The 115,343-nt window shown below is 62.1% G+C and carries 89 protein-coding genes, 2 tRNA genes, 1 pseudogene and 1 riboswitch (2 of these 93 cut by a window edge); of the genes and pseudogenes, 65 read left to right on the top strand and 27 right to left on the bottom strand.

The window, feature by feature from the left end; all coding sequences use genetic code 11:
• From NUH87_RS14905 to NUH87_RS14875, 7 genes are all read left to right on the top strand, one after another.
• On the top strand, positions 1-1,029 hold the 3' portion of the coding sequence (locus NUH87_RS14905; RefSeq protein WP_338526623.1) for a glycosyltransferase family 4 protein. 87 nt of this gene lie to the left of the window's left edge; 1,029 of the gene's 1,116 nt are visible here — the last part of the coding sequence; the start codon falls outside the window, past its left edge; its stop codon occupies positions 1,027-1,029.
• Positions 1,030-1,034: 5 nt separating this feature from the next.
• Positions 1,035-1,841 carry a lipopolysaccharide core heptose(I) kinase RfaP gene (rfaP, locus tag NUH87_RS14900; RefSeq protein WP_338526621.1) on the top strand — a complete coding sequence of 269 codons (807 nt, stop codon included), beginning with the start codon at positions 1,035-1,037 and terminating at the stop codon, positions 1,839-1,841.
• Positions 1,842-1,880: 39 nt separating this feature from the next.
• A complete protein-coding gene (locus NUH87_RS14895) occupies positions 1,881-3,335 on the top strand; it encodes a lipopolysaccharide kinase InaA family protein (RefSeq protein WP_338526620.1) in 1,455 nt (484 codons plus the stop codon).
• 168 nt (positions 3,336-3,503) lie between these two features.
• Positions 3,504-5,261 carry a carbamoyltransferase family protein gene (locus NUH87_RS14890; RefSeq protein ID WP_040063781.1) on the top strand — a complete coding sequence of 586 codons (1,758 nt, stop codon included), beginning with the start codon at positions 3,504-3,506 and terminating at the stop codon, positions 5,259-5,261.
• 36 nt (positions 5,262-5,297) lie between these two features.
• The gene (locus NUH87_RS14885) at positions 5,298-6,449 is read left to right on the top strand and encodes a glycosyltransferase family 4 protein (RefSeq protein WP_338526618.1); all 1,152 of its coding nucleotides are present in this window, start codon (positions 5,298-5,300) and stop codon (positions 6,447-6,449) included.
• Positions 6,446-7,327 carry a glycosyltransferase family 2 protein gene (locus tag NUH87_RS14880; RefSeq protein WP_338526617.1) on the top strand — a complete coding sequence of 294 codons (882 nt, stop codon included), beginning with the start codon at positions 6,446-6,448 and terminating at the stop codon, positions 7,325-7,327. The genes NUH87_RS14885 and NUH87_RS14880 overlap by 4 nt, the downstream gene beginning before the upstream one ends.
• Before the next feature lie 4 nt (positions 7,328-7,331).
• Entirely contained in the window at positions 7,332-7,955 is a 624-nt protein-coding gene (locus tag NUH87_RS14875) for a CatB-related O-acetyltransferase (RefSeq protein WP_338526616.1), read from the top strand.
• Positions 7,956-8,024: 69 nt separating this feature from the next.
• Here NUH87_RS14875 and NUH87_RS14870 read toward each other — a convergent pair whose 3' ends face one another.
• Entirely contained in the window at positions 8,025-9,230 is a 1,206-nt protein-coding gene (locus NUH87_RS14870) for an O-antigen ligase family protein (RefSeq protein WP_338526614.1), read from the bottom strand.
• A gap of 158 nt (positions 9,231-9,388) precedes the next feature.
• Between NUH87_RS14870 and msbA the strand changes: the two genes are divergently transcribed.
• Both msbA and hldE read left to right on the top strand, forming a co-directional pair.
• Positions 9,389-11,194, top strand: coding sequence for a lipid A export permease/ATP-binding protein MsbA (gene msbA / locus NUH87_RS14865; protein WP_338526613.1), 1,806 nt, complete (start codon positions 9,389-9,391; stop codon positions 11,192-11,194).
• A gap of 113 nt (positions 11,195-11,307) precedes the next feature.
• Complete coding sequence (gene hldE / locus NUH87_RS14860; protein ID WP_338526612.1) at positions 11,308-12,729, top strand: bifunctional D-glycero-beta-D-manno-heptose-7-phosphate kinase/D-glycero-beta-D-manno-heptose 1-phosphate adenylyltransferase HldE; 1,422 nt, start codon at positions 11,308-11,310, stop codon at positions 12,727-12,729.
• A 47-nt stretch (positions 12,730-12,776) separates the two neighbouring features.
• Here the strand turns inward: hldE and NUH87_RS14855 are convergent, their stop codons facing one another.
• From NUH87_RS14855 to NUH87_RS14840, 4 genes are all read right to left on the bottom strand, one after another.
• The gene (locus NUH87_RS14855; protein ID WP_338526611.1) at positions 12,777-13,742 is read right to left on the bottom strand and encodes a metal ABC transporter ATPase; all 966 of its coding nucleotides are present in this window, start codon (positions 13,740-13,742) and stop codon (positions 12,777-12,779) included.
• Between the two features lie 41 nt (positions 13,743-13,783).
• Complete coding sequence (locus tag NUH87_RS14850; protein WP_338526610.1) at positions 13,784-14,596, bottom strand: aldo/keto reductase; 813 nt, start codon at positions 14,594-14,596, stop codon at positions 13,784-13,786.
• Positions 14,593-15,768, bottom strand: coding sequence for an NAD(P)/FAD-dependent oxidoreductase (locus NUH87_RS14845; protein ID WP_338526609.1), 1,176 nt, complete (start codon positions 15,766-15,768; stop codon positions 14,593-14,595). The genes NUH87_RS14850 and NUH87_RS14845 overlap by 4 nt, the downstream gene beginning before the upstream one ends.
• 144 nt (positions 15,769-15,912) lie before the next feature.
• On the bottom strand, positions 15,913-16,245 hold the full coding sequence (locus NUH87_RS14840) for a multidrug efflux SMR transporter (protein WP_338526607.1): 333 nt from the start codon (positions 16,243-16,245) through the stop codon (positions 15,913-15,915).
• Between the two features lie 108 nt (positions 16,246-16,353).
• Between NUH87_RS14840 and NUH87_RS14835 the strand changes: the two genes are divergently transcribed.
• A complete protein-coding gene (locus NUH87_RS14835) occupies positions 16,354-17,238 on the top strand; it encodes a LysR family transcriptional regulator (RefSeq protein ID WP_209437123.1) in 885 nt (294 codons plus the stop codon).
• Positions 17,239-17,261: 23 nt separating this feature from the next.
• Entirely contained in the window at positions 17,262-18,545 is a 1,284-nt protein-coding gene (gene waaA, locus NUH87_RS14830) for a lipid IV(A) 3-deoxy-D-manno-octulosonic acid transferase (RefSeq protein ID WP_338526606.1), read from the top strand.
• Between the two features lie 145 nt (positions 18,546-18,690).
• Here waaA and NUH87_RS14825 read toward each other — a convergent pair whose 3' ends face one another.
• The gene (locus tag NUH87_RS14825) at positions 18,691-20,130 is read right to left on the bottom strand and encodes a TolC family outer membrane protein (RefSeq protein ID WP_338526604.1); all 1,440 of its coding nucleotides are present in this window, start codon (positions 20,128-20,130) and stop codon (positions 18,691-18,693) included.
• 187 nt (positions 20,131-20,317) lie between these two features.
• A riboswitch (TPP riboswitch) is annotated at positions 20,318-20,423 on the top strand.
• 147 nt (positions 20,424-20,570) lie between these two features.
• Here NUH87_RS14825 and thiC point away from each other — a divergent pair.
• The gene (thiC, locus tag NUH87_RS14820) at positions 20,571-22,460 is read left to right on the top strand and encodes a phosphomethylpyrimidine synthase ThiC (RefSeq protein WP_338526602.1); all 1,890 of its coding nucleotides are present in this window, start codon (positions 20,571-20,573) and stop codon (positions 22,458-22,460) included.
• 208 nt (positions 22,461-22,668) lie between these two features.
• Complete coding sequence (gene cytX, locus NUH87_RS14815; RefSeq protein WP_338526601.1) at positions 22,669-23,961, top strand: putative hydroxymethylpyrimidine transporter CytX; 1,293 nt, start codon at positions 22,669-22,671, stop codon at positions 23,959-23,961.
• Here cytX and NUH87_RS14810 read toward each other — a convergent pair.
• Positions 23,930-24,670, bottom strand: coding sequence for an RsiV family protein (locus tag NUH87_RS14810; protein ID WP_338526600.1), 741 nt, complete (start codon positions 24,668-24,670; stop codon positions 23,930-23,932). The two genes, cytX and NUH87_RS14810, sit on opposite strands and share 32 nt — an antisense overlap.
• Positions 24,671-24,878: 208 nt before the next feature.
• Here NUH87_RS14810 and NUH87_RS14805 point away from each other — a divergent pair, with 208 nt between their 5' ends.
• From NUH87_RS14805 to NUH87_RS14765, 9 genes are all read left to right on the top strand, one after another.
• Positions 24,879-25,496 carry an NUDIX domain-containing protein gene (locus NUH87_RS14805; protein WP_338526598.1) on the top strand — a complete coding sequence of 206 codons (618 nt, stop codon included), beginning with the start codon at positions 24,879-24,881 and terminating at the stop codon, positions 25,494-25,496.
• Positions 25,487-25,939, top strand: coding sequence for a DUF1249 domain-containing protein (locus NUH87_RS14800; RefSeq protein ID WP_040063808.1), 453 nt, complete (start codon positions 25,487-25,489; stop codon positions 25,937-25,939). Before NUH87_RS14805 ends, NUH87_RS14800 begins: the two co-directional genes overlap by 10 nt.
• Before the next feature lie 95 nt (positions 25,940-26,034).
• The gene (locus NUH87_RS14795; protein WP_338526596.1) at positions 26,035-26,685 is read left to right on the top strand and encodes a 2OG-Fe(II) oxygenase; all 651 of its coding nucleotides are present in this window, start codon (positions 26,035-26,037) and stop codon (positions 26,683-26,685) included.
• Positions 26,682-27,725 carry a lipopolysaccharide heptosyltransferase I gene (gene waaC, locus NUH87_RS14790; protein ID WP_338526595.1) on the top strand — a complete coding sequence of 348 codons (1,044 nt, stop codon included), beginning with the start codon at positions 26,682-26,684 and terminating at the stop codon, positions 27,723-27,725. The genes NUH87_RS14795 and waaC overlap by 4 nt, the downstream gene beginning before the upstream one ends.
• A gap of 288 nt (positions 27,726-28,013) precedes the next feature.
• On the top strand, positions 28,014-28,832 hold the full coding sequence (cpdA, locus tag NUH87_RS14785) for a 3',5'-cyclic-AMP phosphodiesterase (protein WP_338526594.1): 819 nt from the start codon (positions 28,014-28,016) through the stop codon (positions 28,830-28,832).
• Between the two features lie 127 nt (positions 28,833-28,959).
• On the top strand, positions 28,960-29,568 hold the full coding sequence (locus NUH87_RS14780; protein WP_040063814.1) for a YqiA/YcfP family alpha/beta fold hydrolase: 609 nt from the start codon (positions 28,960-28,962) through the stop codon (positions 29,566-29,568).
• Positions 29,569-29,630: 62 nt separating this feature from the next.
• Positions 29,631-31,535: a DNA topoisomerase IV subunit B gene (parE, locus tag NUH87_RS14775; RefSeq protein ID WP_338526592.1), complete on the top strand. Its 1,905-nt coding sequence runs from the start codon at positions 29,631-29,633 to the stop codon at positions 31,533-31,535.
• A 117-nt stretch (positions 31,536-31,652) separates the two neighbouring features.
• Complete coding sequence (gene parC / locus NUH87_RS14770) at positions 31,653-33,911, top strand: DNA topoisomerase IV subunit A (RefSeq protein WP_040063816.1); 2,259 nt, start codon at positions 31,653-31,655, stop codon at positions 33,909-33,911.
• 174 nt (positions 33,912-34,085) lie between these two features.
• On the top strand, positions 34,086-34,796 hold the full coding sequence (locus NUH87_RS14765; protein ID WP_338526590.1) for a PqiC family protein: 711 nt from the start codon (positions 34,086-34,088) through the stop codon (positions 34,794-34,796).
• 225 nt (positions 34,797-35,021) lie between these two features.
• Here NUH87_RS14765 and NUH87_RS14760 read toward each other — a convergent pair whose 3' ends face one another.
• Positions 35,022-36,563: a histidine kinase gene (locus NUH87_RS14760; protein WP_338526589.1), complete on the bottom strand. Its 1,542-nt coding sequence runs from the start codon at positions 36,561-36,563 to the stop codon at positions 35,022-35,024.
• 133 nt (positions 36,564-36,696) lie between these two features.
• Here NUH87_RS14760 and serB point away from each other — a divergent pair, with 133 nt between their 5' ends.
• On the top strand, positions 36,697-37,908 hold the full coding sequence (gene serB / locus NUH87_RS14755; protein ID WP_338526588.1) for a phosphoserine phosphatase SerB: 1,212 nt from the start codon (positions 36,697-36,699) through the stop codon (positions 37,906-37,908).
• Here the strand turns inward: serB and NUH87_RS14750 are convergent.
• From NUH87_RS14750 to NUH87_RS14735, 4 genes are all read right to left on the bottom strand, one after another.
• Complete coding sequence (locus tag NUH87_RS14750; RefSeq protein WP_338526587.1) at positions 37,905-39,710, bottom strand: molecular chaperone; 1,806 nt, start codon at positions 39,708-39,710, stop codon at positions 37,905-37,907. The genes serB and NUH87_RS14750 overlap by 4 nt on opposite strands.
• A 194-nt stretch (positions 39,711-39,904) precedes the next feature.
• A complete protein-coding gene (gene asd, locus NUH87_RS14745; protein ID WP_040063821.1) occupies positions 39,905-40,762 on the bottom strand; it encodes an archaetidylserine decarboxylase in 858 nt (285 codons plus the stop codon).
• An 18-nt stretch (positions 40,763-40,780) separates the two neighbouring features.
• Positions 40,781-41,596 carry a thiosulfate sulfurtransferase gene (gene rhdA / locus NUH87_RS14740; RefSeq protein WP_338526585.1) on the bottom strand — a complete coding sequence of 272 codons (816 nt, stop codon included), beginning with the start codon at positions 41,594-41,596 and terminating at the stop codon, positions 40,781-40,783.
• A gap of 42 nt (positions 41,597-41,638) precedes the next feature.
• Entirely contained in the window at positions 41,639-43,177 is a 1,539-nt protein-coding gene (locus tag NUH87_RS14735) for an HDOD domain-containing protein (RefSeq protein WP_040063825.1), read from the bottom strand.
• A gap of 209 nt (positions 43,178-43,386) precedes the next feature.
• Here NUH87_RS14735 and motA point away from each other — a divergent pair, with 209 nt between their 5' ends.
• Positions 43,387-44,238: a flagellar motor stator protein MotA gene (motA, locus tag NUH87_RS14730; protein WP_040063826.1), complete on the top strand. Its 852-nt coding sequence runs from the start codon at positions 43,387-43,389 to the stop codon at positions 44,236-44,238.
• A 3-nt stretch (positions 44,239-44,241) separates the two neighbouring features.
• Positions 44,242-45,276: a flagellar motor protein MotB gene (gene motB / locus NUH87_RS14725; protein ID WP_338526582.1), complete on the top strand. Its 1,035-nt coding sequence runs from the start codon at positions 44,242-44,244 to the stop codon at positions 45,274-45,276.
• A gap of 48 nt (positions 45,277-45,324) precedes the next feature.
• Here motB and rsgA read toward each other — a convergent pair whose 3' ends face one another.
• On the bottom strand, positions 45,325-46,356 hold the full coding sequence (gene rsgA, locus NUH87_RS14720) for a small ribosomal subunit biogenesis GTPase RsgA (RefSeq protein WP_338526580.1): 1,032 nt from the start codon (positions 46,354-46,356) through the stop codon (positions 45,325-45,327).
• Between the two features lie 110 nt (positions 46,357-46,466).
• On the opposite strand from rsgA, the gene orn reads away from it, so the two are divergent.
• The 6 genes from orn to NUH87_RS14690 all read left to right on the top strand — a co-directional run bounded on the left by orn (position 46,467) and on the right by NUH87_RS14690 (position 61,102).
• Complete coding sequence (orn, locus tag NUH87_RS14715; protein WP_040063830.1) at positions 46,467-47,009, top strand: oligoribonuclease; 543 nt, start codon at positions 46,467-46,469, stop codon at positions 47,007-47,009.
• An 84-nt stretch (positions 47,010-47,093) separates the two neighbouring features.
• Entirely contained in the window at positions 47,094-47,708 is a 615-nt protein-coding gene (locus NUH87_RS14710; protein ID WP_209437124.1) for a trimeric intracellular cation channel family protein, read from the top strand.
• 134 nt (positions 47,709-47,842) lie between these two features.
• Positions 47,843-51,928, top strand: a complete 4,086-nt coding sequence (locus tag NUH87_RS14705) for a hypothetical protein (RefSeq protein ID WP_338526579.1) — start codon at positions 47,843-47,845, stop codon at positions 51,926-51,928.
• Between the two features lie 53 nt (positions 51,929-51,981).
• A complete protein-coding gene (locus NUH87_RS14700; RefSeq protein WP_338526578.1) occupies positions 51,982-54,999 on the top strand; it encodes a hypothetical protein in 3,018 nt (1,005 codons plus the stop codon).
• Between the two features lie 12 nt (positions 55,000-55,011).
• Positions 55,012-56,856 carry a hypothetical protein gene (locus NUH87_RS14695; RefSeq protein ID WP_338526576.1) on the top strand — a complete coding sequence of 615 codons (1,845 nt, stop codon included), beginning with the start codon at positions 55,012-55,014 and terminating at the stop codon, positions 56,854-56,856.
• 7 nt (positions 56,857-56,863) lie between these two features.
• Positions 56,864-61,102: a hypothetical protein gene (locus tag NUH87_RS14690; RefSeq protein ID WP_338526574.1), complete on the top strand. Its 4,239-nt coding sequence runs from the start codon at positions 56,864-56,866 to the stop codon at positions 61,100-61,102.
• Positions 61,103-61,111: 9 nt separating this feature from the next.
• Here NUH87_RS14690 and queG read toward each other — a convergent pair whose 3' ends face one another.
• On the bottom strand, positions 61,112-62,209 hold the full coding sequence (queG, locus tag NUH87_RS14685; protein WP_338526573.1) for a tRNA epoxyqueuosine(34) reductase QueG: 1,098 nt from the start codon (positions 62,207-62,209) through the stop codon (positions 61,112-61,114).
• A gap of 63 nt (positions 62,210-62,272) precedes the next feature.
• On the opposite strand from queG, the gene NUH87_RS14680 reads away from it, so the two are divergent.
• The 12 genes from NUH87_RS14680 to NUH87_RS14625 all read left to right on the top strand — a co-directional run bounded on the left by NUH87_RS14680 (position 62,273) and on the right by NUH87_RS14625 (position 76,640).
• Positions 62,273-63,133: an NAD(P)H-hydrate dehydratase gene (locus NUH87_RS14680; RefSeq protein WP_338526572.1), complete on the top strand. Its 861-nt coding sequence runs from the start codon at positions 62,273-62,275 to the stop codon at positions 63,131-63,133.
• A complete protein-coding gene (gene tsaE, locus NUH87_RS14675; protein WP_338526571.1) occupies positions 63,121-63,591 on the top strand; it encodes a tRNA (adenosine(37)-N6)-threonylcarbamoyltransferase complex ATPase subunit type 1 TsaE in 471 nt (156 codons plus the stop codon). Before NUH87_RS14680 ends, tsaE begins: the two co-directional genes overlap by 13 nt.
• Before the next feature lie 3 nt (positions 63,592-63,594).
• Positions 63,595-65,022 (top strand): N-acetylmuramoyl-L-alanine amidase, encoded by a 1,428-nt coding sequence (locus tag NUH87_RS14670; protein WP_209437125.1) that lies wholly within the window; start codon positions 63,595-63,597, stop codon positions 65,020-65,022.
• A complete protein-coding gene (gene mutL, locus NUH87_RS14665; protein ID WP_422393919.1) occupies positions 65,019-66,938 on the top strand; it encodes a DNA mismatch repair endonuclease MutL in 1,920 nt (639 codons plus the stop codon). Before NUH87_RS14670 ends, mutL begins: the two co-directional genes overlap by 4 nt.
• On the top strand, positions 66,938-67,918 hold the full coding sequence (miaA, locus tag NUH87_RS14660) for a tRNA (adenosine(37)-N6)-dimethylallyltransferase MiaA (RefSeq protein WP_338526570.1): 981 nt from the start codon (positions 66,938-66,940) through the stop codon (positions 67,916-67,918). The genes mutL and miaA overlap by 1 nt, the downstream gene beginning before the upstream one ends.
• Before the next feature lie 93 nt (positions 67,919-68,011).
• Complete coding sequence (hfq, locus tag NUH87_RS14655) at positions 68,012-68,272, top strand: RNA chaperone Hfq (protein WP_040063849.1); 261 nt, start codon at positions 68,012-68,014, stop codon at positions 68,270-68,272.
• 12 nt (positions 68,273-68,284) lie between these two features.
• On the top strand, positions 68,285-69,586 hold the full coding sequence (gene hflX, locus NUH87_RS14650; protein WP_338526568.1) for a ribosome rescue GTPase HflX: 1,302 nt from the start codon (positions 68,285-68,287) through the stop codon (positions 69,584-69,586).
• Between the two features lie 96 nt (positions 69,587-69,682).
• Positions 69,683-70,855, top strand: a complete 1,173-nt coding sequence (gene hflK / locus NUH87_RS14645; RefSeq protein ID WP_040063852.1) for an FtsH protease activity modulator HflK — start codon at positions 69,683-69,685, stop codon at positions 70,853-70,855.
• Positions 70,855-71,724, top strand: coding sequence for a protease modulator HflC (hflC, locus tag NUH87_RS14640; RefSeq protein WP_338526566.1), 870 nt, complete (start codon positions 70,855-70,857; stop codon positions 71,722-71,724). Before hflK ends, hflC begins: the two co-directional genes overlap by 1 nt.
• 306 nt (positions 71,725-72,030) lie before the next feature.
• Positions 72,031-73,218, top strand: a complete 1,188-nt coding sequence (locus NUH87_RS14635; RefSeq protein WP_040063854.1) for an ATP phosphoribosyltransferase regulatory subunit — start codon at positions 72,031-72,033, stop codon at positions 73,216-73,218.
• 54 nt (positions 73,219-73,272) lie between these two features.
• On the top strand, positions 73,273-74,565 hold the full coding sequence (locus tag NUH87_RS14630; RefSeq protein WP_040063855.1) for an adenylosuccinate synthase: 1,293 nt from the start codon (positions 73,273-73,275) through the stop codon (positions 74,563-74,565).
• Between the two features lie 140 nt (positions 74,566-74,705).
• Positions 74,706-76,640, top strand: coding sequence for a methyl-accepting chemotaxis protein (locus tag NUH87_RS14625; RefSeq protein ID WP_338526565.1), 1,935 nt, complete (start codon positions 74,706-74,708; stop codon positions 76,638-76,640).
• A gap of 292 nt (positions 76,641-76,932) precedes the next feature.
• On the opposite strand, the gene NUH87_RS14620 is transcribed toward NUH87_RS14625, so the two are convergent.
• Positions 76,933-77,019 (bottom strand) — tRNA-Leu (locus NUH87_RS14620).
• A 218-nt stretch (positions 77,020-77,237) separates the two neighbouring features.
• Positions 77,238-77,324: transfer RNA gene (locus NUH87_RS14615), tRNA-Leu, on the bottom strand.
• A 224-nt stretch (positions 77,325-77,548) separates the two neighbouring features.
• On the opposite strand from NUH87_RS14615, the gene rnr reads away from it, so the two are divergent.
• The 14 genes and pseudogenes from rnr (at position 77,549) to azu (ending at position 96,296) form a co-directional block, all read left to right on the top strand.
• A complete protein-coding gene (gene rnr / locus NUH87_RS14610; RefSeq protein ID WP_338526563.1) occupies positions 77,549-80,155 on the top strand; it encodes a ribonuclease R in 2,607 nt (868 codons plus the stop codon).
• Positions 80,152-80,913 carry a 23S rRNA (guanosine(2251)-2'-O)-methyltransferase RlmB gene (rlmB, locus tag NUH87_RS14605; protein WP_338526561.1) on the top strand — a complete coding sequence of 254 codons (762 nt, stop codon included), beginning with the start codon at positions 80,152-80,154 and terminating at the stop codon, positions 80,911-80,913. Before rnr ends, rlmB begins: the two co-directional genes overlap by 4 nt.
• Before the next feature lie 200 nt (positions 80,914-81,113).
• The gene (rpsF, locus tag NUH87_RS14600; protein ID WP_040063859.1) at positions 81,114-81,536 is read left to right on the top strand and encodes a 30S ribosomal protein S6; all 423 of its coding nucleotides are present in this window, start codon (positions 81,114-81,116) and stop codon (positions 81,534-81,536) included.
• Positions 81,537-81,564: 28 nt separating this feature from the next.
• Positions 81,565-81,795, top strand: coding sequence for a 30S ribosomal protein S18 (gene rpsR, locus NUH87_RS14595; protein ID WP_002551829.1), 231 nt, complete (start codon positions 81,565-81,567; stop codon positions 81,793-81,795).
• A gap of 36 nt (positions 81,796-81,831) precedes the next feature.
• A complete protein-coding gene (locus NUH87_RS14590; protein ID WP_040063860.1) occupies positions 81,832-82,734 on the top strand; it encodes a hypothetical protein in 903 nt (300 codons plus the stop codon).
• Between the two features lie 19 nt (positions 82,735-82,753).
• Positions 82,754-83,200, top strand: a complete 447-nt coding sequence (gene rplI / locus NUH87_RS14585; RefSeq protein ID WP_017125059.1) for a 50S ribosomal protein L9 — start codon at positions 82,754-82,756, stop codon at positions 83,198-83,200.
• A 116-nt stretch (positions 83,201-83,316) separates the two neighbouring features.
• Positions 83,317-84,714, top strand: coding sequence for a replicative DNA helicase (gene dnaB, locus NUH87_RS14580; RefSeq protein WP_040063861.1), 1,398 nt, complete (start codon positions 83,317-83,319; stop codon positions 84,712-84,714).
• A 95-nt stretch (positions 84,715-84,809) separates the two neighbouring features.
• Positions 84,810-87,113, top strand: a complete 2,304-nt coding sequence (locus NUH87_RS14575) for a YgiQ family radical SAM protein (RefSeq protein WP_338526557.1) — start codon at positions 84,810-84,812, stop codon at positions 87,111-87,113.
• Positions 87,114-87,258: 145 nt separating this feature from the next.
• Positions 87,259-88,179: an NAD synthetase gene (locus tag NUH87_RS14570; RefSeq protein ID WP_338526556.1), complete on the top strand. Its 921-nt coding sequence runs from the start codon at positions 87,259-87,261 to the stop codon at positions 88,177-88,179.
• The gene (locus tag NUH87_RS14565; protein WP_338526818.1) at positions 88,179-88,637 is read left to right on the top strand and encodes a hypothetical protein; all 459 of its coding nucleotides are present in this window, start codon (positions 88,179-88,181) and stop codon (positions 88,635-88,637) included. The genes NUH87_RS14570 and NUH87_RS14565 overlap by 1 nt, the downstream gene beginning before the upstream one ends.
• Positions 88,638-88,817: 180 nt before the next feature.
• A pseudogene (locus NUH87_RS14560) lies at positions 88,818-92,092 on the top strand (DUF2126 domain-containing protein).
• 87 nt (positions 92,093-92,179) lie between these two features.
• Positions 92,180-94,666: a circularly permuted type 2 ATP-grasp protein gene (locus NUH87_RS14555; protein WP_338526555.1), complete on the top strand. Its 2,487-nt coding sequence runs from the start codon at positions 92,180-92,182 to the stop codon at positions 94,664-94,666.
• Positions 94,666-95,577 carry a transglutaminase family protein gene (locus NUH87_RS14550; protein ID WP_338526554.1) on the top strand — a complete coding sequence of 304 codons (912 nt, stop codon included), beginning with the start codon at positions 94,666-94,668 and terminating at the stop codon, positions 95,575-95,577. The genes NUH87_RS14555 and NUH87_RS14550 overlap by 1 nt, the downstream gene beginning before the upstream one ends.
• 272 nt (positions 95,578-95,849) lie before the next feature.
• Positions 95,850-96,296, top strand: coding sequence for an azurin (gene azu, locus NUH87_RS14545; RefSeq protein ID WP_338526553.1), 447 nt, complete (start codon positions 95,850-95,852; stop codon positions 96,294-96,296).
• 32 nt (positions 96,297-96,328) lie between these two features.
• Here the strand turns inward: azu and NUH87_RS14540 are convergent, their stop codons facing one another.
• The 4 genes from NUH87_RS14540 to NUH87_RS14525 all read right to left on the bottom strand — a co-directional run bounded on the left by NUH87_RS14540 (position 96,329) and on the right by NUH87_RS14525 (position 100,261).
• On the bottom strand, positions 96,329-97,024 hold the full coding sequence (locus NUH87_RS14540) for a hypothetical protein (protein ID WP_338526552.1): 696 nt from the start codon (positions 97,022-97,024) through the stop codon (positions 96,329-96,331).
• Between the two features lie 110 nt (positions 97,025-97,134).
• Positions 97,135-97,962, bottom strand: a complete 828-nt coding sequence (gene nadE, locus NUH87_RS14535; RefSeq protein ID WP_338526551.1) for an ammonia-dependent NAD(+) synthetase — start codon at positions 97,960-97,962, stop codon at positions 97,135-97,137.
• Between the two features lie 54 nt (positions 97,963-98,016).
• A complete protein-coding gene (pncB, locus tag NUH87_RS14530) occupies positions 98,017-99,216 on the bottom strand; it encodes a nicotinate phosphoribosyltransferase (RefSeq protein ID WP_338526549.1) in 1,200 nt (399 codons plus the stop codon).
• 145 nt (positions 99,217-99,361) lie between these two features.
• Positions 99,362-100,261 carry a LysR family transcriptional regulator gene (locus tag NUH87_RS14525; protein WP_338526548.1) on the bottom strand — a complete coding sequence of 300 codons (900 nt, stop codon included), beginning with the start codon at positions 100,259-100,261 and terminating at the stop codon, positions 99,362-99,364.
• A 163-nt stretch (positions 100,262-100,424) separates the two neighbouring features.
• On the opposite strand from NUH87_RS14525, the gene NUH87_RS14520 reads away from it, so the two are divergent.
• From NUH87_RS14520 to NUH87_RS14485, 8 genes are all read left to right on the top strand, one after another.
• Entirely contained in the window at positions 100,425-101,915 is a 1,491-nt protein-coding gene (locus tag NUH87_RS14520) for an aldehyde dehydrogenase family protein (protein ID WP_040063873.1), read from the top strand.
• Between the two features lie 26 nt (positions 101,916-101,941).
• Entirely contained in the window at positions 101,942-103,225 is a 1,284-nt protein-coding gene (locus tag NUH87_RS14515) for an NAD(P)/FAD-dependent oxidoreductase (protein WP_040063874.1), read from the top strand.
• A gap of 362 nt (positions 103,226-103,587) precedes the next feature.
• The gene (locus tag NUH87_RS14510; RefSeq protein ID WP_338526545.1) at positions 103,588-104,721 is read left to right on the top strand and encodes a branched-chain amino acid ABC transporter substrate-binding protein; all 1,134 of its coding nucleotides are present in this window, start codon (positions 103,588-103,590) and stop codon (positions 104,719-104,721) included.
• Positions 104,722-104,891: 170 nt separating this feature from the next.
• A complete protein-coding gene (locus NUH87_RS14505) occupies positions 104,892-105,806 on the top strand; it encodes an ABC transporter permease subunit (protein WP_040063876.1) in 915 nt (304 codons plus the stop codon).
• Positions 105,807-105,809: 3 nt separating this feature from the next.
• A complete protein-coding gene (livM, locus tag NUH87_RS14500) occupies positions 105,810-107,111 on the top strand; it encodes a high-affinity branched-chain amino acid ABC transporter permease LivM (RefSeq protein ID WP_338526542.1) in 1,302 nt (433 codons plus the stop codon).
• On the top strand, positions 107,104-107,979 hold the full coding sequence (locus NUH87_RS14495; protein ID WP_338526541.1) for an ABC transporter ATP-binding protein: 876 nt from the start codon (positions 107,104-107,106) through the stop codon (positions 107,977-107,979). The genes livM and NUH87_RS14495 overlap by 8 nt, the downstream gene beginning before the upstream one ends.
• Positions 107,976-108,695, top strand: coding sequence for an ABC transporter ATP-binding protein (locus NUH87_RS14490; protein WP_338526540.1), 720 nt, complete (start codon positions 107,976-107,978; stop codon positions 108,693-108,695). The genes NUH87_RS14495 and NUH87_RS14490 overlap by 4 nt, the downstream gene beginning before the upstream one ends.
• 748 nt (positions 108,696-109,443) lie before the next feature.
• Positions 109,444-110,208, top strand: a complete 765-nt coding sequence (locus NUH87_RS14485) for an SDR family oxidoreductase (protein WP_040063882.1) — start codon at positions 109,444-109,446, stop codon at positions 110,206-110,208.
• A 31-nt stretch (positions 110,209-110,239) separates the two neighbouring features.
• On the opposite strand, the gene NUH87_RS14480 is transcribed toward NUH87_RS14485, so the two are convergent.
• The 7 genes from NUH87_RS14480 to NUH87_RS14450 form a co-directional block, all read right to left on the bottom strand.
• The gene (locus NUH87_RS14480; protein WP_338526539.1) at positions 110,240-111,373 is read right to left on the bottom strand and encodes an AGE family epimerase/isomerase; all 1,134 of its coding nucleotides are present in this window, start codon (positions 111,371-111,373) and stop codon (positions 110,240-110,242) included.
• Positions 111,374-111,493: 120 nt separating this feature from the next.
• Positions 111,494-112,066 (bottom strand): HupE/UreJ family protein, encoded by a 573-nt coding sequence (locus NUH87_RS14475; RefSeq protein WP_338526537.1) that lies wholly within the window; start codon positions 112,064-112,066, stop codon positions 111,494-111,496.
• Between the two features lie 39 nt (positions 112,067-112,105).
• Positions 112,106-112,720 carry an urease accessory protein UreG gene (ureG, locus tag NUH87_RS14470; protein ID WP_338526535.1) on the bottom strand — a complete coding sequence of 205 codons (615 nt, stop codon included), beginning with the start codon at positions 112,718-112,720 and terminating at the stop codon, positions 112,106-112,108.
• Positions 112,721-112,729: 9 nt separating this feature from the next.
• Positions 112,730-113,404 carry an urease accessory protein UreF gene (locus NUH87_RS14465; protein ID WP_338526534.1) on the bottom strand — a complete coding sequence of 225 codons (675 nt, stop codon included), beginning with the start codon at positions 113,402-113,404 and terminating at the stop codon, positions 112,730-112,732.
• A complete protein-coding gene (gene ureE / locus NUH87_RS14460; protein ID WP_338526533.1) occupies positions 113,401-113,901 on the bottom strand; it encodes an urease accessory protein UreE in 501 nt (166 codons plus the stop codon). The genes NUH87_RS14465 and ureE overlap by 4 nt, the downstream gene beginning before the upstream one ends.
• A 209-nt stretch (positions 113,902-114,110) precedes the next feature.
• Positions 114,111-114,743 (bottom strand): TetR family transcriptional regulator, encoded by a 633-nt coding sequence (locus tag NUH87_RS14455; protein WP_040063891.1) that lies wholly within the window; start codon positions 114,741-114,743, stop codon positions 114,111-114,113.
• Between the two features lie 165 nt (positions 114,744-114,908).
• Positions 114,909-115,343 carry the 3' portion of a hypothetical protein gene (locus tag NUH87_RS14450; RefSeq protein WP_338526816.1) on the bottom strand. Its footprint extends 174 nt past the window's final position, so the window shows 435 of its 609 coding nt (coding positions 175-609); its start codon lies beyond the right edge, outside the window; its stop codon occupies positions 114,909-114,911.

Below are 115,343 nucleotides of genomic sequence, written 5' to 3'. Positions count from 1 at the left end.
CGCGGGCACCGGATCCGTGTCTATACCCTGCAGTGGGAAGGCGATATCCCGCCTGGCTTCGACGTGCGGGTGGTGCCGGTCAAGGCGTTGTTCAATCATCGGCGCTATGCAAAGTTCAGTGCCTGGATCAAAGCCGATCTGGCCAGGGATCCGGTGGACCGGCTGGTCGGTTTCAACAAGATGCCCGACCTGGATGTCTATTACGCCGCCGACAGCTGCTATGAGGACAAGGCGCAGAATCTGCACAATTCGTTGTATCGGCTCTCGGGTCGCTATCGTCATTTCGCCGAGTATGAGCGGGCGGTGTTCGGCAGGGGAGCGAAGGCTGAAATCCTGATGATCTCCGAAGCCGAGCAACGGCTGTTCATCAAGTATTACGACACGCCCCTGGAGCGCCTCCACATGCTCCCGCCGGGGATTTCCCTGGATCGCCGGGCACCGGCCAACGCCGCCGAGATCCGCGCCGGGTTTCGTCGAGAGTTCAAGCTGGCGGACGATGAACTGCTGATGGTGCAGATCGGTTCCGGGTTCAAGAAGAAGGGCGTCGATCGCAGCCTCAAGGCCCTGGCCGCGTTGCCGCCGGCCTTGAAAAAACGCACCCGGTTCCTGGTCATCGGGCAGGACAACGCCAAGGCTTTCCAGGCGCAGAGTGTGGCGCTGGGATTGGGCGAGCAGGTGCAGTTCCTCAAGGGGCGCAGCGATATCCCGCGTTTCCTGTTGGGCGCTGATTTGCTGATTCACCCGGCCTACGACGAAAATGCCGGTATGGTTCTGCTTGAGGCCCTGGTGGCCGGGTTGCCGGCCCTGGTGAGCGGGGTCTGCGGTTATGCCCATTACATCGCTGAAGCCGACTGCGGCCTGGTGCTGGATGAGCCTTTCGAACAGGCCCAGCTCAATCGATACCTGGAGCGGATGTTGTCCGATCAGGCCGCGCGCCTGACGTGGAGCCGGCATGGCCTGGCCTTCGCCGAGACGACCGACCTCTACAGCCTGCCGCAGCGCGCGGCAGATAAGATCCTGGCGGAGTGATACCGATGAAGTTGATGCTGGCCGAACCGTTCAAGCACTTGTGGGGCGGACGCGATGCGTTCGCCGAGGTCGAGCGCCTGGAGGGGGAGGTTTACCGTGAGCTGGAAGCCCGCCGTACCTTGCGTACGGAAGTCGCCGGCCGGGGCTATTTCGTGAAGATCCACCGTGGCATTGGCTGGCGCGAGATCTTCAAGAACCTGTTGACCGCCAAGCTGCCGGTCCTCGGTGCGGGCCAGGAGTGGCAGGCGATCCAGCGCCTGCAGGAAGCCGGGGTGCCGACCATGACCGCCGTGGCCTATGGCGAACGTGGCAGCAATCCGGCGGACCAGCACTCGTTCATCGTCACTGAGGAATTGGCGCCGACCATCAGCCTCGAATTCTACTGCATGGATTGGCCCAAGCAGCCGCCGGAGCCGCGGCTCAAGCGTGCGCTGATCGCCGAGGTGGCGCGTATGACCGGCATGATGCACCGTGCCGGGGTCAATCATCGCGACTGCTATATCTGCCACTTCCTGCTGCATACCGACAAGACGGTGACTGCCGACGACTTCAAGCTCTCGGTCATCGACCTGCACCGTGCCCAGACCCGTGCGGCCATCCCGCTGCGCTGGCGCAACAAGGATCTGGCGGGACTCTATTTCTCGGCGCTGGATATCGGTTTGACCCGGCGCGACAAGCTGCGCTTCCTGAAGGGCTACTTCCGGCAGCCGCTGCGCCAGATCCTGCGTGATGAAGCGCCGCTGTTGGCCTGGCTGGAGCGCAGGGCGGAAAAACTCTACCGGCGCAAACAGCGCTACGGCGGCGCACTTTGATGTTGCTGCGCCTGCGTCGTTCGTGGAGGGAAATCGTTGATGCATTTGTCTGAATTGAAAGCGGCCGGACGCGCTCCTGTATTGCCCCTGGGCGTGGAGTTGGAGGATGCCGCCGGCAGCGCGCAACTGCAGTTGTTGAGTCTGTTGCGTGTGCTGCCTGGCCGGCGTTATGTCGGTGCCGGGGTCTGGCGTGGGCGTACGGTGCTCGCCAAATTGCTGGTGGGGCGCAAGGCGGCACGGCACTTCCAGCGTGAGCGACGAGGTGCTCGACTGTTGGCCGAGCAAGGCCTGAGCACGCCGCTGTTGTTGGTCGATGGCCTGAAGCAAGGCGAGGGCGGCTGGTTGCTGTTCGAGTTTCTCGACGGCGCCGAGAGCCTGGCTGATGCCTGGAGCAAGGTTGAATCGCTGCCGCTGCTGGCCGATGAGCAGCAACAGGTGTTGGCCAAGGCGCTGACGGCGATTGCGCAGATGCACGGCAAGGGCCTGTGGCAGGACGACCTGCACCTGGACAATCTGCTGCTCCAGGACGGCAAGCTGTATTTGATCGATGGTGCCGGAATCCGCGTCGAACAGGCGGGCAAGCCTTTGTCGCGGCAGAAGGTGCTGGAAAACCTCGGGGTGTTTTTCGCCCAGTTGCCCAAGGCGCTCGAACCCTTTATCGAAGAGCTGCTGGTGCATTACCTGTTGAGCAACGGCGAGCATGCGTTACCGCTGGAGGCCTTGCTCAAACAGGTGGACAAGGTGCGCGGCTGGCGCTTGAAGGACTTTTTGCGCAAGGTGGCGCGTGAGTGCACGCTGTTCAGTGTCCGCGATGGGGCGTTCGGCCTGCGGGCGATTCGTCGCGAAGAAGAGGCGCTGCTGGGCCCGGTGCTGGAACAGGCCGATGCGCTGCTCGCGCAAGGTCCGCTGTACAAGAATGGCGGCTCGGCAACGGTGGGGCGGGTCGATATCGACGGCCGTCCGCTGGTCCTTAAACGCTACAACATCAAGGGTTTCAGCCATTGGCTCAAGCGTTTCTGGCGGCCGACCCGGGCTTGGCATTCCTGGCGCGAGGGCAATCGCCTGGAGTTCCTCGGGATCGCCACGCCCAAGCCGCTCGCCGTGCTGGAGCGCCGGTTTTTCTGGCTGCGCAGCCGCGCCTATCTGCTCACCGAGCACCTGGCCGGGCCGGATGTGATCGAGCGCTTTGCGCCGTACGTGGAGTCGGGCGAAGTGCCGCCGACCGAACTCGAGGCGCTGGAGCAGTTGTTTGCCGAGTTGATTCGCGAACGTATCAGTCACGGTGATTTCAAGGGGCATAACCTGTTCTGGCAGGATGACCGCTGGGTGCTGATCGATCTGGATTCGATGCGCCAGCATGCCTCGCCGCACAGCTTTGCCAAGGCCTATGCCCGGGATCGCGCGCGTTTCATGCGCAACTGGCCGGCGAGCAGTGCGTTGTATCAGGTGATTGACCAGCGCTTGCCCCGGTCGAGTGCGCTCCCCCAGAACTGAGTTGGGAAAGAGGGGTAGGCGAAGCGAGATTGATCGTCTGCCCAGTGTCAGTTCCCTGGGTAATCCTTGCTATAATCCCGCCCTTTAGCTGTTTGCCGCCCTTGGCGGGAACACATTTTCTCAGGCGCATTGCCGCCTGCATGCAGACTTTCAAGAGGCTAGACCCCTGTGGCATTGACGATTCTTGGCCTGTCCGGCGCCCTTAGCCATGATCCTTCCGCCGCCCTGTACATTGACGGCAAGCTGGTCGCGGCCGCTGAAGAAGAACGCTTCGTGCGCGATAAGCATGCAAAGAACCGCATGCCCTACGAGTCGGCGAAGTTCTGCCTGGAGCAGGCCGGTATCAAACCGTCCGACGTCGATGTGGTGGCCATTCCGTTCGCCCCCATCAGCCTGTTCGGCAAGGCCCGCTGGCAGTACGCCAAGCGCTACTGGTACGCCCCGGATCGCGCCCTCGATGCGATCCTGATGGGCAACCGCCGCTACAAGCGCTATCGCAGCAAGATCGTCTGGTGCCTGGAGCAACTGGGCTTCGATCCGAAGAAAATCAAGATCGAACCGGTCGAGCACCACCTGGCCCACGCGTCCAGTGCCTACCACTGTTCCGGGTTCAAGGAAAAAACCGCGATCCTCGGTATCGACGGCAAGGGCGAGTACGCCACCACTTTCTTCGGCTACGGCGAAAACGGCAAGATCCACAAGATCAAGGAGTTCTACGATCCGGACTCCCTGGGCGGCCTGTACGGCGCGATCACCGAGTTCCTCGGCTTCGATATGCTCGACGGCGAGTTCAAGGTGATGGGCATGGCCCCTTACGGCGATGCCAGCAAGTATGACTTTTCGCGCCTGGCCTCGTTCGAAAACGGCGAACTGGTGATCAACACCGACTACGCCAACGTCGTCGGCCTGCGTCGCTACAAGGAGAAGGGCAAGGGCTTCTTCTTCACGCCGAAACTGATCGAATGGCTGGGCCCCAAGCGCCAGGGCGATGTGGCCGACGAGCCGTACATTCACTACGCCGCCAGCATCCAGGCGCTGTTCGAGAAGATCTCGCTGCAGATGATCGACCACTACCTGGGCGATGTTCTCAAGGAAACCGGCAAGCTGGCGTTTGCCGGCGGTTGTGCGCTGAACGTCAAGCTGAACCAGAAGATCATTGCCCGCGACGACATCAAGGAGTTGTTCGTGCAACCGGCTTCCGGCGACGCCGGTACGGCGGTGGGCGCGGCGGCCTACGTGTCCCACGCTCGTGGTGTGCCGGTGGAGAAGATGGAGCATGTCTATCTCGGCCCGTCCTACAGCAACGAGGACGTGATTGCCGCCTGCGCGCGTCACGAGAACGCGCCGAAGTGGCGCAAGCTCGACAACATGCCGGAGCAGATCGCCAAGATCATGGTCGATGGCAATCCGGTGGCCTGGTTCCAGGGTCGCATGGAGTTCGGTCCGCGGGCCCTGGGCGGCCGTTCGATCATCGGTTGCCCGAGCGTCGCCGGCGTGGCGGATCGGATCAACCACCAGATCAAGTTCCGCGAGCGCTGGAGGCCTTTCTGCCCGTCGATGCTCGACACCGTCGCGCCACAGATGATCAAGATCGATCACCCGGCGCCTTTCATGACCTTCACCTTCGAAGTGGCTGAAGAGTGGAAGACCCGTGTGCCGGAAGTCGTCCATGAGGACGGCACCTCCCGGGCCCAGGTGCTCAAGCGCGAATACAACCCGCGCTACTACGACATGATGAAGGCGCTGGAGGTGCTGACCGGCAATGGCGTGTCGCTGAACACCTCGTTGAACCGTCGCGGCGAACCGATGATCTGCTCGCCCACCGATGCCCTGAACATGTTCTTCGGCTCGGACCTGCAGTACCTGATCATGGAGGACATCCTGGTGGTCAAGGAGGGGGCGCAGGCCTATGACTCGCTTGGTTGATGGTGTCTGCCTGCATCACTGCTGCACGGAGAATGTATGAAGCCCCGCTTCAAGGTTTTGCAGTTACTGCCGGATTACCGGGTAAAGGAAAATGACTTTGCCGATCTGGGGGAGCAGATTGTCAAATCGCTTCCGGTAGAGCGCTTCGAGGTGACTTCGGCCTATCTCAGGGGACGCCGGGAGCCCGGGCAACCCTTGAGCGTGGCGGAGCACTCCAAGTACTTCGAGTTTCCCTATAAGGCCATCAAGGGAATCCGTCGCCTGGGGGCCATGTGGCAGATCTACAAGTACTGCCGCGAGCAAAAGTTCGACGTGGTGATTTGCAACCGCTACAAGTCAGTGAACATGATGCTGACGCTCAACCGCTGGCTGAAAATCCCGTTGTGCATGGCGGTCGTCCATGGGGTCGAAGAATACGAGCGTGTCTATCGTCGTGTTCATCATCAGCGTTGGGTCAGTCCGAGCTGGCGATTTGTGGGTGTTTCGCCGGCAGTCAGGGATTATCTCGTGGGGTTGAACTGCGGCTTCACGCTGCAGAACACCACCTATGTCACCAATGCCATCGATATCGAGCAGTCCGAGGCTTTGCAGTTGTCACGCGAGCAGGCCCGCGAGGCATTGGGCCTTGCGCTCGGGCCGAGGGTCATCGGGGCATTGGGTCGCCTGGTGCCGATCAAGGGGCATAACCATTTGCTGCAGGCTTTTGCCTTGCTCAAGGACAAGTACCCGAACGCCCAGGTGGCGATCATTGGTTCCGGGCGCGCCGAAGCGGACCTGCGGGCCGACATCGAGCGTCTGGGGCTGACCGGGCGCGCGCATCTGGCCGGTTTTCGAGAAGACGCCATGAAGTACGTGCGGGCGTTTGATATCTGGACCATGCCTTCGCTGACCGAAGGGTTGGGTCTGGCCTTGCTGGAGGGGATGAGCGGGCACTTGCCGGTCATTGCTTCCAACGTCCCGGCGATGTTGCCGCTGGTGCAAGGCGCCGGCGGCCTGTCCCACGATCCGGGCAATGTGGAGCAGCTGGCGGCGGCGCTGGATACCTATCTGGCGATGAGTGACGAGCAACTGCGCGCCAAGGGCGAGCAGGCCTTCCGTTACCTGGAGGAGAATCACACGCTCAAGGAGTTCAGGCAAAAGTACCTGGACGTGATCGAAACCGGTCTGCGCGAGGCGGGTCGGGCATGAGTTCTCAGCCGCTGGTTTCGGTTGTCATTGCTTCCTACAACCATGGACCCTACATCGAGCAGAGTATCCTGAGCGTGCTGGGCCAGACCTACCCGAATATTGAGCTGTTGGTGGTCGACGATGGTTCGAAGGACGATAGCGTCGAGCGCATCACGCGTTTGCAGGCCGAGCATGGTTTTGATTTCCGGACCCAGCAGAACCAGGGGCTGACGCGCACCCTCAATGGTGCCATTGCCCGGACCAAAGGGAGCCTGATCGTCTCTTTCGGCTCCGATGACATCATGTTTCCCGAGCGGATCGCCATCCAGGTTGCGCATATGGCGGATAAGCCCGAAGTGGGTATCTGTGCCGGCAATATGGAGCTCATTGATAGCCATGGCGAACTGAGGTCGGAAAAGCGCCAGCGCCGTGATCGGCCATTCCGGCGCTTGAGCTTCGACGACATGTTCATGGGGCTCAAGCCGTTCCCGCCGGCACCGACGCTGATGTTGCGGCGTGAGGCCCTGGACAAGGTCGGCGGCTTCGATCCGGATATTCCCCTGGAGGATCTGTGTATCGAACTCAAGATCACCCACGCCGGTTATTACATCGATGTCCTGAATGTGGTCATGGCCCAGTACCGCCAGCATCCGACCAACACGTCCAAGAATCATCGGTTCATGATCGAGAACGTGCTCAAGACCTATGCGTTGTTCAGTGACCATCCGGGCTACGATATCGCGCGTTACAAATTCCTGAATTCGATGTTTGTCAAAGTCGCCAATCGAGATCGGGCACTGGCCCGCGAGCTGCTCAAGCAACTCCCGTTCACATATTTCGATCGCAAGACCTTGCGCGGTCTGGGGCGTTTGTTCTTCTCGTCGCAGCATAGGGGTTGACGGCGTGGGCTGGCTTAAACGCTATCTGGAAAAGCGCTCCAGGCGCGCCATTCGCAAACTGCCGAAAATCGAGCAGGGAGGCGCCCGTTTCCGCCTCCGGTACCCCGACTACGATTATGGCTACGGCAGTTATGGCGTACCGCAGGTCCATGATTGGCATGAAGGTACGACGTTGCGTATCGGTGCCTATTGTTCGATCGCCACGGGCGTACAGATTTTCCTGGGTGGTCATCATCGCGCTGATTGGGTGAGTACTTTCCCGTTCCCTGCCATGTTGCCGCAGGCGTCGCCTATTGCCGGCTATGGCGGTTCCCATGGTGACGTCAGGGTCGGCAACGATGTATGGCTCTGTTCCAATTGCACCGTGCTGTCAGGCGTGACCATCGGCGATGGCGCTATTGTTGCCGCCGGTGCGCTGGTGACCCGGGATGTCGAGCCCTATGCCGTGGTCGGCGGCAATCCGGCGCGCTTTCTGAAGTGGCGCTTTCCAGAAGAGCAGCGCCTTGCGCTGTTGCAAAGTGCCTGGTGGAGTTGGCCGAAGGAAGAGGTGCAGGCGGTGGTCGGCAAGCTCTGCAGCGACGACATCAGCGGATTCCTGGACTACGCCAGGGAACGCACACCCTCTTGAGTTGTGAAGGGCGTACGCGTCCTGGGGCATTGCCGTCTAGCGACGGCGCGGAGATGAGCAGGCCACGACTCAAGCTTGGGTCTGTTTGCTCTTTGCCAGTTGATTGCGGCGGTTGGCGATGCTGAGCGCGGCGATCAGGGCCAGGGGGATCCACAGCAGGAACCAGTGCTCACGCGGCCGTGTGAGTATTGCGCCACCTTCGGCCAGACCCGCGCCAATGCCGTAGACCAGCAGGGTGGAGGCGAGGATGAACAGTGGTTGGAGACGCTGCTGGTAGCCGCAGAACAGTCCCCGCAGCAACACGAACGCCCAAGGGATCATCCCGATGATACCGATGTAGTAGAGAACCCCCAGGGCAAAATTGTGGGGTTCCAGCAGCGAATAGCCCAAGCCGACATCGATGCTCAGCTCGGCGTCGTACCCATGACCGATCCAGGGATGCTCGGCGATTCGCCCCAAGGCAATTTGCCAGATCTGTGGACGATAGGAGCTGCCGCGGTCGCCCAGTATCTCCGGGAACAACAGCAGAATGGCTGCGGACCCCAGCAGCATGCCCGCGATCAATACCAGGGACCTTCGATTGCGGCTGACGATACCGAGCCACACGATGGACAGGGCAAGGGCCACCAGAGGTGTGCGTGAGCCCGTTGCCAGGATCGCGATCAACATGACGGCCATGGCCGGCACACTGAGCCAGAGGACTGACAGGCGCTGGCTGGTAATGCAGATGAACAACCAGTAAATACAGAAAAAACCGAACAGGTGAGAGCTCAGCAGCGGGTTGGTGAAGGCTCCGCCTCCGACCATCCGGTGGCCTGGCGCATAGGTGCTTATAAACGGCACGAGGTAGCTGATGGTCGCGATCAGGGCAATGATCGCCGCGCAGAACATCAGGGGGCTCAAGGCCTCGCTACGGTACTGCAGCAGCATGGCGCAACCGGCGAAGAGCATGAGCGATTGCAGGGGGATTTTCATCAAGCCGAAATCCGTGCTCTCTGAAGGGCTCCAGAAAAGGCTCAGGCAGACCCAGATACACAGCGCCAGGAACCCGGCAAAAATCGGCTCACCCAGCAGTGTCTTGATTTCCCTTGGACGCAGGCAGAGCATCAGCAGTGAAGGAATGCCGAACAACCCGAGATAGAACGAAGCCAGCGTGCTACGGCTCTTGAGATAGAACATCCCTGAAAGCAGAATCAGCAATCCCAGCGGCAGAACCCATTGACACAGGAAGTCGAAAATACGGTTTGAAGCAGAGGTAAGACGATTGAATTGCATGCAGGTAGGTCATTCCGCCGATGGGATCGCCGCCCATCATAAGTGGGTAGCATTTCAATGTCATTGGTCAGGGCCCGGAATTGTCGGGTGCGTCCTGTGCAAATAGACCCGGGAAGCTGTGCTAAAGTCAGCGTCCTTTTTCATGACCGCCGCGTGATATGACCGAATCCAGTCTCAGCGCAAGCCCATCGAGCTTGAAAGTATATTTCCGCCTACTCGGCTACGTCCGGCCTTATATCGGCCTGTTCGCGCTGAGTATCGTGGGTTTCCTGATATTTGCTTCGACCCAGCCGATGCTCGGCTACATCCTGAAATATTTCGTCGACGGCCTTTCCGACCCACAAGCCGCCCTGTTTCCAACGGTGCCCTACCTGCGCGACCTGCGGCTGCTGCAGGCCGTGCCGCTGCTGCTCGTGCTGATCGCCGCCTGGCAAGGATTGGGTTCCTACCTGGGTAACTTCTTCCTGGCCAGGGTGTCCCTGGGCCTGGTCCACGATCTGCGGGTGGAACTGTTCAACAACTTGTTGACCTTGCCCAATCGTTATTTCGATACCCACAACTCCGGGCATCTGATCTCGCGCATTACCTTCAACGTGACCATGGTCACCGGGGCGGTGACCGACGCGATCAAGGTGGTGATTCGCGAAGGCATGACCGTGGTGTTCCTGTTTCTCTCGCTGCTGTGGATGAACTGGCGCCTGACGCTGGTGATGGTTGCCATCCTGCCGTTGATCGCGGTGATGGTCAGCTCGTCCAGCAGCAAGTTTCGCAAACAGAGCAAGAAGATCCAGGTCGCCATGGGCGACGTCACCCATGTCGCCTCGGAAACCATCCAGGGCTATCGCGTGGTTCGCAGCTTCGGCGGTGAAACCTACGAGCAGCGGCGCTTCCTCAAGGCCAGCCTGAGCAACACCGACCGGCAGTTGCGCATGACCCGCACCGGGGCGATCTATACGCCGTTGTTGCAGATGGTGATCTACACCGCCATGGCGGTGCTGTTGTTCCTGGTGCTCTACCTGCGTGGCGATGCTTCGGCGGGCGACATGATTGCCTACATCACCCTGGCGGGCTTGCTGCCCAAGCCGATCCGCCAGCTGTCCGAAGTCAGCTCCACGATCCAGAAGGGCGTGGCCGGTGCCGAAAGCATCTTCGAGCAACTCGATGTCACCCCGGAAGTTGACAGCGGTACCGTGGAACGCGAGTCGATCAGTGGCCATCTGGAAGTGCGCAACCTGAGCTTTACCTATCCGGGAACCGACCGCCAGGTCCTGGACAATGTCAGCTTCAGTGTCGAACCTGGCCAGATGGTGGCTCTGGTCGGACGCTCCGGCAGCGGCAAATCGACCCTGGCGGCCTTGATCCCGCGCTTCTATCACCATGACCACGGCGAGATTCTGCTTGATGGCGTGGAGATCGAGGACTATCGGCTGCTGAACCTGCGTCGGCACATCGCCCAGGTGACCCAGCATGTCACGCTGTTCAGCGACACCGTGGCGAACAATATCGCCTACGGCGATCTGGCCGGCGCGCCCCGGGCCGATATCGAGGCGGCGGCGGCGGATGCCTATGCCAAGGATTTCGTCGAACAGTTGCCCCAGGGCTTTGACACCGTCGTGGGTGAAAACGGTGTGCTGCTTTCCGGCGGTCAGCGCCAGCGTCTGGCAATCGCCCGGGCGCTGCTCAAGAACGCCCCGCTGTTGATCCTCGACGAAGCGACCTCGGCCCTCGACACCGAGTCGGAGCGGCATATCCAGGCAGCCCTGGATCATGCGATGAAAGGGCGCACCACCCTGGTGATCGCCCACCGCCTGTCGACGATCGAGAAGGCCGACCTGATTCTGGTCATGGACCAGGGCCGTATCGTCGAGCGCGGCACCCATGCCGAGCTGCTGGCCCAGAACGGTTACTACGCCCGGCTCAACGCGATGGGCCTGGACGAACCGGCGCACGTCGGGATCGTCTGATCCATTGGCAGGGCGCGCAATGTCGATTGTTGCGCCCTGTTTTTGTCTAGGCAAGCCTTCGGCAACCCTGTGTTAATATCGCGCCCTTGTTCATTTTTTATGTGGGTTGCTCCATGAAGTTGTCCATGCCGCGATTCGATCAAGCCCCTGTCTTGGTGGTCGGCGATGTCATGCTCGACCGTTACTGGCATGGTGGTACCTCACGGATTTCCCCTGAGGCACCGGTACCGGTGGTCAAGGTCGAGCACATCGAAGACCGCCCCGGCGGCGCCGCCAACGTTGCCCTGAACATCGCCGCCCTGGGTGCCCCGGCATCGCTGGTGGGGGTCACCGGGGACGACGAGGCCGCCGACAGCCTGGCCAACAGTCTCACGGGGGCCGGGGTCCGGGCCCTGTTCCAGCGCATTGCGCACCAGCCGACCATCGTCAAACTGCGGGTCATGAGCCGTCACCAGCAGTTGCTGCGGATCGACTTTGAAGAACCCTTCGCCACCGATGCCCTGGCCCTGGGGGCTGAAGTCGATGGTTTGCTCGAAGGCATCAAGGTGCTGGTGCTGTCCGACTACGGCAAAGGTGCGTTGAAGAATCATCAGGTCCTGATCCAGGCCGCCCGGGCGCGGGGCATTCCCGTGCTCGCCGACCCCAAGGGCAAGGACTTTTCGATCTACCGTGGTGCGAGCCTGATCACGCCGAACCTCAGCGAGTTCGAAACCATCGTCGGCGGCTGTGCCGATGAGCATGAACTGGTGACCAAGGGCGCCCGGTTGATGCAGGACCTGGACCTCGGCGCCTTGCTGGTGACCCGTGGCGAGCACGGCATGACCCTGCTGCGCCCCGATCATCCGGCGCTGCACCTGCCGGCCCGGGCCCGTGAAGTGTTCGACGTGACCGGTGCCGGCGATACGGTGATCTCGACCCTGGCGGCGGCGATCGCCGCGGGCGAAGAGTTGCCCCACGCGGTAGCCCTGGCCAACCTCGCCGCCGGTATCGTCGTCGGCAAGCTCGGCACAGCGGCCATCAGCGCACCTGAGCTGCGTCGGGCGATCCAGCGCGAGGAAGGTTCCGAGCGCGGTGTGCTGGGCCTGGAGCAGTTGCTGCTGGCGGTCGACGATGCGCGGGCGCACAACGAGAAGATCGTGTTCACCAATGGTTGCTTCGACATTCTCCATGCCGGTCACGTGACCTACCTGGAGCAGGCGCGGGCCCAGGGCGATCGGTTGATCGTCGCGGTCAATGACGATGCCTCGGTGAGCCGCCTCAAGGGGCCCGGGCGTCCGATCAACAGCGTCGACCGGCGCATGGCGGTGTTGGCCGGCCTGGGGGCCGTGGACTGGGTCATCAGCTTCCCCGAGGGCACGCCGGAAAACCTGCTGGCCCAGGTCAAGCCGGATGTGCTGGTCAAGGGCGGTGACTACGGCATCGACCAGGTGGTCGGCGCCTCCATCGTGACGGCCTATGGCGGTACGGTGAAAGTGCTGGGGCTGGTGGAAAACAGCTCGACCACGGCGATTGTCGAGAAGATCCGCAGCAACTGACAAGCGTCAGGCCCGTGCGATCGGCACGGGCATTCTCCCTTGTTTCGTCAGCGCCCGGTCTTCACCGGCACGATCTTTCGCAGGATCTGCCGCGCCTTGCCGGTCAGGCGCCTGATCTTCGAGTCCTTTTCGGGTTCCTCCAGCCCTTGCTGGCGGACCCAGTCCTTCCAGCGAATCCGCTCCTCGCGCACCACCCAGCCTTCCTGGCGGGCAAAGCTTTCCGCCAGGTACAGGCCACGGGTGCTGGCCGGCTGCAGTTGATCCTTTTTCAGGGTGTAGAGCTCGGCGCAGGGCTGCCCGTCCTTGAGCGGCATCAGGTACAGGTCGGGCCGGCCACGATCCAGGCGCGCCACCAGCTGGTCGTTTTCCAGGCGCTCGTCGACGTGGAACAGGCTCAGGGACTTGGCCTCGCGCGGGACTTCGAGACGCAGGTCATAGATCAGTTGCAATGAAGCGGTGGGCAGGTGCACGTAGGTCTGCGGTCGCTCCATGAGTTGCAGCGTGCCGCAGCGTACCGGCCGCGCCGCGCCGGACAAGGCGGTCAGGCGAAAGGGCAGGGCTTCGCGGTAATGCAGGGCCGCCGAGTAGGGGGTCGGCAACCAGGTGTCGTTGAAGCGGCCGCCGAGCCAGCCTTCCGGGGTTTCCAGCAGGCACTCCTCGGCGATTTCGGCGATGGCGGTGAGCAGGGGAATGGCCAGCTCATGGGCCGGGACATAGCCGGAGATCAGCTTGAGCACCACATCGCCGCGATCCTGGCGCCGCTGGCGTACCAGTACCCAGTAGTCGCGGTTGTGCCAGTGCAGGGTCAGCCGCACCGACACCCCGAGGTTGGCCAGCTCCAGGGCAAAGCGCTGCGGGTCGGCCACGGTGACCGGTTTGCGCTTGTGCAAGGTTTGCGCAAAGTTCAACGGCATCCCGACGCTCTGGTAACACAAGCCTTCGGGTGTCGCCTCGACGAATAACGGCAGGGTCTTGAAGTCGCTGGGGTTCTTGCGTATCAGCGTCCGCGGCATCTCGGCTCCTTCTCGCGTCGGGGTCGGCCGCCTGGGCGGCATCAGTTCTGGCGAATCACCCCGGCGACCGTCGCCACATTGTGGGCGAGATGCAGCGGGTTGATCGTGCCGACAATAGCACTGGCAACGCCGGGCTGTGCAAACAACAGTTCGAAGCTGGCGCGCACCGGGTCGATCCCGGGGGCCAGGCAGGCGTGACCGCTGGCCAGGGCCTTTTTCACCAGGATCGCCTTGCCGTGGCGGGCAGCATAGTCAATGACCGGCTTCTCGCCCTGTTCGTTCAGATTGTAGGTGATCATCGCGCAATCGCCTTGTTCCAGAGCCTTCAGGCCACCCTCGACGGTCTTGCCGGAAAAACCGAAAGCGCGGATCTTGCCTTCGCGCTTCAAGGCCTCGAGGGTCTGGTAGACATCGCTGTGTTCGAGGATGGCCAGATCGTTGCCGTCGGAGTGCACCAGCACCAAGTCGATAAAGTCGGTTTCCAGGCGTTGCAGGCTGCGCTCCACGGAAAACCGGGTGTGGGCGGCACTGAAGTCATGACGCGACTGGCCGGCTTCGAACTCTTCGCCGACCTTGCTGACGATCACCCACTCCTGGCGCTGCCCGCGCAGCAGCGGGCCCAGGCGTTCCTCGCTGCGGCCATAGGCCGGCGCGGTGTCGATCAGGTTGATGCCCAGGTCGCGGGTCAGCTGGAGCAGTTGACGGGCTTGCCGGTCGTCGGGGATCTGGAAACCGTTGGGGTATTTGACCCCCTGGTCGCGGCCGAGCTTCACGGTGCCCAGGCCCAGGGGCGATACCTGCAGGCCGGTGCTGCCCAGTGGCCGATGCAGGTCGTGCAAGGTCGGTTGGCTCATGGCAGCAGTTGCTCCCAGGGGGTTTGCGCCATGGCCGGCTTCGGCAGTTCCGGCAAGGCGATGGCCGGGCCGGGGCGGATACCGTCGCGCTCCAGGCTGTTGAGCACCCGATCGGCGAAGTCCGGCGCGAGGGCGAGCTTGGTCGGCCAGCCCACCAGCAAGCGCTCCTGCTCGGCGAGGAAAGCGTTGTCCGGGCGGGTCAGGCCCGATTGCAGCGGTTCGGCGCGCTCCACCCGCAAGGTGGCCCATTGCGCCTGGCTCAGGTCGACCCAGGGCAGCAGGTTGCCCAGTTCCTTCTGTGCGCTGGCGATCTGCTCGGCGGGTTCGCGGGCGACGCCTTCAGCTTCGGCGATATCGCCGCCGAGGTACCAGACCCACTGGCCGTCGGCCGCCGGATGGGTGGTCACGGTAATGCGCGGCTTGGGGCCGCCGCCGAGGCAGTGGGCATACAGCGGTTTCAGGCTCGGCCCCTTGACCAGCACCATGTGCAGGGGGCGTGTCTGCATGGCCGGCTGGCTCAGGCCCAGGGTGTCGAGCAGCGCGGCGTTGCCGGCCCCGGCGCTGAGTACGATGCGCTGGGCGTGGATGTCCCGGCCGTCGACCCGCAGGCCGACCAGTTGCCCGTTGTCCAGCAGCGGTTCGATGAGCTGGCCGGCCAGCAGGCCATCACCGGCCAGTTCGGCCAGGCGGGTGATCAGGCTGGGCACGTCGACCACCAGTTCGGCGAGGCGATAGACCTTGCCTTTGAAGCGCGGGTCCTGCAGGGCGGGCGGCAGTTGTTCGCCCTTGACCTGGTCGACCCGGCCACGCACGGCCTTGCTCGCGAAGAAACTGGTGAGGTTACCGGCCAAGGTGCCGGGGGACCAGAGATAGTGGGCTTCGGACAGCAGGCGCACGCCCGACAGGTCGAGCTCGCCGTTGCCGGCCAGGGCTTCGCGCCAGCGCCGGGGCATGTCGGCGATGGCTTCCGAGGCGCCGGTCAGGGCGCCATGCAGGGCGTACTTGGCGCCGCCGTGGATGATGCCCTGGGACTTGAGGCTCTGCCCGCCGCCGAGGCTGGCGCGCTCCACCAGTACCGTCGAAAAGCCCTGGCGGCGCAGCCGCGCATTGAGCCAGAGACCGGCGACGCCGGCGCCGACAATCAGGACATCGGTGGAAAGAGCGGATGGCATGCGGCGACCTCGGTGTTCAAGACAAGGTTCGCAGTATACAGACTCATTAGGGCGGCACGCCCTGTTGGTATGTGGGCAGTTGAAGCAGAGCTCGCCACAGGGTTGCACTCGGCTTCAGGTTTTTTGAGCGGCTGGCATTGGGGGCTAGTGCCCGGCGGTTTTCGAGAACAACTGGATCACCACGACGCCAAGCACGATCATGCCCATGCCCAGCATCGCCGGGATGTCCAGCTTCTGCCCGTAGAGAAACAGCGCCGCGACGCTGACCATCACGATCCCCATCCCGGCCCAGACGGCATAGGCCACGCCCACGGGCACCGAGCGCACCACCAGGGTCAGCATCCAGAACGCGGTGGAATAGCCGACGATGATCAGCAGCAGGGGGATCGGCGTGCTCAGGCCCTTGACCGCTTTCATGGAAACGGTGGCGATGACTTCGGCGCAGATGGCGATGGCCAGGTAGTAGTAAGCGTTCATGGGGGCGATCTCTCGTGTTTGGCCTGCTGATGAGGTTGGCATTCTAGAGACCGCACAGATGGGGTAAAGTCATTACCTATCTGAAATAAAGATGGGTTTGCCATGAGCATTCAGTGGAACCTGGAACAGATGCGCCTGTTTGTCCGCGTTGCCGAGCAGCGTTCGTTTTCCGCCGTGGCGCGCGAGCAGCGCAAGGCGCAGTCGGCGGTCAGCAACGCGATCGCCCTGTTGGAAACGGACCTGGGGGTGACGCTGTTCGAGCGCAGCAGCGGCCGCCAGCCGAAATTGACCGAGGCCGGGACCGCCTTGCTGGAGGAAGCGCGGGAAGTGCTGCGCCAGTGCGATCGTCTCAATGGGCGGGCGCTGGCCTTGATGCGTGGCCAGGAAGCCCGTTTGCGCCTGGCCCAGGACGAGGCCATGCCCTACCAGCCGGTGCTCGACAGCCTGGAAGCACTGTCGGAGCATTTCCCCAGCGTCGAGGTGCAACTGGCCAGCGGCGCGCAGGGCGACGTCGCGCGCAAGCTGGTGGAACGACGGGCGGACCTGGGCCTGCTGTTCCACCACGAGCAGATGCCGCAGACCCTGGAGCGGCGGGCGCTGGGCAGTGTCGAAATGGTCACGGTGTGCGCGGTCAACCATCCGCTGGCGGCTTCGCTGCGGGTCAACCGCCAGCAACTAGCTCGGCACCGGCAATTGCTGATCGCCCCGCAACTCAGCGGTTATCCCGGGGGCGAGCAGCTCAGCCCGCAGGTCTGGCGGGCGGACTCCTTCTACGTGATGGCCGAGCTGTTGATGCGCGGCCTGGGCTGGGCCTGGCTGCCGCGCCACGTGGTGCAATACCCGGCGTACCAGAACCAGATGGTCGAGCTGAGCAGCGAATGGACGCCGCCGGCGCTGGTGGTGGAGCTGGTCTGGCGTCGCGACGAGCCCCTGGGGCCGGCGGCGCGCTGGCTGGCCGAGCGGTTTGCCGAGCACTTGCAGGCGATCGGTTGAAAAAGCCGATAAACTCCGCCGCCATGAATAGAACTCTTTACTCCTTGCTGTTTCATCTGGGGCTGCCGCTGGTGGCGTTGCGTCTATGGCTGCGGGCGCGCAAGGCGCCGGCTTATGCCCGGCGCGTCGGCGAGCGGTTTGGCCGCGGCCTGTCGGCGCTGCGCCCGGACGGGATCTGGGTGCACGCGGTGTCGGTCGGCGAGAGCATTGCCGCCGCGCCGATGATCCGCGCGCTGCTGGCGAAATATCCGCAGCTGCCGATCACCATCACCTGCATGACGCCCACCGGTTCCGAGCGGATCAAGGCGCTGTTCGCCGACGAGCCGCGGATCCAGCATTGCTATCTGCCTTATGACTTGCCTTGGGCGGCGGCGCGTTTTCTCGATGCGGCCCGGCCGAAGTTGGCGGTGATCATGGAGACCGAGCTGTGGCCCAACCATATCCATCAGTGCGCCAGGCGCGGGATTCCGGTGGCGCTGGCCAATGCGCGGCTGTCGGCGCGTTCGGCCAGGGGCTATGGGCGCTTCGCCCGGTTGACCCGGCCGATGCTGGAGGAAATGAGCCTGATCGCCGTGCAGACCGAAGCCGAAGCCGAGCGTTTCCGGCAGTTGGGTGCGCGACCTGAATCCGTCGAGGTGACGGGCTCGATCAAGTTCGACTTGAGCATCGATCCGCAACTGCTCGTGCGGGCCGCCGAGCTGCGTGGACAATGGCAGGCCCAGGAACGGCCGGTGTGGATCGCCGCGAGCACCCACGAGGGCGAGGACGCGGTGGTGCTGGCGGCCCACCGGCAGTTGCTGGGCAACTATCCGAACGCCTTGCTGATCCTGGTGCCGCGTCATCCGGAGCGCTTCGACAGCGTGTTCGCCTTGTGCCAGGAGCAGGGCTTCTCGACGGTGCGGCGCTCCAGTGGCGCACCGGTCAGTGCGCAAACCGCGGTGCTGCTCGGTGACACCATGGGTGAGCTGCTGTTTCTCTATGCCTTGGCCGACAGCGCTTTCGTCGGCGGCAGCCTGGTGCCCAACGGCGGACATAACCTGCTGGAGCCGGCGGCGCTGTGCAAGCCGGTGCTGAGCGGGCCGCACCTGTTCAATTTCCTCGAGATCGCCGCGTTGATGCGTGAGGCCGGGGCGTTGCAGGAAGTGGAGGATGCCGAAGGCTTGGCGGTGGCGGTGCAGCGTTTGTTCGAACTGCCGCGCGATGCGCAGAAGATGGGCGAGGCGGGACTGAAGGTGATGCGGGCCAACCAGGGGGCATTGCAACGCTTGCTGGATGGGTTGGGGCGGCTGCTGTCGCTACCGCGTTAGCCCGCTCGAACGCGATTCCTGTAGGAGCCGGCTTGCCGGCGATTGCGTCGGTTTAGACAGCGCAGGGCTCAAGGTCCTCATCGTCGGAGCGCCGCCCGCAGCAAGCAGGCTCCTACAGGGGGTCGTGGCGCTCGCAAGGCCTCGATCAATACTTCGGACTGGCCTTGAGATTGGCCGCTGCCGCCTTCGCCAGGTCCGGTGGCAGGAAGTCCTTGTCCGGGTTGTAGTCGGCCTTCAGGTAGCGCGCCAGGTCGCTCAGGTCGCCCGGGTTCAAGGTGCCCGCCGCCTGCTTCAGGCGCAGGTTGTCGAGGATGTAGTCATAGCGGGTGTTGTTGTAGTCGCGCACCGAGGTGTACAGCTGGCGCTGGGCATCGAGCACATCGACGATACTGCGCGTACCCACCTGATAACCGATCTGGGTTGCTTCCAGCGCGCTCTGGTTGGAGATGATCGACTGCTTGCGCGCCTGCGCCTGTTCCACATCGGTGTTCACCGCGCGGTGCAGGTTGCGGGTGTTTTCCACCACCTGGCGACGCAGGGCTTCACGCTGCTGCTCGGTCTGGCTCAGGCGCGAATAGGATTCACGTACCTGGGAGCTGGTCAGGCCGCCGCTGTAGAGCGGGATATTCAATTGCAGGCCGACCGTGGTCTGTTTCACGGGGCCGGCATAGTTCTGGTTCAGCGCGTTGGGGTTGCTCAAGCCGAAAGCGTCGTTGTCGCCGGCCTCGTACTTCGCCACCGCATCGAGGGTCGGCGCGTGGCCGGCCTTGCGCTGCTTGAGGGTTTCCTCGGCGGCGTCGACGGCGTAGTTGCTCGCCAGCAGATTGAGGTTCTGTCGCGCCGCGGTGTCGACCCAGGCCTTGGCGTCGTTGGGGCTCGGCGCCAGCACCGGCAAGGTGTGGACGATGCCCTGGATCGAGTTGTACTGACGGTTGGTCAGGGTGATCAGGGCTTCGAAGGCGTCCTCCACCGAACGCTGGGCAGCGATCCGGTTGGCCCGCGCGGTGTCGTAGCTGGCCTGGGATTGCAGCACGTCGGTCTTGTCCGACAGGCCGACGTCGAAGCGCTCGTTGGACTGGTCGAGCTGGCGCTTGAACGCCGCTTCCTCGGCCTTGGTCGAGGCCAGGGTGTCCTGGGCGCGCAGCACCGCGAAGTAGCTTTCGGCGCTTTGCAGGATCAGGTTCTGCTCGGTCGCCGAGAGTTGCAGGGCGGCCTGTTCGTTGACGTCCTTGGCGGCCTGGTACTGGAACCAGCGGTCGGCCCGGAACAGCGGCTGGGCCAGGGTCGCCTGGTAGGTCGTGGCGCTGCGGTTCAGGCTCGTCGACGGCTGGTCGATGCTGGTGTGGACATTGTTCGAACTGGCCCCGGCCGACAGGTTCGGCAGCAGGCCGGCACGGGCCTGGGGCACGACTTCCTTGCGGGCGTCGTAGTCGGCGCGGGCGGCCGCCAGGTCGGCGTTGTTGCTCAGGGCTTCCTGGTAGACACTGACCAGGTCGGTTTTGGTCGTCAGGGGCGTTTCAGCTGCCCAGGCCCATCCGTTGGTCGCACAAGACACGGCCAGGGCCAGTGAAAATTTGCGCAGCATGAGGCAATTCCTAGAGTGGATATTACAGTGGTAATGCGATGGCCGAGGCTACTGACCGGCTTGCCCAGCGTCAAGAAATAGCGAGTGTAGTGCCGGGCGCGGGTCGGCAACAATCCTGCATATCTGCCATTTATCCAGACGAATAAAGGGGAGATGGCATTATGTCGCGGTCTTGTCTAAACTCGCCTCGTTCTTGTCGGGGTGCCTTGCTATGGGGCTGAGATCGGATAATTCCGGATCCCGTTGAACCTGATCAGGTTAGCGCCTGCGTAGGGAACAAGATTTCTCGTCCACCGGCGAGTCCTCTTGTGCTCCGTCCGGGATGTTGTTCGACAATCGAGCAGCATTCGCGAGGACTGGGCACAGCACCAGCCCTGGTGCGTCCGTGCCTTTCAGGTTCGTCCCGACAATCCCCCTGGATGCCGTCTGGAGAGCCCGTGATGAGTACAAAATTAAAAGACGCCGCGAACCTGAGCGATTCGGCCAAGGTCGACGAGCAGTCGGTTCAGCCCTTTACCCGCTCGCAAAAAATCTACGTGCAGGGCTCGCGCCCGGATATCCGCGTGCCGATGCGCGAAATCAGCCTGGATGTGACCCCGACCGACTTCGGCGGCGAGATCAACGCACCGGTGCTGGTCTATGACACCTCCGGCCCCTACACCGATCCGAACGTGACCATCGACGTGCGCAAGGGCCTGGCCGATGTGCGCTCGCCGTGGATCGACAGCCGTGGCGACACCGAGCGCCTGACCGGCCTGAGCTCCAACTTCGGCCAGCAGCGCCTGGCCGACCCGGAATTGACCAAGCTGCGTTTCGCCCACGTCAACAACCCGCGCCGGGCCAAGGCGGGCGCCAACGTCAGCCAGATGCACTACGCCCGCCAGGGCATCATCACCGCCGAGATGGAATACGTCGCCATCCGCGAAAACCTCAAGTTGCAGGAAGCCCGCGCCGCCGGTCTGCTCGAGCAGCAGCACCCGGGCCACAGCTTCGGCGCCAGCATCCCGAAAGAGATCACCGCCGAATTCGTCCGCGAGGAAATCGCCCGCGGTCGCGCGATCATTCCGGCCAACATCAACCACGTGGAGCTGGAGCCGATGATCATCGGCCGCAACTTCCTGGTGAAGATCAACGGCAATATCGGCAACAGCGCCCTGGGTTCTTCCATCGAGGAAGAAGTGGCCAAGTTGACCTGGGGCATCCGCTGGGGTTCGGACACGGTCATGGACCTGTCCACCGGCAAGCACATCCATGAAACCCGTGAGTGGATCATTCGCAACTCGCCGGTGCCGATCGGTACCGTGCCGATCTACCAGGCGCTGGAGAAGGTCAACGGCGTGGCCGAGGACCTGACCTGGGAGCTGTTCCGCGACACCCTGATCGAACAGGCCGAGCAGGGCGTCGACTACTTCACCATCCACGCCGGCGTGCTGCTGCGCTACGTGCCGATGACCGCCAAGCGCGTCACCGGGATCGTTTCGCGGGGCGGCTCGATCATGGCCAAGTGGTGCCTGGCGCATCACAAGGAAAACTTCCTCTACACCCATTTCGAAGAAATCTGCGAAATCATGAAGGCCTACGACGTCAGCTTCTCGCTGGGCGACGGCCTGCGTCCGGGCTCGATTGCCGATGCCAACGACGAAGCGCAGTTCGGTGAGCTGGAGACCCTCGGCGAGTTGACCAAGATCGCCTGGAAGCACGACGTGCAGTGCATGATCGAAGGTCCCGGGCATGTGCCGATGCAACTGATCAAGGAGAACATGGACAAGCAGCTGGAGTGCTGCGACGAGGCGCCGTTCTACACCCTCGGCCCGCTGACCACCGACATCGCGCCGGGCTACGACCACATCACCTCCGGTATCGGTGCGGCGATGATCGGCTGGTTCGGTTGCGCCATGCTCTGCTACGTCACGCCCAAGGAGCACCTGGGCCTGCCGAACAAGGATGACGTGAAGACCGGGATCATCACCTACAAGATCGCCGCGCATGCTGCCGACCTTGCCAAGGGCCACCCGGGCGCGCAGATCCGTGACAACGCCTTGAGCAAGGCGCGCTTCGAGTTCCGCTGGGAAGACCAGTTCAACCTCGGCCTGGACCCGGATACCGCGCGTTCGTACCACGACGAGACCCTGCCGAAGGACTCGGCCAAGGTTGCGCACTTCTGCTCCATGTGCGGGCCGAAGTTCTGCTCGATGAAGATCACCCAGGAAGTCCGTGAGTACGCGGCCAACCAGCGGATCGAAGCGGTCGATGCGGATGCTGCCCAGGGCATGGCGGAACAGGCGGAGCGCTTCAAGCGCGAAGGCAGCCAGTTGTACAAGAAAGTCTGAGTGAGTCGGCTCCCTGGTGGAGCCGAACCCCTGTGGCGAGCGGGCTTGCCCGCGCTGGGGCGCGAAGCGTCCCTAAAGCCGATGAACTCGGTGTGTCTGGTAGACCGAGATGATCGGTTTTACGACTGCTTCGCAGCCGAGCGCGGGCAAGCCCGCTCGCCACAGGTTTGTCTGCATCCGGTATTTTTGCCTTCCTTGAGATAACCCTTTGAACACTCCCGGCAGTACCTATTCCCCCGATCTCGCGGTCCCGGCCGACAAGCGTGTCTTCGGCGCGCGCGATCTGTTTTCCCTGTGGTTTTCCCTCGGTATCGGCCTGATGGTCCTGCAAACCGGTGCCCTGCTGGCGCCGGGCCTGGGCCTGTCCGGCTCGTTGCTGGCGATCTTCCTCGGCAGCGTGGTGGGTGTCCTGCTGCTGGCTGCCGTCGGCGTGATCGGCAGCGACACCGGCCTGTCCTCCATGGCTGCGCTGAAGCTCAGCCTCGGCCAGTACGGCGCCAGCCTGCCGGCGCTGCTCAACCTGCTGCAACTGGTGGGTTGGGGCGCGTTCGAAATCATCGTCATGCGCGATGCGGCCAGCCTGTTGGCTGTCCGGGCGTTCGGCGAAGGCAGCCCGCTGGCCAACCCGCTGCCCTGGACCCTGTTGTTCGGGGCGCTGGCGACCTGGCTGGCGGTCAGCGGTCCCTTGACCTTCGTGCGCAAGATCCTGCGCAAATGGGGCATCTGGCTGCTGCTGGCGGCCTGTCTCTGGCTGACCTGGAACCTGTTCGCCAAGGCCGACCTGGCGGCGTTGTGGGCGCGGGGCGGTGACGGTTCCATGCCGTTTGCCGTGGGCTTCGATATCGCCATTGCCATGCCGCTGTCCTGGTTGCCGCTGATCGCCGATTACTCACGCTTCGGCAAGCGCGCGAAAAGCGTGTTCGGCGGCACGGCGCTGGGCTTTCTGATCGGCAACTTCTGGCTGATGAGCCTGGGCGTGGCCTACACCCTGGCGTTCGCTCCCAGCGGTGAAACCAATGCCTTGCTGCTGGCCCTGGCCGGTGCCGGGCTGGGTATTCCCCTGCTGCTGATCCTGCTCGACGAGTCGGAAAACGCCTTTGCCGATATCCACTCGGCGGCGGTGTCCAGCGGCATCCTGCTGCGCTGGAAGGTCGAACAGCTGGCCCTGGCCATTGGCGTGCTCTGCACCCTGATCGCCTGCGTTGCGCCCTTGGCGCAGTACCAGAACTTCCTGCTGCTGATCGGTTCGGTGTTCGCGCCGCTGTTCGGCGTGGTGCTGGTGGATCATTTCATCCTGCGCGGGCGCGGCGCCGGGGGCGCCGCGTCGTTGTTGCGCTGGCCGGCGCTGCTGGCCTGGGCGGGCGGCGTGGCAACCTACCATCTGCTGGCCAACTTCCATCCGGAGTTGGGCGCGACCCTGCCGTCACTGGTACTGGCCGGGCTGCTGCAAGGGCTGCTCGGCCGGGTGTTCAGCTTCGGGCGGGGAACAGCTCGGGCCTGAGCACGCCGTTGAGGCGCTGGTAGGGAATGTTCATTTCGATCAGGCCCATGGCGTAGGGGGCGATGGTCGTCACGTTGTACTTGAGGATCACGCCGTCGCTGGCCAGGGTGACGTTCGGGGTTTTCCGGAAGGGCCAGGACGCAATGAAGTCCTGGTCCAGCCGGTTGCCGATCTGCCAGTTGTTATGGGCGACCTTGGCGAGTTTCCAGAACGTCTCTTCCTGGCCTGGCAGCAGCATGTCCTGCAGGCTCAGGGCCTTGTGATCCTGGCGCGACCAGGTGATGAACCCGCGTCCCGGCATGCCGTGGGCGTCGCCGTCGTCCAGGTAGCTGGCGAGCTCGACGATCACCAGGCCGTCATGCTGCTCGCGTACCTTGGCTTGCAAGTAGCTGCTGTGGCGGCTTTCGGCGCTGGCGAGGAACTGTTCGCGATAGACCTTGAGCGAGGCCGGCAGCGGCGCGTCGGGCGAGGTGCGGGCCATCTGCAGCAATGCCCGTTCCACCGCGGCGTCCAGTTGGGGCTCGTCGGGGAAATGCACGGTATCGATGTTCACCAGCGGGCAATCCGGGTCGTTGCAGCCGGGCTTGATCTGTTCGGAGGCATCGCCCTTGACGTTCAGCGGGGCCTTCAGGCTCGGCTGGAACAGGCTTTGACAGGCACCCAGGGTCAGGGCGATTGCCGTCAGCGCGGCGATTTTAAAAAACGACATGGGTGTCCTTCGTCAGCGAAAGAAAGGTCAGGTGAGCGTGCTTCGACTGTCAGCGGCGTACTCGGTTCGCCACTAAGCTAATTAGAGTAGGTTTCGGGGGCGCCCGTCTATCCCGACGCGGGGAAAGTGGCTGCATCATGGCGCTTCGGCGCGTTAGGATGGCGCGAAGTCGAGGCAGGGCCTCGCCGCTATCGCAATGAGGATCATGATGACGGACACCACCAAGGCCGGCCCGACCCAAGTCGAGGTCATCCAGCGGGAGAACTGCTTCAAGGGTTTCTACCGGCTCGATCGCCTGCACCTGCGCCATGAGCTGTTCGCCGGTGGCATGGGCAATCCGATCAACCGGGAAGTCTTTGTCCGGCATGATGCGGTGTGTGTCCTGCCCTACGATGCCAGGCGCGATGAAGTGCTGCTGCTGGAGCAGTTCCGGGTTGGCGCCATGGGCAAGAGTGAGAACCCGTGGATGATCGAACTGGTCGCCGGTCTGATCGACAAGGATGAACAACCGGAAGAGGTTGCCCGCCGCGAGGCACAGGAGGAAGCTGATCTGAATCTGACGGCCCTGTGGCCGATCTCCCGGTACTTTCCGTCGCCGGGTGGCAGTAACGAATTCGTGCATCTGTACCTGGGGCGTTGTGACACCGAGGGGGCTGGCGGCCTGTACGGGCTGGCGGAAGAAAATGAAGATATCCGTGCCACGGTCTGGGCTTTCGAAGATGCCTTGCAAGCCGTGCGCGATGGGCGAATTGCCAACGCGGCGTCGATCATTGCCTTGCAATGGCTGGCATTGAACCGTGCTGAAGTGAGGGGGTTATGGTCGTAAGTCTGCTGCGCGAACGTTACCGGGTTGACCTGATAGGGCTGCAAGCCGCCTGCGAGGCCAACTATGCGCGCCTGATGCGGTTGCTGCCGCAGATGCGCGAGCAACAGCGTGCGCGCCGGATTGCCATGACCCAGGGCGACCAGATGCTCGGCGTGCTGGCGCTGGAGGTGTTGCAGGACAACCCCTACACCACCACCCTGCTGGTACGCCAGGAGCACAGCCTGCCGTGGTTGCCGGTGCCGCAGTTGCAGGTGCAGGTCTACCACGACGCGCGCATGGCCGAGGTGATCAGTGCCGAGCACGCCCGGCGCTTTCGCAGTATCTATCCGTATCCGAACACGGCCATGCACCAGCCGGACGAAAAAGCCCAGCTCAATGTGTTCCTGGGGGAGTGGTTGAGCCACTGCCTGGCTTGTGGCCATGAGTTCGAGGCGGTTCGCTAGGGCGATAAGGGCGTTGTAGGCTCTCGCATTCAGTGGTAGAGGGCGTCCCTCATAACGGGTAAAGTAGGCGCCCTGAAACCTTGAGACATGATTATATGACGACCTGCGAAATCATTGATCTCGCTGCCATAAAGACGACCCCGGTGCAGCCATCCCCTTTCCCCTACAGTGTCGTGGGTGACGCGCTGTCAAGCGACTTCCTGTCAAGGGTTCAGCGGGATTTTCCAGCGATTGAAGATGCCGGCAGTTTTCCATTGGCGACCGTCCAGTATGGTGGGGATTTCGCCAAGTTAATCGATGAGTTGAAGGGCGATGCCTTTCGTCAGGTGATTGCCGAAAAGTTCGCGATGGACTTGACGGACAAGCCGGTGATGATCACCGTGCGTGGTCAGTCCGATCATAAGGATGGACGCATTCACACCGACAGCAAAAGCAAGTTGATTACCGTGCTTTTGTATATGAATGAAGACTGGCAGCCCGACGGTGGCCGCTTGCGCCTGTTGAACAATGAGCATGACCTGGACGATTACTTTGCCGAGATACCGCCGGCGGCAGGGACGATGTTGCTGTTCAAGGTCACTGAAAATGGCTGGCATGGCCATAAGACGTTTATTGGTACGCGCAAAGTGCTGCAGTTGAATTATGTCATTGATGAAGCAGCCTTGAACAAGCATGCGGTGCGTCATAAATTTTCTGCGAAATTCAAAGCATGGCGCCGGCGTTTGCTGGGTAAAAAAACTTCATGAATGTTCTGGTTGTCAAGCTCACCTCCATGGGCGATTTGATTCACGCGCTGCCTGCTATTACCGATGCGGTTAACGCTATTCCCGGCATCCAGTTCGACTGGGTGGTGGATGAATCGTTCGCCGAGATCGCTAAGTTGCACCCGGCGGTGAATACGGTTATTACAACCGCTCATCGTCGCTGGAAACGCAATATATGGCAGAGTATTAAAAGCGGTGAGTTTTCTGCGCTGTGGAAAAAAGTTCGCGCGAAAAAATATGATGTCGTCATTGATGCGCAGAATAATTTAAAAAGCGCGGTAGTCATGAGTTTTACCCGTGGCTTGCGTTGTGGGATGGACCGGCACAGTGTCAGGGAAAAATTTGCCCACCTGGTGTGTCACAAGACCTTCACCATCCCGCCTGAGCAGCACGCCGTGGCCAGGCAGCGCCAACTGTTTGCCAAGGCATTGGGTTATACCTTGCCCGACAGCTCTCCTGATTTTGCTATTCGGCAGCCCTTGCCGGCATTACCGATGAGCTTGCCTGGGCCTTACCTGGTGTTCGTTCATAGCACCACCTGGGACACCAAGCATTGGCCGGAACGCTATTGGCAGCAATTGATTCAGTTGGCGGTACAGGCCGGTTATCACGTGGTCTTGCCGTGGGGGAATGCCAATGAGCAAGCGCGTGCGCAGCGGCTTGCCGAGGCTTCGCCGCAGGCAACTGTATTGCCGCGTTTATCGATCACCCAGCAAGCCACGATGATTTCACAATCGGCGGGCGCTATTTGTGTCGATACCGGGCTTGGGCATTTGACGGCGGCTCTCGATAAGCCGGCCATTCATCTTTATGGGCCAACGGATCCTGCCTTGATTGGTGCGACCGGATTGCACCAGCGGCATTTGTTCGCTGAAAGCGAGTGCGTGCCTTGCTACCAGCAACAGTGCAAGTTCGGAGCGGAATCTGCCTGTTTCGTGAAAAGTTTGCGGCCCGAAACAGTATGGGCGCAATTTGTTGCGCAGCTTGAAGCGTCCTCGAGTAGAGCGATTCTGCACTCTTGAAGTTCTGCCGCCTTGTCGTCTCCGCAAAAGCGGAGGTGACGAGGTCGCGGGTTTCAATTCGCCCGGCAGCACGTTGGGCACATGATCGGTGGATCACTGGCGGCTCTGAGTGGGCGAGCACACCGATTGCACTGGCTCGCGCCGATTTCCAGGTTGTATCCGGCTAAATGTGAAGTGTGTCCGTTTCGGCTATTTCCTCTTTGTCGATTCCCTGACCATAATTGCCTCCTGTGCGACTTTTAACCGAACAGTCCAAAACGACTACTCAGTATTTTGCAGGAGAGCCTCTTGCCGAGCGTATCCACTCAGCCCACCCCTGCGGACGCGGTGCTGCTGGTGCAGCTGTCCGACAGCCACCTGTTTGCCGAGGCAGACGGCACGTTGCTGGGCATGAATACCCGGGACAGCCTGCAACGGGTCATCGATTGCGTGCTGGCGGAGCAACCCCGGGTCGACCTGCTGCTGGCCACGGGCGACCTGTCCCAGGACGGGACGGTGGCGTCTTATCGGCAGTTCCGCGAGATGAGCGCCGCGATCAGCGCTCCGACGCGCTGGCTCCCGGGCAATCATGACGAGTTGCGGGAAATGGCCGAGGCCGCTCGCCACAGCGACCTGCTCGACCCGGTGGTGGATATCGGCAACTGGCGCATCACAATGCTGGATTCCGCCGTGCCGGGCTCGGTACCGGGCTATCTGCAGGACGAGCAGCTGCAGTTGCTGGCGCAATCGCTGAGCGAAGCGCCGCAGCGGCATCACCTGGTGTGTTTCCATCATCATCCGATTTCCATCGATTGTCCCTGGATGGAGCCCATCGGCTTGCGCAATCCGGAGGCGCTGTTCGCCGTGCTGGACCGCTTCCCCCAGGTTCGGGCGCTGCTCTGGGGGCACATCCATCAGGAACTGGACCGCGAGCGCAACGGCGTGCGTCTGCTGGCATCGCCCTCTACCTGCGTGCAATTCGCGCCGGGCAGCGAGGACTTCAAGGTCGATGACAAGGCGCCGGGCTATCGCTGGCTGCGGCTGTATCCGGACGGACGGTTGGAGACCGCGGTTTCCCGGGTCCGCGGCTTCGATTTCGAGGTCGATTACGGCGGCACGGGCTACTGACCACTTCTGCTTAATCAGTAGGAAACGTCTCGGGGCGAGTCAGGGCATCGGAGTCAGGCTAAACTGCGCGTCTTTGTCTGCGCGGTGCCTGGCTTTTTGCGAGAGCCTGCCAATGGAGAGCGATCACATGTCCGCTTCGATCCTGTATATCCACGGTTTCAACAGCTCGCCGCTGTCGCACAAGGCCAGCCAGTTGATCGCCCTGATGGAGCGCCTGGGCCTGGCGGCGCAGTTGCGGGTGCCGGCCTTGCATCATCATCCGCGCCAGGCGATGGTCCAGCTGGAAGCCGCGATTGCCGAACTCGGTCGTCCGCTGCTGGTCGGCAGCTCGCTCGGCGGCTACTATGCGACGTGCCTGGCCGAGCGCCATGGCCTGAAGGCGTTGCTGGTCAACCCGGCGGTTGCGCCGCACCGGATGTTCGACGGCCACCTGGGGCCCCAGCAGAACTTCTACAGCGGTGAAACCTGGGAGCTGACCCACGATCACGTGACGGCCCTGGCCGAACTGGAAGTCCCGGCCCCCCAGGACCCGCAACGTTTCCAGGTCTGGCTGCAGACCGCCGACGAAACCCTGGACTATCGTGCCGCCCAGCAGTATTACCGGGCCTGTGCCTTGCGTATCCAGGCCGGCGGTGATCATAGTTTCCAGGGCTTTGCCGAACAATTGCCGGCCTTGCTCAGCTTTGCCGGCATCGGTGCCGATACATACCAGGCGATCGATTTCTCGCGGCTCTGATGCCTGGCGGCACGGTGCCTTGAGAATGACCCCTATTCATAGACGACTGACGACGAGACCCCATGGCCACTCCCAGCGCTAGCTCTTATAACGCAGACGCCATCGAAGTCCTCTCGGGCCTCGACCCGGTGCGCAAACGCCCGGGCATGTACACCGACACCAGTCGGCCGAACCACCTTGCCCAGGAAGTCATCGACAACAGCGTCGACGAAGCCTTGGCCGGGCATGCGAAATCGGTGCAGGTCATCCTGCACGCCGACCACTCCCTGGAAGTCTCCGACGACGGTCGCGGCATGCCGGTGGACATTCACCCGGAAGAGGGTGTGTCGGGCGTCGAGCTGATCCTCACCAAGCTGCATGCCGGCGGCAAGTTCTCCAACAAGAACTACCAGTTCTCCGGTGGTTTGCACGGCGTGGGGATTTCCGTGGTCAACGCCTTGTCGACCCAGGTGCGGGTCAAGGTCAAGCGCGACGGCAACGAATACCAGATGACCTTCGCCGATGGCTACAAGGCCACCGAGCTGGAAGTGGTCGGCACCGTCGGCAAGCGCAACACCGGCACCAGCGTGTACTTTGCGCCGGATCCCAAGTATTTCGATTCGCCGAAGTTCTCCGTCAGTCGCCTCAAGCATGTGCTCAAGGCCAAGGCGGTGCTGTGCCCGGGGCTGTTGGTCAGTTTCGAGGACAAGGCCACCGGCGAGAAGGTCGAGTGGCATTACGAAGACGGCCTGCGCTCCTACCTGGTGGATGCGGTCAGCGAGTTCGAGCGCCTGCCGGACGAGCCGTTCTGCGGCAGCCTCGCCGGTAACAAGGAAGCGGTGGACTGGGCCTTGCTGTGGCTGCCTGAAGGCGGCGACAGCGTCCAGGAAAGCTACGTCAACCTGATCCCCACGGCCCAGGGCGGTACCCACGTCAATGGCTTGCGCCAGGGGCTGCTCGATGCCATGCGCGAGTTCTGCGAATTCCGCAGCCTGCTGCCGCGTGGCGTGAAGCTGGCGCCGGAAGACGTCTGGGAACGGATTGCCTTTGTTCTGTCGATGAAGATGCAGGAGCCGCAGTTCTCCGGCCAGACCAAGGAGCGCCTGTCCTCCCGTGAAGCCGCCGCGTTCGTTTCCGGCGTGGTCAAGGACGCCTTCAGCCTCTGGCTCAACGCCAACCCCGAGCTGGGCATGCAACTGGCGGAGCTGGCGATCAGCAACGCCGGCCGGCGCCTGAAGGCCAGCAAGAAGGTCGAGCGCAAGCGCATTACCCAAGGGCCGGCGCTGCCGGGCAAGCTGGCCGACTGCGCCGGGCAGGACCCGATGCGTGCCGAACTGTTCCTGGTGGAGGGCGACTCCGCCGGCGGTTCGGCCAAGCAGGCGCGGGACAAGGAGTTCCAGGCGATCCTGCCGCTGCGCGGGAAGATCCTCAACACCTGGGAAGTCGACGGCGGCGAAGTGCTCGCCAGCCAGGAAGTGCACAACATCGCCGTGGCCATCGGTGTCGACCCGGGCGCGGCGGACATCAGCCAGTTGCGCTACGGCAAGATCTGCATCCTCGCCGACGCCGACTCCGACGGCCTGCACATCGCGACCCTGCTCTGCGCGCTGTTCGTCCAGCATTTCCGTCCGTTGGTGGATGCCGGTCACGTCTACGTGGCGATGCCGCCGCTGTATCGGATCGACCTGGGCAAGGAGATCTTCTACGCCCTGGACGAAGCCGAGCGCGATGGCATTCTCGACCGCCTGGTGGCCGAAAAGAAACGCGGCAAGCCGCAGGTCACCCGATTCAAGGGCCTGGGTGAAATGAACCCGCCGCAGCTGCGCGAAACCACCATGGATCCCAACACCCGGCGCCTGGTGCAGTTGACCCTGGACGATTTCGAAGCCACTGCGGAAATCATGGACATGCTGCTGGCGAAGAAACGTGCCGGCGATCGCAAGACCTGGCTGGAATCCAAGGGCGACCTGGCCGAGGTCCTGGCCTGATGCGCAACGGCCCCGGCGGCGAAGCTCCGCTGTCGGGCCCGTGCCTGTTGAACACCCCCGAATTCACCAGCGCGGCGCTACCAGCGCCGCGCCAGACTACGAACTGATGAGGCCCGCATGAGCGACTCCCTTGATCTCAGCCTGGATGGCGTAGAACGCCGGTCATTGGCTGACTTCACCGAACAGGCCTACCTCAACTACTCCATGTACGTGATCATGGACCGTGCGCTGCCGCATATCGGCGACGGCCTGAAGCCGGTACAGCGGCGTATCGTCTACGCCATGAGTGAGCTGGGGCTGGATGCCGACGCCAAGCACAAGAAGTCCGCGCGCACCGTCGGCGACGTGCTCGGCAAGTTCCACCCCCACGGCGACTCCGCCTGCTACGAAGCCATGGTGCTGATGGCCCAGCCGTTCAGCTACCGCTACACCCTGGTGGACGGCCAGGGCAACTGGGGTGCACCGGACGATCCCAAGTCTTTCGCGGCCATGCGCTACACCGAATCGCGGTTGTCGCGGTATTCCGAAGTGCTGCTCGCCGAGCTGGGCCAGGGCACGGCGGACTGGGTGCCGAACTTCGACGGCACCCTCGACGAGCCGGCGGTGTTGCCGGCGCGCCTGCCGAATATCCTGCTCAACGGCACCACCGGTATCGCCGTGGGCATGGCCACCGACGTGCCGCCGCACAACCTGCGGGAAGTCGCCAATGCCTGCGTGCATCTGCTCGATGAGCCCAAGGCCAGCGTCGAGGAGCTGTGCAAGTTCGTCCCGGGGCCGGACTACCCGACCGAAGCGGAAATCATCACGCCGCAAGCCGACCTGCTGAAAATCTACGAAACCGGCCGTGGCTCGGTGCGCATGCGCGCGGTCTATCGCATCGAGGACGGCGATATCGTCGTCCATGCGCTGCCGCACCAGGTCTCCGGCGCCAAGGTGCTGGAGCAGATCGCCGCGCAGATGCAGGCCAAGAAACTGCCGATGGTCGCCGACCTGCGGGATGAATCCGACCACGAGCACCCGTGCCGTATCGTGATCATCCCGCGCTCCAACCGGATCGACCTCGACGAACTGATGCAGCATCTGTTCGCCACCACCGACCTTGAGTCCAGCTACCGGGTCAACATCAACATCATCGGCCTGGACGGCAAGCCGCAGTTGAAAAATCTGCGGACCTTGCTGGTGGAGTGGCTGGAGTTCCGCGTCAACACCGTGCGCCGCCGCCTGAAATTCCGCCTGGACAAGGTCGAGAAGCGCCTGCACCTGTTGGACGGTTTGCTGATCGCCTACCTCAACCTGGATGAAGTGATCCATATCATCCGCACCGAGGAGCACCCGCGGGCCAAGCTGATCGAGCGTTTTGCCCTCAGCGAGATCCAGGCCGACTACATCCTCGACACCCGTCTGCGGCAGTTGGCGCGTCTGGAAGAGATGAAGTTGCGCGCCGAGCAGGATGAGCTGCTCAAGGAACAGGCCAAGCTGCAAGCGCTGCTGGCCAGCGAAGCCAAGCTGAAGAAGCTGGTGCGCACGGAGCTGCTCGCCGATGCACAGACCTATGGCGACGACCGTCGTTCGCCGATCGTTTCCCGCGCCGAAGCCAAGGCCTTGTCGGAAAACGAGCTGATGCCGACCGAACCGGTAACGGTCGTTCTGTCGGAAAAAGGTTGGGTTCGCTGTGCCAAGGGCCATGATATTGATGCCACTGGGCTGTCCTACAAGGCCGGTGATGGCTTCAAGACCTCGGCCGCGGGGCGCTCCAATCAGTTCGCGGTGTTTATCGACTCCACCGGGCGCAGCTATTCGGTGGCGGCGCACACCTTGCCTTCGGCCCGTGGCCAGGGCGAGCCGCTGACCGGTCGCCTGACCCCGCCGCCGGGGGCGAACTTCGAATGCGTGCTGCTGCCGGAAGACGAGGCCTTGTATGTCATCGCGTCCGACGCCGGTTATGGTTTCGTGGTCAAGGGTGAAGACCTGCAGGCCAAGAACAAGGCCGGCAAGACGCTGCTGAGCCTGCCTAACGGCTCCCGGGTGATGGCACCCCGGCCGGTGACCGACCGTGAGCTGAACTGGCTGGCTGCGGTGACCACCGAAGGCCGGCTGCTGATCTTCAAGGTCAGCGACCTGCCGCAACTGGGCAAGGGCAAGGGCAACAAGATCATCGGGATTCCCGGTGAGCGGGTGGCCAGCCGTGAGGAGTACGTCACCGACCTGGCGGTGATTCCGGAAGGCGCGACCCTGGTGCTGCAAGCGGGCAAGCGCACCTTGTCGCTCAAGGCCGACGACCTGGAGCACTACAAGGGTGAGCGCGGCCGGCGTGGCAACAAGCTGCCGCGGGGCTTCCAGCGGGTTGATGCCTTGTTGGTAGAAGGTCTCAGTTAAGGCGGTTTAGCGTGTTCGTTCAGCGTTTTAGCAGGAAGATCGCTAGCGCGCACTGGAGTCACGGCGCATATTCACGGATGATATGCGCCTCTTGCGGCAGCCGCCCGGCGGCGTGCCCAAACGAATTTTTGGATCAGACTGTGGCAGGGCCTTCATGGCGGCCACTTGGATGGGATGATGACTGTTCTGCGCCTTCCTTTTATTGCGCTGCTGACCGGCCTGCTGGGCCTGGCGGGATGCAGCGTGCACCAGCCGGTTTCCCTGTACCAGTTGGACAGCGGCACCCCCGGCCAACCTCAGCAAAGCGCGGGGATGTCGGTGGTGCTCGGGCCGATCACCCTGGCCGATTACCTGCAACGCGAAACCCTGCTGCAGCGTCAGCCCGATGGCAGCCTGACGGCAGCGCCCGACGGTCGCTGGGCGGGCAGCCTGTCTTCCGACATCAATCAGCTGCTGGTGCGCCAGCTGGCCTGGCGCCTGGACAGCCAGCGCGTGGTGCTGGCGCCGGCGATTGCCGGGAGCACCCCGGATGTACAGGTATTGTTGTCGATTACCCGACTGGATTCCGGCGCCCGGCAACCGGCGATTCTCGACGCGCAGTGGCGTCTGCTCGACCGTCGTGGACAGGTGCGCGATAACCGCATCGTCCACCTGGAGCAGCAGCACACCGGGACGTCGGCGGCGCAGGTCCAGGCCCAGGGTGAACTGTTGCAGCGCCTGGCCGAGCAACTGAGCGTGGCGGTCAAGCCGCTGGCCAATCAGGCGCCGCTGGTTGAAAACCGCAAGGCGCCGGCCCCGGCTCCGGTCAAGCAGGCCGAGCCCGGGAAACCGAAGATCCCGATGGCTGCGCCGATTCGCACGGATATGGAAGTGTTTCGCTTCTGAGGCCAGTGCCCAGCCAATAAAAAGCCCGCATCGAATGCGGGCTTTTTATTGGGGGTTATGTGCTCACGCCGGACTGTCGTCATGCTTGGCCCCCTGTGGGAGCCGGCTTGTCGGGACGCCGCACCGTAGCGATGGCGTCCGCTGGATCACCGCAAGGCTCACGGTCCTCATCGCTGGCAAGCCAACTCCTACAGGGGGATCACCATTGGGGCTGAAAGACCATGATCAGCTCTTGGCCCGGGTCTCGTGCATCCGCGCCAACTGTCGCTCCAACATCGACGGATAGGGCTCCATCAAGCGTTCCACGCAGCAGGCGCCCTCGGGGCTGGCAATCGGCCGAATGCGCGCGCGCTGGCGAATGAGCGGGTCATCGCTGATCCGTCGCTCCACCAGCAGCAGGTTGCGGCTGTGTTGCGACAGCGCCAGGGCATCCTGGGCGGTTTCGGTCAACAGCAGGTCGATCTGGCTCATGCCGAACATCTCGTCGCCCAACGTCAGACCGAGCTGCAGTTGCAAGGTGATGCCGCTGTCGGCCACCTCGATCTGCAACTGGTGACCCAGTGCCCGGAGCAGCTCGCCACAGCAGATGGCGTTGGTCAGGTAGTCATCACCGCTGTCTTCGGTATGGAAGAGCATCAGGGTGCTGCCGTCGTTCAGGGTATGCAGCTCGCTCTCATACAGCGAGGCGGCCTGGTCCAGGCAGTCGCGGTAACGGTCCAGCAGTTCCGTCAGGCGTGCGCGTGGCAGGCGCCGCAACTGGTCCTGGGCACCCAGCTGCACCGCCAGCACCGCGCTGTGCTGTGGCTGGCTCGGCGCTACCGGCTGCGGCTTCACTGCCGCGCCGCTCGCGGCCCGTGGGCTTTCCCGCAGGTCGGCGAACGGGTCTTCGTCATCCGACTCGTCTTCTTCACTGCTGACGATATGCCGGGGCGCCGGCTTGGGCGTCGGCACCGCCGCCGTCTCGTCGAAGCTCGGATCGCGCAGGTTGCGGACCTGGAAGGCCGGCTCGGCGTCCGCTTCCTCGACGTAATCTTCGTCGTACTCGATTTCCGGCTCAGGTTCGGGCTCCGGCTTGACCGGGGCGAAGCGCGAATGCAGCTGGCGCGCCAGGTCGCCGATTTCATCCTGGCGCTGGGTCGCCGGGGTATGTTCGTCCATGTCCCGCAGCCAGACCCGCAGTTGCAGCAGCGGCGTGGAGATGTGCCGGCCCAGGCGCAGGCTCAGGGCCAGTGCCAAGGCCAGCAGGATCGCGCTGAGGATGCCCATGCTTTGCAGGCTGATGGTCATCGGTTGCTGGAATTGCGCCATGTCCAGGCTGATGCGCAGGTGTCCGGCGGTCACGTCCTGGAAGGTGATCTTGGTCTGGTAGAGGCCTTCGGCCTCGCCCAGCAGGCCGTTTTTCGGGCGCTGGCCGGCTTCGGCGAGGATGCGGTTGTCCACGCTGTAGATCGCCGCGTGGGCCACCAGCGGGTTCTTGGTCAGGTTGTTCAGCAGCACGTTGAGGCTGAGGATGTCGTTGGACACCAGCAGTTCCGTGGCTGAAGTGGCCGTCTGGGTGGTCAGGCTCTGGCCGACGGCGTCGGCCTGCTGGTGCATGGCTTCCTTGAATTGCAATCCCATCACGCAGGCGTAGATCACCAGCGCCAGCGCGACGAGAATCACGTTGTGGCTGGCAATGCGCAATGCGAGCGGTACACGGCGGTGACGCAATGCCCGGAAGATCAGCAGGAAGAAGTTATCGGTTTTGACTGGCGTGGGCCGGTTCACTGAGCGCGGCTCTTTTGTCCGTGAAGTTGACGCGCAGTATAGCGAGAGGCCCTAGACCGGCAAAGCGCTGGCTGTGCCCGATGGTCAGTGAAAGTGGGTAGAATGCGTTTTTTTTAACGAGCGGGGGTGCGCTTTGCGCGAAATCGTCCTGATCAGCATCAGTGGAGAGGACCGTCCGGGTCTGACCGCAGCCATTACTGGCGTGCTGGCACAAGCTGCTGTGCACATTCTCGATATCCGCCAGGCGGTTATCCACGGCAGCCTGGCATTCGGCATTCTGGTCGAATTTGCCAATGCCGCGCAGTCTTCGTCGTCGCTCAAGGACATCGAGGCCAGCATCTCGGGACGGGAGCAGCAGGTGCGTTTCACCCAGCTTTCCGAGGCCGAGTGCCAGGACTGGATGGCGAGCCCGGGCCAGAAGCGTCATGTCGTGACCCTGATGAGTCGCCATGTCACTGCCGAGCAGTTGCAAAGGGTGACCTCGATCACCGCGCGGCACGGTCTGGAGGTGGTGCAGATCGACCGTCTGTCGGCGCACACGCCGGACACGCCGTCGGCCCGGAGCAAGAGCTGCTTCGAGCTCTCCGTGCGTGGCGAACTGGCCGATCCGCAGGCCTTGCGTCGGGAGTTCCTCAATGCGGCCGAAGAGCTGAATGCCGATATCGCGCTCCAGGAAGACTCGCTGTTTCGTCGCCACCGCCGCCTGGCGGTGTTCGACATGGACTCGACCCTGATCGAGGCCGAAGTCATCGACGAACTGGCCAAGGCCGCCGGCATCGGCGACCTGGTCTCGGCCATTACCGAGCGGGCCATGGCCGGCGAGCTGGATTTTCGCGCCAGCTTCAAGGAACGCCTGGCGTTGCTCAAGGGCCTGGACGTCAATGTGCTGGATGCCATCGGCGCTTCGCTGCGCCTGACCGAGGGCGCCGAAGTGTTGTTCGCCGAGCTGAAGCGCCTGGGCTACAAGACCGCGATCCTGTCGGGCGGCTTCACCTACTTCGCCAAGCAATTGCAGGCGAAATTGGGCATCGATTATGTCTTCGCCAACGAATTGGAAGTGGTGGACGGCAAGTGCACCGGCGTGGCCGTCGAGCCGATTGTCGACGCCCAACGCAAGGCCGACCTGCTGCGTGAGCTGGCCCACAAGGAAGGCCTGAGCCTGGAGCAGACCATCGCGGTGGGCGACGGCGCCAATGACCTGCCGATGCTGGCGATTGCCGGACTGGGCGTGGCGTTCCGGGCCAAGCCGTTGGTCAGGCACTCGGCCAAGCAGGCGATTTCGACCCTGGGGCTGGATGGGGTGTTGTATCTGCTGGGTGTGCGTGATGGGGACGGAAGACCCTAGAGGATCTTCCACAGCGAGCCGAAATCGTCTTCGGCAACGCCAAGGCCGCCGGCACTCGGATCGGTCTTTGGCGTCACCGGCTGTTCGAACAGGCGGTATTCGAACTGATTGAAGCTACCGGTGCTGGCCAGGCGCTTGCTCAGCCCGGCGCGGCGCTCTTCACCGTTGCTGTTGATGAGGACTTTGTGTCCTTCCTGGAACGGCAAGCGCGGCGCCAGCAGCGTGGCGGGTACGCCGATGGCACTGATCTCCGGCAACAGCAGTGCCCGCAGGTACTGGCTGTTGCCTTCGCCGCCGCGCACCAGCTGCAGGCCGCAAGGCTGGGCATGCGGGGCCACCAGTTCGATGCCCATCTGCGTGCCGCCGCTGCGCACCTGGCGTATCCAGCGCACCACGGCCACGCTCCAGCCCTGGCTTGAAGGATCCTGGACCCCGACCATTTCGCCGGCCTGCAACTGGGCGGGCACCTCCTTGGGCCAGGCCAGGCAGTAACCGCCGGGGCTGTGGTTGATGATCTGCAGGCCATGGGTCGGGAAGTCTTCGGCGCTATTGAAGGCCGCCTGGCTGCTGTCGGCATCACTGACGTGATACTGGATTTCCTCGTAGGGCAGCAAGGTGTCGGCGCTGCCGGCGCGCTGGGCGTCGAAGGCGTGGCTCCAGGCATCCTTTTCGGCGCTGTTGGACAACTGTACCGCGAATTGCGCGGCCTTGCTGGCCGTCGGGATCTTGAGGATATCGCTGAAGGAACGCTGGCCACCCAGGTAGAAGTGCAGTGCGCTCATGCCGACACACAAGGTCAGGGTGCCCTGGCCCGGAGTGCGCTGGAAGGTGCGCTCGGCGGCTTCACCCCAGGCGGCGCTCAGGTGCTGCAGCACGTCGAGGCTCAAGCCGTTGGGCACTTGCAGGCGCGACTGGCTGCGCAGGTCGGCGGGCAGCTCGAGGTATTCCTTGATAGCCTCGACCAGCGGCAGGGTGTCGATCCCGATCAGGGTCGTCAGTTGCTCTTCGGTGAACAAGGACGTGTAGCGTGGCGGGGTGTCGCTGCCGGGTGCGACGGCGAACAGGCTCGAAGCCTGCTCGGCGCCTTGCAACCTGACCAGCGTACTCCAGGGTTCGAGGACCTCGGCCAGCCGGGCAATGTGGTTCTGGCGCATCTGGTTGCTGCGTGCGCAACCCAGCAGCAGCGCGACGATGTAGGTTTGTTCGACGCTCAGCGGCCGCGCCTGGCTGGCCTGTTCGTCGAATACCGGGTGGTTGTGGATCTGATGGGCAAGGGCCAGTTGATAGAGCTGGTGCACCTCGAACCAGAGGCTTTCCGGCACCGGACAATAGAGTTGGCTGGCACGCACCAGGGGCCCGTTGAGGCAGTGCAGGGCCCGTTGTATGGCGGTGGTCAGTAGGGTTGTGCGGTCCTTCCCGCCCCGTGAGACCACGCGCATGGCGATCTGTTTGTAACCGATGGCCAGGTGGTTTTGCAGGGCCTGGCAGAGGTTGGCGACTTTTCTCGGGCGTTCGTCGAGGACGATCGACTGGTTGAGAAAATGCCGTTCCAGGTGCTTGCAGACGTAGTACACCTCGGGGCGCAGCAGTTCCAGCAGTTGCAGGCGGTTTTCGCTGGGGGTGCGCAACAGATTGAGTTCGCCCAGGCCCTGATACAGCAGGCGAGCGGTTTCCCCGAGGTTGGCTTTCGGCAGGCCGGCGATCCAGCGCTTGAGGTCGCGCGGTGTCGCATCGCAGAAAGACAAGCTCAACTGCGTAGGCGTCGGTGCGCGCAACAACAGATGGGGACTCGGATTGCTCATGTAGCGGTCCAGCTCCTGCAGCGAAACGACCTGGGCCGTCGACCGGCCAGGATGACTAAGATGATATCAATATAATGCCATCGCTTGGCGGGATTATGGGGCCTCTGCAGCCTGCCGGTCGAATCCGGCTACGCCCCGTTGTCCCTGTCCAGGCCCGCGAGAATGGCCCGCGAGCCTTTCAAGCCTAGTGCATATCAGGTCGGGGAGGCCAGGCCTTGGCCCATGCGCACGGGCGAGCCCGCCACCAGCCCTTCGGCCCATTGTACCTGCTGTGGCCCGAACAGCACGATGGCGGTGGAGCCTAGCTTGAAACGGCCCAGTTCCGCGCCTTTTTCCAGATGGATGGGCTGGCGGGCGGCTTCGTCGTAGCGCACGGTTTTCAGTTCGCGCTTGGGCGGTGTGACCAGTCCGGCCCAGACGGTCTCGATCGACGCCACGATCATCGCGCCCACCAGGACCACGGCCATCGGCCCGCGCTCGGTATCGAACAGGCAGACGACGCGCTCGTTACGGGCGAACAGCTCCGGCACGTTTTCGGCGGTGGTCTGGTTGACCGAGAAAATGCGCCCAGGCACGTAGACCATTTCCCGCAGGGTGCCGGCCAGGGGCATGTGGACCCGGTGGTAGTCCTTGGGTGACAGGTAGATGGTGGCGAAGTCGCCGCCCATGAACGGTGCGGCGACCGCCGCGTCGCCGCCGAGCAGTTCCAGCACGCTGAAGCTGTGGCCCTTGGCCTGGAAGACCCGGCCGTGTTCGATCGGGCCGAGCTGGCTGACCGCGCCGTCCGCCGGGCTGAGAATCGCCCCCGGGGTTTCATCCAGTGGCCGGGCACCTTCTTTCAAGGCGCGGGTGAAGAAGGCATTGAAATGTTCGTAGGCGGTCAGGTCCTCGACCAGTGCCTGGGACATGTCCACCTGGTAGCGCTTGGCGAACCAGGCGGTAAAGGCGTTCTTGAACCAGCGCACGCGGCATTCGGCAATACAGCCGGCCAGGCGCGACAGCAGGTGGTGGGGCAGCAGGTACTGGCTGAGGATGAACAAACGCTTTTTCATCAAGGATCCTTGGAAATCTCAAATCTCTACGGGGGTGTCGGGGTGGTTGCCCCATTCGCCCCAGGAGCCGGCATAACCTTTGACGCGCGGGTAACCGAGCGCCTTGGCAACCAGATAGGTAAAGCCAGAACGATGATGGGTCTGGCAGTGGGTGATCACTTCCTTGTCCGGGGTGATGCCCAGGTCGGCGAGGATCTGCGGCATGTCGCGGCGGATGCGCAGCTGGCGCGCCGGATCCATGCCGGCGGTCCATTCGAAATTCACCGCGCCGGGGATGTGCCCGGCCTTGGCGGCCAGGACTTTCTCGCCGCTGTACTCCAGCGGGCCGCGGGCGTCCCAGATGGCCAGGTCGGCGGCGCCGAGGCGGCTTTGCAGGTACTCGCGGGTCGCGGTGGGTTCGTCGTGCAGGGTCAGCGCCACGGGGCCACCGACAGCGGCGGGGGTGTCGCAGGAGACCGGCAGGCCTTCGCCCAGCCAGGCGTGCAGGCCGCCGTCCAGGTAGTGGTAGCGGCTGTGGCCGATGACGTCCAGCAGCCAGATGAAGCGTCCGGCCCAGCCGCCGCCTTCGTCGTCGTAGACCACGTAGACCGCGTTCGGGTTGTGGCCCAGTTCGCCGAACAGTGCCTCGAGCAGGTCCTTCGGCGGCATCAGCCCGGGTGCCGGCGGCAGGCCCAGTTGGGTGCGCTTGGGATCGACGAAACGGGCGCCGGGAATATGCCCGCTGGCGTAGCGGGCGCTGCTGGTCAGGTCCACCAGGATCAGTTCGGCGGCGTCGAGACGGGGCAGCAGGTCGCTGGGCTCGATCACCAACGGCAAGCCAGAGAAGTCAGGCATGTGAGGTCTCCAGGGCGCAAAAGGGGCGATTGTAGCGCAGCGTCATGCGCCGCGGTTGGTAAAGGCGTGCAGCGCCTTCTCGATGCACTGTGCGGTTTTGCCGAAGGCCTGCACGGTCATTTCCGAGAATGGGCCGCCGCCCTGGTCGGCCAGCACCAGCATGACCACTCGGCCATTGCAGCCCAGGGAGCGCAGCAGCAGGTGAGTGCCGCGGAACTGTGCCCGCAGGTTGGTGGGCAGCAGGGCCGAGAACTGGGCGTTGTTGGTCGGGGTCAGGCGAATCTGCGCCGGCTGGCTCAGCAGCCGTTGCAGGACCGGGCTCGGGCTGACCTTCAGTACCAGGCCGGCCGACTCTTTCTCCAGCCCGGCGATCTGGTGCACCCGCAAGGTGCTCTGGGTGCGATCGGCCATCAGGATCATGATCCGGCGCAGGCCGCAGGCGTTCAACGCGTCGCGGGCGACACCGGTCAGGTGCATGGCGTTGGTGAACCGGCTGGGTTCGGCCAGCAGTTCGGCGCAGTGTTTGCGCCAGATCGCCAGGGCAGCGGGCGAAGGGTCGGCCGCCGGTAGCAGGTCACTGTGGATGCGCCGCATGCTGCCGCGCCAGACCAGCGCTTCGGCCGGGTGCCAGAGGTCCGCCATGCTGTGCTGGTTGGCGCTCTGCGCCGCCTGCTGGTGCAGTTGCTGCTGCAACTCGTCCATCGATTGTTGCAGGTACAGGCTGGTCAGGTACTGCCAGCGCAGGTGGTGCGGACTGTCCCAGGCCTGTTGCGCCGAGAGGGCCAGGCCGTTGGCCAGCAGCACCGTATTGGCGGGTTGGTTGAACCAGCGGCGTAGTTCCGGATCGTCGTCGAGCTGCTGTTGCTGGTGCAGACGGTCCTCGCTGTCGCGGGCAATGTGCAGCACCCGGGCCAGCATGCGCAATTCGGTTTTCACCAGTTGATAGCCCTGGGTGACCCAGTTCGGCAGGCGCCAGATATCGGCCAGTGCCTGGCACAGGTCCAGCAGGCGCACGCCGAACAGTTCCCGCTCGACGGCCGACGCCGACTCATTCCGGTGAATCACCCGCAGCTCCCAGTCTTCGAGCAGTTTCGGGTGAGTCACGGCCAGCGGCCAGAGGGGCGAGAGAAACAACAGGCTGCCCCAATGGATGTCCTGCCAGAGCCGCGCCAGGCGCGCGGCGAACAGACCGTTGGCCTGCTGGCTGGCGTGCTGGCTGATCAACTGGAGCTGGCGCAGGACCACGGGGATTTCTTCCGGAGCCCGGGCCGGCAGGCGCGCCAGCAGTTCCTCGGTGCGCTTCAAGCCCAGGCGATTGATGGCCACCTCAAGGTTTTCCGCCGGCTCGGTCATGCTGCCATGGGTGTGCTGGTTGGCTTCGCGGATGACGCTCAGCGCCAGGGCTGGGCTGTCCTGCATGAACTCGGCGATATCGCGCAGTGAGCTGCGGCTGTCGCGGATAGCGCGGCAGACACGGTCGTGACTGTCCTGGGGGACGGGCAAACGCACGGCTTGCAGCAGCTTGATCCAACCCTGCAGCGTGTTCGGTTTTTGCGTGGAGACAGTCGTTTCGTTAGCCATATTCGGACGCGATCATCATCACAATTGACGGGCCCGTAAGGGCTGGGTAGGCGCTGCGCAATCGGCCCGGCAAGGCGGCGCGTGGCCGGTTTACTGGCTTTTCACCTGAACTGACTATAGTCTGGCGCAGTTTTGCCGATAAGTAGAAGAAGAGATTTATTAACTTCCGAATATGACCTTGAACCCGACTCAGTAAGTGCTCTCTACCTATGGCTAAAATTATCGGCATCATTGTCGTATTCGCGAGCGTGCTCGGCGGGTACGTGCTTTCCCATGGCAAGATTGCCGCCCTGATCCAGCCCTTCGAGGTGATGATCATCGGTGGTGCGGCCTTCGGTGCGTTCCTCCAGGCCAACCCGGGCCACATGACCATGCACGTGGTCAAGAAATCCCTGGGCATGTTCGGTTCGCGCTTCAGCCACACCTTTTACCTCGAGGTGCTGGGGCTGATCTACGAGATCCTCAACAAGAGCCGTCGTGAAGGCATGATGGCGATCGAAGGGGATATCGAAGACGCCGCCGCCAGCCCGATCTTCGCCAAGTACCCGGCCGTGCTCAAGGACGATCGCATGACCGCTTATATCTGCGATTACCTGCGCATCATGTCCTCCGGCAACATGGCACCCCATGAGCTGGAAGGGTTGTTCGACATGGAACTGTTCTCCATGAAGGAAGAACTGGAGCATCCGGCCCATGCCGTGACCGGCATCGCCGACGCCATGCCCGGCTTCGGTATCGTCGCGGCGGTACTGGGGATCGTGGTGACCATGGCCTCCCTGGGCGAAGGCGACCAGAAGTCCATCGGCCTGCACGTGGGTGCGGCGCTGGTGGGGACCTTCTTCGGTATTCTCGCCGCCTACGGCTTCTTCGGCCCATTGGCGACGTCCCTCAACCACGATGCCAAGGAAGAACTGAACACTTATGAAGCGATCAAGGCTTCCCTGGTAGCCTCGGCCTCCGGCATGCCGCCTTCGCTGGCGGTGGAGTTCGGGCGCAAGGTCCTGTATCCGAAGCACCGTCCCAGCTTCGCCGAGCTGGAACAAGCGGTTCGCGGTCGCTGAGTCATGGAAAACAATCAGCCGATCATTATCAAGCGCGTCAAGCGCTTTGCCGGCGGGCATCACGGTGGCGCCTGGAAAATCGCCTTCGCCGACTTCGCGACGGCGATGATGGCGTTCTTCCTGGTGCTGTGGCTGCTGTCCACCGCCACCCCGGAACAGAAGATCGCCATCGCTGGTTATTTCAAGGACCCGATCGGTTTCTCCGAGAGCGGTACGCCCTACATTATCGACCTGGGCGGCTCGCCGGTGCTGGCGCCGGACAAGACCCTCAACCCGGAGGTCAAGTCCCAGCCGCAGCCGGACAAGGTCACGGTCGACACCGATCAGGTCGAGAGCATGGCCGAGCAGGTGGAGAAAGAGCGCCTGGAACTGCTGCTGCAGGAATTGCAGAAAAAGGTCGACGAGAGCCCGGAACTGCAGAAATTCAAGGACCAGATCCAGTTCGAGATCACCCCGGATGGCCTGCGTATCCAGATCACGGACGCGGAAAACCGGCCGATGTTCGACTCCGGTAGTGCGCGTCTGAAGCCTTACTTCGAAGACATCCTGCTGGCCATGGCCGACACCATCAAGGCGGTGCCGAACAAGATCAGCATCAGCGGTCACACCGATGCCAAACCCTACGCCGGCACGGGCGACTTCGGTAACTGGGAGTTGTCGGCCAACCGCGCCAACGCCGCCCGTCGGGCCCTGGTGGCCGGCAGTTATCCGGACAAGCAAGTGGCGCGGGTGGTGGGTTATGCCTCGTCGTCGCTGTTCGACAAGGCCAATCCGTTCAATCCGGTCAACCGGCGCATCGATATCGTGGTGCTGACCAAGAAGGCCCAGAAGGCCATCGAGGGCGAGCAGGGCGCGGATGATGCCACGCCTGCGCCAAGCTCGGGGCAAGGTGCTCCGGGCGAGGTACCGGCGGACCCGAACGCGCTGCCGGCGGACCAGCAGCCGCTGCCGGCCCATGAACTGCGGCAACGCTTGAACATCTTCGAGGATGGCGTATTGAAGACGGATGAGCCGGGCAAGCCCAAGACGGGCTCGTAAGCCAGACAACAAGGCCGCGATGATCGCGGCCTTGTTGTTTCGTTCGCCTCAGTAGCTGTCTTGCGGCAGGCTGGCGATGATCGAGCGGTAGCTGTTCATCCGCTGCTGCTGTACGCGGCCGTCTTCCAGGGCCTTGAGCAGGGCGCAGCCGGGTTCGCGGTCGTGCTTGCAGTCGCGGAAGCGGCAGGTGCCGATCAGGTCGTTGAATTCGATGAAGCCGGCTTCGACATCGGCGCGGCTCACATGGCCCAGGCCGAATTCGCGAATCCCCGGGGAGTCGATCAGTTCACCACCGCCAGGGAAGTGGAACAGCCGCGCGGTGGTGGTGGTGTGGGTGCCCTGGCCGGACAGCTCGGAGAGCGGGCCGACGCGGGTGTCCACCTCGGGCAGCAGGCTGTTGACCAGCGAGGACTTGCCGACCCCGGACTGGCCGACAAACACGCTGATGCGCCCGTCCAGCTGTTGCTGCAACTGTTGCATGCCGTTGCCGTGATGGGCCGACACTTCCAGCAGCGGGTAGCCCAGCTGCCGATAGACCGCCAGCAGGGCATTCAGGGCCGGGGCGTTGTGCTCGTCGATCAGGTCGAATTTGTTCAGCAGCAGCAACGGCCGGATGCCGGCGTGCTCGGCGGCCACCAGGTAGCGGTCGATCAGGTTGGCATGGGGCTCGGGCAGCGGCGCGAAGACGATCACGATCATGTCGACGTTGGCGGCCACCGGCTTGAGCTGGCCGCGGCTGTCCGGGCGCTTCAGTTCGGTGGTGCGCGGCAGTTGCGCGACGATCACGCCGATACCCTGGTTGCCGGCACGCCAGACCACCTGGTCGCCGGTCACCAGTGCCGGCAGGTTGGCCCGCAGGTGGCAGCGGAACACCTGGCCCTTGAGCTCGCCCTCCAGCGCCTCGACTTCGACCTGCACCCCGAAGTGCGCGATCACCAGGCCCGTCTGCTCGGGTCCCAGGTCGCCGCCTTCCAGCGCTTCCACGGCCTGGGATTCGCGTTTGGCGGCGCGTGCGGCGCGTTCGCCCTGGATCTTTTCGATGCGCCAGTTCTGGCGGCGGTTGAGCTGGCGTTTGGCCATGGGTGTTCCGTGTCGTTGAATCGGCGGTAGGGGTCGAGCGGTCGCGAGTTTAGCACGCCCGGCAAGCGCGGCCTGCGCTAAACTGTGCGGCTATGCCGAGGAGCCAACCCATGCAAAACCCACAGAACCTGATCTGGATCGACCTGGAGATGACCGGGCTGAACCCGGACACCGACGTCATCATCGAAATGGCGACTATCGTCACCGACAGCAACCTCAACACCCTGGCTGAAGGTCCGGTGATCGCGATCCATCACAGCGATGAGATCCTGGCCGGCATGGATGAGTGGAACACTCGCCAGCATGGCGGTTCGGGGCTGACCCAGCGCGTGCGCGAGAGCCGCATCGACATGGCCGAGGCCGAGGCACGCACCATCGCCTTCCTGGAGCAGTGGGTGCCCAAGGGCAAGTCGCCGATCTGCGGCAACAGCATCTGCCAGGACCGGCGCTTTCTCGCGCGCCATATGAAGGCACTGGAAAGCTATTTCCACTACCGCAACCTGGATGTGTCCACCTTGAAGGAGCTGGCGGCACGCTGGGCGCCGGAAGTGCGTGACAGCTTCCAGAAGGGCAGCACGCACCTGGCGCTGGACGATATTCGTGAGTCGATCGCCGAGTTGCGGCACTACCGCGAGCATTTCATCAAGTTCTGATCAGCACCGGTGATGGCTGCGCTGCGCTCTTTTGGGGCGCGGCGCAAATCAGTAGACTGCGCGCCTTCTCCTGCCCGGATCGCCATCATGTTGCTGATGCTCTACCTCGTCGCCATTACCGCTGAAGCCATGACCGGCGCCCTGTCGGCCGGACGGCGCGGCATGGATTGGTTCGGCGTGGTGCTGATCGCCTGTGTCACCGCACTCGGCGGTGGCTCGGTGCGTGACGTGCTGCTGGGGCATTACCCGCTGACCTGGGTCAAGCACCCGGAATACCTGGTGCTGACCTCGATCGCTGCAATGGTGACCGTGTTCATCGCCCCATTGATGCGCCATCTGCGCTCACTGTTCCTGGTGCTCGATGCCCTGGGCCTGGTGGCCTTTACCCTGATCGGCTGCATGACGGCCCTGGAAATGGGCCAGGGCCTGATGGTGGCCTCGGTCAGCGGGGTGATCACCGGGGTGTTTGGCGGGGTGCTGCGAGATATCTTCTGCAACGATATTCCGTTGGTCTTCCGTCGTGAGCTCTATGCCAGTGTCTCTTTTGCGGCGGCCTGGTGTTTCCTGGGTTGTACTTATTGGCAGCTGCCCAATGAACAGGCGATTTTGATCACGCTGTTCGGTGGTTTTCTGCTGCGTCTTCTGGCGATTCGTTTCCACTGGGAAATGCCGAAGTTTGTTTATAACGACGAAGCCTAGTGGGCGTATATATCTACTTCTTTTAACTTTATTGTTGATCCGTTCGGACAGGGTCTGATCAACAAATTCCGTTTTTCTTTTGAAAAGGACTGCGCGTAGCCTTGTGACTCATAAGGAGTAATAAGGATATTGCGATGTTAGAGTCTTTTCCCCCTGGCAGCCTCCCTTCGCGCCCTCTTGTGCAGGGCGGAAAACTACTGTTCGACTATGGCGTGAACCACTATGAGGTCTCGGGTGGTGGGTTAAACAAAGACAGCCTGATCTATCTGGAAACGGTTCGGCGCACGTTAAAGAAATATAATGTTTCTGTGCCGGGTCTTTATCTGAAGGGTAAGGAGATCTACGCCGCCCTGGGCGAAAAGGCCTATGTCCTGGGTCGGATTTATACGCAGGGAGCGAATGGACAACGCATTCTTTATCCTTGTTTTCGAGATGATTTTGTATTCGATTTTATAAGGGAAATACCGACTTTTTCGCTCTGGAAAGCGATGAGTGAAGAATCAAGGAGGGCTTATACAGTACTTAAATCTCAGTTGCTGAAGGCGCCCGGCGCCGAAGAACATCGGATCAACTTCGTGCTGACCCAGGACTTTACGATCCAGGCCAGTCTGGAGGGTGGGAATTTCAGGGGAAAAAAAGAAGAGCTTGAATTTTTGCATGGGCTGCTTTCTCTTTATCAGGTAGGTGTCACACAGGCAAGGATGAGGGTATTTCGAGGGGTGGTCCTGACGAATGCCGTGGTCTCCGCTACAAAAAACAATCGACGCAAACGAGCTGTCGAGCACCCGTTGAATCTGCTGGTGGGGGATGATGTTGCCGATATCAGGCTCTATCAGGTCATCGCGTTGCAAAATGTTGCCAATCGTAGGACCATGCAGTTGCTTTCCACGTACTATAAACGATGGAAAGGACGCATCAAGACACGACAGGACTTTATAAGTTTCCTGTCAGCCCTCAATCTTCGCTCAATGCCCATCGGTTACTTTACCGGCCTTCACCAGTTAATTGCATTGAGAGAGCATAACCTGGCCCAAACCCTTCTTTCTCTCCCTAACGTAGACTCTGTTGAGTGGCGGCGGATGCTGCTCAGTATCCACGAGGAGTTTGCTATTTTTAGAGAAAGAACCCTGGATAATTTAATCAGTCCTGGCGGCCGTGTTTATTTTGCTTTGGGCGCGGATTATAGGCTAAGCAATAACCGTCTGGTGATCGGGTACGCTTCTTCCGCCATGGCGGGCGTACCTTTTGATGGCACTGTCAATGTTATAGGGCATGGCATCGATATAGAGGGGCGTGTTCTCGGACACGCGGAAAAGGTAGCGGATTGGCTATACAGTAATTTACTCGCGACCTATACCGAGGCGGGGTTCAAGAAATTAAAGGTTGTCAATTTTCAGTCTTGTCATATTTCTCAAGTGCTGGCCACCCACATCACACTTCTTCTTCTGGAGAAAGCGCTGCCTCATTTTGAAACAGATAAGATCCCCAATGTGCTTGTCGTCAGTAGTCCCACGACATCTCTTGTCTTAACCGCCGACCCTACGCTCGGGCATCTGTCGAGCCGCTGGCAAGAGCATCATCTCGTTTTGCCGGGCCATGTTCTCAAGGCGTTCAGGTTTCTCATCAGTACCTACCCCAATATTCAGTTGGCGGTCAGGGAGCATTTTGAATGGCCGGGTCATGAGCTCGATTTGAGCAACCCTTCATTCGTGGAGTACTTGAGGAGTACCAATGTTCTCAAGGTGAGTCGGATATCTCCCGTCGCGGGTGCTGAGCTGGAAACCGTATCACTCAGGTATTTCAGGGGAGTTGTAACTGAGTTTTTTAATACTCGGCAGCGCGGTGTTGATGAGTATACCCGACTCATTCATGAGCATTTTCCCGAGTCCGTTGACGCGATTCGTTCATTGGTCGCGGTCGCCTCTATAGCGGAGGCATCACAGCTATTGCCCGTCGGTGAAATCAAAACAATCAGAAAAGTAGTAGAGTTTCTGGTGAGTTTGAAGGTGGCCAGGGAGCGACGTGATTTCGTGGGAGGCTATAACCTCTATACGACCACCAAATTAAAATTCCTGATTGATCCTTATGATCCTGTCGGTCCGTTGAAGATAAGGAGCTTCACGGATGTGATTTTCCGGCTGTGTGGTAGCCCGGTACCTAGCAGCGAGTCGAATTACCAGCTTGCTTACAAGAAGATGTTTCTCCTCGATAAGCGGGATTACTTCGAGATGACCAACATCAATATCGATGCGGCCGCCCGTCAGTTTTTCAAGAATATACCCCATGTAGAGTTCACTCCGGAGATATTCCATTCCATTCAAGAGGCGAGTCCGCAGTCGAACGCTATAGTGGTGGGCACGGCCCTGCGACAGGGCCTTGTGGGCAGCGAACAGTTTGGTGTGTCGACGCGGGACCTGAGAGCCGTGCTCGAATCGGGCGAGGAGCCGCGGATTCTTCCCGCCATCGATCAGTTGGAAAGCAACCTGAAACGCAAGAAGGCGCTGCTGCAGGACTCGGCGTCCTTGAGAAATCTGCAGGAGACCCAGGAAAACCTGGGCCGTGCCAGAACCGCCCTCGAGAAAAAGCAACTGTCCCCCGCCGTCCTGAAGACCACCGCGCGCGTGGCTGCCGGCTCCAGTCGCTTGCTCGGGGCATTCGGGGTCTTCGTGGATTTCCGGACCCAGCCCTTCCACCTCGACTTTTCTTCGGTCAAATCGGGCCTGTTCAGCACCAGCGATTCACTGGCGGTGGTCAAGGGGGTCTTTGATTTCACCAGCGATGTCGGGCCGGCGCTGGCCTTGCGCCTGGCCTCCAGCGCGTCGCGAGCACTCTGGCAGCCCCGGCTGGATCATCTGTTCTTCAAGATGAACAAGGTGCTGCTGCCCCTGGATGTGCTGTTCACGGCGGTCAGCCTGTATCGCAACGTCGAAGGCGCGCGGTTGGCGAAGACTCTCGAAGAGCAAGCGCTCTATATCACCATGACGGTGATCGATGGGGCCTCGTTTGGGGTGAGCCTGGCGGGATTCATCCTGATTGGGGTGCCTGGTGTCGGGGTGGCTCTGATCCTGGTGGGGATGGCCCTGGCCGTCGTGAATATCCTCTTGAATGCCATCGTCAGCCTCTCCCAACTGGAGAACTATCGCTGGGATGAGAAGGTGGGGCTGTTCTTCAGCAACCTGTTCGGCGCTTCGGCGCTGCCGGGAATCCTGACCCAGCAGCAGATGCGCCAGGCGGCGGATCGATTGTTCGAAGGGAATTCTGATCATACGCAAGGTGCCATCAGCAGTGGCTTGTCTGAAGAGGGCATCGATCTGTTGCTGACGCCGATGATCAATGACGCAGACGATCACGATCAGACCAACCCGCTCAAGGACATCGGGATGGTGAGTCAGGACACCAGCGTTCGTCAGCAACCCAGGGGGTATACGTTGTCGCCACTGGGTCTGATCCCGGATGACTTGAAGTCTTGGGCGGATGCCAAGGACAAGGAAAAGACCGAGCAGGTCCACAAGGGCTGGTACCTGCGCCGCCAGGAGTCTCGCCGGGGGCAGGAGCGCAAGCTGATGGTGACGATGCCCGCCACGCCGAACACGCGGCTGGAGGTGCTGGATTTTGGCCCGATACCGACGATTCTGCTGTTCGGCGCCACGCCGCATCTGCTGCTGGAGGCCAATCCGTTCGGTTGGGCGACGGGGGAGTCGCCGCAGGAACAGGCCCTCAACAAATACCAGGTCAGGCTGCATCCCGAGACGCCCTATACCCTGCAGTTCAAGAAAAGCGTACTGACGTCAAAGGACTTTGACTCGAACTTTGGCAGCCGGACGGAGCTGGTCGTTCCGCAAGGGGCCTTCGAGAGTTCGCCTCAAGTGAGCCTGGACCTCTCCGGCCAGGATCACGAGGCGATGTCGGAGCTGGACTTGTCCCAGTCCTCGCTGGAGGTCGTCAAGTTCAAGGACAAGAGTCGGTTCAGGCTCGACCTGGTGAACGCCAATGGTCACAGCGCTTGCGCACTGGAGCAGGTGGTCCGGACCGTTCAGCTGCCGGCGTATATCCAGTTCAAGAGCGGAGAAACCCACCCGGTGATGGCGGTGGTGGGGGAGGGCTCACGGGTAACCCTGAGAAATTCGACGGGACGTTCGCTGCTGCTGTTGAGGCGGGAGGTGCGCCGTTGCGAGATTGAGATACAGGCGTCGATCAGCGGTTTTGCAGTTTCCGTTTAGGCGTAAACCTGGCGTATTAAATAAAGTTGAAGCACTTTAATGGAATATAAGTGATGAGTGACAGGAAAGTAATAAAGATTACCGGGCATGGGGTCGCGGCGGATTCAAAACTGGACAAGGTCGAGTTGATTCTGACGGATACCTCGCTGAGGTATTATGATCTCACCACCCGACTGGACCCACGGGTAACACCCGTTAATAAGCAATCGTTCAAAGTGGAGGATCGTGATCGAGCCAAGCTAGAGGTGTCTTTGGAGGGCAATTTTTTTGTCAGCGAAGTCAAAAGCGATGAATTGATTTTAAGAAAAAATATAGAAAGCAATTTAAAGCTCATTCTGCAAAACCAAACCATTACCTTGAATCCCGATCTCTATTATGGGAATCGTTTATATAACGTCTTGGAAATGGATTTGCCGGAACTGCTTGTTCCAGGGAATAACCAGCCGGTGATGCTGGGGAGCGCGGCCAGCCGACCCTATGACTCGACTGCACTGGTATTCAATGCAGAAAAGGAGGCGGAGCTCGACCGGTATCCGGGCGATACCCTTGTCAATTACGAAATCAGGCTTACCCGGCATGACGGGCAGCCGACGAACCCAACAACAGGGTATCTGAGATTTGAGGAGATAAAGAAGGCAAAAGCAAGAGGCTTCGTTCTTCTGCCGAGTGTTCCAACGTCAGCATTTCATTTGAGTTCCCTGCAGTTTTCCTATCGTATTGCGACGCGCGGCGGCGCTCGGATAGGCACTTTGGAGGATGAAAAAAGAGATTTCTTGCAGGTCAGGGTCAGCGCCTCGAGCCACCAGCTCATCGATATGCGGGCGATCAATAAGGCACACACCCTCGATTTTTTGGAGATGAAATGTTTACTGAATGGTCCAGGCCTGTTCAAGTACTTGAATATCGACTTTCCTCGCTTCAGGGTCTTTTATGATTCAGGGAGTGAGGTCGCCTATAACAGTGTTCATCACCTTGATCTTTCGACGGCGGTTAAAAAAATAGAGCACGGACTGCTGGTTGACATGGCGTCGCTTGCGTCGGTTACTTATCTTGATCAAGAGTCTTTTTTGCGCCTGCAGGGATTGGCGTATTTTGAGCAGGCGCCACCGGAAGTGGTTAATTTTTCCTATGAGATGCTCGACACGGGCTATCAACCGTTGAGCGAGGCACCGTATGTGGGCCGCTGCCACTTTAGAAAAGTCGTCGAGGAGGCTGCCTCGATGCGATTGTTCAATCTGGACACGCGGGGCGATCCCTACTTTTTCGAGATGGATATCAAGGACCCCTTAAAAGAAAATACCTCGGTTTGTTGTTATCGGATCCATTTGACTTCCCCTTTTCCCCTGGTTGCAATGGACCAGGTGTTTTTCTCCGGAATTTATTTTTACTTCAATCGAAAATTGACATTTGCAGCGATTGCCCAAGGGGTGGATCTGCCCTATGAGGGGTTGGATATCGCTCCCGAGGTCCCGGAGTCCAAACTGGAAGCGTTTCTTGAACAACATACATTGGCCTATACGGCGATTCCTTTCTCTTTTGAAAGAATGGCGAAAGATGTTGTCATGAGCGCGGGCTTTCCCGAAGTGGTCGCGAAGAATATCTCTGTTCATGGCTATTCCAAAACGGGAAGAAAGCTATTCAGCACGCCCTGGTTGAAAAAGGCCAGCATCGAAGAAGCGCCCGCTTGGTGGCGGGGCGTGGAAATACTGGTGCTCTGTATCTGGATGAGAAAAGAGGCCCTTTCGGCAACCCCTTCACCCTACTCATACCGCGCGGAAAGGGAGTTTGACGGTGGAACCTATGACGCGCCGTATTTTCTACGCGTCGAAGGCAAATTCAATCCTTATAGCTACATCCCCTGCCTGAAAGGCAACCATGAATATGAACTGGATCCGCTCTTCTCCAACATCCTGTATGTGGGGCAGGGGCGTAGTAAAGTTCAAGGTCGAGGTTCACCTAATACGATTTATCTGATGTGGGACTCTCACACCACCTTTGATTTCGCCGCGGAGGAAGACTTCCAGAAGGGGCTGGCGCCTTCTCGTCTGAAACTCATGGGGGTCGAGCTGGAGAACATCGTGATACAGGTGCCGGGGCCGGAGGATGAGCGTTGGGGGAGTATCGTTCTGGAGTGGGCGCTGTTGGTTGATCCTGAAAAGGAACTGGCGGCGACCGAGGATTCGGCGGTCCTGGTCAGGTTGGCGGGCAGTCAGGCGTCGCTCAAGGACGGCTCGTTGACCCTGCTCAATTTCTTGAAAGAGCCGATCGGCGAGTTCCTGGAAATCGAGATAAGAGGGCGTCTGTACACCTTGGAAGTTTCGCCAAACGACGGAAAAATCTACTGGCGCAGGCAAGTCGACCTCAGTCGTGAAACCCTGGGTGAGAAAACAGTGCTTCGCCAGTGGAGCGGTAAGACAGAGTATGTGTTGCGAAACAGCATTCTGGGGAAACCCAATACGCCGCTTTATCCCAGCGAAGACGGTCGGGATATCCTGATCGCGCGTGGAGACGTGGCCTACCTGCATGGCGGTCGGCATGAAACTCAGCTGGTCGGAAACTTGCCTGAGAACTTCTTCTACCTCAACCAGGGTGGAACCGATAGTGTGATTGCCAATGGTTACAGAAATACCATTGAAATTTCCGGCGTGTTGGGCGGGGACAAGGTTCTCTTCCTGTCTACAAAGAAAGAGGCGACCAACTTTATTTCAGCACCCGCTGTCAGTTTCAGAGCGGCGCAAATAAAAGATGACGACCTGTTCTTTTTTCTGGAAACGGAAAATCACCTGCTGACGATTTGCTTGAAGGGTGTCGTGGCGTGGCAAGGTTCCGCACAAAACCGACTCAGTCTGCTGCTTGAGGAAGGGATCTTCAGCGCCGATCAGTTAATTGGGTTTTTGCGACGGTCGGAGCTGAGTCATCGAGAGGAGGCTTATTGGTTCCAATCTGCCTTGCCGGAACCGGCTGTTCAACAAGGGTTTACTCAATTGGCCGATAGAGTGGCTGAGGATGAGCACTCGAAGACCTATCTGAAAGATCAGATCAACCAGTATGACGTGGTCGAAAAGGAATAAGGAGAGTCCCTGATGTCTGCACAAGTCAAGCTGTTCGAGATGAGTGAAGATCGCTATAAGGTGGCGTGCCCTTTTTATGGAGAAAAGGACTATGTATTCACTTTCAAATTTACCGCTGTTAATGCCGTCTGGCAGACACATGATGCTGATTCTGCCAGTCTTGTTGCCAAACCGAATATCTGGATGGGCGAAGAGAAAGAAGATCATTATGTCGCTGAACCGCGGCCAGGGGCTGCCGATGAAAGGGTGTTTGCTTATCGGCTAGGCCGGAGTTTTACCTTGGTCTGCCTGAACGATCAATTGTATCTGATGCTCAGGGTCTGGGAAGAAAATAAAGAGGGAAAGGTTTCATCGGCGAGTCGGCGTAATGAAAGCACGATAAGAGTCGCCACCCGCGAGGTCTTGGGAAAAACCGAGCCGCTGATGTTCTCTCATCAGGATCCCTGTGTCATCAAGCTGGAAACAAAGGACGGTCTCTCGACAGTCAAGGTATGGAACACTCAAAAAACCGGAGAGGCACCCTATATTTTGAGTGGTTTCGGTGATGGGTTTAGAGATTTTTTCTCTGGCTTTAGTGAATTCCAGTTCAATACCATTCCCGTGGCCATCAAAAATGGTCGACATTCCTTGCGCCTGGAGAGAGTGGCGGCGTGGGTGGGCAATACCCAGCCAGAGGGCAAGGAAAATTTCAGGGATTACCTGGAAGAAAAAAAACAGGTATTGAAGTGCTTTGGATACCGGCAATTACCTCTGGAGCGCTTGTCCGCCTATTATCCGTTTCAAAAAAACAGATGGGCGGTCCTCGATAACGCGCTGTTTTATTCGGTCGAAAACGCCCATTTCGCGATCGAGGCGACTCGAGGGCTCTGCTTTGATGCATTCAAAAATAAAGTCTCTCTTTCTTTGACGCCCTCGGCAGGTCAAGGCTCCTCCGGCAGTTTTATGTTGGATGTGTTGGTGAAGGATTCGCAGTCATTTGAAATCCAGACAGTCGGTTCGTTGATTGACCGCTGGAGCCTGTCAGAGGCTGTCTTTTCAAGACGACAATACGGCTTGAGCTTTAAAAAAATTGTGGAGGATGTAGAGCGGTTCGATCCGGCAGGGTCTTTTGTTCCCGCTGCTCACCATAAAGATCGAACCCTCGTGGACGTCATCAAGACTGGCGCGCTGGCGAGCCGGCTTCCGCTCTTCATCGAGCAGCTGCGCGTGTCGAACTTTGAAGTGGCGGGGCAGCTGAAGGCCACCATGAGTCAGCTTCAGCTCAAACTGAACGAAGATAAAAAGACCCTTTACACCCGTCGAGCCGATATCGGTGTGCTCACCTGCAAGACCTCCGCACCTGAGAGCCGCATCGTCTTCACTGTGCAGGTTCTAAGGCGAATGAAGGTCGATTCAGCGAGTGGGGAGTTGAGTCATGAGGCGAAAGTGGTGTTCAACGACGACCAGGGCAACGACCGTGGGGCGATAGACTTGAAGGATTTCCCCTGTTTCTTGCTGCTTTCCCTGAGTGATGATCGAAAGGCCTTCAACCTGTTCGCCGCCCGTGCTGACAGCGATCTTTCCACCGCGTTGGACGCCTCTTTGACTTATGCGATCGATCAAGCAGAACCTCAAGGAAATCAAACCATCGATGAAGTCATTCTGACGCTTGGCCTGGGAAAGGACAGCGGTAATGGCCCGATGATCTCAATCAAGGATTTGGGTCTTTGGAGCACTGCGTTGTGGCGACGTGAGGGGTTGCTGACCGTCGGGGACAAGGTCGACAAGGACTATAACGTGAAAACATTGGCCCACTTGAGTTTTTCTGGTTCGCTCAATCCTCTGGTCGAGCAATACAAAAGATCCTTGGAGGTTTAGGTGGCGTATGCAAAAGTTATCGTTTGATTACGGCCTGAATCAATATGAAATATCAGGCGCCGGACTGGACAAGGAAAACCTGGCCTATCTTGAGTCCATCCTGACGCTCTTGAAGCGCCATGCGGTTGTTTTTCCAGGTCTTCATCTGGAAAACACAAAGATAAGAGCGACGCTGGCCGGCAGGACTTACACGCTGGGCGAGATATATACCCAGGGGGCTGGGGCACAGCGAGTGATCTATCCCTGTTTTCGACATCAGTGGGGCCTTGATTTCACCCGGGATATCCAGTCCTTGCTGCTTTGGAAGGAGATGGATGGGGCATTGCGGACGACTTATTCGGAGCTTGAGTCGGATCTGTTGAGCGCAAGAGGGGAGGCTGCGCGCACTCGGGTCCATTTGGCATTGCTTAAGGATTTCATCGCAATGGCCAAGGTCGAGGGCAATAATATTACTCAAAAACAGCAAGAGCTGAATTTTCTGAAGGGCTTGATTTCACTCTATTATCTGGGCATCGCCCAAAAAAAAGCGCGGGTGTTTCAGGGGGTCAACTTACCGATCAGCGCCTCCCGGCCGGGTGTACGTGTGAAGCGTGCTGCAGGCGCGTCTCTCAATCTGCTCATTGGTGAAGATGTCGCCACTGCCCTGCTGTATCAGACACTGATGTCCTATGAAGAGCTGTATCCCTTGACGTTTATCGAGCTTTATTTTTCTTACAAAAGTAGAGGCTCGCTGAAAGGTCCCGAAGATTTAATTAGGTTCGCTATTTCGTTTAGGCAGAAGTTTCGCCATACCTATGGTGGTACATGGGGGGTCAGTACAGTCGCCTTTCCCACCATTGCCGATATATTGAGCCCCAACACGGCCATGCCTGCCGATCCGGAGGCCGCTCATCGATATATCAGTAATCTGGATAAGGAGTTTGTACGTTTCAGAAAAAATAATCTGGATCGAATGATTGTCAATGATCATGAACTGGGCGTCTATAGCATCAGCAGCTACCATCAGGTGCGCTCACACGATATCGATACATTCCTGGGCCGCGGCCGACCCAAGCCCATTGATGTCCTCTCGATTGACTATATCAGTCCAGGAGGGGCTGGCGTTCCGTTTGACGGCATTATCAATATAGTCGGTCATGCGGATATTTTGGGTTTGGGAGGCGTCTCCAGCGCGGAGAGAATAGCCGGATGGATCTATAATAACTTTACCGCCGCGTTTGGAGAGCGGGCGGCTAGATTCAAGGAAATCAAGTACCTTAATTTTTCAGCGTGTAATTTTCCCAAGGCCATGGCGGAGTATGTCGCGGTTCTCTTTGTCGAACGCTGCCTGGAGGCGGGGCGCTTCAATGTCGTGGGGGGCGACGGTGTAACCAGGCGCTGGATCCCGAATATAACCGTTATTTGCAGCCCTCGCTCTTCTTTGGTGGCTGCCGGAAGCGATGTCCTTGTACCGTTCAATGTGCTGGAGGTGAAGGATAGGATGCCGCCACTTCCGGGAATCGTGCTAAATATCATGAAGGCAATGCCGTCGGAAGAGTTTATTAATTTTATATCGAAGGCGGGTACTTTGAATTTTGCTGATCCCGCGGTTCAGCGCTTCTTGCAAGAAACCCATGTGTTTTCTGTGGCCGGCCTGGTCAAAGAGGCTTTTCAGGGCGGTGTTGTATCAGAGACTGAGTTCGACCAGGCTAAACAGGAAAAAACGTCTAATTATGGTGTTTATAAGCGCGATCTTGAAGAGGAAACGAAGAGGAGGAGGGCCGAGACATTAGCGATTGGTGAAATGCCTGCGTCGCTGCTTGGGCCTTTGGCAGAGGAGCAGCACGTTGCCCGCATGGAGCGCTTGGCTTATGAGAGGGTTTCCATCAGGCCCAAGGGCGCAGGAGCGTTTTTACCGGTCAACACGTTTGAAACAATGCGTCTGTTGCACGGATATTACGCGGAAATAAAAAATCGTTATCGCTCTCGCACGCCCGATGGGGCAGTTGATGTCGATGCGAAGATCAATAGTCAACAGTACAAGCGGGCCCTGGAAGATCTGAGAAAAGAAAACAGAATCAAGATTTTGCTTGATCCGCAGGATCCCCGATATCATTACAAACGGCAGTTGATACTCAAGGGCTTTCGCGAACATTTGGGCATTGCCTACAGGGAGTTTCAGGATTTTCCGTTCTATAGTTCACATCACTCCCCGTTGTTTGGCGTGCAGCCTGATAATTACGCATCGACGTCCTACTATAATCAACAGTTGGCGCAGATTTTGTTTGTCGTCACCAAGCAAGAGTACCGAGAAATGACCGGGATTGAGGTGGACAAGATTCACCTGTTCCTTGAGCGTCGTGTGCCAGACTCTGTTTTTAGTAAGGCTCAACAACCCACTACTGATTGGAGCGGGAAACGAATATTGATTGACGCGCCCCTCTATCGCGGTCTCTTGGGCAGTGAACAATTCGGCGTGTCGACGCGGGACCTGAGCGCGGCGCTCGAATCGGGCGAGGAACCGCGGATTCTTCCCGCCATCGATCAGCTGGAAAACAGCCTGAAACGCAAGAAGGCGCTGCCGCAGGACTCGGCGTCCCTGAGAAACCTGCAAGAGACCCGGGAAAACCTGGGTCGTGCCAAAACCGCCCTCGAGAAGAAGCAGCTGTCCCCTGCCGTCCTGAAGACCACCGCACGCGTGGCCGCCGGCTCCAGTCGCTTGCTCGGGGCATTCGGGGTCTTCGCGGATTTCCGCACCCAGCCCTTCCACCTCGATTTTTCTTCGGTCAAGTCGGGCCTGTTCAGCACCAGCGATTCACTGGCGGTGGTCAAGGGGGTCTTCGATTTCACCAGCGATGTCGGGCCGGCGCTGGCTTTGCGCCTGGCCTCCAGCGCTTCGCGAGCGCTCTGGCAGCCCAGGCTTGATCATCTGTTCTTCAAGATGAACAAGGTGCTGCTGCCGCTGGATGTGCTGTTCACGGCGGTCAGCCTGTATCGCAATGTCGAGGGCGCTCGGTTGGCCAAGACCGTCGAAGAGCAGGCGCTCTATATCACCATGACGGTGATCGATGGGGCCTCGTTCGGGGTGAGCCTGGCGGGATTCGTCCTGATTGGTGTGCCCGGGGTGGGAGTGGCCCTGATCCTGGTGGGGATGGCCCTGGCCGTCGTGAATATCCTCTTGAATGCCATCGTCAGCCTCTCCCAGCTGGAGAACTATCGCTGGGACGAGAAGGTGGGGCTGTTCTTCAGCAACCTGTTCGGCGCTTCGGCGCTGCCGGGGATCCTGACCCAGCAGCAGATGCGCCAGGCGGCGGATCAGCTGCTCACGGGCTTACGGGAAGAGGGCATCGATCTGTTGCTGACGCCGATGATCAATGACGCGGACGATCATGATCAGACCAACCGGCTCAAGGATATTGGTGCGGTTAGCCAGAACACCAGCGTTCGCCAGCAGCCCAGGGGGTATACGTTGTCGCCACTGGGGCTGACCCCGGATGACTTGACGTCCTGGGCGGACGCGAAGGGCAAGGAAAAGACCGAGCAGGCCTACAAGGGCTGGTACCTACGGCGTCGGGAGTCTCGCCGTGGGCAGGAGCGCAAGCTGATGGTGACGATGCCCGCCACGCCGAGCACGCGGCTGGAGGTGCTGGATTTTGGTCCGATACCGACGATCCTGCTGTTCGGCGCCACGCCTCATCTGCTGCTGGAGGCCAATCCGTTCGGTTGGGCGACGGGGGAGTCCCCGCAGGAGCAGGTCCTCAACAAATACCAGGTCAGGTTGCATCCCGCGACACCCTACACCCTGCAATTCAAGAAAAGCGTACTGACGTCAAAGGACTTTGACTCGAACTTTGGCAGCCGCACGGAGTTGATCGTTCCGGACGGGGAGTTCCAGACGCTGCCTCAAGTGAGCCTGGACCTGTCCGGCCAGGGTGACGCCCGCGAGACGCTGGTGGAGTTGGACTTGTCCCGCTCCTCGCTGGAGGTCGTCAAGTTCAAGGACAAGAGTGCGTTTCGACTCGACCTGGTAAGCGCCGATGGCCACAGCGCCTGCGCGCTGGAGCAGGTGGTCCGGACCGTTCAACTGCCGGCCTATATCCAGTTCAAGAGCGGAGAAACCCACCCGGTGATGGCGGTGGTGGGGGAGGGCTCACGGGTAACCCTGAGAAATTCGACGGGACGTTCGCTGCTGCTGTTGAGGCGGGCGGTGCGCCGTTGCGAGATTGAGATACAGGCGTCGGTCAGTGGTTTTGCGCTTTCCGCTTGAGTCTCGGGATCAGCGCGGCGGCTCGACGCAAGCGGTCCGGGCGCTGCGCTCGGCATGTTGACGCAGCGCCCACTGCACATGCTCCCTGACCAGCTCTGACGGATGGTCCCGGCGGCTATTGAGTGCCTCAAGTACCGGAATCGTCGACGGTGCATTCCCCAGCCCGACCGCCAGGTTGCGTAGCCAACGCTCATAACCGGCCCGGCGCAGCGGCGAGCCCTCGGTGTTTTTCAGAAAGGTCTCTTCGTCCCACAGGAACAGCTCGGCCAGCCCGGCATTGTCCAGGCTGTGCCGGGGCGTGAAGTCGCCTTCGTCGGACGGGCGGGCGAAACGGTTCCACGGGCAGACGATCTGGCAATCGTCGCAGCCGAACACCCGGTTGCCGATCAGCGGGCGCAGTTCTTCCGGGATCGCGGTCTTCAGCTCGATGGTCAGGTACGAAATGCAGCGCCGCGCGTCCAGCACATATGGCCCGACGAAGGCCGCCGTCGGACAGATATCCATGCACGCCGTGCAGCGTCCGCAATGCTCCGTGGCGTGGGGGGCATCCACCGGCAGCGGCAGGTCGACGAACAGCTCGCCGAGAAAGAAGTAGCTGCCGGCCTTGCGATTGAGCACCAGGGTGTTCTTGCCGATCCAGCCGAGCCCGGCCTGTTCGGCGATGGCTTTCTCCAGCACCGGGGCGCTGTCGACGAAGGCACGGTAGCCAAAGGGGCCGATGACCTGCTGGATGCGCTCGGCGAGCTGTTGCAGGCGCTTGCGGATCAGTTTGTGATAGTCGCGGCCCAGGGCGTAGCGCGAGACATAGGCCTTTTCCGGCTGGCCCAGGCGTTGGGCCATCTGCGTGTCGCCCGGCAGGTAGTCCATGCGCAGCGACACCACCCGCAACGTACCGGGCACCAGCTCGTCGGGGTGCGAGCGTTTGCTGCCGTGGGCGCCCATGTAGTCCATGTCGCCGTGATAGCCGGCGTCGAGCCAGCGCTGCAGGTGCCGTTCATGCTCGCCCAGCTCGAGACCGGCGATGCCGACTTGCTGAAAGCCCAGTTCACGGCCCCATTCCTTGATGGACTGGGCGAGGGCGGGAAGGTCGACGCTATTTACAGGCATGAGACAGGAGAAACCTAGGCTTTGATGCGTATAATTCTGCCAGACATCAGAGCTCGACGACGCATGCCGCAGACCAAACCGCCTTTTTCCGATATTCAGTCATTGACCCTCGCCACGCTGCCGAGCCTTCCCGCACGAAAACCGGACGCCCACAAAGGGCAGTTCGGGCATGTGCTGTTGATCGGCGGCGACCGGGGTTTTGGCGGCGCGATCCTGCTCGGTGCCGAAGCGGCCTTGCGCAATGGCGCGGGGCTGGTATCCCTGGCAACCCGTCCGGAACATGTGGCGGCGGCCCTGGCTCGGCTGCCGGAGGTGATGGCGCTGGGTATCGAGTCGGCCAATCAACTGATGACGGTACTGGCCCAGGCCGGCGTGCTGGTGGTCGGCCCGGGGCTCGGTCAGTCCGCCTGGAGCCGCAGCCTGTTGTCGCTGGCGGCCAATGCCGCCGTGCCGCAGGTCTGGGATGCCGACGCCTTGAACCTGCTGGCCACCGGTGGCCTCGCGCTGCCGGTGGACAGCGTGATCACCCCGCATCCGGGCGAGGCGGCGCGCTTGCTGGGGATTTCCACGGCCGCTGTACAGGCCGATCGTCCCGCCGCCGCTCGCCGGTTGGCCGAGCAATACCGGGCGGTCTGCGTGCTCAAGGGCGCGGGCAGCCTGATTGCCGCGCCGGATGGGCGCCTGTCGCGCTGCGAGCGTGGCCATCCGGCCATGGCCACGGCGGGCCTCGGCGATGTCCTGGCCGGCTTGCTCGGCGCATTGCGTGCCCAGGGGCTGCCGGCGTACGAAGCCAGCTGCCTGGCGGTGTGGCTGCATGCCAGCGCCGGCGAGCAGTTGGGGAAAATCGGCCGTGGACTGGCGGCCAGCGATCTGATTCCGGTCATTCGACAGTTGCTGGAGGAGCAATCACCGTGTCTGAACTAACCCTTCAACTGGCCGATGAAGAGGCCATGGTCGCGTTCGGCAGGACAATCGCCGAGGTGACCCGCGGCGTCGGCGTGATTTTCCTCGAAGGCGATCTCGGTGCCGGCAAGACCACCCTGTCCCGGGGCATCATTCGCGGCCTCGGCCATGCCGGCGCGGTGAAAAGCCCGACGTTTACGCTGGTTGAGCCGTACGAAATCGGCGATATCCGTGCCTTCCATTTCGATCTGTATCGTCTGGTCGACCCGGAGGAGTTGGAATACATGGGCATTCGCGACTATTTCGATGGCGCGACCCTGTGCCTGGTGGAGTGGCCCCGGCGCGGCGAGGGCTTTTTGCCAAAGCCCGACCTGACCATTACCATTAGCCCGCATAATGGCGGCCGTTCGTTGTATCTGTTGTCCCAGGGGGCGCGAGGCGACTCCTGGTGTGCCGATCTGGCATTGGAAATCAAATAAATGATGGGGTTTGGTATGCGCATTCGCGCGTTGGTGGCTGTCGTGGGATTGTTGCTGGCGACACTGGCCGTAGACGCCTTGGCGGCGACACAGGTCAAGAGTGTTCGCCTGTGGCGGGCCCCGGACAACACGCGACTGGTGTTCGACTTGTCCGGCCCGGTGCAGCACAGTGTATTTACCCTGACTTCTCCCGATCGGCTGGTGATCGATATCAACGGCGCGACCCTCGGCGGGCCGATGAACGTGCCGACCGCCAATACCCCGATCACCAGCGTACGGGCCGCCCAGCGCACGCCGACCGACTTGCGGGTGGTGGTCGACCTGAAGAAGGCGGTCACCCCGAAAAGCTTCACCCTGGCGCCGAACGCGCAGTATGGCAACCGCCTGGTGGTCGATCTGTTCGACAACGCCGCCGATGCCGCGCCACCACCGGCACCGACACCCGCCGTGGCGACCGTGCCGGCGGTACCGGTCACGCCGGCTGAACCGGCGATCAAGCTGCCGCCGGCACCGGCGGGCAAGCGGGACATCATCGTGGTGATCGACGCCGGCCACGGTGGCGAAGATCCGGGCGCCTCCGGTTCCCGTGGCCAGCACGAGAAAGACGTGGTGCTGGCCATCGCCCGGGAACTGCAACGCCAGGTCGGTGGTATGAAGGGCTACCGCGCTGAGCTGACCCGTACCGGCGACTACTTCATCCCGTTGCGCGGCCGCACCGAGATCGCCCGCAAGAAAGGCGCCGACCTGTTCGTCTCGATTCACGCGGACGCCGCGCCTTCGGCCCAGGCTTTCGGTGCCTCGGTGTTCGCCTTGTCCGATCGTGGCGCGACGTCCGAGACCGCCCGTTGGCTGGCGGACAGCGAGAACCGTTCCGACCTGATCGGTGGTGCCGGCAACGTCAGTCTCGACGACAAGGACAAGATGCTCGCCGGGGTATTGTTGGACCTGTCCATGACGGCCTCGCTGACCTCCAGCCTCAACGTCGGGCAGAAGGTGCTGAGCAACATCGGCCGGGTCACGCCGCTGCACAAGCAGCGGGTGGAGCAGGCCGGGTTCATGGTGCTGAAGTCGCCGGATATCCCGTCGATCCTGGTGGAAACCGGTTTCATCTCCAACTCCAACGAGGCGTCCAAGCTGGCCTCCTCGAACCATCAGCAGGCCCTGGCGCGCTCCATCAGCGCCGGTATCCGCCAGTTCTTCCAGCAGAACCCACCGCCGGGCACCTATATCGCCTGGCTGCGGGACTCCGGCAAGATCGCCCAGGGGCCGCGTGACCATCGTGTGGCGCCGGGCGAGACCCTGGCCATGATCGCCGTGCGCTACCAGGTTTCGCCGGCGACCTTGCGCAGCGCCAACAACCTGAGCAGCGACGAACTGAAGGTGGGGCAGACCCTGACCATTCCCGGCGCTGAACTGGCGGCCAAACAATGAGCGAAGCCTTGAACAGCAGTGCCCGTATCGAGCTGCTCAGCCCGCGACTGGCGAACCAGATTGCCGCCGGCGAGGTGGTCGAGCGCCCGGCCTCGGTGATCAAGGAGCTGTTGGAAAACAGCCTGGACTCCGGGGCCAAGCGCATCGATGTGGATGTCGAGCAGGCCGGCGTCAAGCTGTTGCGGGTGCGCGACGACGGCAGCGGTATCTCCGCCGACGACCTGCCGTTGGCGCTGGCACGTCACGCCACCAGCAAGATTCGCGACCTGGAAGACCTGGAACGGGTCATGAGCCTTGGTTTTCGCGGCGAGGCCCTGGCCTCCATCAGCTCCGTCGCCCGCCTGACCCTGACCTCCCGCACCCGCGACGCCGACCAGGCCTGGCAGGTGGAAACCGAAGGCCGCGACATGGAGGCCCGGGTGCAGCCGGCGGCCCATCCGGTGGGCACCTCGGTGGAAGTGCGCGACCTGTTTTTCAATACGCCGGCGCGGCGCAAGTTCCTCAAGGCCGAGAAGACCGAATTCGATCACCTGCAGGAGGTGATCAAGCGCCTGGCGCTGGCGCGTTTCGATGTGGCCTTTCATCTGCGCCATAACGGCAAGAGCATTCTCAGTCTGCACGAGGCCCATGACGACACGGCCCGTGCCCGGCGCGTGGCAGCGGTGTGCGGCGCGGGTTTTCTCGAACAGGCCCTGCCTATCGAAGTGGAACGCAATGGCCTGCACCTGTGGGGCTGGGTGGGCCTGCCGACCTTCTCCCGCAGCCAGGCGGACTTGCAGTATTTCTATGTGAACGGCCGCGCGGTGCGCGACAAGCTGGTGGCCCATGCGGTGCGCCAGGCCTATCGCGACGTGCTGTTCAACGGCCGGCACCCGACCTTCGTGCTGTTTTTCGAGGTCGATCCGGCGGTGGTGGACGTCAACGTGCACCCGACCAAGCACGAAGTGCGTTTCCGTGACGGACGCATGGTCCACGATTTCCTCTATGGCACCCTGCATCGCGCCCTGGGCGACGTGCGACCGGAAGATCAGCTGGCCGCGCCCGCCACTGTCGCCGGCATGGTCCGGCCGACAGGGCTCGAGGCTGGCGAGTTCGGTCCCCAGGGCGAAATGCGCCTGGCCGCCAATCTGCTTGAACAGCCCCAATCGCCGCCTGCCTCAGGGTTTGCCCCGGCGGCCGGTTCGGGCTCCGGTGCCGGTTATCAGTATCAGTACCGCCCGCAATCCACCCAGATGCCGCCCGCCTCCGAGGCCCAGGGCGTCTATCGCGAGTTTTTCGCGCCGCTGCCGGACCCGGTGGCCTCGCCGACGCTGCCCGACAGCCAGGGCGACGTCCCGCCACTGGGCTATGCGCTGGCGCAGCTCAAGGGCATCTATATCCTCAGCGAAAACGCCCAGGGCCTGGTGCTGGTGGACATGCACGCCGCCCATGAGCGGATCATGTACGAACGCCTGAAGATCGCCATGGCCAGCGAAGGCCTGAGCGGCCAGCCGTTGCTGGTGCCTGAATCCCTGGCAGTCAGCCAGCGCGAAGCCGATTGCGCCGAAGAACATGCGAGCTGGTTCCAGCGCCTGGGCTTCGAATTGCAGCGCCTGGGCCCGGAAACCCTGGCGATCCGGCAGATTCCGGCCCTGCTCAAGCAGGCCGAGGCCAATCGCCTGGTCCAGGATGTGCTGGCGGACCTGATGGAATATGGCACCAGCGATCGTATCCAGGCGCACCTGAACGAGTTGCTCGGGACCATGGCCTGCCACGGTGCGGTTCGCGCCAATCGACGCCTGGCCCTGGCGGAAATGAACGGTTTGCTGCGGGATATGGAAAACACCGAGCGCAGTGGCCAGTGCAACCATGGCCGGCCCACCTGGACCCAGCTCGGGCTGGATGATCTGGACAAACTGTTCTTGCGCGGTCGCTGATGACAGGTTCCAAGGCATTACCACCGGCCATCTTCCTGATGGGCCCCACGGCGGCGGGCAAGACCGACCTGGCCATCGAACTGACCAAGGTGCTGCCGTGCGAGCTGATCAGCGTCGACTCGGCCCTGGTTTACCGGGACATGGACATCGGCACGGCCAAGCCCTCGAAAGCCCTGCTGGCGGAGTTCCCGCACCGCCTGATCGATATCCTCGACCCGGCACAAAGCTATTCGGCCGCCGAGTTTCGCCACGATGCGCTGGCGGCGATGGCCGACATCACCGCTCGCGGCAAGATTCCGCTGCTGGTGGGCGGTACCATGCTTTATTACAAGGCGTTGCTGGAGGGGCTGGCGGACATGCCGGCGGCCGATCCGCAGATCCGTGCCGAAATCGAAGAAGAGGCGGCACGCCTTGGCTGGCAGGCCCTGCACGACCAGCTCGCGGTCATCGATCCGGAATCGGCGGCGCGCATCCACCCCAATGACCCCCAGCGCCTGAGTCGGGCGCTGGAAGTCTATCGGGTCAGTGGATCGAGCATGACCGCCCACCGACAGCGACAATCTGCGCAAAGTACTGACGCAGCCGCTTCGGGACGGCCTCAATTGCCCTATACTGTCGCTAATCTGGCCATCGCTCCGGCAAATCGCCAGGTATTGCACGACCGAATTGCACAAAGATTCACACAAATGCTGGAACAGGGGTTTGTAGACGAGGTCGTAGCCTTACGTAGGAGAAGTGACCTGCATGTCGGGTTGCCGTCTATACGTGCGGTAGGCTACAGGCAAGTCTGGGAGTACCTCGAGGGCAAGCTGACGTCAGCCGAAATGCAGGAGCGCGGCATCATCGCCACGCGCCAATTGGCGAAGCGCCAGTTCACCTGGCTGCGTAGCTGGACGGATCTGCACTGGCTGGACAGCCTGGATTGCGACAATCTGCCACGCGCCTTGAAATACCTTGGGACGATCTCCATATTGGACTGAGTCCCTGCAATTGCCGTCTATCCTTGGGGGAAAGGCGGTATAAGCCATTTATTTACCCATTTTTTATTATTGATCCTTAAAGGAGTGCGGCACATGTCAAAAGGGCATTCGCTACAAGACCCTTACTTGAATACCTTGCGTAAAGAAAAGGTTGGGGTTTCCATCTATCTGGTCAACGGCATCAAGCTGCAGGGTACGATCGAATCTTTCGACCAGTTCGTGATCCTGCTGAAGAACACCGTCAGCCAGATGGTCTACAAGCACGCCATCTCGACAGTGGTACCGGTTCGTCCGATTCGCCTGCCTAGCGCAACCGAAACCGAACAGGGTGACGCTGAGCCGGGTAACGCCTGATAGGAGTCTCCTTTGTTCTTTGAGCGCCACGGTGGTGGTGAACGGACCATTCTCGTTCACTTGGAAGGTCAGGACCCTGAGGCGCGCGAAGATCCGCAGGAGTTTCAGGAGTTGGCAGCATCGGCAGGTGCCGAGACCGTCGCGTTTTTCAACGTGCCGGGTCATCGGCCAACCGCCAAGTATCTGATTGGCACTGGCAAGGTCGAGGAGCTTCGCGACCTGGTCAAGGCCGAACAGGTCGATATCGTGATTTTCAATCACACCCTCACGCCCAGCCAGGAACGTAACCTCGAACGCGTCTTCGAGTGTCGCGTGCTGGACCGCACGGGCCTGATTCTCGATATTTTCGCCCAGCGCGCCCGTACCCATGAAGGCAAGCTCCAGGTCGAACTGGCCCAGCTTGAGTACATGAGTACACGGTTGGTGCGCGGCTGGACTCACCTTGAGCGGCAAAAAGGCGGTATCGGCCTGCGCGGCCCGGGTGAAACCCAGTTGGAAACCGACCGGCGCCTGCTGCGGGTGCGCCTGCGGCAGATCAAGGGGCGCCTGGAAAAGGTCCGCAGCCAGCGCGAGCAGTCGCGGCGCGGGCGCCAGCGGGCGGATATCCCGACGGTGTCGCTGGTGGGCTACACCAACGCCGGCAAGTCGACGCTGTTCAACACCGTCACCGCGTCGGAGGTCTATGCGGCGGACCAGTTGTTCGCCACCCTTGACCCGACCCTGCGCCGCCACGAGCTCGATGACCTCGGGCCGATCGTGCTGGCCGACACCGTGGGTTTCATCCGGCACCTGCCGCACAAGCTGGTCGAGGCGTTCCGGGCTACGCTCGAAGAGTCGAGCAACTCCGACCTGCTGCTGCACGTGATCGACGCCGCGGAGCCGGACCGGATGCTGCAGATCGAGCAGGTCATGGTGGTGCTCGGCGAGATCGGTGCCCAGGACTTGCCGATCCTGGAGGTCTATAACAAACTCGATCTGCTCGAGGGCGTCGACCCGCAAATCCAGCGCGATGAAGACGGCAAGCCGCGGCGGGTCTGGCTCAGCGCCCGGGACGGGCAGGGCCTGGAGTTGCTGGAACAGGCGATCGCCGAGTTGCTGGGCAACGATTTGTTCGTCGGCACCTTGCGCTTGCCGCAGCGTTTTGCTCGACTGCGCGCACAGTTCTTCGAATTGGGTGCGGTGCAGAAAGAGGAGCACGACGAGGAAGGCGCCTGTCTGCTGTCCGTCCGTTTGCCCCGGGCCGAGCTCAATCGAGTGGTCACGCGCGAAGGGATGAAACCGCCGGAATTCATCGAACAACACACTTTGCAATAAAAGCCTGGGAAAGCGGCTGTGCCGCGTTGACAGGCATTCTGTAGCATTGGTCGGCGCGCCGCGGGCGCGTCTTTGCTTTATCAGATGGAGAGCGCTATGGCTTGGAATGAGCCGGGTGGCAACTCGAACAATCAGGATCCTTGGGGTGGCAAGCGCCGTAACAACGGCGACCGCAAGGGGCCGCCGGATCTCGACGAGGCCTTCCGCAAGCTGCAGGAAAGCCTGAACGGGTTGATTGGTGGCGGTAGGAAACGCGGTGACGATGGCGGCTCGGGCGGTGGCAAGGGCGGCGGTTTCGGCCTGCTCGGCATCGGCCTCGTCGTGCTCGCGGCCATTTGGTTGTACAGCGCGGTCTACGTCGTGGACGAGCAGGAGCAGGCCGTGGTGCTGCGCTTCGGCAAGTACTACGAAACCGTGGGGCCGGGCCTGAACATCTATTTCCCGCCGATCGACAAGAAGTTCCTGGAGAACGTCACGCGTGAGCGTGCCTACACCAAGCAGGGCCAGATGCTGACCGAAGACGAGAACATCGTCGAAGTGCCGCTGACCGTGCAGTACAAGATCAGCAACCTGCAGGACTTCGTGCTGAACGTCGACCAGCCGGAAATCAGTCTGCAACAGGCCACCGACAGTGCCCTGCGCCATGTGGTGGGTTCCACCGCGATGGACCAGGTGCTGACCGAAGGCCGCGTGCAGATGGCCGGCGAGATCAAGGAGCGCCTGCAACGCTTCCTCGACACCTATCGCACCGGTATCACCGTGACCCAGGTGAACGTCCAGAGCGCGGCCGCGCCGCGTGAAGTCCAGGAAGCCTTTGACGACGTGATCCGGGCCCGCGAGGACGAACAGCGTTCGCGCAACCAGGCCGAAGGCTATGCCAATGGCGTGGTGCCGGAAGCCCGTGGCCAGGCCCAGCGCATTCTCGAGGATGCCAACGGCTATCGCGACGAAGTGATCTCCCGCGCCAAGGGTGAGGCCGACCGCTTCACCAAGCTGGTGGCCGAGTATCGCAAGGCGCCGGAGGTGACCCGCCAGCGCCTGTACCTCGACACCATGCAGGAAGTCTTCAGCAGCACCAGCAAGGTGCTCGTGACCGGCAACAAGAACGGCCAGAGCAACCTGCTTTACCTGCCGCTGGACAAGATGATCCAGAGCGGTTCGGGTGGCAGTTCGCCGGCCAAGGGTGTGGGGCCGATGGCCAGTGGCAACACTGACATCACGCCGCACATCACCGAGCCACAACCCACACGCACCCGGGAGAGCCGCTGATGAGCAATAAATCACTGATCGCCCTGATCCTCGGGGTCATCGTGGCGGTGGCGGCCTGGAACTGCTTCTACATCGTGTTGCAGACCGAGCGCGCCGTCCTGCTGCAATTCGGCCGCGTGGTCGAGGCGGATGTCCAGCCGGGCCTGCATGTGAAAGTGCCCTACGTCAACCAGGTGCGCAAGTTCGACGCCCGCCTGATGACCCTGGACGCCCCGACGCAGCGCTTCCTGACCCTGGAAAAGAAAGCCGTGATGGTCGATGCCTACGCCAAGTGGCGGGTCAAGGACGCCGAGCGCTTCTATACCGCGACTTCCGGCATGAAGCAGATCGCCGACGAGCGTCTGTCCCGTCGCCTGGAATCGGGCCTGCGTGACCAGTTCGGCAAGCGCACCCTGCACGAGGTGGTGTCCGGTGAGCGTGATGCGCTGATGGCTGACATCACCGCGTCGCTGAACGCCATGGCCGCCAAGGAGCTGGGTATCGAGGTGGTCGATGTCCGGGTCAAGGCCATCGACCTGCCGAAGGAAGTCAACCGCAGCGTCTTCGAGCGCATGAGCACCGAGCGTGAGCGCGAGGCCCGTGAGCACCGCGCCAAGGGTAACGAACTGGCCGAAGGCATTCGTGCCGACGCCGATCGCCAGCGCCGTGTGTTGCTGGCCGAGGCTTATCGCCAGTCGGAAGAAGCCCGTGGTGACGGTGATGCCCAGGCCGCCGCGATCTACTCCAAGGCCTACGGCCAGGACCAGGAGTTCTACGCGTTCTACCGCAGCCTGCGCGCCTACCGTGAAAGCTTTGCGGACAAGAGCGACGTGTTGGTGCTGGATCCGAGCAGCGACTTCTTCCGTTACTTGGAAAAAGCCAAGCCCTGATTCAACGCGCATCGTGCCCCCTCCGCCCGGCAGCTAAAACGCCGGGCGGGGTGATCCTTTCGGAAAACGGGTGTATGATGCGGCAGCCGGGAAATTCCCGGCTTTTTTGCGTCTGTAGCTTCATTAGCAGAAAGCAGATCAGCAGAAAGCGGGTTGACCAACCCGACAGGTTTCTAGAGGAAAGTGGTAGGCGAAGCCGGTTTCAGGCTGTTCGTCGCGTCGTTCTTGCGCGCGCGTTAACCATTTTCTGCTTCACTCAAGGCTCGCCTGTGGGCTTGCCGCCCGGATCATTAGGGGAAAGGCGTAATGGCAACGGTAGATCGCTGGCTCCTGCCAGATGGCATCGAAGAAGTATTGCCGCCTGAAGCGGCGCGCATCGAAGTGGCGCGGCGCCAGGTGTTGGATCTGTTCCAGAGCTGGGGCTATGAGTTCGTTGTCACCCCGCATATCGAGTATCTGGAATCCTTGTTGACCGGCGCCGGCCAGGACCTGGACCTGCGCACCTTCAAGGTGATCGACCCGCAGTCGGGCCGGCAGATGGGTTTCCGTGCGGATATCACGCCCCAGGTGGCGCGCATCGACGCCCACACCCTGCGTCGCGAAGGCCCGAGCCGCCTGTGCTATGCCGGCAGCGTGCTGCATGCGCAGCCGCGGGCCCTGTCGTCCTCGCGCAGCCCGATCCAGCTGGGCGCCGAGTTGTACGGCGATGCCAGCCCGAGCAGCGACGTCGAGGTCATCAGCCTGATGCTGGCGATGCTGCAACTGGCCGATGTGCCGGATGTGCACATGGACCTGGGGCATGTCGGTATCTACCGTGGCCTGGCCCGCGCCGCCGGCTTGTCCGGTGAAGTGGAGCAACAATTGTTCGACGCCCTGCAACGCAAGGCGATTGATGAAGTGATCCAGCTGACCGAAGGCTTGCCAGCCGATCTGGCGGCCATGCTGCGGGCGCTGGTGGAGCTGTGTGGTGGTCGTGAAGTGCTGGCGGCGGCGCGTGTGCGCCTGGCCGGTGCGCCGGCGCAGGTCACGGCGGCGCTGGATGACCTGCTGGCGATTGCCGAGCGGCTGTCCGTGCGTTTCCCTGAGTTGCCGCTGTATTTCGACCTGGGCGAGTTGCGCGGTTACCACTACCACACCGGTGTGGTGTTCGCGGTGTTCGTGCCGGGTGTCGGCCAGGCCATCGCCCAGGGCGGTCGTTACGACGACATCGGCGCCGACTTCGGTCGTGCGCGTCCGGCCACCGGTTTTTCCACCGATTTGAAAACCCTGGTGACCCTGGGGCGTGCCGAGATCGAGCTACCGTCTGGCGGTATCTGGATGCCCGACAGCACGGATGCAGCACTCTGGCAGTTGGTTTGCCAGTTGCGCGGCGAGGGTCAGCGTGTCGTCCAGGCCTTGCCCGGACAACCATTGGCCGCCGCCCGCGAAGCGGACTGCGACCGGCAATTGATTCAGCAGAACGGGCTTTGGCAAGTATTGCCGCTGGCTTCTTGAGTTTTCCCGCCGGCGGCTGCCGGCACCAAGTTTGCGCGAATGAGGACAAGTGTTATGGGTAAGAATGTCGTAGTCCTGGGCACCCAGTGGGGTGATGAGGGCAAAGGCAAGATCGTTGATCTGCTGACCGAACATGCTGCCGCCGTGGTGCGCTACCAAGGTGGTCACAACGCTGGCCACACCCTGGTGATCGACGGCGAGAAAACCGTCCTGCACCTGATCCCGTCGGGTGTCTTGCGCGAAGGCGTGCAATGCCTGATCGGCAACGGCGTGGTGGTTGCTCCGGACGCCCTGCTGCGGGAAATCACCAAGCTGGAAGAGAAAGGCGTGCCGGTGCGTGAGCGCCTGCGTATCAGCCCGTCCTGCCCGCTGATCCTGTCCTATCACGTGGCCCTGGACCAGGCGCGCGAGAAAGCCCGTGGCGAGCTGAAGATCGGTACCACCGGTCGTGGCATCGGCCCGGCGTACGAAGACAAGGTCGCTCGTCGTGGCCTGCGTATCGGTGACCTGTTCCATCGCGAGCGTTTTGCCGCGAAGCTGGGCGAGTTGCTGGACTACCACAACTTCGTGCTGGTCAATTATTACAAAGAGCCGGCCATCGACTTCCAGAAGACCCTGGATGAGTGCATGGAGTACGCCGAGCTGCTCAAGCCGATGATGCTCGACGTCACTGCCGAGCTGCACAACCTGCGTCGTGCCGGCAAGGACATCATGTTCGAAGGTGCCCAGGGCTCGCTGCTGGACATCGACCACGGCACCTACCCGTACGTCACCAGCTCCAACACCACGGCTGGCGGTATCGCCACCGGTTCGGGCGTCGGTCCGATGTACCTGGATTACATCCTGGGTATCACCAAGGCCTACACCACTCGCGTGGGTTCGGGTCCGTTCCCGACCGAACTGTTCGATGACGTCGGTGCCTTCCTGGCCAAGCGTGGCCACGAGTTCGGTGCGACCACCGGCCGTGCCCGTCGTTGCGGCTGGTTCGATGCCGTGATCCTGCGTCGTGCCATCGACGTCAACAGCATCTCGGGCCTGTGCCTGACCAAGCTGGACGTGCTGGACGGTCTTGAAACCATCAACATCTGCGTGGGTTACAAGAACGAAAACGGTGCGGTCATCGACGCGCCGACCGATGCCGACAGCTACATCGGCCTGGAGCCGGTGTACGAGCAAATGCCGGGCTGGACCGAATCGACCCTGGGTGCCAAGACCCTGGAAGAGCTGCCGGCGGCTGCCCGTGCCTACATCAAGCGCATCGAAGAGTTGGTCGGCGCACCGATCGACATTATTTCGACGGGGCCGGATCGCAACGAAACCATCGTTCTGCGTCACCCGTTCGCCTGATAAGTCGTTGATGTAGATCACAAAGGGCCCCTTTTGGGGCCCTTTGTCGTTTCTGCCTGTTGTTCGGCACGACCCTTGCTGGGATTATCGTCTAAAAAGTGTGCTATCAGATTAATGGCGCCAAAGTCGAGGAATCTCCAGTGTCGGCCGTTCTCTCACTGTTACAAAGCCGTTTATTGCGGCCTGTGTTCGTTACCCTGGGTATCGCCCTTTTGGTGCAGGTGCTGGTGGCGGTCGCTCTGACCCGAAGCACGGTCACTGCGTTGGAGGCTGACCTGGGCAATCGCCTGGGCGTCGACAGCCAGAAGCTGTCTGGGGAGTTGGAGCAGGCCGGCAAGGAGGTGACGTCGAGTCTCGACAACCTTTCGGTCAGCACGCGCCAGCGCCTGACCGGTGGCTTGTCTTCGCGGCTGAAGGATGAGCAGGCCCAGTTGCGTACGGCGTTGGAGAAGGATCTGAAGGATTCGGCCAACGATATGGCGCAATTGCTGGCCTCCGTGGCGCCTCGGGCCATGTGGGACAACGATGTTCCGACCCTGTCCGAATTCGCCCGCCGGGCCCAGCGCAATCCGAACGTGCTGTTCGTGGTCTATGACGATGCGACCGGCGAGCACCTGACTCGCTACCTGAATCGGGACAACCCGATCAACCAGGCCCTTTTGGTGAAGGGCGAGGGGGAGCGAGCGCTGGACAAGGTGCTCAACGCGGCGAAGAACGATCCTTCGGTCTACTACCTCGAAGCCTCGATCAGCCCCAATGGCGTGGAAATCGGCAAGGTGCGGATGGGGGTTTCCACGGCGTCGGTCGAGACTGACCTGAAGGCCCTGGACCAGCGTTTTACCACCTTGATCGCCAGCAGCGACAAGCTGGTGGGCGACAGTCTGCAAGGGGCGTCGGCGGACAGTTCCAAGGCCATGCAGGCTCGCTTGCAATCGGCCCAGGCCACGGCTTCGCAAATGCAGGCCAACACCACGGCAACGGTGCAGGACGCGGCGCAGACCCTGCGCTGGCGGATCGGCATGGGGCTGGCCCTGGTCGGTCTCGGCGTCCTGCTGTTGCTGGCGGTGGTGCTGGGGCGGCGTGTGGTCAACAAGCTGCATCTGCTGATCGCGGCCCTCAATGACCTGGCGGCTGGGGAGGGGGACCTGACCAAGCGGGTCCAACTCAACAGCAATGACGAGATCGGCGACATGGCTTCGGCGGTGAATCGCTTTGTCGACAAGCTGCAGCCGATCGTGCGCGAGGCGGGCGATGTGGCCCAGCGTACCGGTGTGGAGATCGGCCAGATGACCTTGCGCAACGCCGGTGCCGATGCGGCCGCCGGATTGCAGCGCGACGAGGTGGCGCAGAGCTTGCGCGAGTTGTCGAAGATGGCTGACGACGCGCAGTCCGAAAGCCATGCGATGCAGGCCGCGTTGAAGCAGGTGGTGGATATTCGCCAGGCGACGGATGAAAACACCCGGACCTCGACCCAGGTCGGCAATCTGATCGAAGCCCTGGCTGGGCAGGTGGATACCGGGGCCAAGGTGATCGAGCGGCTGGCGCAGCAGAGTGAGCAGATTGAAGTGGTGCTGACGGTGATTCACGGGATTGCCGAGCAGACCAACCTGCTGGCGCTGAACGCGGCCATCGAGGCGGCGCGGGCGGGTGAAACCGGTCGCGGGTTTGCCGTGGTGGCGGACGAGGTGCGGGCGCTGGCGAGCAAGACGCAGAGTTCCACCGGCGATATCCAGGCGCATATCGGTGCCTTGCAGCAGGGCGCGCGGGAAGCCGTAGCGGCCATCGGCCAGGCGGGTCGTCAGGCCAATGAGGGCTTGGCGGTGTTGCGCAGCAGCGTGAAGTTGCAGCAGAGCGTGCAGGCTTCGGTGGAGCAGGTGCATGCGGCGATTGGCCTGGCGACCCAGGCGGCGGCCCATCAGGCCGAGGGTGCGCATGCGGTGCGTGGGCGGGTTGAGGTGATCCATGCCCAGGCCGAGCGCGCGGCGCAGGCGGTGGTGGAAACCACGGCCAGCGGCAAGGTGCTGGACAGCCTGGCGGGGCAGCTCAAGGCGAGCCTGGGGCAGTTCCGGGCTTGATTGGAGGGTGCGGCGCTTGTCCTGCAGGGCCGTGCATAATCCCTTGTAGGAGCGAGCTTGCTCGCGATGGTGGTTCAGGCGCCGCGGGGCATCAGGCTTCCCGTGTCGTCGTTGGCGTCCATCGCGAGCAAGCTCGCTCCTACAGAAAGCAGTCAACGCGGTCACTGTAGGAGCCGGCAAGCCGGCTCCCGCAGTGTGCGGGGTGTATCCAGGAAACTGTGGGTCTAGAAACGCAAAAACCCGCTTTCGCGGGTTTCTGTGAGATTCCAGAGTCAAACTCTGAAATTTGAATTGGTGCCCAGAAGAAGACTCGAACTTCCACGGCCTTGCGGCCACCAGCACCTGAAGCTGGCGTGTCTACCAATTTCACCATCTGGGCAGTATCAGCAGCGTTGTGTGCCGTTGATGGAGCGCACTATACGGAGAGCCATTTGATCTGTAAACCCCTGTTTTTGCTTTTAATTAAATCTCGGGGGCGAGAGCGGTCCCGTGGGAGGCGTGGTGCGCCGGATCGAGGAAATGTCAGGGGGATAAAACGCAAAAACCCGCTTTCGCGGGTTCTTGTGAGATTCCAGAGTCAAACTCTGAAATTTGAATTGGTGCCCAGAAGAAGACTCGAACTTCCACGGCCTTGCGGCCACCAGCACCTGAAGCTGGCGTGTCTACCAATTTCACCATCTGGGCAGTATCGTCAACGTCTCCGTCGTCGATGGCGCGCACTATACGGAGGCGCTGTTGAAGTGTAAACCCCTGTCATGAAAAAAACTTGGAAAAACGCTTCAATGTCCTTCCCGCGGCATTTTTCACGCCGACAAATGGGTTTCAAGGCGGCCTGTGTGCCTGAAATTTCCCGTTTCAATACGCGTATGCCAAACTAACCCGCATATAGACAAGGTGAAATTTATCTAATGGCCGATTGGCAATCCCTCGACCCCGAGGCCGCTCGTGAAGCGGAAAAATACGAAAACCCCATTCCTAGCCGCGAGCTGATCCTGGCGCACCTGTCCGAGCGTGGATCGCCGGCCAGTCGCGAGGAGCTGGTGGATGAGTTCGGCCTGAGCACCGAAGACCAGATCGAGGCCCTGCGTCGCCGTCTTCGTGCCATGGAGCGCGATGCGCAACTGATTTACACCCGCCGCGGCACCTATGCGCCGGTGGACAAACTCGACCTGATCCTTGGCCGCATCGCCGGTCATCGCGACGGTTTCGGTTTCCTGATCCCGGACGACGGCAGCGACGACCTGTTCATGAGCCCGGCGCAAATGCGCCTGGTGTTCGATGGCGACCGCGCCCTGGCGCGGGTGTCCGGCCTGGATCGGCGCGGGCGCCGTGAAGGCGTGATCGTCGAGGTGGTGTCCCGTGCCCACGAGAGCATCGTCGGGCGCTACTTCGAAGAGGGCGGCATCGGTTTCGTGGTGGCGGACAACCCGAAGATCCAGCAGGAAGTGCTGGTGACCCCGGGCCGCAACGCCGACGCCCGTGTCGGTCAGTTCGTCGAGGTGAAGATCACCCACTGGCCGACCCCGCGCTTCCAGCCGCAGGGCGATGTGATCGAAGTGGTGGGCAACTACATGGCGCCCGGCATGGAAATCGATGTCGCGCTGCGCACCTACGACATTCCCCACGTCTGGCCCGAGGCCGTACTCAAGGAAGCCGCGAAGCTCAAGCCGGAAGTCGAGGAGAAGGACAAGGAGAAGCGCATCGACCTGCGCCATCTGCCGTTCGTCACCATCGACGGCGAAGACGCCCGCGACTTCGACGATGCGGTCTATTGCGAAGCCAAGCCGGGCAAATTGCGCCTGTTCTCCGGTGGCTGGAAGTTGTACGTGGCGATTGCCGACGTTTCCAGCTACGTGAAGCTCGGTTCGGCGCTGGATGCCGAGGCCCAGGTGCGCGGCAACTCGGTGTACTTCCCCGAGCGCGTGGTGCCGATGCTGCCGGAGCAGCTGTCCAACGGCCTGTGCTCGCTGAACCCGCATGTCGACCGCTTGGCGATGGTCTGCGAGATGACCATCAACAAAAGCGGGCAGATGACCGACTACGTGTTCTACGAAGCGGTGATCCACTCCCATGCGCGCCTGACCTACAACAAGGTCAGCTCGATCCTGGAGCAGCCGAAGACCAGCGAAGCGAAGAAGCTGCGTGGCGAGTATTCGGAAGTGATTCCGGACCTCAAGCAGCTCTACGCCCTGTACAAGGTGCTGCTGGCGGCGCGGCATACCCGTGGCGCCATCGACTTCGAAACCCAGGAAACGCGGATCATCTTCGGTTCCGAGCGCAAGATCGCGGAAATCCGTCCGACCACCCGCAACGATGCGCACAAGCTGATCGAAGAGTGCATGCTGGCGGCCAACGTGGCCACCGCCGAGTTCCTCAAGAAGCACGAGATTCCGGCGTTGTACCGGGTGCATGACGGCCCGCCGCCGGAGCGCCTGGAAAAACTCCGCGCCTTCCTCGGCGAACTGGGCCTGTCCCTGCACAAGGGCAAGGAAGGTCCGTCGCCGAAGGATTACCAGGCGTTGCTGGCGAGCATCCAGAGTCGCCCGGATTTCCACCTGATCCAGACCGTGATGCTGCGCTCCCTGAGCCAGGCGGTGTACAGCGCCGACAACCAGGGCCACTTCGGCCTGAACTACGAGGCCTACACCCACTTCACCTCGCCGATCCGGCGTTACCCGGACCTGCTGACACACCGCGCCATCCGCAGCGTCATCCACTCCAAGCAGGACACGCCGCACGTTCGCCGTGCCGGCGCGATGACCATTCCGAAAGCGCGGATCTATCCGTACGACGAAGCGGCGCTGGAGCAGTTGGGCGAGCAGTGCTCGATGAGCGAGCGGCGTGCCGACGAAGCCACCCGCGACGTGGTGAACTGGCTCAAGTGCGAGTTCATGAAGGATCGCGTGGGCGAGTCGTTCCCGGGTGTGGTCACCGCCGTGACCGGTTTCGGCCTGTTCGTCGAGCTGACCGATATCTACGTCGAAGGCCTGGTGCATGTCACCGCCTTGCCGGGCGACTACTACCATTTCGACCCAGTCCATCACCGCCTGGCGGGCGAGCGCACCGGTCGCAGCTTCCGCCTGGGCGACACGGTGGAAGTGAAGGTCATGCGCGTTGACCTCGACGAGCGCAAGATCGACTTCGAAATGGCCGAGAAAACACTCAGTGCACCGATCGGTCGGAAGAAGCGCGGGGCCGATGCCGCCGCTCCCGCACCCATCGAGAAGGCACCGGAGCCGGCCAAGGCTGGGCGTCGCGGTGCGGTCGCGAAGAAGTCGGAGGAGGCCTATCGCTCCAGCGACGCCGCCGCGAAAAACGCCGAAGTGCGCAAAAGTCGCGAAATGAAGCAGGCCTTGTTGGCCGAGGCCAAAAGCGGCGGTAAGGGCAAGACCGAGGGCAAGACCGGTCGTGGCGCTCCGTCGGAAAAGCCGAGCAAGCATCGCAAAGGTCCGCCGAAGGCGGGCGCTGGTCCCGCGAAAAGCGGCGGGGCGCGTAAACCCAAGGGCAAGTCATGAGTCAGTTGGAAAAAATCTACGGCGTGCATGCCGTGGAAGCGTTGTTGCGTCACCACCCTAAACGGGTCAAGCAGATCTGGCTGGCCGAAGGCCGCAGCGACCCGCGGGTCCAGGTGTTGCTGGAGCTGGCCGGGGAAAACCGGGTGTCCGTCGGTCAGGCCGAGCGCCGCGAGATGGATGCCTGGGTCGAAGGCGTGCACCAGGGCGTGGTGGCGGAGGTCAGTCCGAGCCAGGTCTGGGGCGAGGCGATGCTCGACGAGCTGCTCGACCGCACCGAGGGCGCACCGTTGATCCTGGTGCTCGACGGCGTGACCGACCCGCACAACCTCGGCGCCTGCCTGCGCACCGCCGATGCCGCCGGTGCGTTGGCGGTGGTGGTGCCCAAGGACAAGTCGGCGACCCTGACGCCGGCGGTGCGCAAGGTGGCCTGCGGCGCGGCGGAAGTGATTCCGCTGGTGGCGGTGACCAACCTCGCACGGACCCTGGAAAAGCTCCAGCAGCGCGGCCTGTGGGTCGTCGGCACGGCGGGGGAGGCGGAGCAGGAGTTGTACCAGCAGGACCTGACCGGGCCGACCATCCTGATCATGGGGGCCGAAGGCAAGGGCATGCGTCGCCTGACCCGCGAGCACTGCGACTACCTGGTGAAGCTGCCGATGGCCGGTAGCGTCAGCAGTCTCAACGTCTCCGTGGCGACGGGCGTGTGCCTGTTCGAAGCCATGCGCCAGCGCAGCGTCAAGGCTGCCGCCAAGAAAGCCTGATCTGGAGGGGGTGCATAAACTCGATTGGCTGCTCAAATAATCGCCAATTATCTTGCACCCCTCTCGCCCCTTCTCTACAATTGCGCCCCTTGCCGTGATGGCTGGCGCATCCGTGCCTACTCCAGGCAAGACACACAAGTGTCATTCACTCCTTGTCTGACCGTTTTTGAGCGGCAGGCTACAACCCGTAAGGAGCATTCATGCGTCATTACGAAATCATCTTTTTGGTCCACCCGGATCAAAGCGAACAAGTCGGCGGCATGGTTGAGCGTTACACCAAGCTGATCGAAGAAGACGGCGGCAAAATCCACCGTCTGGAAGACTGGGGCCGTCGTCAACTGGCCTATGCAATCAACAATGTTCACAAGGCTCACTACGTGATGCTGAACGTTGAGTGCACCGGCAAGGCCCTGGCCGAGCTGGAAGACAACTTCCGTTACAACGATGCTGTGATCCGTAACCTGGTCATCCGTCGCGACGAAGCCGTTACCGGCCAGTCCGAGATGCTCAAGGCTGAAGAAAACCGCAGTGAGCGCCGTGAGCGTCGCGACCGTCCTGAGCACTCCGACGCCGATGGCGTTGAGGGTGATGACAGCGACGCCAGCGATAACGCTGACGAGTAATCCACGGACCTTTTGAGGAGCCAATCACATGGCACGTTTCTTCCGTCGTCGTAAATTCTGCCGCTTCACCGCTGAAGACGTGAAAGAGATCGATTACAAAGATCTCAACACCCTGAAAGCCTACGTATCCGAAACCGGCAAAATCGTTCCAAGCCGTATCACCGGTACCAAAGCTCGTTATCAGCGTCAGCTGGCCACCGCTATCAAGCGCGCCCGCTTCCTGGCCCTGCTGGCCTACACCGACAGCCACGGCCGCTGAGACCGGGCAGTCGACACGCAGTAAAGGATTGAATGCATGCGCGCCTTAGCTGGATTCATCATGCGCGGACGTATGCAGGCCATGCTCGTCGTGGCCGGATCTGCGGCATTGCCGCTGTTGTTCTGGTTGAGTGCCGCCGCCGGGTGCCTTGTGCTCCTGCGGCGCGGTTCGGACGCCCTTGGCGTCATCGGTCTGGGTGTGTTGTCGGTGCTGCTGTTCTGGCACTTCAACATCCAGAAAGACCCCACGGCCCTGTTGGTGCTGCTCGGGTCTTGCAGCCTGGCGCTGGTTTTACGCGCCGGCTACTCGTGGAACCGCGTGCTGCTGGTCAGCATGGCAGTAGGGTTGGTATGTGCGGTGAGTCTGGGGACGATTTTCAGTCCCTTCATCGAAGGGTTGGCGCAGACGTTCGAACAAGTCGTGCCGCTGGCTCTCGGTGAGGTCTACCACAAGTTGTCGGTAGATCAGCGAGCGTTCCTCGCGTCACTGGCCGTGCCCCTGTTGATCACCTCGACGGCGATCTCGCTGCAGGTCTTTAGTGTGATGTGCCTGATTCTTGGGCGCTATTGGCAAGCGTTGTTGTACAACCCCGGTGGTTTCGGGCGCGAGTTCCGCGCTGTCCGGATCCCCAAGCAGGTGGCGCTGGTGCTGCTGGCCGTCATGTTTGTCGCGCCGTTTCTCGGTGTGCAGGCGTTGATTCTGTTGCCGCTGTGCAGTGTTCCGCTGTTCTTCGCCGGCCTGGCCCTGATTCACGGGCTGGTGGCGCAGAAGAGACTGGCCAGTTTCTGGCTGGTGGGGATGTACGTCACGCTGGTGCCTTTCATGCACTTGCTCGGTCCGTTGCTCATGGTATTGGCCATTGTCGACAGCCTGATTGATTTTCGCGGACGCCTGGCGTCGAAGGATGCCGATAACGGTTCCGCGAACGGTGAAGGTTAAAAGTTAAGAGGATTTCCACATGCAACTGATCCTTCTGGAAAAAATCGCCAACCTGGGCAACCTGGGCGATAAGGTAAACGTTAAGGCCGGTTACGGTCGTAACTACCTGCTGCCATTCGGCAAAGCCACCGCTGCGACCGCTGCCAACCTGGCTGCGTTCGAAGAGCGTCGCGCTGAGCTGGAAAAAGCTGCAGCAGACAAGAAAGCTTCGGCTGAATCGCGCGCCGCCCAACTGGCTGAGCTGGAAGTGACCATCACTGCCACCGCCGGTGACGAAGGCAAGCTGTTCGGTTCGATCGGCACCCACGACATCGCTGATGCCCTGACCGCCTCCGGCGTTGAAGTGGCAAAAAGCGAAGTGCGTCTGCCGAACGGCACCATCCGCAACGTGGGTGAATTCGACGTGGCCGTGCACCTGCACGCCGAAGTCGAAGCAACCGTACGCGTTGTCGTGGTGGCTGCTTAAGCAGTACCCAATCGTCTGGCGACTTGCTCGCCAGGCGGTTAACATCGGGCACGACTCTGTTCATTCAGGTCGTGCCTTTTGTTTTTTTGCACCCACCCCCCTGATTTCAAGTGGCCATGAACGATATCTCCGCTCCCGAGCAATACGATCTGCAAACCGCCGCGCTGAAGGTGCCGCCGCATTCCATCGAGGCCGAACAGGCCGTGCTCGGTGGTCTGATGCTGGACAACAACGCCTGGGAGCGCGTGCTCGATCAAGTCTCGGACGGCGACTTCTATCGCCATGACCACCGTCTGATCTTCCGCGCCATCGCCAGGCTGGCTGATCAGAACATGCCCATCGACGTGGTGACCCTGGCCGAGCAATTGGACAAGGAAGGGCAGGCCTCGCAGGTCGGTGGCCTGGGTTATCTGACGGAGCTGGCGAAGAACACCCCCTCGGTGGCCAACATCAAGGCCTACGCCGCGATCGTTCGCGAGCGGGCGACCTTGCGCCAGTTGATCGGCATCAGCACCGAAATCGCCGACACCGCGTTCAACCCGGAAGGCCGTAGCGCCGCCGAGATTCTCGACGAGGCCGAGCGGCAGATCTTCCAGATCGCCGAGGCTCGGCCCAAGACCGGCGGCCCGGTGGGGGTCAACGAACTGTTGACCAAGGCCATCGACCGGATCGATACGCTGTTCAACACCGACAACGCCATCACCGGCCTGTCCACCGGTTACACCGACCTCGACGAGAAGACCAGCGGCCTGCAACCGGCCGACCTGATCATCGTCGCCGGCCGTCCGTCGATGGGCAAGACCACCTTCGCCATGAACCTGGTGGAGAACGCGGTGTTGCGCAGCGACAAGGCGGTGCTGGTGTACTCCCTCGAGATGCCAGGCGAATCGCTGATCATGCGTATGCTCTCCTCGCTTGGGCGGATCGACCAGACCAAGGTCCGTTCCGGCCAGCTGGAAGACGACGATTGGCCACGGCTGACCTCGGCGGTCAACTTGCTCAACGACCGCAAGCTGTTCATCGACGATACGGCGGGTATCAGCCCGTCGGAAATGCGCGCGCGGACCCGGCGCCTGGTGCGTGAGCACGGCGATATCGCCCTGATCATGATCGACTACCTGCAGCTGATGCAGATCCCCGGTTCCAGCGGCGACAACCGGACCAACGAGATTTCCGAGATTTCCCGTTCCCTCAAGGCCCTGGCGAAAGAGTTCAACTGCCCGGTAGTGGCCTTGTCCCAGCTCAACCGCTCCCTGGAGCAACGGCCGAACAAGCGTCCGGTGAACTCCGACTTGCGGGAATCCGGAGCGATCGAGCAGGACGCCGACGTGATCATGTTCGTGTACCGCGATGAGGTCTATCACCCGGAAACCGAGCACAAGGGCATCGCCGAAATCATCATCGGCAAGCAGCGTAACGGCCCGATCGGCTTTATCCGCCTGGCCTTTATCGGCAAGTACACGCGCTTCGAGAACCTGGCGCCGGGCAGTTACAACTTCGACGACGACGAGTAACACGCCACCGATTTCCGACTATGGTCGTCGGATTTGGTCATTTTTTGTGCTATATTCCGCGCCCGCGAAATTTCATCTCGACACCGGTCATCGCCATGCAAGCAGCCAAGCCGTTATTTGACTATCCCAAGTACTGGGCCGAATGTTTCGGGCCAGCGCCCTTCCTGCCCATGAGCCGGGAAGAGATGGATCAGCTTGGCTGGGATTCCTGCGACATCATCATCGTCACCGGCGATGCCTACGTCGACCATCCGTCCTTCGGCATGGCGATCATCGGCCGGCTGCTGGAGTCCCAGGGCTTTCGCGTCGGGATCATTGCCCAGCCGAACTGGCAGTCCAAGGACGACTTCATGAAGCTCGGCGAGCCGAACCTGTTCTTCGGTGTCGCGGCCGGCAACATGGACTCGATGATCAACCGCTACACCGCCGACAAGAAAATCCGCTCCGACGACGCCTACACGCCGGGCGGCCTGGCCGGCAAGCGTCCGGATCGCGCCAGCCTGGTCTACAGCCAGCGCTGCAAGGAAGCCTATAAGCATGTGCCGATCGTCCTCGGCGGCATCGAGGCTTCGCTGCGCCGGATCGCCCACTACGACTACTGGCAGGACCGCGTGCGCAACTCGATCCTGATCGACGCCAGCGCCGACATCCTGCTCTACGGCAACGCCGAGCGGGCGATCGTCGAGGTTGCCCAGCGCCTGTCCTACGGCCACAAGATCGAAGACATCACCGATGTGCGCGGCACCGCGTTCATTCGCCGCGACACGCCTGAAGGCTGGTACGAAGTCGACTCCACGCGCATCGACCGGCCGGGCAAGATCGACAAGATCATCAACCCGTATGTGAACACCCAGGACACTGCTGCTTGTGCCATCGAGCAGGAAAAGGGGCCGGTGGAAGATCCGCAGGAAGCCAAGGTCGTGCAGATCCTGGCCAGCCCGCGGATGACCCGCGACAAGACCGTGATCCGTTTGCCGTCGGTGGAAAAAGTCCGTAATGACGCGGTGCTCTATGCCCACGCCAACCGTGTGCTGCACCTGGAAACCAACCCGGGCAACGCCCGTGCGCTGGTGCAGAAGCATGGGGAAGTCGACGTCTGGTTCAATCCGCCACCCATTCCGATGACTACCGAGGAAATGGACTACGTGTTCGGCATGCCTTATCAGCGCATCCCGCACCCGGCGTACGGCAAGGAGAAGATCCCGGCCTACGAGATGATCCGTTTCTCGGTGAACATCATGCGCGGCTGCTTCGGCGGTTGCACCTTCTGCTCCATTACCGAGCACGAAGGGCGGATCATCCAGAACCGTTCCGAAGAGTCGATCATTCGCGAGATCGAAGAGATCCGCGACAAGGTGCCGGGCTTTACCGGGGTGATTTCCGACCTCGGCGGTCCGACCGCGAACATGTACCGCATCGCCTGCAAGAGCCCGGAAATCGAATCCGCGTGCCGCAAGCCGTCGTGCGTGTTCCCTGGCATCTGCCCGAACCTGAACACCGACCACTCGTCGTTGATCCAGCTCTATCGCAGTGCCCGCGCCTTGCCCGGGGTGAAGAAGATCCTGATCGCCTCCGGCCTGCGCTACGACCTGGCGGTCGAGTCGCCGGAGTACGTCAAGGAGCTGGTGACCCACCACGTCGGCGGTTACCTGAAGATCGCCCCGGAGCATACCGAGGAAGGTCCGCTCAACCAGATGATGAAACCGGGCATCGGCACCTACGACCGGTTCAAGCGGATGTTCGAGAAGTACTCCAAGGAAGCCGGGAAAGAGCAGTACCTGATTCCGTACTTCATTGCCGCGCACCCGGGCACCACCGACGAAGACATGATGAACCTGGCGCTGTGGCTCAAGGGCAACGGCTTCCGTGCCGACCAGGTGCAGGCGTTCTACCCGTCGCCGATGGCCAGTGCCACGGCCATGTACCACTCGGGCAAGAACCCGCTGCGCAAGGTCACCTACAAGAGTGACGGGGTGACCATCGTCAAGAGCGAGGAGCAGCGCCGGTTGCACAAGGCGTTCCTGCGCTACCACGATCCGAAGGGCTGGCCGATGCTGCGCGAAGCCTTGCTGCGCATGGGCCGTGGCGATCTGATCGGGCCGGGCAAGCACCAGTTGATCCCGCTGCACCAGCCGGCGACCGACAGCTACCAGAGCGCCCGTCGGAAGAACTCGACACCGGCCGGCAGCCACAAGGTGGCGAAGGACACCACCACCAAGATCCTCACCCAGCACACCGGTCTGCCGCCGCGTGGCAGCGACGGCGGCAATGCCTGGGACAAGCGCGAACAGGCCAAGGCCGCCGCGTTCGCCCGCAACAAGCAGGCCGCCAAGGAGCGTGCCGATGCGGCCAAGGGCAAAGGCAAGAAGCCAACCCGCAAGCCGGTGGTGCCGCGCTGAGGCAGCGTTGAGCCGGGAGCTTCAAGCGGTCAATTGAATGCAGAACGCCAGCCTTGTGCTGGCGTTTTGCTTTCTATCGGGGACCTTATTCATTTGCTAAGGTGGCGGCGAATTTCCCAGTGTTCGACTCAAGGATGAACATCGCGTGAGCACTCCGTTACCCGGTATCGGCATGGATTCCAGCCCCTCGCAATTCCTCGCCCGCCAACGCATCGAAAGCCAGATCAACCTGCCGCAGCTTTTTGCAGCGATTGACGCCGACCCTGGCATCGTCGGGGCCGGCGTGGTCTATATCGACGCCGACTTCAACGTCGTCACCCTGCGTGAGTTCCAACCGATCTGCAGCATCCAGCCCAAGCGCATCATCCTGCGCGAGGCGCAGAAGTACATCGCGCCGGCGCAGTTCGCCCAGCAGGTGCAGGACAATCCCCGTGAGTCACGGCTGGTTGGAGAAGCGATCAATACCACCTTGTCCTGCACCGGAGCGGTGTTGGGCTGGATTGTCGTGCTCAGTGGCTCGGTGGCGGTTCCCTTCAGTGCCGGGGCCAGCTCGGTGGTAGTGGCCCTGGGTTATGCCGCTGCGACCGCCAGTTCGGTGCAGTGTTTCGCCGGAGGTATCCGAACGGTGGCGGAAGTGGTCAACCCCTCGTTCAACGATAAGCTGGACAGTGAAGAGTGGTACCAATACGCCTCGATCGGCTTGGACGCGGCGTCTCTGCTGGGCGTAGGGGCTTCCACCTTGACCACGATAAAACTGGTGAAGGTGGCCAAGGCCACGACCGGTAAAAGCCTGCGTGAAATTCTGCGCGGACTGACGCGCCAGGAAAGGTCGAAGTTGACCAAAGAGTTGCTCAGCATCAACGATCCGCGGCTGACACCGAAGATGCTCAAACTCAAGCAACTGGCTGGAGATCTGCCCAAGCGCTTCACTCCGACCCAGCTGAAACACGCCACCGTTACCCAGATCAAGGATTCCCTGGGGGCGGCGATTGGCCTGACCGGCAGCGCTTTGTCGGGCAATGTCAAAACCATTGCTGTCGGTTTGTATGAGGAGGTGGAGGAATGATGGACGACCTGAGTCTGCCGCGTTTTCTGGCGCGTTATTTCCCGACCTTTATCGGCGGTATTTTCGCGGCGCTGTTCTCATTGGCCTGTGCGATTCCCTTGGTGGCGGCGTTCTATTTCTCCGGGGCTTCACTCGGCGAGCAAGCGACCTGGTCGGTGCTGGGGGGCGCGGCGGTCACACTGGTCGTGGTGCACTGCAATTTCATGGTGGTGCGCGGCAGGCCGCAGTGGGTGTGGGGAGTGGTCGGGGTGCTGGTCGTGTGCCTGTTGGGCGTATTGCCGACCATCGAGGATCGTCCGCATAAAGTCATCTACACCTTGGCGGTGCTCTTTCCGCTATTGGGCCTGCTGCTGCTCAACAGCAAGCGCCACCGCGAAATGCGCAGTAAGCTCGTCGACATTCGTCACCAGCGCGAAGCCCTGAAAAGTGCGCTGAAGGCCCGGCGCAAACCGCGCTGAGGGCGGTCTCGGACATTCGCCCCCTTTCTGTGCGCCACCTGCACTACGCCCTCAAGCTGGCGCCATTCTGGTGCTGTGCTTAGCTGAGCGAGCACGACTCACGCCGAAAGTGCAGGGCTTGGCCAAGTGGCATAAGTCTTGCGCGCGTCGGTTCAAGCCCAGGCTCGCAGGAGGCACGCCGTGTCGATCCATGTCGCATTGCACCATGTCACGCATTACCGCTATGAACGCGCCGTCGAGCTCGGTCCGCAGATCGTTCGCCTGCGTCCGGCGGCCCACAGTCGCACGCGGATTCTGTCCTATGCGCTGAAGGTCCAGCCCGAGCAGCATTTCATCAACTGGCAACAGGATCCCCAGGGTAACTACCTGGCGCGCCTGGTGTTCCCGGAGAAGACCGCGGAACTGCGCATCGAGGTCGACCTGGTCGCCGAGATGGCGGTGTTCAATCCGTTCGACTTTTTCCTCGAGCCCTACGCCGAGAAGATCCCGTTCACCTACGCCGCCGATGAAAAGCACGAGCTGTCGCCTTACCTGGAAAAGCTGCCGCTGACGCCCAAGTTCAAGGCCTACCTGGACGGCATCGATCGTACGCCGCTGCCCAGCGTGGATTTCCTGGTGGCCCTCAACCAGCGCCTGAGCGAAGACATCGGCTACCTGATCCGCATGGAGCCCGGCGTACAGACGCCCGAGCAGACCCTCGACAACGCCTCCGGCTCCTGCCGCGACTCGGCCTGGCTGTTGGTGCAACTGCTGCGTCACCTCGGGCTGGCGGCGCGCTTCGTCTCCGGCTACCTGATCCAGCTCACCGCCGACGTGAAAGCCCTCGACGGTCCTTCCGGCACCGAGGTCGACTTCACCGACCTGCACGCCTGGTGCGAAGTCTATCTGCCGGGTGCCGGCTGGATCGGCCTGGACGCCACCTCCGGGCTGTTCGCCGGCGAAGGGCATATTCCGTTGGCCTGCAGTCCCGATCCCTCGTCAGCGGCGCCGATCAGTGGCCTGGTGGAACCCTGCGAGTGTGAATTCAGCCACGAGATGTCGGTGGAGCGGATCTGGGAGGCGCCGCGCGTCACCAAGCCCTACACCGAGGAGCAATGGCTGGCGATCCAGGCCCTGGGTCGGCAGATCGATGCCGACCTGCTCGCCGGCGATGTCCGACTGACCATGGGCGGCGAGCCGACCTTCGTCTCCATCGACGACCCGGACGGCGCCGAGTGGAACACCGCCGCTCTTGGCCCGAACAAGCGTCGACTGTCCGCCGAACTGTTCCAGCGCCTGCGCAAGCGTTATGCCCCCCAAGGCCTGGTGCATTTCGGCCAGGGCAAGTGGTACCCGGGCGAGCAGTTGCCGCGCTGGTCGCTCAATAGCTACTGGCGCCGCGACGGCGTGCCGATCTGGCACAACAGTGCGCTGATCGCCGATGAGCAGGAAGACTACGGCGCCGACGGCGAAATGGCCGGGCGTTTTCTGGCGAGTGTCGCCGAGCGTCTGAAGCTGCCGACACGCTTTGTCTTCCCGGCCTACGAGGACAACCTCTACTACCTCTGGCGCGAGGGGCAACTGCCGATCAACGTCAGCGCCGAAGACCCGCGCCTGGGCGACGAACTGGAGCGCGCCCGACTGCGCAAGGTGTTCTCCCAGGGCCTGGACAAGGTCATCGGCCAGGTATTGCCGCTGGCCCGCACCGCCGCCAATGATCGCTGGCAGAGCGGGCGCTGGTACCTGCGTGACAACCACTGCCGGCTGGTGCCGGGGGATTCGCCGCTGGGTTATCGCCTGCCGCTGGCCTCCCAGCCGTGGGTGACGGCGGCGGAGTATCCGTTCGTGCACCCGACGGATCCGAACCAGGAGTTGCCCGAACTGCCGGACACCGACGCACTCAAGGTTCACGGCGAGCCTGCGGTGAGTGAAGAGCGGGTGCCGCAGATCGACGAGTCCGCCACCTGGCTGACCCGCACTGCCTTGTGCGCCGAGGCACGGGGCGGGCGCCTGTACCTGTTCATGCCACCGCTGGAGCGGACCGAAGACTATCTGGAACTGGTCAGCGCCATCGAGGCCACCGCCGAGGAGTTGCATTGCCCGGTGTTGCTGGAAGGCTACGAGCCACCCAGCGACGGCCGCCTGGCGAATTTCCGGATCACCCCGGACCCGGGCGTGATCGAGGTCAATGTGCAGCCGTCCGCCAGTTGGGACGAACTGGTGGAGCGCACCGAGTTCCTCTACGAGGAAGCGCGCCAGACCCGCCTGACCACCGAGAAATTCATGATCGACGGGCGCCATACCGGCACCGGCGGCGGCAACCACTTTGTCCTCGGTGGCGCGACGCCGGCGGACTCGCCGTTCCTGCGCCGTCCGGACCTGCTGCGCAGCCTGATCAGCTACTGGCATAACCACCCGTCGCTGTCCTACCTGTTCTCCGGGCTGTTCATCGGCCCGACGTCCCAGGCCCCAAGGGTCGACGAGGCGCGCAACGACTCGCTGTACGAGCTGGAAATCGCCTTTGCGCAGATGCCGCAACCGGGTGAGGAATGTCCGCCCTGGCTGGTGGATCGCCTGTTGCGCAACCTGCTGATCGACGTGACCGGCAACACCCACCGCGCCGAGTTCTGCATCGACAAGCTCTATTCGCCGGACGGCGCCACGGGTCGCCTGGGCCTGCTGGAGCTGCGTGCCTTTGAGATGCCGCCCCACGCGCGCATGAGCCTGACCCAGCAACTGCTGTTGCGGGCGCTGGTGGCGCGGTTCTGGCGCGAGCCCTATGCGCCGCCCAAGCTGGCGCGCTGGGGCACCGAATTGCACGACCGCTTCCTGTTGCCGCACTTTATCGAGCAGGATTTCGCCGACGTGATCGTCGACCTCAACGCCGCCGGCTATGCCTTGCGCGCCGAATGGTTCGCCGCGCACCTGGAGTTCCGCTTCCCGAAAGTCGGCGACTACGCGGTCAACGGCATCGAGCTGGAAGTGCGCCAGGCGCTGGAGCCCTGGCATGTGCTGGGCGAGGAGGGCGCGGTCGGCGGCACGGTACGCTATGTGGATTCGTCCCTGGAGCGCCTGCAGGTCAAGTTGACGGGCCTGGCCCCCAGCGTTACCTGCTGACCTGCAACGGCGTGGCGGTACCGCTGCAACCTACCGGGCGGGTCGGCGAATTCGTCGCCGGCGTGCGTTATCGCGCCTGGCAACCGGCCAACTGCCTGCAACCGACCATCCCGGTGCACGCGCCGCTGGTGTTCGACCTGCTCGACACCTGGATGCAGCGCTCCCTCGGTGGTTGCCAGTACCACGTGGCTCATCCGGGCGGGCGTAACTACGAGACCTTGCCGGTGAACGCCAACGAGGCGGAGAGCCGGCGCATGGCGCGGTTCTTCCGCCTCGGCCACAGCCCCGGCGCGCTACCGATCCCGCCGTTGAGGATCAATGACGAACTGCCGATGACGTTGGACCTGCGACATACATAAATCGGACAGGGCGCACGGAGTTTTCGCGTATCCGTGCGTCATCTGTCTGCGTTAACCTGATTGCCCTTGCCGTCTGCCGAGCTTTCCATGCCCGACCTGCTTGACCGCTACCCGCTGACAGCGGGGACCTATCACGAACTGCTGGACGACAGCGGCGCTGTGCGTGTCCATTGGCAGCCGCTGTTCGAGCAGTTGCAGCGCAGCACGCCGGGGCAACTGGCCCAGCGCCAGGCCCTGCTGGCCCGGCAGATCCAGGAAAACGGCGTGACCTACAACGTCTACGCCGATCCCAAGGGCGCCGACCGGCCCTGGGAGCTCGACCTGCTGCCGCATATCATCCCCGCCGACGAATGGCAGCGGGTGGCGGCGGGCATTGCCCAACGGGCACGGCTGCTGAATGCGGTGCTGGCCGATCTCTATGGCCCGCAGACCCTGGTTCGCGACGGCCTGTTGCCCGCCGAGCTGGTCTTCGGTCACAACAACTTCCTCTGGCCTTGCCAAGGCATCCAGCCGCCGGCCGAGACCTTCCTGCACCTGTTCGCCGTGGACCTGGCGCGCACGCCAGACGGCCGCTGGTGGGTCACGGCGGATCGGACCCAGGCACCGTCCGGGGCCGGTTACGCCCTGGAAAACCGCACCATCGTGTCGCGGGCCTTTCCCGACCTGTACCGCGACCTGCGGGTGCATCACCTGGCCGGGTTCTTCCGTACCCTGCAGGAAACCCTGGTGCGCCAGGCCCCGAGCGATGCCGAGGCGCCGCTGGTGGTGTTGCTGACCCCGGGCCGCTTCAACGAAAGTTATTTCGAACACCTCTACCTGGCGCGCCAGCTGGGTTATCCGCTGGTGGAAGGCGGCGACCTGACGGTGCGTGACGCCACGGTCTACCTCAAGACCCTGAGTGGCTTGCAGCGGGTGCACGCGATCATGCGCCGGCTCGACGACGACTTCTGCGATCCGCTGGAGCTGCGCACCGACTCGGCCCTCGGCGTGCCCGGCCTGCTGGAGGCGGTGCGCCAGGGCCGGGTGCTGGTGGCCAATGCCTTGGGCAGCGGCGTGCTGGAGTCTCCCGGCCTGCTGGGCTTCCTGCCGAAGATCAACCAGCACCTGTTCGGCGAAGAGCTGATCCTGCCGTCCATCGCCACCTGGTGGTGCGGCGAGCCGCCGGTGCTGGCCCAGGCCCTGGAGAAACTGCCGGAGCTGCTGATCAAGCCGGCGTTCCCGTCGCAAAGCTTTGTCCCGGTGTTCGGCCGCGACCTCGATGTCGAACAACGCCAGGCCCTGGCCGAGCGCATGCGCGCCCGGCCCTACGCCTATGTCGCCCAGGAGCTGGCGCAGTTGTCCCAGGCGCCGGTCTGGCAAGCCGAGGAAGGCACCCTGCAACCCCGGGCCATCGGCATGCGCGTGTATGCCGTGGCCAGCGCCGACGGTTACCGGGTGTTGCCGGGTGGCCTGACGCGGGTGGCGGCCGAGGCCGACGCCGAAGTGGTGTCGATGCAGCGTGGCGGTGCCAGCAAGGACACCTGGGTACTCAGCGAGCGCATGCCCAGCGGCGAGCAATGGCGCACCCAGCGTTCCCTCGGGGTGCGCGACCTGGTGCGGCGCGATCCCTACCTGCCGTCGCGGGTGGTGGAAAACCTGTTCTGGTTCGGCCGCTACTGCGAGCGTTGCGACGACAGCGCGCGCTTGTTGCGGATCATGCTGGCCCGTTATGTCGACGGCGACGACCCCCAGGCCTTGCAGGCGGCGGTGGAGCTCGGTGAAAGCCTGATGCTGCTGCCGGAGGAGGGCGAACTGCCGGAGCGCCTGCTGGCGGCGCTGCTCGGCGACGACTGGCCGTTCAGCCTGCGGGCCAACCTGCAGCGCTTGCAGTGGGCGGCGTCCCAGGTGCGCGGCAAGCTGTCGCGGGAAAACTGGCAGGCGCTGGTGGAGCTGCAACGCGAAGCCCTGAGCCTGGAAAGCGAAGACCCGAACTTCGGCGAACTGCTGGATTTCCTCAACCGCCTGGTCATGTCCCTGGCGGCCTTGTCCGGCTTCGCCCTGGACGACATGACCCGCGACGAGGGCTGGCGCTTCCTGATGATCGGTCGGCGCATCGAGCGCCTGCAGTTTCTCAGCAGCAGCCTGGCGGCCTTCCTGCGCGGCATCGCGGTGTTCGACCAGGCCGGGCTGGCGTGGCTGCTGGAGCTGGGCAACAGCAGCATCACCTACCGTTCGCGTTACCTGGCGGTGCCGCAATTGATCCCGGTGCTCGACCTGTTGCTGCTGGATGAGCAGAACCCCCATGCCGTGCTGTTCCAGCTGAAGCTGGTGAGCCGCACCTTGCGCCGTTTGAACGATGACTTCGGTGTCCCGCGTGAATCGGGCCTGAACCAGCTGGTCGAGCGCCTGGGGCGTTTCGATCTGGGCAACCTGGAAAGCGCCTTGTTCGGCGACACCGGCGTGCGCGACGTGCTCGACGGTCTGGCGGACCTGTTGCAGGAAGTCGCCGATGCCAGCGGCCAGGTGTCCGACCGCCTGGCCTTGCGGCATTTCGCCCATGTCGACGATATCAGCCAGCAGACGGTGTCCGTGTGATGAGTGCCCTCTACCAGATTTTCCACGATACCCATTACCACTACGACAGTCCGGTGTCCCTGGCCCAGCAGCTTGCGCACCTGTGGCCGCGCCCCTGCGCCTGGCAAGTGTGCAGCGAGCAGTCGTTGCAGATCAGCCCCGAGCCGACCAGCCGCCGCGATGAGCAGGATGTATTCGGCAACCCGTTGACCCGGCTGGCGTTCGAGCGTCCCCATGACGAGCTGCTGGTCAATGCCTGGCTGAATGTGGAAGTGCTGGCGCGCCCCGTGGTGGATTTCAACCTGTCCACGGCCTGGGATGACACCCGCAATGCCTTGACCTACAGCGGCCAGGCGTTGAATCCGGCGCTTCTCGAAGCGTGCCGTTATCGCTTCGAATCACCCTATGTGCATTTGAAGAAAAGCTTCGTCGAGTTTTCCGAGAGCTGTTTCCCCGTCGGACGCCCTGTGTTGGCGGGGGCCCAGGCGCTGATGGAGAAGATTTTCAGCGAGTTCACCTTCGATGCCGAAGCGACCCAGGTCGCCACGCCTCTTGTGGAGGTGCTGGAGCGACGGCGCGGCGTCTGCCAGGACTTCGCCCACCTGATGCTCGCCTGCCTGCGCTCGCGGGGTCTGGCGGCGCGCTATGTCAGCGGTTACCTGCTGACCCAGCCGCCGCCCGGCCAGCCGCGGATGATTGGCGCCGATGCTTCCCATGCCTGGGTCTCGGTATTCTGCCCGGTGTCGGGCTGGGTGGATTTCGATCCGACCAACAACGTGCAGCCGGCTCTGGAGCACATCACCCTGGCCTGGGGCCGGGATTTCTCCGATGTGTCGCCGCTGCGAGGGGTGATCCTGGGCGGCGGCAGCCATGACCCGGAAGTGCGGGTCACGGTGATGCCGATGGGCGATGTGGGGCGCCCGGTCAATTAAGCCGGTTCCCCACAGGTACCGCTGGCACCGCAAGCGTAAGCGGCGAACAGGCTTTGCAACAGGTTGTTGAGAGACATGGCGGACGCTCCGTTGAGTGAGAACGTCCTCATGTTAGAGGGCAGCGGTTCGTCTGGCTGGTTGATTGTATCCATCGAGGCGATAGCTTAGGATTGTATACAATCTGTTGATGCAGATCAGGAGAACTGAGCTAGATTTCAGGCAGTCTCCCCGTTTGATCCCTTGATTTTCATACCCTGCCTTGGAGATTCACCATGTTCGCCAAAGTTGTTGCGGTATCCCTGTTGGCCCTCGCCAGTGGCCAGTTGCTTGCCGCCGAATGCAAGGTCGATGTCGACTCCACCGATCAGATGTCCTTCACCACCAAGGAAATCAGCATCGACAAGAGCTGCAAGACCTTCACCGTGAACCTGACGCATGCCGGCAGCCTGCCGAAGAACGTCATGGGGCATAACTGGGTGCTGAGCAAGGCCGACGACATGGCCGGGATCGCGGCTGACGGCATGGCCGCCGGTATCGACAAGAACTACCTGAAGGACGGCGACACCCGCATCATCGCCCATACCAAGATCATCGGTGCCGGTGAAAAGGATTCGGTCACCTTCGACGTGTCGAAACTGTCGGCCAGCGAGAGCTACATGTTCTTCTGCTCGTTCCCGGGCCACAACTCGCTGATGAAGGGCGCGGTCGTTCTCAAGTAACCCGCCGTCGACCCTGACCCCAACGACCGGGGTCAGGGTTGCTCGTTCATTTTCAGGTTCAGGCGAATACGTTTGCCTTGCAGGTCCTCCAGGCTCAGGGTGCCGCCCAGTTTGGAGGGCTTGCGATTACCACCGATCACGCGCCCCTGGTCGTCCAGCGCATGGCAGGTGAGTACCTGTCCCGGTCCGACGAGGGCATCGGGGTCGATGATCTCCCAATCGCACAAACCCTCATACTGTTTTTCCCCCGAGCTCGGAAAGCCCGACACGCCCGGCCGCAGGTTGTCGCGCACGGCAATCGAACCGCTGTGGGAGATGCTGCGATTGAGGTTGTCAGCCCCGTAAAGCGCTTCGGTCTCGAAGCTCACTTCACTCAGATACAGTTTGCAGTCAGGCAATTCGTAGCCCAGGGGCACCTTGAAGTTGGAACTGTGGGGTGTTTCTACGAGGGGCGTGTTGAAGTGCAGCACCGTGGGCTGATAGGGGCAGCCGATCTGGTTGGCTTTCGGGATGTAGTGGGCGCTGGCCTGCAACGCCGTGCGCGCCGGCATCTGGGTGACCAGTGAAAAATGCGCCGCGCTGGGATGGCCGGCGACGGGGTTGTCGGGGGTGCTGGCGGCGGTGGCGACCCAGCAGACCACCCCGAGCGCTCCGAGCAGCGGAAACGACCAGGGGCGCCGAAGCAAGGGTTGCGCTTGCAGCCTGGGGTATTTGCGATTGAGCAGCATCGGATGGGGTCCCTGCCAACTAGATTCGGCGAAGACTGCCCAGTGACCGATGCTGCCTCAAGCGTTGCACGGAAAAATAGACGTTTCCTACGGCATTCCCGCCGCACGAGTCATGGCGCGAATGGCATCTCGCGCTTGTGATGGGTCTTTTCGTAGGTCCGGCAGATGATATCGAAGGCTTCCTGGCGTACCGGCTCGCCGTGCAGGAAGGCATCGATCTCGGCATAGGTCACGCCGTGGGAGGCTTCGTCCGGCTTGCCGGGTGCCAGGTCCTCGAGGTCGGCGGTCGGTATCTTTTCCACCAGGAACTCCGGGGCGCCGAAGTGGCGGGCGATGGCCCGGACCTGGTTTTTCACCAGTCCGCTCAGGGGCGCCAGGTCGCAGGCGCCGTCACCGAACTTGGTGAAGAAGCCCATCACCGCTTCCGCCGCGTGATCGGTGCCGATCACCAGGCCATGGGCGGCGCCGGCGATGGTGTACTGCGCGACCATGCGGATGCGCGCCTTGGTATTGCCGAGGACGAAATCCTTCGCCACCGCGGCCTTGCCTTCGAACGCCGCGACCTCGGCGGCCAGCGACTTGACCGCCGGGCCGATGTTCACCGTATGGCGCTCGTCGGGGGCGATGAAGTCCACCGAGGCCTGGGCTTCGTGTTCGTCGAACTGGGTCTCGTACGGCAGGCGCACTGCAATGAAGCGGTAGTCCATATTGCCGGTGCGCTCGCGCAGCTCACGCATGGCGCGTTGCGCCAGCAGGCCGGCGGTCAGCGAGTCGACGCCGCCGCTGATGCCCAGTACCAGGGTCTTGAGCCCGGAGCTCAGCAGGCAATCCTGGATAAAGGCGATCCGGCGCGCCACTTCGGCTTCCAGGACGGCCTGGTCGGCGAACGGTGGCTGGACCTTGAGCTGTTCAGCAATCTGGCGCTGTACGGCTTGCATGATTCACTCCTTGCGGGATGGGTCTGGAACAGGTTGATCGGAGCCGGGGACGCGTCAGTCCGTGACCTGGAAGACATGGCGCAGGTAGGCCACGAAATTCGGGTCCTTGCACTGGGCCTTGCCCGGCTCGTCGGAGATCTTCGCCACGGGCTGGCCGTTGCAGGCGGTCATTTTAAGCACGATGCTCATCGGTTCCACCCCCGCGATGTCACAGGTGAGGTTGGTACCGATGCCGAAGCTGACATTGATCCGACCGCGCAGCGCCCGGAATATCTCCAGGGCCTTGGGCAGATTGAGGCTGTCGGAGAACACCAGGGTCTTGCTCATCGGGTCGATGCCCAACTGGTGATAACGATTGATGCATTTTTCGGCCCAGGTGACCGGGTCGCCGGAGTCGTGGCGCAAGCCGTCGAAGAGTTTGGCGAAGTACAGGTCGAAATCCTTGAGGAAGGCATCGGTGGTGATGCAGTCGGTCAGGGCGATGCCGAGCAGGCCGCGGTATTCGCGGACCCAGCAGTCGAGCGCGGCGATCTGGCTGTCGATCAGGCGCGGGCCGAGTTGCTGGTGGGCCATGATCCACTCGTGGGCCATGGTGCCCAGGGGCTTCATGTCGAACTCACGTGCCAGGTGCACATTGCTGGTGCCGACGAAGCGCCCGGGGAAATCGTGCTTGAGCACGCCGACCACTTCTTCCTGGACCCGGTAGGAGAAGCGTCGGCGGGTGCCGAAATCGGCGACCTGCAGCTCGGCCAGTTCATCGCTGGAGGCGTTGGCGGTCAGCCAGTCGAACTTGCGGTACAGCTGTTCGCGGGCCTGGCTCAGCTGGGTTTCCTGGTAGCGATAGCGGTTGCGCACTTCACTGACGATGGCCAGCAGCGGCACTTCGAACAGGATCACATGCAGCCACGGACCGCGCAGGCGGATGAACAGCTCGCCGTTCTCGATCCCGGTGTGCACGTAGCGCAGGTTGAAGCGGAACAGGCCGAGGAAACGCAGGAAGTCCGGCTTGAGGAAGCTGATGCGCTCCAGGAAGCTCAGTTGGTCTGCGCTCAGGCTCAGTTCGGCGAGGCGCTCGATCTGGTAGCGGATTTCCGCCAGGTACGGACGCAGGTCTTCGCTGTTGCGGCAGCGGAAATCCCATTCGACTTCGACGTTGGGGTAGTTGTGCAGCACCGCCTGCATCATGGTCAGCTTGTAGAAGTCGGTGTCCAGCAGGTTCTGCACAATGCGATCGCCGAAGGCCTTATCGCTCATAACGGGTCTCTCCATGCCGGGCGCGCATTGCATCGGCATCCTGGCAGTTCTTGAATGAATGCCGCTAGTGGCGCATATCCGCGGGCCGTTTTACCAGCGATTTTTAGCAAGCAGCCCTGCCAGATCCACAGGGGATATCAGGTGATCAGGGGAGGGGAGCGAGCTGCTCCAGCATCCAGCCCACGAAATCCCGCACTTTTGGCACTTCCGCCGAATGCTCCGGGTACGCCAGGTAATAGGCATCCTGGCTGGGCATCGCATGGGGCCAGGCGATCACCAGCTTGCCCTCGACCAGTTCTTCCTCCACCAGGAACCTGGGCAGCAAGGCCACGCCACAGCCGACCTGCGCCGCCCGGATGCACATGTAGAACGTCTCGAAGCGCGGCCCGTGGTAACTGTGCTCGGTGTGATAGCCCTGGCTGTCGAACCAGTCGTGCCAGGCCTGGGGCCGCGAGGCGTTCTGCAGCAGGACCAGCTCGCTCAATTGTGTCGGATCGCTGAACGGGGTCTGCGGCAGGCAGCCCGGCGCGCACACCGCCACCAGCTCTTCACCGAACAGTTTCACGCACTCGGTGCCCGGTCGCGAACCCTGGCCGAAATAGAACGCCAGGTCGCTGCGGCCCTGCAACAGGTCGTCGGCCTCCCGTTCGCTGCACAGGTCCAGGTGGATGTGCGGGTGACGCAGGCGCCAACCCTTCAGTCGCGGCACCAGCCAGCGAGCGCCGAAAGTCGACGGTGTGGACACCCGCAGGACTTCGGTTTCACCGCCGTAGGAGCGCAGGTAATGGGTCGACATCTCCACCTGGGTCAGGATTTTTCGGACTTCCACCAGGTACAGATCCCCGGCCGGTGTCAGTTGCAGGCGCCGCCGTACCCGCCGAAACAGCAGGTGCTGCAACAGCTCCTCCAACTGCGCGACCTGTTTGCTCACGGCGCTCTGGGTCAGGTTCAGCTCTTCTGCCGCGCGGGTGAAGCTCAGGTGGCGGGTGACGGCCTCGAAACATTGCAGGGCCGTGATCGAGGGCAGGTGTCGTTTATTCAGCATGGACGGGCCTTTTTCCTGTGTCTTGCGCAGCATGAATAAATGGAATGATATCTCGCCTAATCGTCGTTTGTTGGCAAAGCTGAAGGCCGCTACAACTGGAGGTCTGAATCGTCGTGTTGTTTCGACTGAAGATTTCCGTTTTTCGCCTACAGGAGTGACCCCCATGGTTGCCGCATTGCTTGATCGTCTTGGTGTGAACCCGGCGCTGTATCAACAGGGCAAACAGCCCGTGCATTCGCCTATCGACGGCAGCCGCATTGCCGGCGTGAACTGGGAAGGCCCGGCCGAGGTCGAGCAGCAGGTCAGCCGTGCCGAGCATGCCTTCGAGGCCTGGCGCAAGGTGCCGGCCCCACGTCGTGGCGAACTGGTGCGCCAGTTCGGCGAAGTGCTGCGCGAATACAAGGCCGACCTCGGTGAGCTGGTCTCCTGGGAAGCCGGCAAGATCACCCAGGAAGGCCTGGGTGAAGTGCAGGAAATGATCGATATCTGCGACTTCGCCGTGGGCCTGTCGCGCCAGCTGTACGGCTTGACCATCGCCTCCGAGCGTCCGGGCCACCACATGCGTGAGTCCTGGCATCCGCTGGGCGTGGTCGGGGTGATCAGCGCGTTCAACTTCCCGGTCGCGGTCTGGGCCTGGAACACCGCCCTGGCGCTGGTCTGCGGCAACGCGGTGATCTGGAAACCGTCGGAAAAGACCCCGCTGACCGCGCTGGCCTGCCAGGCGCTGTTCGAGCGCGTGGTGAAGAACTTCAGCGATGCCCCCGAGTACCTGAGCCAGGTGATCATCGGCGGCCGTGATGCCGGTGCCGCGCTGGTGGATGACCCGCGCGTGGCGCTGATCAGCGCCACCGGCAGTACGCGCATGGGCCGTGAAGTGGCGCCGAAAGTCGCCGCGCGCTTTGCCCGCAGCATCCTCGAACTGGGCGGTAACAACGCGATGATCCTCGGCCCAAGCGCCGACCTGGACATGGCGGTACGGGCGATTCTGTTCAGCGCGGTGGGGACCGCCGGCCAGCGTTGCACCACTTTGCGGCGCCTGATTGCCCATGAATCGGTCAAGGCGGAGATCGTCACCCGCTTGAAAGCGGCCTATTCCAAGGTGCGTATCGGCCATCCGCTGGAAGGCAACCTGGTCGGTCCGCTGATCGACAAGCAGAGCTTCGAGAACATGCAGGATGCCCTGGAGCAGGCCCTGAGCGAAGGCGGCCGGGTGTTCGGCGGCGAGCGTCAGTTGCAGGACAAATTCCCGAATGCCTATTACGTGTCGCCGGCCATCGTCGAGATGCCGGAGCAGAGCGACGTGGTCTGCAACGAAACCTTTGCCCCGATCCTCTACGTGATCGGCTACAGCGAGTTCGCCGAAGCCCTGCGTTTGAACAATGCGGTACCGCAAGGCCTGTCCTCGTGCATCTTCACCACCGATGTGCGCGAGGCCGAGCAGTTCATGTCGGCGGTGGGCAGCGACTGTGGTATCGCCAATGTCAACATCGGCCCGAGCGGTGCGGAGATCGGCGGCGCCTTTGGCGGCGAGAAGGAAACCGGTGGCGGTCGCGAGTCGGGTTCGGACGCCTGGCGCGGCTACATGCGGCGCCAGACCAATACCGTGAACTACTCGCTGGAATTGCCGCTGGCCCAGGGCATCACCTTCGACTGAACAGGTTTCATTTTCGGAGTCTGGCAATGCCGTTACGCGAAGAATGTCTATGGGAAAAGCTGACGCCGCAGCGGCCTGAGGCACCGCCTTTCAAGGGCGAGCTGAAGGTCGATGTCTGCGTCATCGGCGCTGGTATCACCGGGCTCTCGGCCGCGATTCACCTGCGTGAGCAAGGCAAGAGCGTCTGTGTGCTGGAGGCCCATCGCACCGGCCACGGCGGTTCGGGGCGCAATGTGGGGCTGGTCAATGCCGGGATGTGGATTCCCCCGGACGAGATCGAGGCCGGTTTCGGCGAAGCGGTGGGCAGCCAGCTCAACCGCATGCTGGGGGCGGCGCCGGCCCTGGTGTTCAGCCTGGTGGACAAGCATGGCATCGATTGCCAGTTGCGCCGCGAAGGCACCTTGCACATGGCCCACAACGCCAAGGGCGAGGCCGATCTGCGCAGCCGTGAAGCCCAGTGGAAACGTCGCGGCGCACCGGTGGAGCTGCTGACCGGCAAGGATTGTGAGCTCGCCACCGGCACTCAAAAAATCGCCGCCGCCTTGCTCGACCGGCGTGCCGGCACCCTCAATCCCATGGCCTATACCTCGGGCCTGGCCAGGACCGCGTCGAGGCTCGGCGCACAATTGTTCGATCATTCACCGGTCACCCACCTGGAGCGCCAGGGCCAGCGCTGGTCGGTGCAGACCGCCGAAGGCGCGGTCAGTGCCGAACAGGTGGTGATGGCCTCCAATGCCTACACCGAAGGCGAATGGACCGAACTGCGGCGCAACTTCTTTCCGGGTTACTACTACCAGGTCGCCTCCACGCCGCTGACCGAAGAGGCTGCCCGACAGATCCTGCCGGGCGGGCAGGGCTCCTGGGACACCCGCCAGGTGCTCAGCAGCATTCGTCGCGACGCCGACGGCCGCCTGCTGCTGGGCAGCCTGGGCAATGGCAACCAGAAACCGGCGTGGTTCCTGCGGGCCTGGGCCGATCGGGTGCAACAGCACTATTTCCCTTACCTGAAAAAGGTCGATTGGGAGTGCACCTGGACCGGCTGTATCGCCTTTACCCCCGACCATCTGATGCGCCTGTTCGAACCGGCGCCCGGTTTGGTGGCAGTGACCGGGTACAACGGGCGGGGTGTGACCACGGGAACTGTGGTCGGCAAGGCGTTCGCCGACTACCTGTGTAACGGAAATCCTCAGGCCCTGCCGATCCCCTTCGCGCCCATGCGGCCGATCCCGGCGGTGGGCTTGCGCAGCGGTCTCTACGAGGCCGGGTTTTCGCTGTATCACGCGGGCCAGTGCCTGCGCATTATCATTTGATACAACAAAAATGCCGATTCGGACGGCGCTTTTGTCCGAGGCAGCTAGCCTGTTATGGTGCGCGATGTAGCAGTTGCGCACCGCGAGTGTGCACTTCGGTGACGCACGTTGTTACAGGGCGGTTGCACGCCCTTCGGCGCCATGGTTGCAATAGTGGCACCGACGGGTTGCGCCTTTTTTATAAAAAGGTTTCACCTTCCGCGGTTTAGACGGTTGCACGCCCAGTTAAAAAGGGCCCGAAACAGTCCATAAAACAATAAGACAGCGACTTTTTGCAGAACAAAAAACCTATGGCACGCCACTTGCTCTGAGCATTCAGTGAAGTCGCAGTGCCAACTAAAAAAACCTTGGAGCACCACCTCATGTCCCAGACGTTTTACAAGAAAGGCTTTGTAGCTCTCGCAGTGGCGGCTGCGTTGGGTGTTTCTGCGTTTGCCCAGGCTGATGTCAAGATCGGTGTCGCGGGTCCCATGACCGGTGCCAACGCGTCTTTCGGCGAGCAGTACATGAAAGGTGCACAAGCGGCGGCGGACGCGATCAACGCGGCCGGTGGCGTCAACGGCGAGAAGATCATCCTGGTCAAGGGCGATGACGCCTGCGAGCCGAAACAGGCCGTGTCGGTCGCCAAGAGCCTGACCCAGGATAAGGTTGCCGGCGTTGTCGGGCACTTCTGCTCCTCTTCCACCATCCCGGCTTCGGAGGTCTACGACGAAGCGGGCATCATCGCGATCACTCCGGGCTCCACCAACCCACAGGTGACCGAGCGTGGCCTGGGCGCGATGTTCCGTATGTGCGGTCGCGACGACCAGCAAGGCATCGTTGCCGGCAACTACATCGTCGATGTGCTCAAGGGCAAGAAGGTCGCGGTCATCCATGACAAGGACACCTACGGCCAAGGCCTGGCGGATGCCACCAAGGCCCAGTTGATCAAGCGCGGCGTGACCCCGGTGATCTACGAAGGCCTGACCCGTGGCGAGAAGGACTTCAGCGCCCTGGTCACCAAGATCCGTGCGGCCGGTGCCGACGTGGTCTACTTCGGCGGCCTGCATCCGGAAGCCGGTCCACTGGTCAAGCAGCTGCGTACCGAAGGCCTGAAAGACGTCAAGTTCATGTCCGATGACGGCATCGTCACCGACGAGCTTGTGACTACAGCGGGCGGCCCGCAATACGTCGACGGCGTGCTGATGACCTTCGGCGCCGACCCACGCCTGTTGCCGGACAGCAAGGCGGTCGTCGACCAGTTCCGCAAAGCGGGTTACGAGCCTGAAGGCTACACCCTCTACGCCTACGCCTCGGTACAAACCCTGGCCGCCGCTTTCAACGGTGCCAAGTCCAACAAGGGCGAAGACGCGGCCAAATGGCTGAAGGCACACCCGGTCAAGACCGTGATGGGCGAGAAGAACTGGGACGCCAAGGGCGACCTGAAGATCTCCGACTACGTGGTCTACCAGTGGGACAAGGACGGCAAATACCATCAGCTGGAAAAACAGAAGTGACATGAACGCCTGACCCGGTCGACGCCCCCGTGCGTCGGTCGGGCAGCGCCCGTTCGTGCAAGACCTGTCTTTTCTCGTAGAGCCGCACAGGGCTGTGCTGCGGCAGCGGCTGAACCCCGGTCTGTCGTGGTGCGTCCGCGTGCGGTCTCTCAAGTGCGTGAGATCGCGTTATGGATGGTATTTTCCTGCAGCAAATGGTCAATGGCCTGACCCTCGGGTCGGTCTATGGCCTGATCGCCATCGGCTACACAATGGTCTACGGCATCATCGGCATGATCAACTTCGCCCACGGCGAGGTTTACATGATTTCCGCTTACCTCGCGGCAATCAGTCTGGCTCTGCTGGCTTACTTCGGTATTGAATCCTTCCCGCTGCTGATGCTCGGTACGCTGGTTTTCACCATCATCGTCACCGGGGTGTATGGCTGGGTCATCGAACGCATCGCCTACAAACCCCTGCGCAACTCCACCCGGCTGGCGCCGCTGATCAGCGCCATCGGCATTTCGCTGATCCTGCAGAACTACGCGCAGATCGCCCAGGGTGCCAAGCAACAGGGCGTGCCGACGCTGCTCACCGGTGCCTGGCGCATCGATGTCGGCAGCGGTTTTGTCCAGCTCACCTACACCAAGGTCTTCATCCTGGTGGCCGCGTTTCTCGGCATGGGCATCCTGACCTACGTCATCAAGTACACCAAGTTGGGCCGCATGTGCCGCGCGACCCAGCAGGACCGCAAGATGGCCTCGATCCTCGGGATCAACACCGACCGGATCATTTCCTATGTGTTCATCATCGGCGCGGCCATGGCGGCCCTGGCCGGTGTCCTGATCACCATGAACTACGGCACCTTCGACTTCTACGCCGGCTTCGTCATCGGTATCAAGGCGTTCACCGCCGCGGTGCTCGGTGGTATCGGCTCGCTGCCGGGCGCCATGCTCGGCGGGATCATCCTGGGGATCTCCGAATCGCTGTTCTCCGGCCTGGTCAACTCGGATTACAAGGACGTGTTCAGCTTCTCGCTGTTGGTCCTGGTGCTGGTCTTTCGGCCGCAAGGCCTGTTGGGCCGTCCTCTTGTGTCGAAGGTGTAAGCAATGTCCTCAACCACTGAAAAATCGCTCGATATCAAAAAAAGCCTGGTTGACGCCATTCTTGCCGGCCTGGTCGCACTGATTGTCTTCGGCCCCATCGTCGGGGTCGTCCTGGAGGGCTACAGCTTCAACCTGCAACCCAGTCGCGTCGCCTGGCTGGTGGCTATCGTGATGCTCGGCCGCTTTGCCCTGAGCCTGTTCCTGCAGACGTCCAAGGGCCTGAGGATTCTCGAAGGCTTCGAGGTCACCGGTTCCGGCGTGCATGTGCTGGCGCCGGACTACAAGTCGCGCCTGCGCTGGATCATCCCGCTGATGATCGTGATTGCGCTGGTCTTTCCGGTGTTCGCCAACTCCTACCTGCTCGGGGTGGTGATCCTCGGCCTGATCTACGTTCTGCTCGGCCTGGGCCTGAACATCGTGGTGGGCCTCGCCGGCCTGCTGGACCTTGGCTACGTGGCGTTCTACGCCATCGGTGCCTATGGCCTGGCTCTGGGCTATCAATACCTGGGGCTGGGGTTCTGGACCGTACTGCCGCTGGCGGCCATCACCGCCGGGCTGGCGGGTTGCATCCTCGGCTTTCCGGTACTGCGCCTGCACGGCGACTACCTGGCCATCGTGACCCTGGGTTTCGGCGAGATCATTCGCCTGATCCTCAACAACTGGCTGTCGCTGACCGGCGGTCCGAACGGCATGCCGGCGCCGCTGCCGACTTTCTTCGGCCTGGAGTTCGGCAAGCGGGCGAAGGACGGCGGGATTCCCTTCCATGAGTTCTTCGGCATCGCCTACAACCCGGACGTGAAGTTCTATTTCATCTACGGCGTGCTGTTGGTGGTGGTACTGGCCGTGCTCTACATCAAGCATCGCCTGACCCGCATGCCGGTGGGGCGCGCCTGGGAGGCCTTGCGTGAAGATGAGATCGCCTGCCGCGCCATGGGCCTGAACCATGTGCTGGTGAAACTCTCGGCGTTCACCCTGGGGGCTTCGACCGCCGGTCTGGCCGGGGTGTTTTTCGCCACCTACCAAGGCTTCGTCAACCCGACGTCCTTCACCTTCTTCGAGTCGGCGCTGATCCTCGCCATCGTGGTCCTGGGCGGCATGGGGTCGACCATCGGCGTGGTGATGGCGGCCTTTGTCCTGACCGTGGCGCCGGAGTTGCTGCGCAGCTTCGCCGAGTACCGCGTGCTGCTGTTCGGCGTGTTGATGGTGTTGATGATGATCTGGCGGCCGCGTGGCCTGATCCGCATCAGCCGTACCGGGGTGACCCCGCGCAAGGGTGCCTTGGCTGGAGGGGCTCACCATGAGTAATGACATCGTTCTGAAAGTCGAAAAGCTGATGATGCACTTCGGGGGGATCAAGGCCCTCAGCGACGTCAGCCTGCAGGTCAAGCGCAACTCCATCTTTGCCCTGATCGGCCCCAACGGCGCGGGCAAGACCACGGTGTTCAACTGCCTGACCGGGTTCTACAAGGCCACCGGCGGCAAGATCGAACTCAATGTGCGCGACAAGCGCACCAACGTGATCCAGCTGCTGGGCGAGACCTTTCGCCTGAGCGATTTCCTTTCGCCGAAAACCTTTGCCGGCCGGCTCTACTACAAGATGTTCGGCGGCACCCATCTGGTGAACCGCGAGGGCCTGGCCCGGACCTTCCAGAACATTCGCCTGTTCAAGGAAATGTCGGTGGTGGAGAACCTGCTGGTGGCCCAGCACATGTGGGTCAACCGCAACATGCTCGCCGGTATCCTCAACACCAAGGGCTACCGCAAGGCGGAAAGCGACGCCCTGGACACCGCGTTCTACTGGCTGGAAGTGGTGGACCTGGCGGACTGCGCCAACCGCCTGGCCGGCGAACTGTCCTACGGCCAGCAACGCCGCCTGGAGATCGCCCGGGCCATGTGCACGCGGCCGCGGATCATCTGCCTCGACGAACCGGCGGCGGGCCTCAACCCGCAGGAAACCGAAGCGCTGAGCGCGATGATCCGGTTGCTGCGCGACGAGCACGACCTGACCGTGGTGCTGATCGAGCACGACATGGGCATGGTCATGAGCATTTCCGACCACATCGTGGTGCTGGACCATGGCAACGTGATTGCCGAGGGGGACCCGGAAGCCATCCGCAACGACCCGAAAGTGATTGCCGCCTACCTGGGTGCCGAAGAAGAGGAGCTGGTATGAAGAGTCAACCTATCCTCGAACTGAAGAACCTGGAAGTGTTCTACGGACCGATCCAGGCCCTGAAAAAGGTCTCGTTGCACATCAACGAAGGCGAAACCGTCAGCCTGATCGGCTCCAACGGCGCGGGCAAGTCGACGCTGCTGATGTCGATCTTCGGCCAGCCGCGGGCCGCCGCCGGGGAGATCATCTACCAGGGGGTCGACATTACCCACAAGTCGTCCCACTACATCGCCTCCAACGGTATCGCCCAGTCGCCGGAAGGTCGTCGGGTGTTCCCGGACATGACCGTGGAAGAGAACCTGCAGATGGGCACCATCCCCATTGGCGACCGGTTCGTCGACGAGGACATGCAGCGCATGTTCGAGTTGTTTCCGCGGCTCAAGGAGCGACGCAACCAGCGGGCCATGACCATGTCCGGCGGCGAGCAGCAGATGCTGGCCATTGCCCGGGCGCTGATGAGCCGGCCCAGGTTGCTGTTGCTGGATGAGCCGAGCCTGGGGCTGGCGCCGATCGTGGTGAAGCAGATCTTCGCCACCCTGCGCGAGCTGGCGGCCTCGGGCATGACCATCTTCCTGGTGGAGCAGAACGCCAACCATGCGCTGCGCCTGTCGGACCGGGCCTACGTGATGGTCAACGGCGAGATTCGCCTGAGCGGTAGTGGCAAGGAGCTGCTGGTCAACGAGGAGGTGCGTAACGCCTACCTGGGCGGGCATTGAGTGCCGTGACCTGATGCAGTCCCCTGAAACGCCCCGTGATCCTCGGATCCGGGGCGTTTTTTGATTGTCCACAGTGTCGACCCGAAATTGTGGAAAACCATCCACACAACCTGCCAAAGTGCGACATGAAACCGCTGCAAACGGTTGTTTTGTCATCGTTTTGACTTGTCCCCGTTTGCTGTGGAGGCGGCTGTGGGTAACGTGGGAGTAGCTGGCTGGAAGCCTTTTAAACCGTGGCTTGCAGAGCGTTGGTTGTTTTTTGATCGGTGCTGTTTTGCAACGCGCCGAGCGGTTTTGTCAACAGGTATATTGTCACGCCTTGCGCCTGGAAACCCCTCTGTACAGCCTGTGGATAACTCTGTGGGCAAACTCTGGAAACAACTCCCTGGGCAGCGTAATTACTGGCCTGGAGCCACTGAGCTGGAATCATCCACAGTGGCCTTTTCATCCCTGGCTGCACACCGCCTGTTCCGAGGTCAAGGGAAAACTTTTGAAATCGCGCTGAAAGCCTTGTCTACAGCGGAGTGGAGGGTTTTCGAGTTGCCCCCGGATACTGTGGACGGGGCTGTGGATAAGGTGCGTACATCAGGCTCCAGGCCACGTCTTGCCTGGCTTTGCTGCTGATGATCATTTTTTGTACAGGCGGCTGCCTGCAAGATTCCATTTCTTCGCTGGCCGGTGTTGAGGCATGCTTGCGCAACGACCGTATTCATTTCTGGTGGCCAGCGGGCCGAGCAAGGAGAACTCAATGACATCGACGTTGTTTATCACGGGCGCGACTTCCGGTTTTGGCGAGGCCTGTGCCCGTCGTTTTGCCGAGGCCGGCTGGAAGCTGGTGCTCACGGGCCGTCGCGAGGAGCGCCTGAAGGCCTTGTGCGCGGAGCTGTCGCAGCAGACCGAGGTGCATGGCCTGGTGTTGGATGTGCGCGACCGCAAGGCCATGGAAGCGGCCATCGCCAACCTGCCGCCGAGCTTCGCCACGCTGCGCGGGCTGATCAACAACGCGGGCCTGGCCCTGGGGGTCGATCCGGCGCCCAAGTGCGACCTGGACGATTGGGACACCATGGTCGACACCAACATCAAGGGCCTGATGTACAGCACCCGTCTGCTGTTGCCGCGCCTGATCGCCCATGGCCGTGGGGCGGGGATCGTCAACCTGGGTTCGATTGCCGGTAACTATCCGTATCCGGGCAGCCATGTCTATGGTGCGAGCAAGGCGTTCGTCAAGCAGTTCTCCCTGAACCTGCGCTGCGATTTGCAGGGCACGGGGGTACGGGTGACGAATATCGAGCCGGGCCTGTGTGAAAGCGAGTTCTCGCTGGTGCGCTTTGCCGGTGACCAGGCGCGTTACGATGCGACCTATGCCGGTGCCGAGCCGATCCAGCCGCAGGACATCGCCGAGACGATCTTCTGGGTGCTCAACACCCCGGCCCACGTCAACATCAACAGCCTCGAGCTGATGCCGGTGAGCCAGACCTGGAGCGGATTTGCCATCGAGCGTGACAAGGGCTGAGCCCCGGTTGAGGCTGAGCCCATTTTGTGGCTCAGCCGAAATAGGCGGCCAGGCCACTCAGGCAGGTTGCCAGGTGATAGGGCGTGGTCGACGGCATGTCCTCGCGGCTGACCGCCCCCGTCGCGTCCAGGCATTCGTACCAGCCGCCCTTGTGCATGAAGTGCTGTTGCAAGGCCTGTAGCTGACGCTGCAAGCGCGCCGAGTTATCCACACGCAAGGTCAGCGCCCGCAGGTATTCGGCCTGGGCCCAGATGCGTCGGGTGCCATCGCGCAGGGTGCCGTCGCTGTCGAGCATGGCGCTGACCGCGCCGCTTTGCGGGTCGACCCCCGACTGCTCGGCGAAGTCGAACGCGCGATCCAGCGATCCGTGCAGCGCGGTACCGCGCAGCAGGGGCGATGATTCCAGCAGGAACAGCCATTCGAACTGATGGCCCGGTTCGAACCAGTTATCCACAGCCCCCAGCGGTTTCTCCAGCATCACGCCGTGGCGGCGGTCGATAAAGCGTTGCTGCATGCCGGCGGCCAGGGCGAGCAGTGCGCCCTGGGTGACGGCATCTTCACGTACCGACAAGGTCGCCAGGAAGGCTTCGGCCAGGTGCATCAGCGGGTTCTGCAACGGCCCGCTGCCCAGCGGCGACCAGTCGCGATCCAGGCTGGCCTCATACAGACCGTCGCCGTTGGCGAAGCGCACCGCGATCACTTCCAGGGCGGCGTTGAGCACCGACTCCACCAGTGGCTCGCGCACCTTGGCCCAGTAATGGGCACAGGCGAAGAGAATGAACGCGTGGGTGTAGAGATCCTTGCGCGTGTCCAGCGGCGCGCCTTGCGGGTCGATGCTGTAGAACCAGCCGCCGTGCTCGGCATCGTGGAAATGCCGTTGCAGCGAGCGGAACAGCGCGCTGGCACGTTCGCCCGCGGCCGGGAAGGCGGCATCGCCCATCAGGCTGGAGAACAGATACAACTGCCGGGCGCAGGCCATGGCGCGATAGCGTTGTGGGGGCAGCGGCCGATGCTCGGCGTCCAGCGCCTCAACGGGCAGCGCCATGTCGGCGTTCCAGCCGGGGCCTTGCCACAGCGGTACGATGACCTGGCGGAAGTGGTCTTGCACGGTATTGAACAGCGCGTTCAATTCAGGCGTGGAGGCGGAGCTGGAAACATCGGGCATCGGCTGGCGTCGTCAGGGCAAGGGCGGTTGCGCGACATGTTAGCAGGCGGTAACGGACGATGCTGTTCCTTGTGGCGAGCCCGCTCGCCACAAAGTCCGGTTACCACTGGGGAAAATGCTCTAGCCCGCCAGCAACCACGCGCCGGTCGCCGCCGACGCTACACCGGCCAGTCGCACCAAGGGCGCGGCAGCGTGCGGCAACACCCGCACCACTCCATAACCCAGCGCATGCAGGGTTGCGGTCGCGACCACGAAACCGGTCGCGTAGGTCCATGGGCTCGACATGTCCGGCAGCTCAAGACCATGGGCCACACCGTGGAACAGGGCAAACAGCGCGGTCGCTGCCATCGCCACGGCCAAAGGTGGCCGTACCGCCAACGCCACGGCCAGGCCCAGGGCCAGGACCGAAGCGGCGATCCCGCTTTCCAGCGCCGGCAGCGCCAACCCCTCGAAACCCAACACCCCACCGATCAGCATGGTGGCGACAAAGGTACAGGGCAGCGCCCAGCGCGCAGTGCCTTGTTGCTGGGCCGCCCACAGGCCGACCGCAACCATTGCCAGCAAATGATCGATGCCACTGACCGGATGGCTGACGCCGGCGATCCAACCGCTGTCGCCATGGCCAGGGTGGGCGAAGGCGGCAGCGGGGGCGAGCAGCAAGGCGAGGGTGCCGAGGATTTTCTTCAAGGTCATGGAGAGGATTCCTGGTGGTTGAAAGAGGTGTGCCCGGTATCAGGCCGCCGTCAGCAGGCCCTGGCGCTCGATAAAGGCGATGATCGCCTCCAGGCCAAGCCCGGTCTTCTGGTTGCTGAAGACAAAGGGTTTGTCGCCGCGCATGCGTCGGGTGTCGCTGTCCATCATCTCCAGGGACGCGCCCACCAGCGGCGCCAGGTCGATCTTGTTGATCACCAGCAGGTCGGACTTGCAGATCCCCGGTCCGCCCTTGCGGGGCAGCTTGTCGCCGGCCGAGACATCGATCACGTAGATGGTCAGGTCGGAGAGTTCCGGGCTGAAGGTCGCCGAGAGGTTATCGCCGCCGGACTCCACCAGGATCAGGTCGAGCCCCGGGAAGCGGCGGTTCAACTGGTCCACCGCTTCGAGGTTGATCGAGGCGTCTTCGCGAATCGCGGTGTGCGGGCAGCCGCCGGTTTCCACGCCGATGATCCGCTCCGGGGCCAGGGCCTCGTTGCGGACCAGGAAGTCGGCGTCTTCGCGGGTGTAGATATCGTTGGTCACCACCGCCAGGTTGTAGCGGTCGCGCAGGGCCAGGCACAGGGCCAGGGTCAGGGCGGTCTTGCCGGAGCCCACCGGGCCGCCGATACCGACGCGCAGGGGTTGTGCGTTCATCATGCTCTCCTAGGAACGAAACAGGCGGCTGTACTGGCGCTCATGGGCCATGCACGCCAGGGACAGGCCGAAGGTGGCGCTGCCGATGGATTGAAGATCCTGGGCCGTGGCGGCTTGCTGGGCCTGTTGCAGCAGGGGCAGCAATTCGCTGGTCAGGCGCTGGGCGGCTTGCTGGCCCAGCGGCAGGGTTTTCATCAGCACGGCCAGTTGGTTTTCCAGCCAGCTCCAGAGCCAGGCGGCCAGGGCATCCTGGGGGGCGATCCGCCAGGCGCGGGCGGCCAGGGCCCAGCCCAGGGCCAGGTGGGGTTCGGCTTGCTGTGCAAGGAAGCTGCGGGCGGCGTCATCCAGCTCCGGCAGGCCGCCGAGCAATTGCTGTAGGGAATAGCCCATCTGCCGGCTTTCCTGATACAGCTCGCGGGTTTCGCGGCTGGCGCGGTGTTCCTCGCAGAGTTGTTTCAACCCGGCCCAGTCCTCGTCCTTTGCGGCGTGGCAATGGGCGAGCAGCAGCGGCGCTTCGAAGCGAGCCAGGTTGAGCAGTAGTTGATCGGCGATCCAGCGTCGGGCGCTGTCGGCGTCCTTGACCCGGGCCTGTTCCACGGCCATTTCCAGGCCCTGGGAGTAGCTGTAGCCGCCGATGGGCAGTTGTGGGCTGGCCAGGCGCAACAGCGCCCAGGCCGGGTTCATGGGCGCACACCGAACTGGTGCAGGCGCGGCGGGTAGTTGAAGTCTTCGTCGCCGTGGCGGGAGTGGTGGTGGCCGCCGCCGTAGGCACCGTGTTCCGGCTGGAAGGGGGCCTCGAGGGTTTCGGCGTGGGCACCGAGCTGTTCGAGCATGGCCTTGAGCACGTAGTCGTCGAGCAGTCGCAGCCAACCGTCGCCGACTTGCAGGGCGACATGGCGGTTGCCCAGATGGTAGGCGGCGCGGGTCAGTTCGAAGGCGTTGCGGCAGGTGACGTGCAGCAGCTGTTCGGGGCGTGCGCACACCCGCACGATGCGCCCGTCCTCGGCCTCCAGGCATTCACCGTCGTACAGCGGGGGCTGGCCGCGTTCGAGGAACAGTCCTACATCCTCGCCGTCGGCACTGAAACAGCGCAGGCGACTTTTGCTCCGGGCTTCGAAGTTCAGGTGCAGTTCGGCGGCCCAGGTGGATTGAGGTTCGATTCTGCGATGAATCACCAACATCAGGAGGCTTCCGGCAATGAGCGATGCTTGAGCTAGAGCAAGGGGCTTGCCAATCGCTCGCTACGTAGGAAAGCCCCGTCAGAAAACGCTTGGCGCCTGAAAAGGGAGCCTAGTCATGTTTCGAGATGTTTCAAGATGGTGCGCAAGTGGTATCGATGCGCTTTTGTGGTGCCTGGCTGGCGATCCGGCGGGTAAGGCATCCGGCCCGGCTACTCGGTGCTGCCCAGCCCTTGCCAATGCTTCAGCCCGATAAAGATGAAGCGCAGTTGCTGGGTGATCTTGGCCTGGGGTGTCAGGTGTTCCGGCAGGGGCGCACAGGGCGGGTCGATGATGTCCGGCAGGGTGGCGAACACGCTCTTGACGATCAGGTCGGCGATGACCGTCAGCCCGGCTGGGTCCAGGTGGTCGAGCTTGGGCATCAGGCCCAGGTCGGTCGCCAGGTCCGCGCTGATGTTTTCCCGCAGCGCGCCGATGGCCTGGCGCACCGGCAGCGAGCCGCCGTATTGCTCGCGGGCGAGGAACAGGAACTGCGAGCGATTGGCCGCCACCACATCGAGAAAGATGCGCACCGACGCATCGATGATGCCGCCCATGACGAACTCGTTGTGGCGCACCAGGCGGATGGTTTCCCGGAAGGTCTGGCCCACTTCGCGCACCAGGGCCAGGCCGAGCTGGTCCATGTCGTCGAAATGCCGATAGAAGCCGGTGGGCACGATCCCGGCGGTCTTTGCCACTTCCCGCAGGCTCAGGCTGCCGAAGCCTCGGCCGGATTCCATCAGGTGCCGGGCAGCGTCCATGAGCGCATGTCGAGTCTGTTGTTTCTGTTCGGCGCGGGGCAGCATCGCAAGGGTATTTTCTGGATGAAGAGAGCGGCGCACTCTAGCAAATCAGCTTTGCCGGCGTCGAACCAGGAGAGGGGGAAATTGCGGGGGACTGCGAATGTTCAGGGCCCTGAAATATCAAAGCCCGATCCAGGGGACCGGGCTTTGTTCCAGGCAGCCAAGGGCTTAGCTCACGGTTTTGTTGCGGTCGATCACTCGGTCGCCGCCGTCTGAGGCCAGGCCTTTTTCTTCCAGGCGAGCACGACCGCCTTCGGCGACTGCGCCACTTTTTCCGATGAAGGTGTGGTCGGAGCCGTCAGCAGCCAGGGTTTCGCCCAGTGGCGTACGGTCAGAACCATCGGAAGCCAGGGTTTGACCCTGAGGGGTGCGGTCAGAACCATCGGAGGCCAGGGTTTGACCCTGAGGGGTGCGGTCCGAACCATCGGAGGCCAGGGTTTGACCCTGAGGGGTGCGGTCCGAACCATCGGAGGCTAGGGTTTGACCCTGAGGGGTGCGGTCAGAACCATCGGAAGCCAAGGTTTCACCCAGTGGGGTACGGTCAGAACCATCAGCGGCCAAGGTTTCACCCAGTGGAGTGCGGTCAGAACCATCAGCGGCCAG

This window comes from Pseudomonas batumici, assembly GCF_036585405.1.
Taxonomy (GTDB): Bacteria; Pseudomonadota; Gammaproteobacteria; order Pseudomonadales; family Pseudomonadaceae; genus Aquipseudomonas; species Aquipseudomonas batumici.
Note: the sequence above shows the minus strand (reverse complement) of the source record. Positions and strands in the feature narration are given on the sequence as shown.

What these genes read in the sequence shown, in the direction of transcription:
- parE (WP_338526592.1), top strand. Translation starts at nt 29,631, where the DNA reads ATGGCCACTCCCAGCGCTAGCTCTTATAACGCAGACGCCATCGAAGTC.
- motB (WP_338526582.1), top strand. Translation starts at nt 44,242, where the DNA reads ATGGAAAACAATCAGCCGATCATTATCAAGCGCGTCAAGCGCTTTGCC.
- NUH87_RS14680 (WP_338526572.1), top strand. Translation starts at nt 62,273, where the DNA reads ATGCCGCAGACCAAACCGCCTTTTTCCGATATTCAGTCATTGACCCTC.
- NUH87_RS14565 (WP_338526818.1), top strand. Translation starts at nt 88,179, where the DNA reads ATGGACGACCTGAGTCTGCCGCGTTTTCTGGCGCGTTATTTCCCGACC.
- ureE (WP_338526533.1), bottom strand. Translation starts at nt 113,901, where the DNA reads ATGTTGGTGATTCATCGCAGAATCGAACCTCAATCCACCTGGGCCGCC.
- NUH87_RS14695 (WP_338526576.1), top strand. Translation starts at nt 55,012, where the DNA reads ATGTCTGCACAAGTCAAGCTGTTCGAGATGAGTGAAGATCGCTATAAG.
- rsgA (WP_338526580.1), bottom strand. Translation starts at nt 46,356, where the DNA reads ATGGCCAAACGCCAGCTCAACCGCCGCCAGAACTGGCGCATCGAAAAG.
- NUH87_RS14795 (WP_338526596.1), top strand. Translation starts at nt 26,035, where the DNA reads ATGACGACCTGCGAAATCATTGATCTCGCTGCCATAAAGACGACCCCG.
- NUH87_RS14735 (WP_040063825.1), bottom strand. Translation starts at nt 43,177, where the DNA reads ATGGCTAACGAAACGACTGTCTCCACGCAAAAACCGAACACGCTGCAG.
- ureG (WP_338526535.1), bottom strand. Translation starts at nt 112,720, where the DNA reads ATGAACGCACAACCCCTGCGCGTCGGTATCGGCGGCCCGGTGGGCTCC.
- NUH87_RS14485 (WP_040063882.1), top strand. Translation starts at nt 109,444, where the DNA reads ATGACATCGACGTTGTTTATCACGGGCGCGACTTCCGGTTTTGGCGAG.
- NUH87_RS14490 (WP_338526540.1), top strand. Translation starts at nt 107,976, where the DNA reads ATGAAGAGTCAACCTATCCTCGAACTGAAGAACCTGGAAGTGTTCTAC.
- hldE (WP_338526612.1), top strand. Translation starts at nt 11,308, where the DNA reads ATGAAGTTGTCCATGCCGCGATTCGATCAAGCCCCTGTCTTGGTGGTC.
- NUH87_RS14540 (WP_338526552.1), bottom strand. Translation starts at nt 97,024, where the DNA reads ATGCTGCTCAATCGCAAATACCCCAGGCTGCAAGCGCAACCCTTGCTT.
- hflC (WP_338526566.1), top strand. Translation starts at nt 70,855, where the DNA reads ATGAGCAATAAATCACTGATCGCCCTGATCCTCGGGGTCATCGTGGCG.
- NUH87_RS14765 (WP_338526590.1), top strand. Translation starts at nt 34,086, where the DNA reads ATGATGACTGTTCTGCGCCTTCCTTTTATTGCGCTGCTGACCGGCCTG.
- rfaP (WP_338526621.1), top strand. Translation starts at nt 1,035, where the DNA reads ATGAAGTTGATGCTGGCCGAACCGTTCAAGCACTTGTGGGGCGGACGC.
- hfq (WP_040063849.1), top strand. Translation starts at nt 68,012, where the DNA reads ATGTCAAAAGGGCATTCGCTACAAGACCCTTACTTGAATACCTTGCGT.
- NUH87_RS14825 (WP_338526604.1), bottom strand. Translation starts at nt 20,130, where the DNA reads ATGCTGCGCAAATTTTCACTGGCCCTGGCCGTGTCTTGTGCGACCAAC.
- NUH87_RS14475 (WP_338526537.1), bottom strand. Translation starts at nt 112,066, where the DNA reads ATGACCTTGAAGAAAATCCTCGGCACCCTCGCCTTGCTGCTCGCCCCC.
- NUH87_RS14845 (WP_338526609.1), bottom strand. Translation starts at nt 15,768, where the DNA reads ATGCCATCCGCTCTTTCCACCGATGTCCTGATTGTCGGCGCCGGCGTC.
- NUH87_RS14510 (WP_338526545.1), top strand. Translation starts at nt 103,588, where the DNA reads ATGTCCCAGACGTTTTACAAGAAAGGCTTTGTAGCTCTCGCAGTGGCG.
- rlmB (WP_338526561.1), top strand. Translation starts at nt 80,152, where the DNA reads ATGAGTCAGTTGGAAAAAATCTACGGCGTGCATGCCGTGGAAGCGTTG.
- dnaB (WP_040063861.1), top strand. Translation starts at nt 83,317, where the DNA reads ATGAACGATATCTCCGCTCCCGAGCAATACGATCTGCAAACCGCCGCG.
- nadE (WP_338526551.1), bottom strand. Translation starts at nt 97,962, where the DNA reads ATGCAAGCCGTACAGCGCCAGATTGCTGAACAGCTCAAGGTCCAGCCA.
- NUH87_RS14705 (WP_338526579.1), top strand. Translation starts at nt 47,843, where the DNA reads ATGTTAGAGTCTTTTCCCCCTGGCAGCCTCCCTTCGCGCCCTCTTGTG.
- NUH87_RS14750 (WP_338526587.1), bottom strand. Translation starts at nt 39,710, where the DNA reads ATGAGCAATCCGAGTCCCCATCTGTTGTTGCGCGCACCGACGCCTACG.
- NUH87_RS14800 (WP_040063808.1), top strand. Translation starts at nt 25,487, where the DNA reads ATGGTCGTAAGTCTGCTGCGCGAACGTTACCGGGTTGACCTGATAGGG.
- hflK (WP_040063852.1), top strand. Translation starts at nt 69,683, where the DNA reads ATGGCTTGGAATGAGCCGGGTGGCAACTCGAACAATCAGGATCCTTGG.
- NUH87_RS14635 (WP_040063854.1), top strand. Translation starts at nt 72,031, where the DNA reads ATGGCAACGGTAGATCGCTGGCTCCTGCCAGATGGCATCGAAGAAGTA.
- miaA (WP_338526570.1), top strand. Translation starts at nt 66,938, where the DNA reads ATGACAGGTTCCAAGGCATTACCACCGGCCATCTTCCTGATGGGCCCC.
- rplI (WP_017125059.1), top strand. Translation starts at nt 82,754, where the DNA reads ATGCAACTGATCCTTCTGGAAAAAATCGCCAACCTGGGCAACCTGGGC.
- NUH87_RS14805 (WP_338526598.1), top strand. Translation starts at nt 24,879, where the DNA reads ATGACGGACACCACCAAGGCCGGCCCGACCCAAGTCGAGGTCATCCAG.
- livM (WP_338526542.1), top strand. Translation starts at nt 105,810, where the DNA reads ATGTCCTCAACCACTGAAAAATCGCTCGATATCAAAAAAAGCCTGGTT.
- azu (WP_338526553.1), top strand. Translation starts at nt 95,850, where the DNA reads ATGTTCGCCAAAGTTGTTGCGGTATCCCTGTTGGCCCTCGCCAGTGGC.
- NUH87_RS14505 (WP_040063876.1), top strand. Translation starts at nt 104,892, where the DNA reads ATGGATGGTATTTTCCTGCAGCAAATGGTCAATGGCCTGACCCTCGGG.
- NUH87_RS14525 (WP_338526548.1), bottom strand. Translation starts at nt 100,261, where the DNA reads ATGCTGAATAAACGACACCTGCCCTCGATCACGGCCCTGCAATGTTTC.
- NUH87_RS14855 (WP_338526611.1), bottom strand. Translation starts at nt 13,742, where the DNA reads ATGCCGCGGACGCTGATACGCAAGAACCCCAGCGACTTCAAGACCCTG.
- NUH87_RS14895 (WP_338526620.1), top strand. Translation starts at nt 1,881, where the DNA reads ATGCATTTGTCTGAATTGAAAGCGGCCGGACGCGCTCCTGTATTGCCC.
- motA (WP_040063826.1), top strand. Translation starts at nt 43,387, where the DNA reads ATGGCTAAAATTATCGGCATCATTGTCGTATTCGCGAGCGTGCTCGGC.
- NUH87_RS14555 (WP_338526555.1), top strand. Translation starts at nt 92,180, where the DNA reads ATGCCCGACCTGCTTGACCGCTACCCGCTGACAGCGGGGACCTATCAC.
- rnr (WP_338526563.1), top strand. Translation starts at nt 77,549, where the DNA reads ATGGCCGATTGGCAATCCCTCGACCCCGAGGCCGCTCGTGAAGCGGAA.
- NUH87_RS14550 (WP_338526554.1), top strand. Translation starts at nt 94,666, where the DNA reads ATGAGTGCCCTCTACCAGATTTTCCACGATACCCATTACCACTACGAC.
- NUH87_RS14455 (WP_040063891.1), bottom strand. Translation starts at nt 114,743, where the DNA reads ATGCTGCCCCGCGCCGAACAGAAACAACAGACTCGACATGCGCTCATG.
- NUH87_RS14870 (WP_338526614.1), bottom strand. Translation starts at nt 9,230, where the DNA reads ATGCAATTCAATCGTCTTACCTCTGCTTCAAACCGTATTTTCGACTTC.
- msbA (WP_338526613.1), top strand. Translation starts at nt 9,389, where the DNA reads ATGACCGAATCCAGTCTCAGCGCAAGCCCATCGAGCTTGAAAGTATAT.
- NUH87_RS14670 (WP_209437125.1), top strand. Translation starts at nt 63,595, where the DNA reads ATGGGGTTTGGTATGCGCATTCGCGCGTTGGTGGCTGTCGTGGGATTG.
- NUH87_RS14840 (WP_338526607.1), bottom strand. Translation starts at nt 16,245, where the DNA reads ATGAACGCTTACTACTACCTGGCCATCGCCATCTGCGCCGAAGTCATC.
- NUH87_RS14515 (WP_040063874.1), top strand. Translation starts at nt 101,942, where the DNA reads ATGCCGTTACGCGAAGAATGTCTATGGGAAAAGCTGACGCCGCAGCGG.
- NUH87_RS14700 (WP_338526578.1), top strand. Translation starts at nt 51,982, where the DNA reads ATGAGTGACAGGAAAGTAATAAAGATTACCGGGCATGGGGTCGCGGCG.
- NUH87_RS14810 (WP_338526600.1), bottom strand. Translation starts at nt 24,670, where the DNA reads ATGTCGTTTTTTAAAATCGCCGCGCTGACGGCAATCGCCCTGACCCTG.
- parC (WP_040063816.1), top strand. Translation starts at nt 31,653, where the DNA reads ATGAGCGACTCCCTTGATCTCAGCCTGGATGGCGTAGAACGCCGGTCA.
- thiC (WP_338526602.1), top strand. Translation starts at nt 20,571, where the DNA reads ATGAGTACAAAATTAAAAGACGCCGCGAACCTGAGCGATTCGGCCAAG.
- NUH87_RS14520 (WP_040063873.1), top strand. Translation starts at nt 100,425, where the DNA reads ATGGTTGCCGCATTGCTTGATCGTCTTGGTGTGAACCCGGCGCTGTAT.
- NUH87_RS14850 (WP_338526610.1), bottom strand. Translation starts at nt 14,596, where the DNA reads ATGAGCCAACCGACCTTGCACGACCTGCATCGGCCACTGGGCAGCACC.
- rpsR (WP_002551829.1), top strand. Translation starts at nt 81,565, where the DNA reads ATGGCACGTTTCTTCCGTCGTCGTAAATTCTGCCGCTTCACCGCTGAA.
- NUH87_RS14630 (WP_040063855.1), top strand. Translation starts at nt 73,273, where the DNA reads ATGGGTAAGAATGTCGTAGTCCTGGGCACCCAGTGGGGTGATGAGGGC.
- orn (WP_040063830.1), top strand. Translation starts at nt 46,467, where the DNA reads ATGCAAAACCCACAGAACCTGATCTGGATCGACCTGGAGATGACCGGG.
- pncB (WP_338526549.1), bottom strand. Translation starts at nt 99,216, where the DNA reads ATGAGCGATAAGGCCTTCGGCGATCGCATTGTGCAGAACCTGCTGGAC.
- NUH87_RS14590 (WP_040063860.1), top strand. Translation starts at nt 81,832, where the DNA reads ATGCGCGCCTTAGCTGGATTCATCATGCGCGGACGTATGCAGGCCATG.
- NUH87_RS14690 (WP_338526574.1), top strand. Translation starts at nt 56,864, where the DNA reads ATGCAAAAGTTATCGTTTGATTACGGCCTGAATCAATATGAAATATCA.
- NUH87_RS14575 (WP_338526557.1), top strand. Translation starts at nt 84,810, where the DNA reads ATGCAAGCAGCCAAGCCGTTATTTGACTATCCCAAGTACTGGGCCGAA.
- NUH87_RS14780 (WP_040063814.1), top strand. Translation starts at nt 28,960, where the DNA reads ATGTCCGCTTCGATCCTGTATATCCACGGTTTCAACAGCTCGCCGCTG.
- rhdA (WP_338526585.1), bottom strand. Translation starts at nt 41,596, where the DNA reads ATGCCTGACTTCTCTGGCTTGCCGTTGGTGATCGAGCCCAGCGACCTG.
- waaC (WP_338526595.1), top strand. Translation starts at nt 26,682, where the DNA reads ATGAATGTTCTGGTTGTCAAGCTCACCTCCATGGGCGATTTGATTCAC.
- mutL (WP_422393919.1), top strand. Translation starts at nt 65,019, where the DNA reads ATGAGCGAAGCCTTGAACAGCAGTGCCCGTATCGAGCTGCTCAGCCCG.
- NUH87_RS14880 (WP_338526617.1), top strand. Translation starts at nt 6,446, where the DNA reads ATGAGTTCTCAGCCGCTGGTTTCGGTTGTCATTGCTTCCTACAACCAT.
- rpsF (WP_040063859.1), top strand. Translation starts at nt 81,114, where the DNA reads ATGCGTCATTACGAAATCATCTTTTTGGTCCACCCGGATCAAAGCGAA.
- NUH87_RS14480 (WP_338526539.1), bottom strand. Translation starts at nt 111,373, where the DNA reads ATGCCCGATGTTTCCAGCTCCGCCTCCACGCCTGAATTGAACGCGCTG.
- NUH87_RS14465 (WP_338526534.1), bottom strand. Translation starts at nt 113,404, where the DNA reads ATGAACCCGGCCTGGGCGCTGTTGCGCCTGGCCAGCCCACAACTGCCC.
- asd (WP_040063821.1), bottom strand. Translation starts at nt 40,762, where the DNA reads ATGAAAAAGCGTTTGTTCATCCTCAGCCAGTACCTGCTGCCCCACCAC.
- queG (WP_338526573.1), bottom strand. Translation starts at nt 62,209, where the DNA reads ATGCCTGTAAATAGCGTCGACCTTCCCGCCCTCGCCCAGTCCATCAAG.
- NUH87_RS14495 (WP_338526541.1), top strand. Translation starts at nt 107,104, where the DNA reads ATGAGTAATGACATCGTTCTGAAAGTCGAAAAGCTGATGATGCACTTC.
- NUH87_RS14885 (WP_338526618.1), top strand. Translation starts at nt 5,298, where the DNA reads ATGAAGCCCCGCTTCAAGGTTTTGCAGTTACTGCCGGATTACCGGGTA.
- waaA (WP_338526606.1), top strand. Translation starts at nt 17,262, where the DNA reads ATGAATAGAACTCTTTACTCCTTGCTGTTTCATCTGGGGCTGCCGCTG.